We start from the raw sequence: 98,794 nt of genomic DNA on the forward strand, positions 1-98,794 counted from the left end.
AAGCGGTGCCGCCACATCATCAGGACGTTGCCGAGGCCGTCGAGCACGACCATGATCGCGGCCTTGGGCATCCGGAGCACGTATTGCTCGAAGGTGACGCCGTCCGGCAGTTCGACTGACGCGATGCTGAGGGTCAGGCGCCTGGTGTCGTCTACGACCCGTTCGCCGTGGATCTTCCAGCGGGTGAGTTCCTAGCTGTCCTCGGCGGTCATTCCGCAGACGCTATCGGCGGTTGGAGGTCGGGCCGTACGCCGCCTGCCCCGGTGCCCCTCCGCCCGGGGCGGGCGGCGTACGGGGGTTAGTGGGTTGTCGGGCGGGCGACGAAATGGCCGCGGCGGTGGCCGGCGATGAGGGCGATGCCCAGGACTGCGCTGCCGACGGCGATGCCGCCGAGGGCGATGGAGGTGGCGTCGAGTCCACCGCCGGCCTGGCTGGTGGCGACCGGGGGGACCTCGTACTGCGGGGCGTAGTTCGGGTAGTTGGGTGGGTCCGGGTACATCGCGGTCGCGGCCGGCTCGGCAGGACGGGCGGGTTCGGTCGCGCTTGCAGGCATGGTGGTCGCCATCAGGAGCAGGCAGGTTCCTGCGCCGCCGACTGCCAGGGTTGCCAGAGACTTCCTTGCGGTGGTGTGTGCGGACATGATCCCGGTGCTCCTGTTCTCGCGTCCGGCGGAGCCATCGCTGGTGGTGACCCGGGTAACGCCTGACGCTTGCTGATCCCTTTGTCGCGCCGGGCGGTATCGCCCCGGTCTGTCCCGGTATCGCCGCGGTATCACCGCCGTTGACGGACTGTCCGCGGTACCCGACAGTCGAGACGTGAGTATCGCCGTTCTCGGCCCGCTCACGATCGAGGGAGACCAGGGGCAACCGCAGGTTCTCGGTCGACGCGACCGGGTCGTGCTCGCAGCACTGGCCGTTCGTCCTGGACACGTGGTCAGCTCCGAAGAGCTGGCCGAGGTGGTCTGGGGCGAGCAGCTCCCTTCGTCATGGCCGAAAGTCATCCAGGGCTGCGTGGTCCGGCTTCGCAAGATCCTCGGCGTCCACTCCATCGAGACGTTGCCGCTCGGCTACCGGCTCGCCGTACCGCTGGACGAGATCGACGCCCAGCGGTTCGAGCGGGCGATGGGTCGCGCCCGTGCACTGTTCGCGGCCGACGAGGCCGAGCGGGCGGCGGTGGTACTCGCGGACGCGTTGACGTTGTGGCGCGGCCGCCCGCTGACCGAGCTGGACGGCTGGGACATGGCCCGGATCGAAGTGGAACGACTGGGCGAGCTGCGGCATGCGGCCGAGGAGTTGTACGTCGAGGCCTCGCTGAGTTCAGGACAGCACGACAAGGTGCTGGCGAAGGCCCGGTCACTGGTGAACGAAGAGCCACTCCGCGAACGCCGGTGGATCCTGCTCGCCACCGCGCAGTACCAGGCGGGTCAGCAGAGCGAGGCGCTGCGGACGATCCACCGGCTGCGCGCCGTACTGAGTCGGGAGCTCGGCCTGGACCCGAATCCGGAGATCGACGCGCTGGAGCAGGCGATCCTTCGTCAGGACCCCTCTCTCGTGGCCGAGCACGCCATGCCGGAGCCGGACCGCGTCTGCCCGTACCCGGGTCTCAAGGCGTACGACCTGGACGACGCCGACACGTTCTTCGGCCGCGACGCCGACATCGCCGCCTGCCTGCGCAAGCTGACCGACGCCTCGGTGCTGGCGGTCATCGGACCGTCCGGCTGTGGCAAGTCCTCGCTCGTACGAGCCGGAGTCGCGGCCTCCCTGCAACGAGACGGGCAGCGCGTCGTCGTGATGACCCCGGGCGTTCACCCGGTCGCGGCGCTGGCCGCGACCATGCCGACGACCGGCTCGGCGCCGGCTCTGGTGGTCGACCAGTGCGAAGAGGTGTTCTCCCTGTGCGGTGATGCAGCTGAGCGCGACGCCTTTCTGACCGCGCTGACCGCTCATCACGCGGTGGCGCCCTTGATCCTGTCCTTCCGCGCCGACCGCATCGCCGACATCTCTGCCCATCCGGTCTTCGCCCGCACCATCGAGCCCGGCCTCTACCTGCTCTCCGGGATGACTGAGACCGACCTGCGCGACGCGATCGAGAAGCCCGCCCGGCTCGCGTCGCTGATCGTGGAACCCGGACTGGTCGACCTGCTCGTCAACGAGGTGGCCGACCAACCCGGCGCCCTGCCGCTGATGTCCCACGCACTCGGCGAGACCTGGCAGCGTCGCGAGGGCCGCACCCTCACCGTGGCCGGCTACAACGCCTCGGGCGGGATCCGCGGCGCGGTCGCCCAGTCGGCCGAGCAGGTCTACGAACACACCCCGCCGGAGCAACGACCGGTACTGCATGACCTGCTGCTGCGCCTGGTCACGCCAGGGCCGGAGGGTGAACCGATCCGCAGCCGGCTGCCGCGACGGCTCGTGATCACCGGCGCCGAGGACGACGCGATGGTCGACCGGCTGGTCAGTTCGCGACTGGTGACCAGCGACGACGGAGTGGTCGGGCTCGCCCACGAGTCACTCGCGCGGGCCTGGCCACGACTGCGCGGCTGGCTCGAGGACGATCTCGAAGGTCAGCGGATCCTGCACCACCTGGCAGTCGCCGCCGACTCCTGGGACAGCCTCGGCCGCCCAGACAACGAGTTGTACCGCGGTGTGCGGCTGGCGAAGGCCTCGGACTGGCAGGAACGCAGGACCTCAACGCTGACGCCAACCGAAGAGGAGTTCCTGGCCGCGAGCAAGCGTGCATCGCAAGTAGAGCTGAGAGCAGCCGAGGAGCGCACCCGCCAGCAGGTCCGCGTCAACCGGCGGCTTCGTGGCGCCCTCGCCGCCGGCGCTTTACTGCTGGTCGGCGCCCTGATCGCCGGTTTCGCGGCAGTACGCCAGACCGACCGGGCAGAGCAGGCGGTGGTCAGCGAACTGGCACGTCAGGTCGGGGCCCGCGCACTACTGACCGAGGGCATCAGCCACTCGATCCTGCTCGCCGCCCACGGCGTCCGGCTGGAGGATTCGCCGGAGACACGAGCCAACCTGTTTGCTGCAATCAACAAACGCCCCAACCTCCTCCGATCCATGCCCGCCCCCTTGGGCCGCACCGAGAACCTGGAGCTCTCGCCCGACGGCCGGCGAATAGTGGCCGGCGACGACAACTCGACCTTCCACGTGTACGACGCTCAGTCGGGCCAGGTACTCGACTCGTATACCTTCGGGGAAGCGCCCGAAGGCCGGCAGATCTACACCTGGCCACGGTTCAGCCCGGACGGCCGATTCGTCGCCGCGATCGCGGGCAGCGCCCTGTGGCATCTCGACGATCCGCAATGGCCGATCCAGTTGCTGCGCGCCGACAACTTGGAACCGGTGACTCCACAGCCGACGATCCCCAGGGAGACAGGAACCGCGAACACCTGGTTCAACAGTCTCTCCTTCAGCGCGGATGGCCGCTACCTGGCTGCAAGCCTGCACACAGATGTGTCTGCTCGGGCGCCGTTCGCGCTGATCTGGGATCTGCGGGCGACTGGTCGTGCACCACGTAAGGTCGCGCTCTCAGGTGACCACCAAGGGGTGGCTCTCAGTCCCGACGGCAGCACCCTCTACAGCACCTGGCCGCTCTCTGCGATCGACGTAGCCACCGGCAAGCAGAAGTGGCAACACGCCGGACTGCGCGGGGACAACTCGCTCGAGGTCAGCAGATCAGGCGATGTGCTGGCGGTCCAGCAACTGAGGCTGAACCGGCTGGACAGTGCGCCCCTTTCACTGATCGATGCGCGCACCGGGAGGACCCTCAAGGTGCTGCCCGGTCAGTTCGGTTTCACCCGCGGCTTCGCCTTCTCCGCGGACGACAAACTGTTGGCGGCGGCTGAACAAGATGGCGAGGTCGTCATCTGGGATCTGGCCACAGGTACTCGGCGCGAGAGCATCGAGACCTCAGAAGTGTCCTGGGGCGTCGCCTTCAGCTCGGACGGACGGACGCTCTACACCGCCGGCGACGAGGGGATCCTGCGAGCCTACGACCTGGCCGGTCAGCGCCGCTATCTTCGTGCGACGCCCGGCGTTGAAGCCCGCCAGTACCTCCACGTCCTCCCCTCTGCTGACGGCAAGACGACCGCCTACTTGTGGCGGGACGCCAACGGCTCGTGGGTGAACTTCGCCGACACAGCCACCGGACGCAGTACGACGCCCATCCGTCTCGGCGTCGATCTCGAAACAGGACCGTGGTCGCCCGCAGCCTGGCACCCGGACGGCCGGAAGTTCGCTGTCCACGACTCCGATGCGATCACCACCGTGGACGCCAGGACCGGCAAGGTGCTCGAGTTCAAGGAGAACCTGGACGTCCTCTCGATCAGCTATGTCGACAACGGCGCGCGCCTCCTGATCGGCAGCACGAACGGCATCGTCTTCTACGACCACGATCTCTGGCCCGAGGGACAGGACGTATGGTGGCCGGCGGACTGCTGCCTGGCGACTTCTGCCGACGGCCAGTCCGCGGTGCTCTTCGAGGACTTCCCGGACGGGTCCGGCGAACACTGGCGGATCATCAGCACGGACACGGGCTTGGTCGACCTGGAAGGTGATCTGCCCGTGGATCTCAACCACTCGGCCTTCTCCCCGGACGGAAAGCTGGTAGCCGGTACCGGAGCCAGCGGCGAGGTGGTCACGATCGACGTGCAGCGCGGTCTGATCAAGCGCGCTGCGAAGGTCGGACACGGCGACGAGGGGTTGTTCGTCCAGTTCTCCCCCGACGGGTCACGGCTGGTGTCGGGAGCCGAGGACGGCACAGTCAGCCTCTGGGATGCGCACACCCTCGACCTCCTGGGTACGGTCTCCATCTCCCCCGAGAACAAGCCGGTCGGCGCCATCCCGCACTTTACCGACGGCAGCGACATCGTCACGATCGCGGCGTACGACGGGAGGACCTACCGCTGGGACACCCGGATCGAACAGACCCTCGCCTACGCCTGCGAGATGGCCGGCCGCAACCTCACCCACGACGAGTGGACCCAAGCGTTCGGCAGCCGCCCGTACGAGAAGACCTGCCCCTAACCCTCTCCGATTTCAGCGTGGCCTCCCCTTGAAACGCCGGTCAGCCGCTCCACCTCCAAGCCGCGACGCTGTCGCATCACACTCTGGAGTCCACGGTCCCCACCCCTCGCGTGGGCACAACCCCTCGAACGGTGGTGAGCCCACCCACCTCCCAGTACGCAAACCCCACCTTCGGGGGTCAACCCCTGCCACGGTGGGTCAGCCCCGCCGGATCCGAGCAGGCAACCCAACTCAGGGGTAGCCCGAGCAGCTCTGCCGGCCCATGCCACGAACCACCGCGGCCACACCCCCTGAAACGCCGGTCAGCCGCTCCACCTCCAAGCCCCACGCTGTCGCATCACACTCTGGAATCCACGGTCCCCACCCCTTCGCGTGGGGATAACCCCTCGAACGGTGGTTAGCCCACCCACCTCCCAGCACGCAAACCCCACCTTCGAGGGTCAACCCCTGCCACGGTGGGTCCGCCCCGCCGGATCCGAGCAGGCAACCCACCCTCTCAGGGGCCTTGTTGGGGGTGTGTGGTTGAGCGGGAAGGGACGGTGAGCCGATTACGGTGTGGGGGTGGCTGATCGGTATGGGAATGACGTGTTGTCTGGTGACTGGCGGAAGCCCAAGAACGGGCGAACCGTCGAGGTCGAGCTGGAGAAGGGCATGGTCGTCGAGGAGCCGTCGTCCGGGTTCGTCGGCGCGGTGGTGCGGTGGGAGCACGGCGTGGTCGATCTCGAGGATCGGCACGGGAAGATCCGCACCTACCCACTCGGCCCCGGGTTCTGGGTGGACGGGAAACCCGTCGCCCTGAAGCCGCCCAAGAAGGCGGCGCCGGCCAAGAACACCCGTACTGCGTCAGGCTCCGTGGCGGTCTCGAACGTACGAGCCAAGGTCGCCCGCGCCAGCCGCATCTACGTCGAGGGCCGGCACGACGCGGAACTCGTGGAGCGGGTCTGGGGTGACGACCTGCGGATCGAGGGCGTGGTGGTGGAGTACCTCGAGGGTGTCGACGACCTTCCCGCGATTGTGAACCGCTTCCAGCCGGGACCTGGCCGGCGGCTGGGTGTCCTGGTGGACCACCTGGTCGACGGGTCGAAGGAGTCGAAGATCGCGGCGCAGGTGACGAACCGGCATGTGCTCGTCGTCGGGCACCCGTTCATCGACATCTGGGAGGCTGTGAAGCCGTCCTCGCTCGGGATCGCGGCCTGGCCGAGGATCCCGCACGGACAGGACTGGAAGAAGGGCGTGCTGCAGACGTTCGGCTGGCCCGCGACCGACCAGGCCGACGTGGCCGCGGCCTGGAAGCACATCCTGTCGAAGGTGAAGAGCTACGCCGACCTGGACCCGCGGTTGCTCGGCCGGGTCGAGGAGCTCATCGATTTCGTGACGATGGACTGATCGGCGGCATCCGCTTCTCGATCCAGGCGCGGATCCGGCGCCGCTGGCGGCGGACGTACCACGAACCAGCGAACAAAGCGGCTCCGACGGTCAGGACGAGTCCGGCGAGCAGCGACGCGATGATCCGCACTCCGGCGGCGTCGACCACGCCCGCGACGACCAGGAGCAGAACGCCTGCGCCGACGAACGCGATCGGCAACCACTGCTGGAACAGCAGCGGCCGGGCCGCCGGTTTGAGGTCGACGTTCTTCACCAGCCGATGCCAGAGGCTGTAGCGGGCGGGTTCGGTGAGCCAGCGGGCGACCTTGAGCAACCAGGAGTCCGGCTCGTTCTTCCGGGCCGCCATCGCCTTGACCCAGTCGCCGACCTGCGGGCTCAACCCACCGGACACGTCGACCATCCGGTCGGCGAGACCCTTGGTCGTCGCGATGCCTTCTTTGGTGGTGTTCAGCTCGTTCCGCATCGTCGTCAGCGCGCCCAGCCCGGCCTCCACCGGGAAGTCCACCGCCAGTCGCTGCACCCGCTCGGCGACCTTGTCGACCTTCCACTCCTCGGCCTCGAGCACCTGCCGCTGGGTCTCGCGGATCCAGTCCGGGTCGGCGCCGAGCATCGCGCCGAGGTGGGCGACGCAGTGCAGCCGGCCCATCAGCCAGTCCCAGCGCCGCCAGTCCGCCGCCCCGAAGGCGCCGAAGTGGCCGACCTGGGTCCCGTAGAGGATCCGGTCCTTCAGGTCGTTGGCGATCGACCCCTCCGGCAGGTCGTCGAGCAACGTCAGCGGGATGTCCGGTCCCAGCCGCAGGAACTGGAACGGAGCACTGCGCTGCTGCGGAGTCCGCGCCGACGTACACCGCGACACGATCTCCACCTCGAGCGCGGTCTCCACCACGTCCGAGCCGACGACCGTGATCAGCGCGTCCAGTTCGTCGCCGAGCGCGCGCCGCACCTGGAGCGCTTCGAAGATGTCGTTCAGCGCGACCGCGACCGCCTCGGCCCCACCGGCGGGCTGCAGGTCGAGGTCCGCCTCGGCGAGCTTCTCGGACAGGGCGTCCCGGACCGCCAGCACCTTCTGCAGGCTGTCGCTGGTCGCCGTCAGGCGCCGCTCCAGCTCCGGCCGGTCCGCCGGCTGAGCCTTGTCGATCCGCGTGCGCAGCGACCGGAGTACGAGCCGTACTACGCGCTCGCCCGCGCCCGTCCCCCAGTCCCAGCAGGGGTTCTCGTCGATATCGGTCCGCAGCGGCGCGGTCGAGCCGTCCGGCCCCGGCACCCATGGGTGGTCCGTGTTGAGGATGTCGTCGATCTCCGACTCGGACAATGCCGTGGCGGCGTCGAGCACGGTCGACTGGTCGTGCGTCGCGATCGTCACCGCCTCCCAGACGCCACCTGCCGCCCGGCCGCGCGAGTACGCCGGTTGCAGCAGTTCGGCGGCCTTCCGCAGCCGCCCTCGCTCGACTGGTTGCTCGACGCAACGATCGAAGAGGCGCTGCGAGTCGGACCAGGACGCGTCCGCCTCCAGCAGCAACCGCTCGAGCTGCTCCACGTCGGACCGGAAGTCCACCTCTCGGGGGAACTGCACGGCCGACAGCGCCGACACCCGCCAGTTGGGCTCGGTCGCATCCACCAGTCGCGTCTCGGCGGACCCGATTCCGGCCGACGGTACGACGTACAGGACGTACCGGCTGGCGCGACCCGTCACGGGGCGGCGGGCGACGACGTCGAGCACCGGGCCGAACGGCGCGTTGTCGAGGACGCCGCCGTCGACGAGCCACGCGCCGGAGTCCGCCTGGTAGGGACCGGGCTGCATCCGCGGCGGCGACGCGGCCAGCCTCGGCGTCTCCAGTACCGGCCCGAAGGCGGCCGGGAACGACGCGGACGCGCGAGCTGCCCGGGCGAGCAACTTGGTGTCCTTCAGCCCGTTCTTCTCCGAGACCGAGAACTTCCGCGTCGCGCCGTCGTACACGGCCGCCTTCTCACTCGTGAAGGCGAACAGGTAGCGATGGTCCGGTACGACGAACCGCTGGCCGGCCGCGTCCTTCGCCTCGAACTGCTGGACTCCGAGGCCTGAGGCGGTCACGAACAACGTCACCGGCTCGGAGTCCTCCGACTTGCCCGCGTCGGCGACACCCTCCAGCAGGTTGTTCAGCTCGTTCAGGAAGTACTTGCCGTCGAGGACCGAGGTGGACGGCACGCCGACGGCCGGCACCAGCTTGCCGACCTCGAGCGAGCCGAGGCCGACCCAGCGCTGCCGCAGCCACGGTCCGTGGTCGCCGTCCGGGTCGAGCGTCGAGCCGTGCGAGATCGCGGTCGCGAGGAGTGACCCGTTGAGACCGCCCGCACTGGTCCCGGCGATCACGTCCACGACGACCCGGCGACGCTCGCCGCCGCGATGGCAGAGTTCGCGCCACCTCTTGGCGAGCACCTCGTCGTACGGTTGCGCGGACGCCGTACCGGAGCCGGACGCGCGGCGGATCAGGTCGAGCTCGTGCGTGACACCGCCCATCCAGACGGCGAGGCTGACACCACCGTTCAGCACCAGCGCGATCCGGATCTCATGGTCGGACATGCAGAAAGCCCCCCTTGTCAGGCATCACAGATATCACGGGCGTGACCGGCTCCGACAGTCATCGCAGCGGAGAGTGAACAAAGAGGCAGCCGAACTGTTGTCCGGAGCAGCACGCAGCGTCATCCTGTGGTGGGGGTGGTCGTCATGAATTCGTGGCGGACAGCGGCGCCGATCTGCGTGGTGCTGTTGATGCTGTTGGTGGGTTGCGGCGGGTCGAGCGACGAGGCCGATCCAGGGACCACGTTGACGCCGTCGGAGTCGTCGACGTCGACCGGCGAGCCGTCGGTGGAGCCGACCGATCCGGAGTCGACCCAGGCCACCCGGGACAAGCCCTCCATCCAGATCGCGTCCGCGCCGATCGGCGGCAACGTCCAGACCGACGGCGCGGACCAGTGCGCCGAGGTCAACTGGCTGGGCCGCAACCCGATCCCGGCCGGCACGACCATCCAGCTCGGTGAGGCGAGCCTGGATCCCACCGACCTCTTCGACCTCTACCAGGACGCGTGCGACACGGATCTGCGGCCGTGCACGGAGGTGACGTGGCAGACGACCAGCTTCACGCCCTGCTACGTCGGCGCCCGCCAGGTCGCCCGGGGCGACCGGGCCGCCAAGCTGATCATCGCCGTGACCGCGACCTGCGAGACCCAGGCGGACTGCCAGAGCCTGGCCGGCGACACCCCCGGCAGCCAGATCTCGTTCGCGCCGGGCGATCTCGTGTCGAATGGCTGATGAGCGGTCCCAGGCCGAACGCTGGGTGAGTTTCGCCGCCGGCATCGTGGCGCCGGTGACGCTGATCAGCGGCCTGCTGTTCTACTTCGGCTACGTCTCCGCGCGGTCGCAGTACGAGTACTTCGGGATCGACGTCGACACGATCGGTCTGAGCACCCAGGACTACGTGATGCGCAGCCCGCAGCCCCTGCTGGTTCCGTTGCTCGTGTTCGCCCTGATCGCGGTCGCCGTAGTCCTGCTGCACAACGCGATCCAGCCGACGTTGACAGGCATCATCCGTGCCCGCCGGGTCGCCATCGTCGTGCTGCTGCTCGGAGTGGTCGGCCTGCTCGGCTATCCGTTTCTGGGTGACCTGCCGTTCTACGCGCTCGTCGTACCGGTGGTCATCGGGCTGGCGGCGGCCGCGCTCGCCTACCTCTCGTACCTCACCACCAAGCTGGAGCAGCGCAGACCGCACGTCGTCCTGCTCGGGCTGCTCGCGGTGGTGACCATCACCTGCGCCTTCTGGGCGACCGCGACCACCGCCCAGTACTCCGGACGCGGGCTGGCCAAGTCGGACGCGGAGAACCTCGACCAGTTCCCGGTGGTCATCCTCGACACCAAGGAGAAACTGCAACTCCGCTCGCCCGGGCTCGAGGAGACCGCGCTCCGGCCGGGATCCGGGCAGACCTTCCACTACCGGTACCGCGGGCTCCGGCTCCTGGTGGTTGGTCAGAACCGGTTGTTCCTGGTCCCGCAGAACTGGAATGCGTCGAACACCACGCTCGTCGTACCGCTGGACAACTCGATCCGGGTGCAGTTCCAGTTCGAGAACGACCCGCCCTAGTCCCCTGCGTCAGGCCGAGCCGCGGATGATCAGTTCGGTGTTGAAGATCTCCGGGCTGGTCAGCTGGGCGCCGCCGATCTTGGCGAGCAGGATCTCGGCCAGCCGGGCGCCGAGCAGTTCCACCGGCTGCCGCACGGTCGTCAGCTTCGGCGTGGTCGTGGTCGCCACCACCGAGTCGTCGAACCCGACCACCGCGACATCGTCCGGCACCCGCCGGCCGAGCTGGGACAGCACCCGCAGCGCGGCGGTCGCCATCAGGTCGTTCGCCACGAACACCCCGTCGAGGTCAGGATGTGCGTCGAACAACTGCGTCGCGGCCTGCTCCCCGCCGTCCGCGGTGAAGTCGCCGAAGGCAACGGCCTCGGTCACTCCCGCCTCGGCGACGGCCTCCTTGTACCCGGTCAGGCGATCCTGCCCGGCGGTCATGTCGAGCGGCCCGGCGATCGTGCCGATCCTGCGCCGCCCGATGGACACCAGGTACTCGACCGCGGTACGGGCTCCGGCGACGTTGTCGACGTCGACGCTCGCCACCGGTACCTCGACGCCGAGCGGGCGGGCGCTGAACACGATCGGCAGCGGCAACTGCGCGAGCTCCTGCAGCACGTTGTCGCGACCGTGGTGGCTGACGATGATCGCGCCGTCGACGTGCCCGCCGCGCAGGTAACGCAACAGGCGCTGGTCGTCACCCTCCGCGGGCTCGATCAGCAGCACCAACTGCGACGAGGTGGGAGCCAGGGTCATGCTCACGCCGTGCAGGATCCCGGCGAAAAAAGGGTCCGAGAACACCCGGCTGTCGGGCTCCGGAACCACCAGCGCCACCGAGTCCGTCCGCCGGGTCACCAGCGCGCGGGCCGCGCGGTTCGGCACATACCCGAGCTCGCCGATCGCCCGCTCCACCGCGGCCACCGTCTGCGGCAGCACCTTCGGCGACCCGTTCACCACCCGGGACACCGTCGCCCGCGAAACCCCGGCGAGGGCGGCCACCTGCTCCAACGTCGGAGATCCACTGTCCTGACCTCGCATAGACAACGGACCTCCCGAGCTGATTGTGACGTTCACACCGTAGTACGAAGATGCCGCCAACCGCGCTCAACACCACCCAAGGGCAACGAGTTCCGCATCAGCCGAACTCGTTGCCCTTCAGTGGTTGCGCGGTCAGCCGCCCTTGCGGGTGTTGGCGGCTTTGTCGCTGGCGTTGAGGGCCTGTCTCCAGGCGTCCTCCGGCTTCTGCTTGCCTTCGTCCACCCGGGCCAGGGCCTCGGTGAAGACCTGGTTGATCTCACCGTCGCGGGGTCCCTTGTGCTGTTTGAGGATCACGTTCTTCGCGCGGTCGATGAAGATCTTGCCGACCGGCGCGTTGTTGAAGTACGGATTCACCTGGCTCTTCACCTGCGGCGCGTCGTACGCGTCCACGGTGGAGGGGAACGAGCCGACCTTCTTGAAGACCTTGATCTGCTGCTCGGGCGCGGTCAGCCAGGCGGCCAGTTTCGCGGCCTCCTCGGGCTGTGGCGACTGGGTCGGGACGGTCAGATACGAGCCGCCCCAGTTGCCACCGCCGCCGGGGAAGACGTTGGCGACGTCCCACTTGCCCTTGCCGTAACTGCCGGCGTTGTCCGCGATCACGCCGAGCAGCCAGCCGGGGCACGCCATCGTCGCGAAGGCGTCGGTACGGAAGGCCTTGGTCCAAGGCTCGCTCCAGGCCGGAAGCTTCGCGGACAGCCCGTCGTCGGTACCGCGGACGATCTGGTCCCAGGTCTTCTTCAGCAGCGGGTTCTCCTCGCCCAGGTACCGGTCCTGGTTCGAGTAGTAGGCCTGGATCAACTGGTTGCGCATGGCTTCCCAGGTGAGCACCGCGGAGTCGTACCAGGCGGAGTTCGGCACCTTCGACTTGAACCGCCGGCCGACGGCGAAGTACGAGGCCCAGTCGGGGAACAGCGCGGCGACCTTGGCCCGGTCGGTCGGCAGGCCGGCCTTGGCGAACAGGTCCTTGCGGTAGCAGATCGCCTCCGGCCCGATGTCGGTGCCGTACCCGATGATCTTGCCCTCGCTGGTGGTGGCGCCGGCCACCTTCCAGTCCAGCCAGCGCTCCTTCAGGTCGTCGGCGCCGTACTGCCGCAGGTCGACGAACTTGTCGGCCTTGGCCAGGTACTTGTAGATCCAGCTGACCTCCATCGCCTCGATGTCGGCCATCCCGGAACCGGCGGCCAGATTCGTCTCGAGGTTCTTGACGTGGTCGTCGACCGTCTCGGCCCGGCGCTCGGTGATCTTGACGTTGGGGTGCAGACCCTCGTACTCCCGGTAGAGGTCGCTGTACCCGAACTCGTTGAAGGTCGCGATGGTGAGCTCGACCCTCGGGCCGTCGTCGTCGCCGGACCCGCCGGAGCTCTCCTGATCGTTTCCACCGCAGCCGACTGCCAGCAGAGTGAGGCTGCAAGCAAGGGCAATGACGGCACTGCATTGGCGGGCACTGGGCCGCATTGGAATGCTCCCTGTTACTGAGGACGGGTTGAGAGCGCTCTGATGATGTAAAAGTGACCTGAGTTTCGAGCGTTTCAACGGAGTGTGTCAAGGACCACACCGTCACTCTGGGACACGACACCGACTAGGTCAGTACATAGCAGCGGGGATTGTCACGGTGTGAACCAAACCGGTGACACAGGGCTGCATTTTCTGCTCTTTTCCTGAATTGACCTGACCCGGGTCAGCAACTTACGAACTCGGACCGGGCGTCCGGGCGAGCACAGGCAGTGAGCAGCTGGAGCCGAAACCTTCCGGGAAATCACCGATAAGCGGTACGTCGCCGTTTCGGAAAGCGTCAGGGCAGCAGGTCGCGGACAACAGCATCGGCGAGGAGCCGACCACGCTGGGTCAGGACGAGGCGGTCCGCGGACTCCACCAGCAGTCCATCGGCGATGGCAAGGCGTGCCGCATCTTGGCCGGGCTTGTCGAGCACGTCGACCGGCAGTCCGGCCGACAAGCGGATCTCCAGCAGCACCCGCTCCACCCGGCGGGTCTCCTCGTCGAGCACCTCACGCGCGTACGCCGGGCTGTCCCCCGCGGCCAGGCGATCGGCGTACGCGCTGGGGTGCTTCACGTTCCACCAGCGGACGCCGCCGACGTGGCTGTGCGCGCCCGGGCCGATGCCCCACCAGGTGTCACCGCGCCAGTAGAGCTCGTTGTGCCGGCAGCGGGCGTCCGCAGTACGGGCCCAGTTCGAGACTTCGTACCAGTTGAGGCCGGCGCCGCTGAGCAGTTCGTCGGCGAGCAGGTACTTGTCGGCGAGGTCGTCGTCATCAGGCATCGGCAACTCGCCGCGGCGGACACGCCTGGCCAGTTGGGTGCCATCCTCGACGATCAACGCGTACGCGCTCACGTGGTCGGGCTCCGCCGACAGCGCCGACTCCAGCGAGGTCCGCCAGTCGTCGAGCGACTCCCCCGGCGTGCCGTAGATGAGGTCGAGGTTCACGTGCTCGAAGCCCGCGGCCGTCGCCTCCTTCGCCGCCTGCAGCGCGCGGCCCGGGGTGTGCTTGCGATCCAGGATCTGCAGCACGTGCGGCGTCGCGCTCTGCATCCCGAACGAGACCCGGTTGAACCCGGCCTCCCGGATCGCGGCGAGATAGGCCGGATCGACAGACTCGGGATTGGCCTCCGTGGTCACCTCGGCGTCCGCCGCCAGCCCGAACTCGTCCCGTACCGCGGCCAGCATCCGGCCAAGGTCCTCCGCCGGGAGCAGCGTCGGCGTACCTCCGCCGAAGAACACCGTGTCCACCGGCCGGTCCAGGTCACCGAGCACCCGCCGGGCCATCCGCACCTCTTCCACGGCCGTCTGCGCGTACGACGCCTGCGAACCACCGCCGCCGAGTTCCTTGGCGGTGTAGGTGTTGAAGTCGCAGTACCCGCAACGCGCGGCGCAGAAGGGGACGTGCAGGTAGAAGCCGAACGGACGGCCGGCCGCCTCGCGGACAGCCGACTCCGGCAGCGACCCGTCCCGGGGCGCAACCTCCCCCTCGGGCAGTGTCGATGGCACCCACCCATCGTACGTTCCGCGCAATCCGAGACAGGATCGCGGTGATTCCGGGGTGGTGGCCTGTTCTGGGATCGCTAGATTCAGGTCATGGAGACCGAGGCCCCGCCCGTCGGACGGGCCACCCAGAACGCCGTGGTGGTCGCGATCCTGCTCGGAATATTGCTCGCTGCCCTCGACCAGACGATCGTGGCGACCGCACTCCCGACGATCGTGAGCGACCTGGGCGGGGCCAACCACCTGTCCTGGGTGGTCACGTCCTACCTGCTGGCCGAGACGATCATGACCGCGCTGGTCGGCAAGTTCGGCGACCTGTACGGGCGCAAGCGGATGTTCCTGATCAGCGTCGTGCTGTTCCTGATCGGCTCGGCGTTGTGCGGAGCGGCCGACTCGATGCTCTGGCTGGTCGGCTCGCGCGCGATCCAGGGTCTCGGCGCCGGCGGCCTGCTGGTGACCGCGACGGCGGTGATCGCGGACGTCGTACCGCTCAGCGAGCGCGGCAAGTACCAGGGCTTCATCGGCTCGGTCTTCGGTGTCGCGACGGTCGCCGGTCCGCTGCTCGGCGGGCTGTTCGTGGATCAGTTGAGCTGGCGGTGGGCGTTCTACGTCAACATCCCGCTCGGCATCGTCGTGCTGATCGTCGCCGGGTACACCCTGCCCGCTGTGAAGGCCGCGGTGAAACCGGCGATCGACTACCTCGGCATCCTGCTGATCGGTCTCGCGGCGACCGGCCTGACCCTCGTCACCACTTGGGGCGGCAACCAGTACGACTGGACCTCGCCGATCATCATCGCGATGGCGGTGGGCTCGGTGATCGCGTTGATCCTGTTCGTGCTGGTGGAACAGCGCGCGGCCGAGCCGCTGCTGCCGATCCGGCTCTTCCGGTCGCGGGTGTTCTCGGTCTGCGTGTCGCTGAGCTTCATCATCGGCTTCGCGATGCTCGGCGGGGTCACCTTCCTGCCGACCTACCTGCAGTACGTGCACGGCGCCTCGGCGACGGAGTCCGGGCTGCAGATGCTGCCACTGGTCGCGGGTCTGCTCGTCGCGTCGGTGGTGGTCGGCCAGACCATCAGCAAGACGGGCCGCTACCGGATCTTCCCGATCGTCGGCACGGTGATGATCGCGGGCGGCCTGTACCTGCTGTCGTTGATGGGCAACCAGACGAGCTACCTCCAGACGGCTGGATCGATGCTGGTACTCGGGCTCGGCGTCGGTCTCTGCATGCCGGTACCGACGGTGGTCGTCCAGAGCACGGTGGACTACTCGGATCTCGGGGTCGCGACGTCCGGGGTGAGCTTCCTTCGAACACTGGGCAGCTCCTTCGGGGTCGCGGTGTTCGGCTCGGTCTACGCCGCGCAGCTGCCCGAGCGGTTGGCCGGCGCGATTCCTCCTGGTGTCGATCCACGCGCTGCCCAGTCGGTCGAAGGCGTCCACTCGCTGCCCGCGGCGGCGCGGGACTCGATCACCGCCGCGTATGCCGACGCGCTGCACGTGGTGTTCCTGGCCGCAGTACCGGTGGCTGTCCTGGGGTTCGTGGTTGCCCTGCTGCTGAAGGAGGTTCCGCTGCGCGACACCGCCCGGACGTCGGTGACCGGGAACTCAGGCGTGGGCGACAGCTTTGCCGCACCGGCCTCGGCCGACTCCGAGCAGGAACTGCAGAAGCTGTTCGCCTACGTCGTCCAGAACCACAAGCGCAACCCCGGCCCCGAAGTACTGGTCGAGTCAGGCATCCCACTCTCGATCGCACAAGCCTGGATGATCCTGCGCGTCTTCCGCGGCGGCGCCGAGCACGGATCCGCCACCCTGCAGGAGATCACCGGCGACCTCAGGGTCCCACCGGGCGTCTTCGAACCGCTGGCCGCCCAACTGGTTGCCGACGGCTACCTCTCGGAAACCCTCGGCCACTACCGCTTCACCACCCGCGGTCTGGATATGTTCCAGCGCTTCGTCGGCGCCTACCGAGTCTGGATCCTGGCGCGGTTGGACGACTGGGACGCCGATAGTGCCCCCGCCTTCTCCGCCGCCGTAGACCGAATCGCCGAACAGATGATCGACCGAGGCCACGCCCTGACCACCGGCAAACACGCCGCCCTCACGGGAGCCTGACGCTGTACGTCGGGCCCCCACGCTGGGGAGGTGGCTCGTCAGCGAGCGCCTCACCGCTTGCCTGGGATATGGGTCAGGAAGGGTTGGTGTAGACGCGGCGGGGCCGGATCAGTACTGCGGTTCGGCCTTCGGCTTTCATTACGCGGTCGTACTCGTTCCAGTTGTCGTGGGTGCCGCCCGCTGCGGTGAAGATGTCGCGGAGCAGGACGCGCAGTACTTCGTCGTCCGTCAGCCACTGCGGCCGGTCGTCCGGGCCGGCGAGTTCGGCGGTGCCCTCGACCGTGGCCCACTGCCAGCCGCGCCGGAAGGTCACCGCCAACTCCGGGCGGGCTCGCAGGTTCTTGAGCTTCACCTGGCCGTAGGTGACGAAGGCGAGCACCTGCTCACCGTCGCTCGGGTGAGCCATCGCCCCGACATTCACCACCGACGACTGGATGGTCCCGTCGGCCCGTCGCGTCGCGACAACCGCGAGGCCCTGGTCCTCACTCGCTAGCGCAGCCGCCTCCGACAACGTGGTCACAACTGGGTCTCCCTACTGGTGCAGCTTCGAGGGCCAGTTCGGCGGTACGCGGCCCTCGGGACCCGGCGTCGGCTGGTCCTCGGGGTGGTGGTTCGGCGGCGCCAGGGCGGGGCCTTCCACGAAGCTTTTGTTCCGGTAGTCCCAGTACCAGTCCTCGCCCGGCTCGAAGCTCTGGATCACCGGGTGACCGGTCTGCTCGGCATGGCCGGTCGCGTGCTGCTCAGGCGAGTCGTCACAGCACCCGATGTGTCCACAGGCCGCACAGCGTCGCAGGTGGAACCACCAGCCGCCAGCCAGCTCGCACTCGACACACCCGTTCCCGCTCGGCGCGACCGTCGGATCGATGGCCTGGGATTCCTGGTTCATGGGGACCTCCGTGAGTGGCAGGGGTTATCGGTGCCGCGCCAGAAGTCCAGCACGGTTCCGCCAAACTTGCGAGCCTCCTCGCTGTGGGCGAACGTGAGAACACCGACGCCCCGCGACGCTCGTACGATGACCCGATGGACGACGGCCCCGGATCGGACCACGAGAACCACGAGGACGACGACGGCGGCGATCCGCGCGAGATCATCGCTGATCTGACTCGCATCACGAGTCCGCGGGGAGTACAGGAGTCCTACCTGGCCCGCATCGGCGGAATCGACCAGTGGATCTGCGTCCGCGGCCAGGACCTGGACAACCCGATCATCCTCTTCGTTCACGGCGGGCCCGCTTCGCCGCTGACTCCTACCCTGTGGCAGTTTCAGCGGCCCTGGGAGGAGTACTTCACCGTCGTCAACTATGACCAGCGGGGCGCCGGCAAGACGTACCGTGCCTCCGACCCGGAGTCGATCGCGGCGACCATCCACATCGCGCAGTACGTGAGCGACGCCATCGAGATCGCCGAGTCGATCGTCGCGAAGTACGGCGCCCGCAAGCTCGTGCTGCTGGGACACAGCTGGGGAACGGTCATCGCCTTCCAGGCGGCGCTCGCCCGGCCGGACCTCTTCCATGCCTATCTGGGCATCGGCCAGATCATCAACACCAGGACCAACGAAGAACTCAGTTTCACCTACGGCCTCGAGCAGGCCCGGCAGACGAACAACGCCGAAGCCGTCCAGGAAATGGAGTCGATCGCGCCGTACCCGGGCGAGACGCCGGTCACCCGGGAGCGGATCATCATCGCCCGGAAGTGGCCGCAGTACTACGGCGGCCTGACGGCGTACCGCGACGACTCCTCGTACTACTTCTACGCACCGCTGCTGTCCCCCGAATACGCCCCGGAGGACATCGACGCCATTGGCGAAGGCAACGAATTCACCCTGGCGAAGATCCTGCCGGAATTCCTGGACGTCGACTTCACCGGTGTGCGGGAGTTCCCGATCCCGGTGCTGATGTTCATGGGACGGCACGACTACACCACCCCGTCAGCCCCCACCGCAGCCTGGCTCGACGCGGTCGAAGCGCCGTACAAGCGCGGCGTGTGGTTCGAGAACTCCGCCCACATGATCCCGTTCGAGGAACCCGGCAAGACCCTCATCAGCCTCGTGACCTACGTCCGACCTCTGACCGATCCAACTGATGAGGTCCTCACCCAGCCGTAGGCCTTATTCGGCCCAGGATCCGTTCGGCGCCGTCATCCTCATCATCCAGTAGCTGGCCGGAACATGGGTGGCATCGTTGATGACCTGGCCGTCGAGCTGGCCGAAGGACTGCAGGGCGAGCTTCTCGAACGCCGCCGGCTCCCGGACATACTCGCCGCGGTCGTTCTCCGACATCCACCGCGAGATCCGGCCCTGGGTCGGCTCGAAGCAGGTGTCGACGCTGATCACCCGGCCACCGGGACTCAGCACGCTCGCGGCCAGGTTGAGCAGACTTGTGCACTGCTCGTCCGACATGTGGTGCAGCAGCCCGAGCAGCAGCACCACGTCGATCGGCGGCAGCGACCGGGCAGCGGCTTCGTCGAAGTTGCCGCAATGGAAGCTGGCGTTCTCACCGCCGAAGCGCTGCTGGGCCCAGTCGATGTACGGCGCATCCGTGTCGAACCCGTGGTAGTTCAGCGGCTGGGGCAGACGCGGGAAGTAGTACGCAGGGCCGCAGCCGATGTCCAGGACGGTTTCACCCGGCTGGATCTCCTCTATGCAGCGGTATCGCAAGCGGTCGGCGCCGACGATGCGCTGCAGCAGCACGTAGGCGGGCACATGCCTGAGAAGGCCTTTCAGACCCTCCATGGGGATCTCCTCGGTCCGGGGATTGCCCATGTTTCAGTGTCTCGACACGCTAAGTCAAACGAACTCGCTCAGTCCCTCAGCTCGTAGATGATGATTTGCCCTCGGGTGTACCTCCGGTCGGCGAGCTGGTCGAGCGTGCCCTCGGCGACGCTGCCGGCTCGCTTGTCCGCGAAGATCCAACGGACGCCGTGATCGCGGCGCAGGGTCTCCAGCAGCTCAGGCGTCGGCGCAGTGAGTGCGTTCGTCGTCAGCTCCACCCGGTCGGGCCAGGGCGACGGCAGTTCCCTGTAGTTGCCGTTCGCCTCGCCTTGGTTGGCCAGCGACTGCTGCGTGTAGGCCCAGCCCTCCATCAGCGTTCGGCGACCGCCGACACCGCTGACCAGGTAGCCACGCGCGTCACAGGCCGGACGACGTGGTCGCGCCAGGCAGGCGGTGTTCGTCACGACCACGTCGTACTGTCCCGCGTTGCGCTCCAGCCACAGCGCGGCTTGGATCTCGTCGGTGGTGTACAAGGGTGACGCCGAGACCGGGATCTGCGGCGGCTCCCCGGTGAGCCCGTCGGCCGCACTGCGCCACTCCGACCAGGGCCGGCTGGGCAAGGCGAGGCCGACCGCGACACACATCAGCAGAGCCAGGCCGAGGCCACGGACCTGCGGACGGACGGAGCGAAGGACGAGCCAGCCGAGCAGCCCGACCGCGAGTACCGCCGCAAGCCACAGCATCGGCACAGTGACCGCCCGCGTGATCTCCGCCGGGGAGACAGGCCGGGCTTTGCTGTTGCCGAACGCCCGGATCGCCAGAGCGAGCGCCGCACCGGCCAGCAGGCCACCGGCGATGATCACCCGGCGGACCACGCGGGGGCGTCCGGTGACCGCGCCGTGGATCGCGTATCCCGCGGCGACGGCAGCGAAGGGCAGCGCGCCGCCGAGGAAGTAGAACTGACCAAAGCCCGGATGGTCGACGACCAGGAATCCGAGCATGGCGGCGATGAGCGTGCCGACCAGCCACCACTGCGCCGGATCGGTTCGGGTCCGGCGCTGTCCCAGGCCCAGGAACGCCACGACCCACACCGCCCTGCTCAACACGACGGAGACAAGGATCGCGATCGCCCAGGTCAACGTCTCTTGGTCGGCGTCGCGGAGCCCTTCGATGATCCATCCACCCGGCGCGGCAACGGCGGTGTCACCGGTCAGAGCGGCGTATCCCTGGAAGGCCCGCAAAGCCCCGAACAGCCGCAGCGGAGTACCTGCGGTGCTGCCCGACACAGTCAGCATCGACGCCAACGTCACGCCGACCAGTACGACGCCCAAGCCGACGGTCAGCCAGGGGATGCGCCTGTTCCGCACCAGCAGGTACAGCGCCGCCAGGCCGGTCCCGCCGAGCAGCAGCGGCAAAGCGGTGGGCTTGGAGCCGGCGGCTACGCAGACGACCAGCAGCACGATCACCCAGGACCGTCGCGGGGCACCGCGGTACAAGACGCCGATCAGCAGTGCCGCGGCTCCGACGCTGATCGTCGTCCCGAAGGACTGCGACGGGCTCAGGAAGACGAGTGGTGAGGCCCCGAGGCCGCCGACGAACTTCCAGATCGCGACCCGCTGGACGATCGTCGTCAGCGCGACCGCGAGCGGGGCGGTCCACCAGGCTCCGCTGACCTGGCGCGCGAGTGCGGCCACCGCGAGGACGAGCCCGATGATGATCGGGGCGAACCACAGCCTGAACAGCACGAAGCGGGGGTCGATCCCGGTGATCTGTGCGGCCGACACCAGGTGTGCGTCGGCGAACCAGTGGTACTGCATCGTCTCGCCCGCCACCTGCGGAATCTGCGGCGGGACGGAGCGGCCCAGCTCGTGCACGATGCTCAGGTGCCAGAACATGTCCTGGTAGTAGTCGCCGCCGTACTTGGGGACCGGCGAGGCGCTGACCGTGCCCCCGTAGAACAGCAGCAGCGTCGCCGACAGGAGCAGCGCCAGCGTGGCGCCCCAGGCGAGCGGCAGCCGCGGCGCGTCCTGCGCCCGCCAGCAGCCCCGCAACCGCGGTACCGCGGCGAACACGACCAGCACCGCCGCGGGCCACACCACCAACCACTGCTGCAGCCCAGCGGCCGTGAACAAGGCCCACCCCGCCAGCTCGAAGGAGAGCCCCACGACGATGCCGATGCCCACGTCCTCCGGCCACGTCCGCCGGCCCGGCGCGAAGGCTCGCAGCAGCAGCACTCCCGGCAGCACCACACAGCCTGCGAAGTAGGCCGAGTAGCGGAGAATGTCGCCGTCCCCCACCCCCGTGCCTGCTAGTACCCAGTACAAGGTCGCCGCAGGAAGCAGCCAGACGAGCGCACCCACGAACGGTGGCCAGGTAGACCTGCCGGCCCGGTCTGTCATGAACCACCAAGGCCAGGCGTGCCCTCGGTGAGAGGAGTCAGGTCGGACATAGTGGTGGAGCCTAACCGTTGCCGACAGCTGTTCGGACGAGCACGTGGCTGTCGGGCGAGGGCTAGTCGTACATCTTGTCCAGGAGATCGCCGTACGTCGTCTCCACGTGCTTGCGCTTGAGCTTCAGACTCGGGGTCATCTCGCCGGACTCCACCGTGAGATCCCGGTCGAGAATGGTGAATTTCTTGATGGTCTCCCAGCGGTTCAGCCCGGCGTTCAGCTCGTCGACGTAACCCTGCACCAGCTTCTGCGCCTGGTCCGACGTGACGATCTCGGCGTACGTCTTCCCCCCGAGACCGTTCTGCTCGGCCCACCCCTGGATCGCGTCCGGGTCGAGCGTGATCAGCGCGCTCACGAAGTTCCGCTGGTTGCCGTGCACCAGGAACTGGCTGGCATACGGGCAGATCATCTTGAAGCGTCCCTCGATCACCTGCGGCGCGACGTACTTGCCGCCGGAGGTCTTGAAGAGGTCCTTCTTCCGGTCGGTGATGAAGAGGAACTCGTCCTCGAAGTGACCGATGTCCCCGGTGTGGAACCAGCCGTCGGCGTCGATCACCTCGGCGGTCTGCTCCGGCAGGTTGTGGTACCCGCTCATCACGCCAGGACCCTTGATCAGGATCTCGCCGTCCTCGGCGATCTTGAACTCGGACGCCGGGAAGATCGGCCCGACGCTCCCGAGCCGGTACTGGTCGGGCCGGTTCAGCGTCGATCCCGCGGCCGTCTCCGACAACCCGTAACCCTCGAGGATCAGCAGCCCGGCCGCGTGGAACCACTCGTTGAGGTGCTTGTCCAGCGCGGCCGACCCGGAGACGAAGAAGCGGATCCGGCCGCCGAAGCGCGCGCGGATCTTCGACAGCACCAGTTTGTCGGCCACCGAGTACTGCGCTGCCAGTACTCCGCTGGGCTCCTTGCCCTGCTGGCGCAACTTGGAGACCTGCGTGCCGATCCCGAAGGCCCAGTGGAACAGCTTCGCCTTGACCCCGCCCTCGGCCTTCATCATCGTCACGATCCGGCCGTGCGCCTTCTCGAAGACGCGGGGCGCGGCGGCCATGAAGGTGGGCTGCACGACGGCGGCGTTCTCCACGATCTTGTCCACCCGGCCGTCGATCGCCGTCGCGAAGCCGATCTGGAACTGCACTGCCAGCAACACCTGGCCGAACACGTGCGACAACGGCAGCCACAGCAACTGCAGGTCGTCCGGGCTGAGCACCCGGATCCCTTCCACCGCCGCACCCTCGTACGTCCACACCGAGTGCGGCAACCGCACGCCCTTGGGCCGGCCGGTCGTGCCGGAGGTGTAGACGAGCGTGCAGAGGTGCTCGGGCCGGATCTGCGCGATCCGCTCGTCGATCGCCGCGGGGTTCTCGTCCAGAAGCTTGGCCCCGAGGTCGTCGAGCGTGGCGAGGCTGATCACCCAGTCGCCGTCGCGCTCCTCCGGTTCACCGTCGATCAGCACGACCTTGTGCAGCGACGGGGTGTCCGACTTGTGTTGCCGCAGTTTGTCGACCTGGCTGGCGTCCTCGGCGAACACCACCTGTACCTCGGCGTCCGCGACGATGTACGAGACGTCCGCGGCCATCGTGGTCGGGTAGATCGTCGTCGTGGCGGCCGCCGCGAGCACCGCCGCCAGGTAGCACTGGACCCACTCGAGCCTGGTGCTCGCCGCGACTCCCACCCGCTGCTCGGGCTCGACTCCCAGCGCGATCAGGCCGGCGGCGCGACGGCGTACGAGGTCTTCGGTCTGCTGCCAGGTCACCGACTTCCACTCGGAGCCGGCCGGATACCTGAACGCCTCCCGGTTCGGCGTCGCGTCGACGCGGTCGAGGAACATCTGTGCGAGGTGCTCTTTGCGGTTGCTCAGCAACGCGAGCTGGGGACCGTCGGCAACGGGCTTCATGTCTGGCCTCCATGGGGGGTCAAGTAACCGAACAGTAATGGGCTGAAGGCAGCGGTGGCCATGGTCCTCGCTTGCCCGTCCGCACCATCTCGATCACGTTTCCGCAACATGCGCGCACGGTCTGTGGCACTCGTCTTACTGTCCGTTCTAGCGGCTCGGTGAAGGGGCGTCCAGTTCGACCGCCTCGGGCACCAAGGACTACTAGCGCTGCGGAGGCTTGCGGGCGATCACCCGACGGATCGTCTTGCCGGAACTGCCGCTCGTCACCTCTTCGTCCAGCAGCAGTTCCGCTGGGACCAGTGCGTTCCTGACGCCGGCAGCGTCGACGACGGCATACAGACGGCCGGAGTCGTCGCGCTGGTCCTCGCCTTCGGTGACTCGCCAGGTCAGGTAGAGAGTTCCGCCCGGCTTGACGATGTCGATCAGCCTCGCGGCTGCCTGTACGGCGCTGCGGGGATCCAGGTGCATGATCACGGTCTCGCACAGCACGTTGTCGAACGACTCCGCCGGGATGTCCGCCAGCTCCGGCAGCGCGGCCGACCGGAAGTCGACCTCCGGATGCCGGCGGCGCGCCTCGGCCAGCAACTGCTCCGAGGGCTCGAACCCGACCACGTCGAACCCGTTCGCCGCCAGCCAAGCCGCATCGCGGCCACTCCCGCACCCGATGTCCGCGACCAGCCCAGGCCGGCGGAAGTAGCGCAGTACGCATTCCTGCAGGTCGGTGCCGGCCGGCTGGCTGTCCCAGTCGTCCGCGAAGGCCGTCGCGGCGTGGTCGTAGGCGTGCAACGTCAGGTCGTCCATGCCCGCATCCTGCTGCGGCATGTCTCTCTATGTCAACTTTCTTGACGTCGAGAGATATCAGTGCTGGTGTTACTGGAGCAGTTCGGCGATCTGTACCGCGTTGAGGGCGGCGCCCTTGCGGAGGTTGTCGTTGGAGACGAAGAGAACCAGGCCGCGGTTATCGGGGACGGACTGGTCCTGGCGGATGCGGCCGACGTACGACGGGTCCTTGCCGGCGGCATGCAATGGGGTCGGGAGGTCGGCGAGTTCCACACCGGGGGCCTTCGCGAGGAGTTCCGTCGCGCGCTCGGGGGTGATCGGGTCGGCGAACTCGGCGTGGATGCTCAGCGAGTGACCGGTGAAGACCGGGACGCGGACGCAGGTCCCCGCCACCAGCAGGTCCGGGATGTGCAGGATCTTGCGGCTCTCGTTGCGGAGCTTCTGCTCCTCGTCGGTCTCACCGGTGCCGTCGGCAACGATCGAGCCGGCCAGCGGGAGCACGTTGAACGCGATCGGACCGGCGTACACCTGGGGCTGCGGCAGCGTGATGCCCTCGGTCCCGTGCGCGAGCCGGCCGGAACCGTCAGCCAGGGCGTTGGTCTGCTCCTCCAACTCGCGGACGCCGACGCCACCTGAGCCGGAGACGGCCTGGTAGGTGGAGACGATCAGGCGGGTCAGGCGGGCTTCCTGGTGGAGCGGGCCGAGGACCGGCATCGCGGCCATCGTGGTGCAGTTCGGGTTCGCGACGATGCCCTTGGGGAGGTGGTCGAGGTCGGAAGGGTTGACCTCGGCAACTACCAGCGGGACGTCGGGGTCCATCCGCCAGCCGGAGGAGTTGTCGACCACGATCGCGCCGGCCGCGGCGACCTTGGGGGCGAACTCCTTGGACGCCGTTTTGCCGTTGGAGAAGAGGGCCAGGTCGAGGCCCTTGAAATCGGCGGTCGCCGAGTCCTCGACGGTGATCTTCTCGTCGCCGAAGGGGAGCCGGCTGCCCGCCGAGCGCGCGGACGCGAAGTACCGGATCTCGTCGACGGGGAATTCACGGTCGATCAACAACTGCCGCATGACGCCACCGACCTGGCCGGTGGCTCCGAACACACCTACTCGCATGGTTCAAGCGTAGTGGGAGGGCTCCGCCCCTCAAGCCCGCTGTCCAGGATCCAACCTTCACCACTGCTGCCAGCTTGCTCGCGTGCTCAGGCTGAGCGGGCGGCGACCCGGCGACCCGCTCAGCCACTGACAGACCTATGGAGTGCGGGTCAGGAGTCGGAGACGAGGACTCCGCCGTTGGCTACGTCGGACTTCTCGATTTCCTGGAAGACGATGCGGACGGCTTCGCGCTTGGCGCCGAGGATGGCGATGGCGGAGTCGGTGACGGCGGCGACGAACTCGCGGCGCTGGTCGAGGGTGCGGCCGGACAGGAGTTCGACGGTGATGTTGGGCATCTCAGAGGCTCCTCAGCAGACGTTTCGGTTCTGTGGTGCGGAACATTGTTCCACAAATGACCAGGTGCGCGGTTTCGACACCGCCGCACTGCGCGGCAGTTACCTGGTCGAGGACCTCTTCAGCCCGGACTCGATCACTGCGGTGCTCACCCACCACGACCGGATCGTGCTCGCCGGAGCGCGGCCGGCCAGCGGTCCGCTCACGCTGGGGACCTGGCCCGAGCTGCGCAGCGAGTTCTTCCTCGAGCGCCGGGAGGCCGGCATCGCCAATGTCGGTGGGCCCGGCACCGTGACGGTCGACGGCACCAAGTTCGAGCTGACCACCGGAGCCTGCCTGTACGCCGGACGCGGGGCGCGCGACGTCGTCTTCGAGGGCTCCGAAGCGGCGTTCTACATCTTCTCCGCGGCGGCCCACACCGACTTCCCGACCACGCTGGTCCAGCCCGGCGAGGGGAACCGGCTGGAGCTCGGCGACCAGCAGACCGCGAACCGCCGGACCATCGACCAGTACATCCACGCCGACGGAGTCCGGAGCTGCCAGATCGTCCTCGGCGTCGCCACACTCCACCCCGGCAGCACCTGGAACACGATGCCCGCGCACACCCACGACCGCCGTACCGAGTGCTACCTGTACTTCGGCCTGCCGGAGTCCGAGCGGATCGTCCACCTGCTCGGGGAACCCGACGAGACGCGGCACCTGCTGGTCTCGGATCGCCAGGCGGTGATCTCCCCGAGCTGGTCGATCCACTCGGGCGCCGGCACCTCGGCGTACAGCTTCGTCTGGGCGATGGCCGGCGAGAACCGGGCGTTCGGCGACATGGACGGCGTCGACGTGAAGGATCTGCGGTGACGTCGAGCCCACCAGGGCATTCCGTCACCTCGCACGGGCCGTCCGTTGCCTCGCAAGGGTCTTCCGCTGCCCCGCAGGGGTTGTCGTTGGAGGGTCGGACCGCGCTGGTCACCGGGGCGCGGCGTGGGATCGGGGCCGCGATCGCCGCGGGGTTCGCGGCGGCCGGGGCCGACCTGATCCTGATGGCTCGCGACGCCGCGCTCGAGGACACCCTCGAGGCGATCAAGCAGAGCGGTGGCCGCGAGGCGACGGTGATCACCGCGGACTTCGCCGATCCCGCCGCTGTCGAAGCGGCCGCGGGCGAGGTGTCCGACAGCCGAATCATCGACATCCTGGTCAACAACGCCGGCACGATCCGGCGCGCGCCGGCCGCCTCGACCAGTCAGGTCGACTGGCAGCACGTGATCGACGTGAACCTGAACTCCACCTGGGCCGTGACCCGGCCGATCGGCGCCGCGATGGTCACGCGCGGCGAGGGCAAGATCATCACGATCGCGTCGCTGCTCAGCTTCCAGGGCGGTATCACCGTCCCGGCCTACACTGCCAGCAAGCACGCGGTCGCCGGCCTCACCAAGGCTCTCGCCAACGAGTGGGGGCCTGCTGGCGTGCAGGTGAACGCGATAGCCCCGGGCTACATCAGTACGGACAACACCACCGACCTAAGGGCGGACCCTGAGCGGGAAGCGGCCATCCGCGACCGCATCCCGGCCGGGCGCTGGGGCAGGCCGGAGGACCTGGTCGGCGCCGCGGTCTTCCTGGCCTCGGCCGCCTCGGCGTACGTCAACGGGCATGTGCTCGCCGTCGACGGTGGCTGGCTGGCCCGATGGGCGGGTAGAAGACAGACGGCACGTGACGAACGAGCGGGAACGGCGCGAACGGCGCGAACGGGAGAAGTGACAGGATGAGGGACATGAGTTCGCCCTCGGCCATCGACAAGACGCTGATGGTGCTCGACGCCGTCCTCGAGCACTCGCGGTTCACCGACGTGGTGACGGCGACCGGGCTGGCCAAGTCGACCGTGCACCGGATCATGGCTTCGCTGGTCGAGCACGAGTTCGTCGCGCAGGCCGAGGACGGCTCGTACCACCCCGGCCCGAAGGCGCTGCGGCTCGCCGGGCACGCGCTCACCAACGTGGATCTCGCGACCGTCGCCCGTCCGGTACTGGCCGACCTGGTCGCGCAGACGCGCTGCACGGTGCACGTCGGCCTGCTCAACGGCGACGAGGCGATCTACGTCGCGCGGCTCGACGGACCCAAGCCGTACCGGATGCCTTCGCGGGTGGGCAAGGCCTTCTGGCTGCACTGCACGGGAATCGGCAAGGCGCTGCTAGCCGAGAAGGACGAGGAAGCTCTCGACGCGCTCGTCACCCGCACCGGGCTGCCCGCTCGGACGCCGCTGACCCACACCACTGCTGCCGCTTTGAAGGCGGATCTCGCGCAGGTGAAGGCTCGCGGGTACGCGCTGGACGACGAGGAGAACGAGCCCGGTATCCGCTGCGTCGCCGCCGTCATCCACGACCACACCGGTACTGCGATCGCCGCCGTCAGCATCTCGACGCTGTCCCTCGAGCAGTCGATCGCCCAGGTCGCCCTGATGGCCCCCGCCGCCATCGAAGCCGCCCGCAAGATCTCCGCTGCCCTGGGCTACATGGAGCCGACCAACTGAGCCGTGCCGCTTGGTTGGGCGGCCCGCTTCAGGCGGCCGGCACCAGGGTCGCAGTACGGCGGGCCGCGGCCCAGTGCACCACTGGTACGAACAGGACGCCGACCACCGCGAACCACACGCCGAGGATGATCCAGCCCGGGACTCCGAGGCCGAGTGGGAGCAGCGCGAGCACTGTCGGCGCGACCATCGTGCTGATCGAGATGCTGGTGTTCCAGACGCCCTGGTACTGACCTTGCGCCTCGTCAGCCGCCAGGTCGAAGCCGAGCAGGAACGAGCCCGAGGACTGCAGCAACTCCCCGATCACCTGGACGAGCGCTCCCACGGCGAGGAGGGCGACGGCGACGACCACGCCACCACCGGACGCGCCGGCGAACAGCACCATCGATGCCAGCAGCAACAATCCTGCGGTCCTGGTCGCCCGGGCGGCGCTGGACGGATCGGCGATCCCGCGGCTCGACCTGACCTGGAACAGCGCGATCACGACGGTGTTGATGATCAGCAGCAGCGCGACCGTCCAGCGGGGTGCCTCGGTGTGGTCGACCACCCAGAGCGGGATCGCCACATCGAGTACGGCGTAGTGGATCGACATCCCCGCGTTGAGCGCCGCGACGGCCAGGTAGCCCCGATCCCGCAGGGCGATCCAGACCGGGCCATCCTCCTTCTTCGGCTGCGGTTCCACCCGCGGTACCGCGAACACGACGAACGCGGCGACGATGCTGAGGAACGAGTCCAGCACGAACATCACCCGGTACGCCGTACCGGTGTCGAAGTGCAGCGCCAGGGCACCGATTCCGGCGCCGAGCATGATCCCGATGTTGGTGATCGCCCGGAGGTAGGCGCGGGCGGCGACTCGGCCTGCGGCGCCCTGGGTGACTGCCGCAATCAGTGCGGCGCGGACGGCACCGGCGCCGCGGTCGATCACGGTCAGCACGGTCGCGACGGCGAGGAATTGCCAGAAGGTGTCGACCAGCAGGTAGAGCAGGGAGAGGCCGGAGACGAGCAGGCTCAGGATGACGAACAGGGTGCGCGGCCCGCGGCGATCGGCCAGGTGACCGAGCGGCACCGCCGAGAGGAGCCCGAACAGGCCGGCGATGGTGAGCCCGACGCCGATCTGTGCGATGGACAAGCCGACGATCCGATTGAAGTAGAGCACGCTGACAGTCATCAGCAACCCGTTGCCGACCCGACTGAGCAACGTTGCCAAGGCCAACGGTCTCAGGGGTCCGGGCGCAGGTAGCAACCCCTTCACAGCCGGATGTCCGACGGCTTCGATGGCGTGGTCGACTTCAGCATTCTCATCCGCGCGCGGCGATGCGCTGGGCTTCGTCCCTGAGTTCGTCCACCAGATCCGCGTCGGAGTCGAGCATGCCTCGCATCTTGGCCGAGTCCTGCGCGGCGAACATGACGCCGATGGTGACCTCGTGGTCCGGCCTGCTGATCACGTCGATCTGATCGCCGGCGCCGATCGTCCCGGTCTTCAACACCTTGAGGTAGGCGCCGGGCCTGCCCTCTTGGTGGAACCGCTTCACCCAGCGAGGAATCCCCATCCGCGCCTGGAACGTGATGCACGGGATCCGCGGTGCCCGCACCATCACCTCGACCTCGTCCCCCAGCCGCCAGACCTCGCCGATCAGCGCGTTGGTGATGTCGAGCCCCTCGGTCGACAGATTCTCCCCGAACAACCCTGCCGGAATCTCCCGCCCGAGCTGCTCGGCCCACCAAGCGGAGTCCTCTCGCGCATAGGCGTACAGCGCCTGATCAGGCCCACCGTGGCTCTCGGTGTCACAAACCCGATCCCCTTCGAGTCCAAGCAACCCGACCGGCACCCGCAGCCCCTGAGGCCGCTTGTCGATGGCCGTCAGCCCAGTCTTCTTCGGCCCCGCAATCAGCTCTTCGACCACGTTCACCGTCAACACCCGCATACCCGGCATCCTCCCCCGCCTCGGCGCCAGGTGCCACTGGGTTTCAGCCGCCGCGGCACAGGTCCGCGTCCAGCTCGCACGGTGGTGGCCGACAAGCGAGGCCAGCACGGCGGGGCGGAGTACGGGTCAGTCTTGAATTGCCTTGGTGATGGCTATGTTGCGGGTCAGCCAGTCCTGGGGGAGGACCTCGTCGGCGCCGGCGTCTGCGATCGCGCCTTTGACGTTGACCATCTGCCGGACGATCACCCAGTCCCGTGCCCGGTCCTCCTCCAGCCCGGCAGCGTCGACGATCGCGTAGAACCTCCGCCGCAGCGCGAACCTCAGATCGCGCGCACCCGCGATCTCGTCCCACCGGTTCCACAGCAACGGCGCGACCTCATGATGCGGATCGCCGGAGAGCGGCTTCGGGTCGATCACCAGCCAGGGTTCACGTTCCGCCGCGAGCACGTTGAAGTAGTGCAGATCCGTGTGGATCAGCCGCCCGTCCGTCTCCGGATCGGCTGCGAAGTCCCGCGCCAACGATGCCGCCTGCTCGACGTACCGCCGCGGCACCGGAGCCGACGCCGGCAGTTCCAGCAACTCCGCCGCCCACCGCTTCGACTCACCCGACAGCGTCCGGAACTGCGGCCCGGCCGGCACGTGCAACCGCTTGTACAGCGACGCGATGATCTCGCTCGCCTCGATCGCGTCGAGCCCCGTCAGATCCTGCGGCAGCGCCCGCTCCAGCAGCAGCGCGAACCGCCGCGGATCCGCCCGCAGCAGCCGGATCGCGCCGTTGCCGTCCCAGATCCGCAGCGCGAGATGCTCGGTCTCGGCCTCCCAGTGCGGGAACTGGACCTTGAGCATCGCCGGCGTCCCGTCCGCGGTACGGACCGGGACGACGAGCGAGCAGTTCCCGTACGCCGAGACGCCGTCGACCCGCAGCTCCCACTCGGACAGCAGATCGCGCGCCAGGCGTGGCAAGCCGTCGAGCCAGGCGGCCCAGTCGGCACCACGCGAGGCGACCTTGCGGAACTCCTCAGGGATCTCGACCGGCACTACTTCTTGGCCTTCTCCCCCGGGGATTCACTGGTCTTGAGGGCGGCGATGAAGGCTTCCTGCGGGACCTCGACCCGGCCCACCATCTTCATCCGCTTCTTGCCCTCCTTCTGCTTCTCCAGCAGTTTGCGCTTCCGGGTGATGTCACCGCCGTAGCACTTCGCCAGCACGTCCTTGCGGATCGCGCGGATCGACTCGCGGGCGATGATCCGGGACCCGATCGCGGCCTGGATCGGTACTTCGAACTGCTGCCTCGGGATGAGCTCCTTCAGCTTGCCGGCCAGCGCGACGCCGTAGGAGTACGCGTTGTCGCGGTGCACGATCGCGGAGAACGCGTCGACCGTCTCGCCCTGCAGCAGGATGTCCACCTTGACCAGCGCCGCGGCCTGCTCGCCCGTCGGCTCGTAGTCCAGCGACGCGTAGCCCTTGGTCTTCGACTTCAACTGGTCGAAGAAGTCGAACACGATCTCGGCCAGCGGCAGCGTGTAGCGCAGTTCGACCCGGTCCTCGGACAGGTACTCCATCCCCTGCAGGTTGCCCCGCTTGGTCTGGCACAGCTCCATGATCACGCCGATGTAGTCCTTGGGACTGAGGATCGTCGCGCGGACCACCGGCTCGTAGATCTCGTCGATCTTGCCTTCCGGGAACTCGCTCGGGTTGGTGACGACGAACTCCTTGCCGTCCTCCATCTCGACCCGGTAGACCACGTTCGGCGCGGTCGAGATCAGGTCAAGGTCGAACTCGCGCTCGAGCCGTTCCCGGACGATCTCCATGTGCAGCAGGCCGAGGAAGCCGCAGCGGAACCCGAACCCGAGTGCGCCCGAACTCTCCGGCTCGTACTGCAGGGCCGCGTCGTTCAGCTGCAGCCGCTCCAGCGCGTCGCGCAGCGTCGGGTAGTCGTCGCCGTCGATCGGGAACAGCCCGGAGTACACCATCGGCTGGGGGTGCTTGTAGCCGCCGAGGGCCTCGGTCGCGCCGCGCACGGACGAGGTGACGGTGTCACCGACCCGGGACTGGCGGACGTCCTTCACACCGGTGATCAGGTAGCCGACCTCGCCGACGCCGATGCTGGGCGACTTCATCGGCTCGGGCGAGATGACCCCGACCTCGAGCATCTCGTGCACCGCGCCGGTCGACATCATCTTGATCTTGTCGCGGTGGGTCAGCTCGCCGTCGACCACCCGGACGTAGGTGACGACGCCGCGGTACGTGTCGTACACCGAGTCGAAGATCAGTGCCCGCGGCGGCGCGTCCTTGACGCCCTTCGGCGGGTCGACCTGGGCGACGATCTCGCTCAGCAGGTCCTCGACGCCCTGCCCGGTCTTCGCCGAGACGCGCAGTACGTCGGACTCCTTGCAGCCGATGATGTGCGCCAGTTCCGCGGCGTACTTCTCCGGCTGGGCGCCCGGCAGGTCGATCTTGTTCAGCACCGGGATGATGTGCAGGTCCGCGTTCAGCGCGAGGTACAGGTTCGCCAGCGTCTGCGCCTCGATGCCCTGGGCCGCGTCGACCAGCAGTACGGCGCCCTCGCACGCCTCCAGCGACCGCGACACCTCGTAGGTGAAGTCGACGTGGCCGGGGGTGTCGATCATGTTCAGGATGTAGGTCGTGCCGTCCGGCGCGAGCAGTCCGCCGGGGGTGTCGGGCTTCGGCGCGAACGGCAGCCGGACCGCCTGCGACTTGATCGTGATGCCGCGCTCACGCTCGATGTCCATCCGGTCCAGGTACTGGGCCCGCATCTGACGGCCGTCGACGACACCGGTGATCTGCAGCATCCGATCGGCCAGCGTCGACTTCCCGTGGTCGATGTGGGCGATGATGCAGAAGTTCCGGATCAGCGACGGGTCGGTGCGACCCGGCTGCGGCACGGTCGTGGGGCCTACGGGCACGGAGGGTTCCAGTTCGTCTCAGGGTGGCTCACTGGGAGCGGGGCAACTCCTCAATCATCCCATGGTCCGCCACACCTTTCCGCATCCATCGTCGGAGTACTCCTACCTGAGGCGCCAAGTGGTCTAGGCCGGTCTCGGTCGATAGGTGAAAATGGCTGCGGCTCCGGACCGGTCCACCTCTACCCTCGGGAGGTATGGCGCACGCTGCTGGGGTTCGGCTGGCTTATGAGAAGGTGCCCGCGCGAGTGCAGGCCTGGGTGGAGCGCTCGCTCGGCTCATCGGTCGTCTCCGCCTCGACGCAGCAGGGCGGCTTCTCCCCCGGTGTCGCCGCGCGCCTGGTCGCCGCGTCCGGCCGGCGCGCGTTCGTCAAGGCGGTCGGCTCGGAGCTGAACCCCGATACGCCTCGCCTCTTCCGCAACGAGATCGCCGCCGTGCAGGGCCTGTCCGCGCACTCGCTGCCGCACACCCCGTTCCTGTACGACGTGTACGACGACGGGGACTGGGTGGCTCTCCTGCTCGAGGACATCGAGGGATACCTGCCGCCGCATCCGTGGCATCCCGTGGACGCGGCCCGGGTGCTCGATGCGCTGGCGGAGCTGACGGAGTCTTTGCAGCCGTCGCCGTGGCCGGAGGCACCTGTGGCCGCAGTACGGAGTGAGGCGTTTCTGAGCCGGTGGGACAACGTGATCGCCGACGGGCTCGCAGTACCGGCTTGGGCGGCTGGGCGGGAGCAGGAGTTCGCGGAGTTGGCGCGGGTCGGGCTGGACGCGCTCGCCAAGGGCGACGGGCTCGCGCACTGGGATCTGCGCGCTGACAACATCCTGCTGACCGAGGGCCGCGTCGTCTTCATCGACTGGGCTCACGCGGCGCAGGCAGCCTCCTGGGCCGACACCGTCATCCTGCACGCCGATATGCGCGGCTCGGTCGACCTGCCTGACCTCCCAGAGGACGACGGCATCACGGGCTTCCTCGCAGGCATCGCGGGCGGTCTCTGGTGGGGCGCGAGCCAGCCGGTGCCTTGTGGCCTCCCCACGATCCGCGACTGGCAGCGGAAGTCAGCACTGGTTCACCTCGACTGGCTGCGCGAACGCCTGTCTTGATGCCTGGTGCGGCTGCCGGGAACCCCGCTGGATTCGGGGGTCCCGGCAGTCAACGTTTCTGTTAGCTGTCTACACGGACGATGGTGGAGCCGGAGCCGTCGGCGCCATCGGAGTAGCCCAGGCGGCCCAGGTAGCGAGTGCCGGCGGTCAGGCCGGTCCAGGCGGCGGTGACGGAGACCTGGCCTGCGGCTGTCACCGCTTGCGAGGCCGGGGTCGCCGTGAGATTGCCTGCCGCGTCGCCGAGCTCCCAGTGGTTCAGCTTGACCGCCTGCTCGGCTGCACCGGCGAACAGATCGACGTAGACGTCGTAGGAACCACCTGCCGGTGCCGGGAGGTTGACCACTTCCTCTGCCGAACCACCCGTGCTGCTGCCGAGCACAGCCGTAGTACCGGCTTTGTAGACGAAGACGTCGAGGTCTGTGCCCGCCGGGTAGTCCGCGTCGAAGGTGGAGAACCGGGCGTGCTTGGTTCCGGCCGGCACGTTGACGCTGAACTTGGCGACGTGCTCGTTGGCCGCCGGGTTGGTGGTCGGGAAGGACACTCCGCCCGGGTTCCGCAGAGTGGCCTCGCCGACGGTCGCGGCCGTCGGCCCGCTCACCGTGGTCGAGAGGGTGCCGGTGTAGCCGGCGGTGATCGGTACCTGCACCGAGCCGCTGGTGCCCGTCCCGTTGACCTGGATCGGCGCCTTGACCGTCAGCGGCCGGATCGCCAGCGTGCTGCTGACCACGTGCCGGGCGGAACGCCAGTTGAGCTTGCCGAACGAGTACTGCTCGAGCGGCGCCCCGTTGTGCTCGAAGGTCACCCGGTACGTCGCGGTCTGGCCCGGCAGTACGACGAGCAGCTTCGGCGTGACGGTGACCTTGACCCCGGCCAGGCCCTCGACCTTCGGGTAGTACGCCTCCGGGAGCTTGCCGACGTTGCGCACGGTCCGCTTGACCGTCTGCTTGCCGGCCAGATCCCCGATGGCGATGGTCGGGTAGTTCAGGTCGCTCGGGTCGATCTTGCCCTTCGCGCACAGTTCGTGCGTCTCGGCGACCTGACCCGAGGCGCAGACGAACCTGGCCCAGTCGTCGTACGACGAGTCGTAGACGAGGCCCGGGTCCATCGCCAGCTTCGGCTGGACGAGGCCGGCGCCGTACCCGAACGGGTTTCCCGGCGAGCCGGCGTCGTTCTGGATCGGCTTGCCGCTGGTGTCGAGCGAGGTGCCCGTGGTGAGCAGGGCGGACTTGATCGCCATCGGGGACCAGGTCGGGTACTTGCTCTTGAGCACCGCCGCGGCTCCGGCGATGTGCGGGGACGCCATCGAAGTACCGCTCATGAACGCGTACTGACCGCCTGCCGCGCTGAACGCGCTGGTCGCGGCGAGCACGTTCGTGCCCGGTGCCATCACGTCCGGCTTGAGCAGGTCGCCGTTGCCGGCCAGCGACGGGCCGCGGCTCGAGCTGCTCGCGACCTTCGGCGCGTTCACCCGGACCGTCTGCGCCGCGCCGATCTGCGCGGTCGGGGACGCGGCACCCTCGACGTACGCCTTGATCTCGGGGGCGGCGACGTCGTCCAGGTGGACGGTCGGCACGGAGTGCAGGTCGGAGTCGAGCGTGCCCGGAGTCGGGTTGACGAGGATCAGGCCGATGCCGCCGGCGTTCTTCACCTGCAGGCTCTTGTCGACGCGGGCGCTGACGCCGCGATCGCAGACGACGATCTTGCCGGTCACCTTCGCCGTGTCGAGCGTGCCCGGCATACAGAGCACCAGGTTGGTCGGGTTGGCGCCCGGCAGGCCCGCGTCCTTGGCCAGGATCACCGGTGCGCTCGGCGTACCGGCTCCGATACCGGCACCCCTGTAGGACTTGCCGTTGCCGAGGGTGACGGTGGTCTGGATATCGCGGTCATGCGTGCCGTTGGCAACCGTCGTGACCCAGGGGTAGTTCTTGCCGACCGTGCTGACGCCCGGGCCGGTGTTGCCCGCGCTGGTCGCCACGAAGACGCCGGCCTTGGCCGCCCGGAGAAAGGCCAGGCCGGTCGCGTTCACGAAGGTCGAGCCGGAGCCGGAGATCGAGTAGTTGATGACGTCCACGCCATCGGCGACCGCCGCGTCGATGCCCGCCACGATGTCGGCGTCCGTGCCGGAGCCGCCGCCGGTGGCGTCGACCGCCCAGAGCACCTTGTAGATGGCGAGCCTGGCGTGCGGGGCGATCCCCGAACCCTTGCCGTAGTCCCGGCCGAGCACGTTTATGTCGACGCCGTAGTTGCCGGCCGCAGTACTGGCGGTGTGGGTGCCGTGGCCGCCGTAGTCCCGCGGCGAGCGGTACTCCCCGGGGATCGGGCGGTTGCCGATGCCGGCGTCGAAGTACCGCGCGCCGATCACCTTGTTGTTGCAGGCGACCGGGGCCTCGGTGCCGACCTGGCAGGTGCCCTTCCACTTCTTGGCGATCAGGGCGTCCGACTTCTTGGTGGTCTTGATCGGCGCGAAACTGGCCCGCTCCGGGACGTACCCGGAGTCGATCATGCCGATGATCACGCCGTCACCGGCCTTGTCGATGCCGCCTGCCTGCTGCCAGGCGCCACCCTTGCCCGAGAGGCCGAGGTACCGCGGGGTGTCGACGGTGTCCTGGTGCTGCATCTCGCTCGGCTCGACGCTCTTCACGCCGGACGACTTGGCGAGCTTGACCGCCTCGTCGTGCGACATCCGCGCGGAGAAGCCGGCGTACGTGTAGTTGTAGTCGTACAGCTTCTTCACGTCCGGGATCGCGTCGAGGAGCTGGCTCCGCTCGCGGCCCAGGTGCTGCACGTAGGAGACGACCTGGCCGGCGCTTCGGAGCAGCTTGCTGCCCGGGAGAACCCGGGTGGCGGGGAGGCCCGCGATGTCACCGTCGTACTCCGCTACGGGGGCGTCGTCGAGCTGGACGATGTACGCGCCGGTGGGTGATTCCTTGACCTCGTTCGCGGCGGGGTTGTCTCTCCCTGTCGCGGCTCCGGTGGTTGCCGAGGCTTTCGCGGTTTCGGCAGCGCTGGTTGTGGCGCTGGTGGTGGCGGTGGCTTGGTTGCCGAGGGCGACCACCAGGGCGGTGGCCGTCGTGCCGGCGACGGCGAGCACCCTCAAGCGGCGGCGGGCGGGAGCTGACACGAAGTTCCTCCAGGCGGGGACGGAGCCGGGTGACCGGTGTGACGACCGCACACACCCCCACGGTGATCAGCGCCACGAGGGCCCGAGTATGCCGTCACCCTCCCCCGATGTCACGCTCAGTCACACCTGTGTCACCAGGAATCACCGCGATACCGGGAGGAACAGGTGGAAGGTCGGTTGAAAGCACCCCGCAGAGCAGGTTCAGGGCAGTTGTTCCGGCAATCTCTCGGTTTGGTGCTGACGGTGGCTTGTTGCTAATCTGTCTGTTCGCGCGTGTGCGTTGGTACTCACCCGTGCACGCACCACCTTTCCTGTACTGATCCCAATCTCTGATCGAGGCTCTGCATCCGTGGCGAACATCAAGTCCCAGATCAAGCGCAACCGCCAGAACGAGGCTGCGCGGCTTCGCAACAAGTCGGTGAAGTCGACCCTCAAGACGGCTGTTCGCCGCTTCCGTGAGGCTGCCGACGCCGGCGAAACCGCGAAGGCTCAGGAGCAGGCCCGCGTCGCCGCCCGCCTGCTCGACAAGGCTGCCAGCAAGGGCGTCATCCACGCCAACCAGGCCGCCAACCGGAAGTCGTCCATCTTCAAGAAGGCCGCTTCCCTCTGACACCGCCCAAACGATCGGCCAGTCCCCCGGACCCGGCCGATCGTTTTCGCGTACCCAGAACCTCGTACATCTAGTAGCCGACGGAGTCGATCGTTGCCACGAGTGGCTCGAGGTCGGCGGTGAGCTGGTCCACCTCTTCCGGCGTCAGGCAGTCGTACGCGGGGGCGGCGAGGGCGTCGGTGACCGACTCGATGCGGTCCTTGGTCTCGCGCCCGGCGGCGGTGAACGCGCCAGCGACGTCGACGAGGCCGCGAGCGCGCAGACCGTCCACGACCGCGGCCAGCTGCGCCGGCGTGAGCGGGTCCAGCCTCCCGTACTCCTCCGGCATCATGCCCAGGGAGAGCGCGTGAAGCACGTGAGCCTCCTGCCCATCTATGCCGGCGGAGACCAGCGCGGCAAGGTGGCCGTCGCCACGGTGCTCGCGCAGTAGCGTCGCCGCGTGCCAAAGCCGCGCGACCGGCTCGTCAGGCACGGGGAGCGTCCGCAGGCCGGCGTACAGGATCCGTCCCTCCATCGGCGCACTGATCGCCACCCGGGTGGCGAGGTCGGCGGCCCGGGCAAGCGCGGGGGTGTCTGCCAGATCGCCGAGGATGCGCCGCAGCGCTGCGACGCTGCCCTCCTGGCGGGCAGCGAGCACGGCCTCGGGAGTGGCGATGTCCCAGACGCTCGGGATGCAGGCGGCGACCTCGCCGGGGGCGAAGTTGTAGAAGAGCGCATCCACCACCTCGGCCGGGACCTGGCCCAGCGGTGCGGACCGCGCGGCGAAGTAGCCCGGCCAGTAGCCCTCGTAGCCGAGGGCCTGGAGTGCCTCGGTCGGCTCGGCGGACATGTAACTGACGAGGTGGATCGGTTCCAGCAGCTGCTGACACAGGCGGCGCGCGATGGGTTCCATGCGAGTGACCTTCAGCAGAGGTTGAGGATGACGGGTCATGGTGACCTCCGGTGGTGAACCGACCGACCCGTTGCCGGTCTCTCACCCTGGCTACGAACGGGCTCGTCACCGTTCGACAGGTTCCCGAGAGTTTCTCGAAGACTAACGCCGCCTTCAGGAGCGTGGGAATTGGGTTGACGGTGAGGGGTGGGTGGCAAAGGGTGCTTGGCATGTTGTCGGATGCTGAGGTCGCGTCGTTTGTGCGGGATGGATTCGTGGTGGTTCGGGGCGCCGTACCCCGCCCAGTGGTGGACGCATGTGTGGACGTGATCTGGGTGGAGTTGGAGGGGCGAGGCGTCAGACGGCATGACGCTGAGTCCTGGACGGCACCCGTTGCGCGGATCGACAGTCCGGAGGAAGGCGACAGGGGGCGGCCGTTCGCGGCGGCCGGTACAGCAAAGGTGTTGTGGGAGGCGTACGACCAGCTGATCGGGCCGGACAAGTGGTGGAAGCGTGAAGGGATGGGCGGGACGATTCCCGTTCGCTTCCCGCATCCCGCTGATCCGAAGGACGCGGGCTGGCACATCGAGACCAGCTACTCGAACGGCACCGATTGGCGGGCGAACATTCGGAGTCGCGAGCGAGGACTGCTGGCGATCTTCCTACTCACCGATGTCGGCCCCGACGATGCCCCGACCCGGATCCGCGTCGGCTCGCACGTCGACGCCGCTCGCGTACTGGCTCCTTCAGGCGACGACGGTCTCGCTCCGGCCGAGGCGGGTCCGCTGGTCGTAGAAGCAAGCGCCGACCGACCGGTCACCGAGGCGACGGGTGCCGCAGGTGATGTCTACCTCTGCCACCCGTTTCTGGTCCACGCAGCCTCGTGGCCGCACCGCGGCACCAGCCCACGGATCATCACCCAGCCGGGCATCCACCTGCTGGAGCCGTTTCCCCTCGCAGACCGAAACGCCGCCTACCCCGTAGAAGCAGCCATCCTGGACGCCCTCGGCGACTGATTGGACGCCTCAGCGACTGAAGAGAGCTGCCAATCGGGAACGTGCGGAACAACCTGCTGGACGCGCCGCGCTGAGGTCAGGTGGCAAACGACTCGGGCGGCGTGGACAGGTGCGCGTTGGGGAACGGGAAGGTCGAGACTTCGGCGGCTAGAGCTGTGTGCTGGGCGGGAGTTAGCTGCTCGGAGAGTCTGATGTCTAGTCGGCTGCCCTTTCGACCCCAGGCACCCACGATCCGGCCGTCGACGAGGATGCCGTTGGGGTGGAACGTGTCCGAGGCCGGGGTCAGAGTCCGTCTGCCCGGGGCGATGAAGAGTCCGTCCCGGTCCCGGCCGAGCAGCCGGAGATCCGGCTCGACCAGGAATCGCGTTCCGCGCGGGGTCGTCGCCTCGTCGAAGGAGGTCTCAGCGGCTCGCGGTACCCACGCGGGAGTGCCCTCGAAGTCCACCTCGAGCAGTTCCCCGGACAGCGAGTTCCAGATCTGGCGGGCATCCGCGGCGGGGAGCCCTGCCCACCAGGCGAACGCCTTGGGTGCCGTCGGAGCGAACCGGTGAACATGACGTCGGCAAAGCTCTTTGCGAGCTTCGTCGAGATCGACCTCCGGCCTCGGAACTTCGCGCACCCACAGCGCGCTGGTGGTCCACCGTAGGGCGATCCTGCCGCTTGCGCAGGCGAGGCGCAGATCGGGAAGCCCTCCGCGGAGCTCGCGTCCGTCCAGCGCCCGGCACACGTTGTCTGCGGCCTCTTCGATGGCCCGAACGGCGTCGGCGTCGAGCGGGAGTCGACCGATGGTGAAGACTCCGAAGTCCTTGCGGGGTAGGACAAACACCGCCGCACGTGGACTGTACGTCTGGATCAGCGACGGGTGTTCCCAGCCCGACGGCTCGCAGTTCGCGACTCGAGCGTGGAGGCCCAGGAGTGCGTCACGAGGTGCCGTGTCCTGCAGGCCGACGTACGCCGCTTCCTCATAGGAGCCCGCCGGCAGCCGGTCCATCAGGTGATTCACGCGCAGCCGGTACGACACCGCCTGCTCGCGAGTTATGCGCGGCCGGGTCAACGGCGGCCGTGGGCGTTGCTGACTGTTATCACCATGCGTTCGAGGGCATAGCCGGCGTCGCCTGAGGCACCCTTTACGTCGGCATCGGCTTGAGCTACCGCCTTGATGGCGGTCGCCAGGCCGCCGGCGGTCCAGCCGCGGGCCTGTTGCCTGAGGGTCTTGAGCTTCCAAGGCGGTACGCCGACCTCACGGGCCAGGTCAGCTTCGCGGAGCCCGGTGGGAGCACTCGTGTACTTCGCTAGTCCGCGGAGGCCACCTGCCATCGCGCTGGTGACCAGTACCGCGGCTACTCCGCAATCGAGGGCCCAGCGCAACTGCTCGAGCGCGGGCTCGGTACGTCCTGCGATCGCCGCGTCCGCCACGGCGAAGCTGGTCACCTCGGCGCGACCTCCGAAGTACTGGCCGATGAGGTCGGGGTTGATCGGCTGGCCGCCGGAGTCGGAAACCAGCTGGGAGCAAGCGCCGGCCAGCGCGCGGAGATCGTGGCCGACGGCGTCCACCAGGGCGGCGGCGCCTCGCTCGTCGATGCTGCCGCCGAGGAGGCGGATCTCGCCGACTACGAACTGCGGGAGCTCCCAGGTTTTCGGGGCGGTGGCGACCACCTCGTTGACGGAGGCTTTGCGCAGCTTGTCGAGAGTGGCCTTGCCCTTCTGGCCGCCTGAGTGGACCAGGATGACGAGGACGTCCTCGGACGGTGAGGCCGCGTAGTCGAGCAGGTGCGGCACCATCTCGGACGGGAGGTTCTCGAGGGTTCGCAGGACCATCACTCGTTCAGCCGCGAACAGGGACGGGCCGGTCAGTTCGGCGAACATCCCGACGTCGAGGTCCGCTCCGCCGAGGTCGGTGACCTCGACGTCGGCAGTCCCCTTCGAGACAGCCGCGATCGCGGAACGAACGGCCCGGTCGGCGAGGAACGTCTCCGAACCGGTGACCAGCAGCACGTCGCCGAGCTTGGGCGCAGAGTTCTTTCGAGCAGCCATAACGCCCGCCAGCATGCCATGCCCCACCGACATTCCCCCACCGCCACCACGACCTACCCACCGGGTAGCACGTACCGGACGCTGAGGTTGCGTGGTCGGTGGGGCTAGGGGGTGGGGTGGGTGGTTAGGGAGAGGTGGCTGTTGGGGGTTGATAGGGAGAGGGTGCCGGTAGTGTCTGTGCGGGCGATTTTCATGCCTTGGTGGGTCAGTAGGTCCAGGGTTCGAGGGGCGGGGTGGCCGTAGTCGTTGTCCTGGCCGGCGGAGATCACGGCCAGGCGGGCGTGGGTGGCGGCTATGAAGGCCGGGTCTTGTTGGCCCGAGCCGTGGTGAGGGACCTTGAGGACGTCGGCGCGGAGGTCGGCGCCGCTTGCCAGGACTGCTCGTTGGGACTCGGGTTCCAGGTCTCCGGTAAGGAGGATGCGCAGGCCACTGGTTTCAACCATCATGGCGATGCTGGCGTTGTTCTCCGGGGAGCCTTCGTCGGTGGGGGTTGCCGACGATTTGCCTGATTCCGGGAGAGCCGGGACCTTGGCCGGCCAGAGGGTGGTCCAGGTGATGAGGCCGGCGGTTCGGCGTTCGCCGAGGGTCACAGTGCGGATGGGGATTCCGTGCTGGGTGGCCAGGTCGGTTACGCGCTTGTACTCGGCTGGTGGGGAGAAGTACGGAGTCACCTCGATCTCGCCGATCTTTCGTCCGCGGAGTACTCCGGCCAGGCCGCCGGCGTGGTCGGCGTGGAAGTGGCTGAGAACGAGCACTGGGATGTATTTGACGCCCAGGTTTTGTAGGCAGCGATCCATGGCTGTGGGATCTGGGCCGGTGTCGACGACTACGGCGGAGCCTTTGCCGGCGGACAAGGCAATGCCGTCGCCTTGGCCTACGTCGCAGGCGACCATAAGCCAGTCGTCGGGTGGCCAGCCGATTGAGCCGACTGGACGGAGTACGACTACCGCCAGGATGGCGAGGGCCACCAGCATGGCGATGGGGCGGGCGAGGATGCGGTGAAGGCTGAAGGTCAGGGCCAGGCATAGGACGGTTAGCACGCCTACGCCGATCACCGTGGCCGGCCAGGCATTCGTGGCACCGGGGAGATCTGCGCCCTGTTGGGCGATGAGGATGATCCAGCGAGCCGGCCATCCCGCGAGCCAGCCGATGAGTTGGGCCAGATTCGTGCTCAGCAAGGCGATCCCGGCAGCTGCGAAACCGAGGATTGTCGCTGGGCCGACAGCAGGGCCTGCCAAGAGGTTCGCTGCTACGGCAACCAGGGAGACTTGACCGGAGAGCCACGCAACGATTGGTGTGCAGGCGAGCTGCGCGGCCAACGGGCACGAGATCGCTTCCGCCAGGCGGTCAGGCATCCAGCGCGCCAAGGCGTCTCGCCACGCTGGTCCGAGGAGGACGATGCCTGCGGTCGCGAGGACTGAGAGGGCGAATCCTGCGGATCTGGCGAGTGAGGTGTCCAGCAACAGCAGAGTGATGACCGCGACGGACAGGCTTCGCACCGCCCGTCGCCCACCTCCCGTCATTGCCGCAAGGGCGACCAAACCCATCGCCGCTGCTCGGAGCACGCTTGGTTGAGGTCGGGCCAGGATTACGAAGATCACCACGATCGCGAGGCCCACGACGGTCAGCCCGCGAGCCCGTACTCCGAGCAGTCGGGCGAGCGGTAGGACGAATGCCAGGAGGAGGGTCAGGTTCGTTCCGGAGACTGCGGAGAGATGTGTCAGGCCGGTGGTCTTGAAGTCCTCGACCAGCTCCGGTGGCAGGGTGGACTCGTCCCCCATCACCAACGCGGGTACCAGGCCGCGGACTGCTTCCGGCTCGTCGGCTACTGATTCCCGCAAACCTGCGCGGACCTGCTCGGCGGCTCGAAGCCACCAGGATGGTTCGTCGAGCACTCGCGGGGTCGACCGGGACGACAGCATCGCGGCCACGTCCGAGCCGCCTTCAACCGACTCGAGCTTCCCCGTCGCCTCGATATGTTGGCCGAATCGCAGCCGCTGCCAGTTCGTCGAGCCGATGACCAGGACCTGCGTGCGTACCTGGGTTGTCGTGCCTCTGCCCGTCACCTCCTCGATCGTTGCCTTGAGCACCACATAGGGCGGGCGCCGGGTGCCTGATCCGCTGCGGACCGATGGATCGCTGTCGATCTTCAGACGAACCTTCACTGCCGCGCCCGACGAGGCCAAGTCCATGACAGGTCCAGCCCTCAGGCCTTGCACCTGGAGGCCCGCGGCCAAAGCCATGCCCACCACGACAACCCCGACTCCAACCGCCGTGACCCGGACAGCGGAGGAGGGAGCCAGCCCCTGAGGCCGAGTCCGAGTCCGCTGCCGGTGGAGCAGGATCAAGCCAATCGTGGCGGCCAGGGCCACCGCTGCCACAAGGACCGAGATCGCCGGTGCCTGGGAAACGAGCCAAACTGCAGTCAGCCAGCCGGCAGCTGCAGGAACAAGCAACCGCAGGTCGGGCCGCTCTCGAGTCGCCTGCTCCTCGGAAGGCGCCAGCTCCTCGGAAGGCGCCGGCGGGTCGGTGGCGGGTGGGTCGGGGGCGGCTGGGTCGGAGGCGCCTGGGCCGGGCGTGGGTGGACTAGACGTGGACATGGGGTTTGAGGGATTCGAACTTCTTGGCGCCTACGCCGGTGACCTCCTGGAGTTCGTCTACTGAAGTGAAGCGGCCGTGCTCGGTTCGCCAGTCGAGGATTCGCTGGGCCAGGACCGGGCCGACGCCGGGAAGGGATTCGAGCTGGGCGAGGGTTGCTGTGTTGAGGTTGAGGGGTTCTCCAGTCGTGGTGCCCGAGGTCGTGGGTGAGCCGGTTTGTGTGCCGCTGGGTTGAGGGGCCCCGGAGACGCCGACGAGGATCTGTTCCCCGTCGGTGACCGGCCGGGCGAGATTGAGTGTGGTCAGGTCGACCCCGGGGAGAGCGCCGCCTGCCATCGCGAGGACGTCGGCAACTCGGGAGCCGGGTTTCGCGCGGACCAGGCCGGGCCGCCGCACCTTTCCCGCCACATGAACGACCACGACAGATCCCGATGACGGAGTTGCCGACGGAGAAGCACCTGGTGGAGCGGGCACCGGGGTGCCAGGGACGAGGCCGGCGGAGGGCTGCGGGTCCGGGACGACCTGCGGGCGGGCTCGGAGTACTGAGCAGCCGGCCCAGGCCAGGCCGATGACCAGCACGAGGGCGACCACCACGACATGACGTGGGGACAACGCGAACCTGCTCCCCCGCAACCGGTCGGGCAGCATCGTTTCCGGAACCCATCCACCGCGCACCTCCTCATCTCCTCGCACCTCCTCGGCACCGTCCAGCAGCTCCCCGTCCGGCACAACTCCGGGCGGTGAGGCACCCACACCCAATGACTTCTCGCCTCGCGCAGACCCAGGCGAGGCGGCATTGAGCCTCGCCAGGGAGCGCAGGCGATCACCCGGATCGGGCGGTGCTGGAGTACGGCGTGTGACCTTCACGCCAGAGAAAGTACGAGCCTCGGACCGGCAGAACGGATCCATCCGAGAACCTGGGGACAACTAGGTCTGAAGCCCGACTAGGTCCGAAGCAGACAACTAGCGCGGTGCGACGACCACAGCAAGCAATCCAGGCCCGACATGGGCGCCGATCACCGCGCCGACCTCGCGCAGCACGATCTCCTCAGCCTGCGGCAGCCGCTCCGCCAGACCATCTGCCAGGGTGTGCGCCTTGTCCAGATTCGCCAGATGGTGCACCGCGATCTGGACCGGACCGTCTCCCGCACGCTGCACCGCGATATCGGCCAGCCTGGCGATCGCGCGGCTCGAAGTACGGACCTTCTCGAGCGGGACGATCCGCCCGCCGCTGATGGTGAGCAGCGGCTTGACCGCGAGCGCAGTACCAAGGAGGGCTTGGGCGGCGCCGATTCGCCCGCCTCGCCGCAGGTACTCGAGTGTGTCCACATAGAAGTACGCCGACATCGAGGCCATCCGCGCCCGGGCGGCGGCCTCCACACCAGCCTGGTCCTCGCCGGCGGCGGCCGCGGCGGCAGCGGCGAGCACCGGGAATCCCAGCCCCATCCCCAAGGACCGGGAGTCGACCACTCGCACCGGCACCGGCGATTCCTTCGCCCCGATCATCGCGGCCTCGAAGGTGCCCGACATGTCCCCGGAGAGATGGATGGACACGATCGCCTCGGCCCCGGCCGCCGCGATCTCTGCGTAGGTGTCGGCGAACGACTGCGGAGCGGGCCGGCTGGTGGAGACCGGGGTGAACGCCTTGAGCGCCTCCGCGACCGCGTCGGAGCTGGTCGCGCCGTCGTCGTACGACGTGCCGCCGATGACGACCTGGAGCGGGACCACCGTCAGCGGGTGCCGGAGCACCTCGTGCGCCGACAGACCCGCGGTGGAGTCGGTGACGACGTGCACGCGGGCTGACATGAAGCGAGGTTACCGGACAGTTTTCGTCGGCGCCCGGTGTCAGACTCAGCAGATGAAGGAGACCGAGGAGGAAGTCACCGAACTGCAGCGGCTGCTGGACGCGGCCTACGATCGCTCGACCGAGCATCTGCGCAACATCATCACCGACTCCCGCAAGCTGTCCGCGGCGGAGCTGGCGGACGTCCTGACCGGCATGTGCACGCTCAATCTGGCCACCGTCACGGCCAACTGCGAGCCGAGGATCAGCGCGGTCGACGGTCATTTCCTGCACGGCCGGTGGGTGTTCACCACCTCTGGTACGGCGGCCAAGGCGCGCCACCTGCGGGCCCGGCCGGCGGCGAGCATCTCGTACGTCGACGGCGAGCGGATCGGTGTGTTCAGCCACGGCCAGGTGGAGTTCCTCGAGCCGGAGCACCCGGACTTCCCGGCGATCGAGGCGCACCTGGTGGCGCACTACGGCAGCTCCCCGTCGAGCTGGGGCGACGAGATCGTCTACTGCCGGCTCGAGCCGAGCTGGATGGTCGGCTACGCCTTCGACAAGGCAGCCGTGCTGGCCGACAAGTAAAGCGCGTAAGCCACGGCGAGGTGGCGGCCAACCCCTCCGCTGGCCTCCACCTCGCCGGTAGAGCTGACTCCCCCTCGGTGTCAGCTCCCTACGCTTGGTACCGGCATAGCGACGAGCCGTCCCCTGTGCGGCTCACCACCGATCCCCCCGGGAGGCCCCAGCGGCTGACCCACCGGCGGGTGACCAAACCCGCCGGCTTTCCCGTGTCAACCGGACCGGCACTCGTCCCCTGTGTCGCGTGCCTGGTCGCTGCTGGGGCCCCGCCCCGGGTCGCGTGCCCTGACGGTGCACGGCCCCCGGTGTGAGGTAGGACAGACCCGCACGTGGCAGCACCCCGGAGATCTCGACAGCTGTTCGGTGCCCCCACCGTCCGGCCGTCGGATGTCCTCCGCGTCGCCTGCTCCGAGCTCGAAGTGTTTCCCGGCAGTCCGGTGCATCGTGTCTGCCTCGTCACGATCACCGCCCCCATTCTCTGCCCTTGTTACTCGAACCCGGTCTCGGATCTCTGTCTCGTGGAACCTGCCCTACGGCGGTAATTCTGGTTCCGCCGGGTATGTCCCGACGAGGCAGAAAACCCGGCAGCTTCCCGGCAGCTTCCGCCGATCGCCGTCACGAAACGTCACCTGCGCCGTCGGCCCGAGCCACGCCAACAGACGGCAGGAGGAGGCCCCCGCCGGAAGGTGAGAGCCGCGCAGCAGAACCACCCGGTACGCCGTACGCGGGGCGGAAGGGGTCAGGAAAGGGCGGCGAGGACGTCGTCGGCGAGGCGCTGCACGGCCGCGGCAGGATCGGCCTGCGGCCAGCCCTCCGCCACGTCGGCCCTTTCGCAGGACTCCTGCAGCACCGCCCAGGCCGTCGGGAGCATGGGCGGATCCATCGTCCGCTGCCAGGCCAGGAGCTTCCCGCAGAGCTCATCCGCTTGCTCCGACTTCTCGAGCCCGTGCAGCACCGCCACCGCCTCAGGGAGCACGTCCAGCAGGTACACCACGCGTCCCTCGACCTGGAGCCGGTTCACCGCGTCCCGGATCGAGAGCCTGGCCTGCTCGAGGTCACCGGTACGCCGGGCCAGGCGGCTCCGGTACAGCATCACCAGATAGTCGAAGTAGCCGCGATGGCCCCGGATGTCCGCGTCGGCCTCGTCGAGCAGTTCCCCGGCCAGCTCGTAGTTGCCCGCCTGCAACTCCACCATCGCCAGGCAGCCCGCCACCTTGGTCCGCTCGGGGTCGTCCGACGCCTGCGCCTCCCGGGCCAGCTCCGCCCACCGGCGGGCCTCCTCCAGGTTGCCGAGCTCCAGCTCGACCCGGCTGAGCGCCATGTAGGCGATCTCGTCCGGGTAGACGCCCGGGTTCACCAGAGCGGCCTCCCAGGCGAGCAGCAGCTCCTTTGCCTCGGGCAACCGACCCCAGCGCGCCAGAGCCAGCCCGGAGATCGCCTGGACCGTCGCAGACCGCTGCACGTCACCGTGCGCTCGGGCGTCGGCCACCAGGGTCGGAATCTCCGCCAGACTCTGGGTGTCGAGCAGCAGCGAGCCGGACGACACCCAGCCGCCACGAGCCATCAGGCCCATCTCCGACTCGGGTGCGACCAGCGTCCGGGCCTCGCCGTAGTGCCGCCGAGCCGCCCGGACGTCGCCGGTCAGGTTGGAGAGCCGCCCGGCGATGGCCAGCAGCCGGCCGCTGATCTCCTTGTCCTCGACGTTCTCCGCGCAGACGCTCGCCCACTGGATGCCACTCTCGGCAACACTCGCCTGGTACTGCCAGGCGATCCGGAACCCGAGCACGATCTGTGCGGCCGTGTCCCACTCGCCCAGCTCCGCCGCGCGCTCCAGGGCCACCTCGAAGGTGGCCGAGTTCGCGTTGGCCGCCCTGTACCGCCGGTCCCGGTCCGGGCTGGACCAGGCACCGTCGAGGCCCACCACGTACTTCGCGCACCAGGCGACCGAGCGGTCCCGGTACTCGGTCAGGTCACTCCCCTGCGAGGACAGCCCGGCATACGCGTGCTCGCGGATCGTCTCCAGCATCTTGTACCGCGCGCCGTAGAGCGCCTCGAACTCCAGCACCGGCTGCAGTAGCGACTTGTCGACCAGCTCGGCCAACAGCATCGGCACGTCCGCGGCCTCGATCGGCGCACCGGTACACACCCCGACCACCGCGTCCAGGGTGAAAGGCGACCCGAGCATCGAAGCCCGGTACAGCAACTGCCGAGCCGGGTCGGACAGCGCGTCCACGCTCCAGGCGATGGTGTCGGCCAACGTGCGCTGGTGCGGAGCCCCGAACCGCCGCGGCCCGGACAGCAACCGGAACCGGTCGTCCAGAGCCGCCAGGATCGTCTCCACCGAGAGTGATCCCGCGCGAGCGGCGGCGAGTTCCAGTGCCAGCGGCAACCCGTCTAGCCGCTGGCAGAGCCGCGCCACGATCGCCGCGTTCTCCGGAGTCAGCTCGAAGTCCGGCCGGACCCGCGCCGCCCGCCGGCAGAACATCTCGACCGCGGGGCTCGCCGCGATGTCGGTGAAATCCGTGTCGTTCGCCGGTACGCCGAGCACCTGGACGCGGCGTACGACCTCATCCGGCAGGCCGAGCGGGATCCGGGAGGTGACGAGTACGCCGATCCCCGGGAAGCTCCGCACCATCCGGTTGGCGACGGTGGCGACCCCGTCGAGGACGTGCTCGGCGTTGTCCTCCACGATGACCAGGTCGCCGGGCTTCCGGCCGGACAACACGTCGTCGAGGTCCGACGTACCGGGGGCTGTTCCGAAGGCGTCGAGGATCGCGGACGGTACTGCGGCGTCGCGCTGGACCGTGGTCAAGTCCACGACCACCACGGCGGTGTCGACGCTGGAGACCCGGTCGGCTGCCGCCAGGGCGAGCTCGGTCTTGCCGACGCCGCCGGGGCCGACCAGGGTCACGAGCCGGTTCTGCCGCAACAGCTTCTCGAGCTCGAGGAGTTCCTTCTCGCGGCCGACCAGCCCGTCCGGGATCGGCCGGGTGCCACGCCAGCGCAGACCGGTCGGGGCCGGGTCCGCCACCGCGATGACAGGTCGCACGGTCGCGTGGCCGGCCGCCGCCAGGAACTTGCCGGCGTCGCCGTCGCGCAGCCCGAGTCCTTCGGAGAGCAGCCGGACGGAGTCCTTCCGCGGGCGGGCGACCCGGCCCGCCTCGAGCTCACGGATCGTGCGCACGCTCAACCCGGCCCGGTCGGCCAGCTCTTCCTGGGAGAGCCCCGCCTGGACCCTCAGGTCGAGCAGGAGATCGGCAAACCCACGCCGTCCCTCAGCCTGGCCATCCGCGTCCGACAAGCCCGCCACCCCTTCAGAGCCTCACAGGTCCTCGCACAACATAGCGTGACAGCTCGATGGATACCGTACGCACCCAGTGACCGCAGTACGGGACAGGCTCCGCCACGGGCTGGACAAACAGCTGATTCTAGCCCGGCAACGGGTTACCGGGGCGGGATTCCCCGATGAATTCCTGACAGCGCAAGAATGGCGGCGTCAGGCGCTGGCGCGAACCGCCCGCGGCTCATTCTGCGGATCGAAATGCGTCGCGTCGTAAAGCGGGGCGGGCTCGTAAAGGGAGAGGACGCCAACCCAGTCCTCGATCCGCGCGCTGGTGACGGCGCGCCCGGTCTCCGCGTTCAGCACGCTGCCGTCGCAGATGCTCCGGGTGGCGCGGACGATCAACTCGGTACCGAGACCGAGCCAGCGTTCACGCAGGATGTCCAGGGCTGCCATGCGAAGTATTCAAGCGGAGACGTGTTTCGCATGCGTAACGCAATCGGCAACATCGCGATAAGTCACCAAAGTGCGGAATTCATCGGTTACCCGGTAGTCCCTTAACCGCTTTGGCTTTCAACTAGGCAGCCAGGAGAGCCGGACCTGCCGGCGCGGGTTGTCGACGTTGGTGTCCACCAGACAGATCGACTGCCACGTCCCGAGCGTGAGACGCCCGCCGATCACCGGGATCGAGGCATGCGGCGGGATCAGGGCCGGCACCACGTGGTCGCGCCCGTGGCCCGCCGTACCGTGCTTGTGCTGCCAGCGGAAGTCGCGCGGCAGCAACTCCTCGAGCACGGCCAGCAGATCGGTGTCGCTGCCGGCGCCGGTCTCCAGGATCGCGATCCCGGCGGTCGCATGCGGCACGAACACATGCAGCAGTCCGTCGCCCTGGGCCTGGTGGGCCTCAGCGGCGACGAACTGCTCGCACCTGCTCGTCAGGTCGAAGACGACTTCCTGCGAACCGGTCCCGACGTCGATCAGCTCTGAGCGCATCCGGTCAGGGTCTCAGGCCGGGACGATGTTGACCAATTTCGGCGCGCGGACGATCACCTTGCGCGTGCCGCGGCCGGCCAGGGCCTTCTGCACCGCGTCGGAGGCCAGCGCCAGCTGCTCCAGCTCGGCGTCGGTGATGTCGGGCGACACCTCCAGCCGGTCCTTCACCTTGCCGGCGATCTGGACCACGCAGGTGACCGAGTCCTGGACCAGCAGCGCCGGGTCGACCTTCGGCCAGCCGGCCTTGGCCACCGTGGGCTCGTGCCCCAGGTTCTCCCACATGTCCTCGGCCGTGTACGGCGCGACCAGGCTCAGCAGGATCGCCACCGTCTCGACGGCCTCGCGCACCGCCGGGTCGGCCGCACCCGGGCCGGAGTCGATCGCCTTGCGGGTGGCGTTCACCAGCTCCATCACCCGGGCGACCATCACGTTGAACCGGTACGACTCCAGCAGCTCGGTCGCGTCGGCCACCGTGCGGTGGGTGATCTTGCGCAGCGCCAGGTCGCCCGTGCTGAAGTCCACGCCGACCGGAGCCTCGACCGCGCCGCTCAGCCGCCAGGCCCGCTGCAGGAACTTCAGCGAACCACCCGGGGACAGGTCGGCCCAGTCGATGTCGTCGTCCGGCGGACCGGCGAAGACCATGGTCAGCCGGATCGCGTCGACGCCGAAGCTGTCCAGCTGGTCGCCCAGGTTCACGCCGTTGCCCAGCGACTTGCTCATCGCCTTGCCCTCGTTGATCACCTGGCCCTGGTTCAGCAGCCGGGTGAAGGGCTCGACCGTGTCCAGCATGCCCATGTCGTGCAGCACCTTGGTGAAGAAGCGCGCGTACAGCAAGTGCAGGACCGCGTGCTCCTTGCCACCGACGTACTGGTACGCCGGCATCCAGCGGCGGGCCGCCTCGGGATCGAACGGGCCCTCGGTGTACTCCGGCGAGACGTAGCGCAGGAAGTACCACGACGAGTCGACGAAGGTGTCCATCGTGTCGGTGTCCCGCTCAGCGGATCCGTCGCACTTCGGGCAGGCGACATCGACCCAGTCACGGGCCGACGCCAGGGGCGAGATACCCCGGGGAGCGAGAGCGGCGCCCCGCAGGTCGGGCAGCTCCACCGGCAGCTGGTCGTCCGGCACCGGCACCTCGCCGCATGACGGGCAGTGGATGATCGGGATCGGCGCACCCCAGTAGCGCTGCCGGCTCAGCAGCCAGTCGCGCAGCCGGTAGTTGATCGTCCGCTCGCCCAGGCCCTTGTCCTGCAGCCAGTCGATGATCCGGGCCTTGGCCTCGGGGATCGGCAGACCGTTCAGGTCGACCTCGGGGTTGGCGCTGTTGATCGCCGGTCCGTCACCGGTGTAGGCCTTGCCGTCGAAACCCTCCTCCGGCTGCACGGTCCGCACGATCGGCAGGCCGAACTTCTCCGCGAACTCCCAGTCCCGCGAGTCCTGACCGGGCACGGCCATGATCGCGCCGGTACCGTAGTCGGACAGCACGTAGTCGGCCGCCCAGATCGGGATCCGTTCGCCGGTCACCGGGTTGATCGCGTACGAGCCCAGGAAGACGCCGGTCTTCTCCCGGTCGGTGCTCAGCCGCTCGATCTCGGTGGACGACTTGACCACGGTCAGGTACTCGTCGAACGCACCGCGCTGCTCGGGCGTGACCAGCTCCTCGGCCAGCTTCGCGTCCGGCGCGACCACCATGAAGGTGGCGCCGAACAGCGTGTCCGGCCGGGTGGTGAAGACCTTGATCGGCTCGTCGCGACCCTCGACCTGGAAGTTGGCGAACGCGCCCTCCGACCGACCGATCCAGTTCCGCTGCTGCAGCAGGATCTCTTCCGGCCACTGCAGCAGGTCCATGTCGTCCAGCAGGCGCTGCGCGTAGTCGGTGGTCTTGAAGTACCACTGAGTCAGCTCGCGCTTGGTCACCTCGTGCCCGCAGCGCTCACAGCGGCCCTGGACGACCTGCTCGTTGGCCAGCACGGTCTGGTCGTTCGGGCACCAGTTCACGAACGACGCCTTACGGTAGGCCAGGCCGCGCTCGAAGAAGCGCAGGAACAGCCACTGCGTCCACCGGTAGTACTCCGGGTCGGACGTGTGCAGGCGACGCGACCAGTCGAAGCTCAGCGCATACCGCCGGATCGACTCCGCCTGGGTCTCGATGTTGGCGTACGTGTAGGTCGCCGGGTGCTCGTTGCGCTTGATCGCGGCGTTCTCCGCGGGCAGCCCGAAGGAGTCCCAGCCGATCGGGTTCAGCACGTCGTAGCCCTGCTGGAACCAGAACCGGGCCAGCACGTCGTGCAGCGCGAAGACCTCGCCGTGACCCATGTGCAGGTCACCGGACGGGTAGGAGAACATCGTCAGCGCGTAGCGGCGCTCCGCGGACCCGTCGTCGCGGGCCTTGAACGGGTCGAGCTTCTCCCAGACCGGCCGCCACTTCGCCTGCATGGCATGGAAGTCGTAGCCGCCCCGGTCGATCGGGGCGTCCGCCTCGTGCTCCACCTGCTCGCTCACCGTCGTACTCCTGCGTTCTCGAGATGTCATGGGAACCCTGCCAGAAAGGTGCTGGGAAACGAAAAAACCCCTCGCGCAGGAGGGGTCGCCGTACTGACCGGCGCAGAGGCGCCAGGTTGCCAGTACGGCTAGATAAGGAGCAGGGTCACTCGCATATCACCAGATTAGCGCATGCCGCCAGCTGACCGTGACCGGGTTTCTACCGGAACGACGTGCCGCCGATACTGGCGGTGGGCGACCGCGGACGGCTGAACTTGCTCCTCACGGCGGTCGAACGCCGGGAGGAGCAGTTCAGAAGACCCCGGGCACTCAGCCGAAGGTAACGCCGAATGTCGCCAACCAGGTCTGCACGACCGGGATGTCCACCCGCTGCAGGCCGCCGAGGTAGCGACAGTTGCTGGTGTAGCCGTAACTGGTCACGGTCACCACGTAACCGCCGTGGAACGTCGGCCCGCCGGAGTCACCGAAGCAGGTGCCGCCGGTACCGCGGTTGTCGTTGAGGTTGCCGTTCACCTGCAGGATCTGGTCGGTCAGCTTCTGACCGAGCTCCTCGGCGAACCGGCGCAGCAGCGGGTACGTCATCGGCTGCGGCTTCTGCGGGCCCGACTCGGGCTTGCGGACCTCGGTGCCGTAGCCGACCGAGGTGAAGATGGTCTTGTTCAGTGTCGGCTGGCCGAAGCCGTCGAGGTAGGTCGCCGGTGCGATCCGCGCGGGCGTGATCGTCGTCAGCGGCCGGTCCAGGACGATCACGCCGACGTCGTTCCAGTTGTCCAGGTCGGTGAAGTTCGAGTACGCCGGATGCGTGTACGCGGTGCCGGACAGGTAACCGGCCGCCTCCAACTCGGCCTGGGTGTAGCCGGCAGCCGGGTTGGCCGCGACCGGGAAGGGTGACGGCGGCTGCTCGGCGATCACCGACTGGAAGGTCACCAGGGTCTTGCCGAGGGTGCCGTCAGTGCAGTGGGCCGCGGTGAGCACGACCGTCGGCGAGACCAGCGTCGCGCTGCATCGGAAGCGTCCGTCCGGCGAGTAGAAGAGGATCAACCCGACATTCGGGTGCCGGTTGCCGTCCGGTTCTCCGCCGGTGATCGCGCTGGCCGGCAGCGCCGGCAACAGAGCCACCACGAGAGCCAGTAGGGCAGCGCCGAGCGTACGGCTTAGTCGACTCATGTCATCTCCAGGGGATGGATCACGGTTCTTGCGCCATCGCAGTGCAACACCATGCGGGAAGGGCGGTCCAGAGCTCGAGCAAAAGGCGAGGGTCATCCTTCGGAGGCGAGGTGATGTTGGGTGCCCCCGGTCGCCCGGAAAGCTGTCGGAGACTGACCGTGACGGCTCCGGAACGCTGTGCTGAACGGACGGACGTCGGAGTAGCCGCACGCCCGCGCGACCTCGGTCACCGTGGCGTTCCCCTCGAGCAGCAACTGCGCTGCCAGGTCGAGCCGCATGAGCCGCAGAGTGGCCATCAGCGACGCGCCGGTCTTCTGCCGGAACAACCGTTCGGCGTGCCGTTCGGACAGGTGGGCAGCCGACGCCACGTCCCGGACCGCCACTGGCCGGGACAGGTTGTCCAACAGATGCCGCTGCATCGCCTCGACGGCGTAGGAGCCCCGATCGCGGGCCGGGCGCTCCACTTCCAGGTCCTCAGGCAGCGCGAACGCCCGGGCGGTGTCCAGGACCAGCGCCGCCCCGTGGGAGGCCAGGGACGACTCGTAGCCGGACTGGGGCGCACTCGCCTCGTGCGCAAGGGCCGAGATGGCAGCGGCAAGGCCACCGAGCCGAGTGGACACCACCGGCCCGTCGGCACGCGTCAGCCCGGACCACCAGCCGGTGCCGGCGACAGCCTCTACCGGGCGGAAGGTGAACCCCCAGAAGGCGATCCCCAGCGGCGACGAGCGGCTCGACTCGATCTCGTGGACGTCACCCGGGCGGGCCAGGAACAGATCACCCGCGGCCACGTCGTACTGCGCCGTACCGAGGTTGAAGCGACCCTCGCCGCTGAAGGCCAGGCAGACCTCGTGGAAGGAGTGGTTGTGCCAGTAGTTCCGCCAGTACTCCGGGCGGTAGTGCCCCCAGCTGACGAATTCGGCGTGGAAGCCGGCGACCTCGCAGGACCCCAGGAGTCCCGCGAGGTCGACGAACTGATCCGCTGTCGCTACGGACGCGAGGCTCAAGCGTTACTCCTGCCGGTCGGGTCCACTCCCCTCAGCATCATGCCCTGACCGAGCGAGTGGTCGTGGGTCTTCACCGTGGGCGGGTCGGCCGGATCGCGGTACTGCACGAGCCAGGTGGTCCGGGGCTCGGTGCTGACGTTCACCCCCGAGCCGTGCACGGTGAGGTAGGTGAAGAACAGCACGTCACCCGCCTCGGCCGGCTGCGGTACGGCAGAGTCGAACGGTACGTCGGGCAGGTGGTACGACCCGGCCGGGTCGTGCTCGCGCGGGCCGGCCAGGTGGCTGCCCGGGATCACCCGCACGCAGCCCTTCTCCTCGGGGGCGTCGTCGAAGTGGAAGATCGCCGCGCCGACCCGGTGGTCCCGGTGCGGGAAGAACGGGTAGTCCTGGTGCAGCGGGAACGGCGAACCGTTCTCCGGCGGCTTCACGAACAGCTTCGTGTGGTGCAGCTGGACGTTCTCGACGCCCATCACCGCAGCGGCCACGTCGGTGAACCGCGGGTCCACCAGCAGCCGGGAGAAGGCCGCGTCGTAGAACTGCGCGTCGTGCAGGTGCTGCAGCCGCGTCTTCGCGTCGGACATCCCCATCGCGGACTGCCAGGTGGGGTCGTCGTCCCGGTTGAGCCGCGCCAGCAAGCGGTGGCTCGTCTCCCGGTACGACGCCGCCTCCTCCTTGCTGAGCAGGCCTTTCACCAGCACGAACCCGTGCTCGGCGTAGTGCCCGGCCAGTTCCGACAACTCCGTCGTACTGGTGATCGTCATCGTTTTCCTCCAGGTCGAGTGGACACCATTCAGCCTAGGAAGAGCGGCGCCCGGGTGGCAGGACCAGCCCGGACGCCGATGTTCGTCAAACGGACACGTTCAGAGCCCGAGCTGCCCCAGCCGCACGCTGATCCGCGGGTCGGCTGGCTAGTTTGAGCGCGGCCAGTACCGAGCGACAGGTAGAACCAGGCAGATCGCCACGCCCGGGGTGCGCCGTGCTGCGAGAGCCGCCACGGCAGCAAGCACTACCTGTCGCTCGGTACATCAGGTAAGGCACAACAGCGACAGGCAACCCCGTCTACTTGCGCGCGGGCGCGGCTGGCGGGCGTGAAGTGGCGGGTCGCGGCTGGCAGGTTTCCTGGTCGCTGGCGGCTTCTAGGGCGACAGCGGCCGGACAACCCGACATCGGGCGCCCACTGCCGCGTTATGACGTCCGCCGGATACAACCGTCATCAGACGCTGTCCAGCTGGTTGCTGACGGCAACGTTGCTGAGGCAGGCGCCTCCCCTACCCAATCTGTGGGGCTGGGTCAGATGCGGATTTCGGCTACTACGGGGCGGTGGTCGCTGCCGGTGGAGGGGAGGACCCAGGCTTTGGTGGGGGTTACGCCCCGGACCATGATGTGGTCGATGCGGGCCATCGGGAACTTTGCGGGCCAGGTGAAGCCGAAGCCGTGGCCCGCGGCACCCTGGGCGGAGCGGAGGCCGGCGGTGAGCGGGGCGAGGCTGCGGTCGTTCGCGGTGCCGTTGAAGTCGCCCATCACCACGACGCCGGCCAGTTTCTCGGCGGCGATCTGCTCACCCAGTTGCTCGATCGTGTCGTTGCGCTGGTTCGAGGTGAAGCCGCTAGCGCCGACCCGGACGGAGGCCAGATGTGCCACGTAGAAGGCGACCTTGCCTTCCGGCGTGCTCACCTCGGCCCGCAACGCCCTGGTCCAGGCGAACCCGACGTCGACGGACTCGCTCTCCTCCACCGGGAACTTCGACCACAACGCCACCGTGCCGCGGGCAACCACGTGCGGGTAGGTCGCGGCGAACCGGGCCTTGTAGATCTTCAGGTCGGCCGGGGTGATCTCCTCCAGCGCGACCACGTCGGCGTCGGCATCGATCAGGTCCTGCGCGGTCTTCTCCGGGTCCGGGTTCGCCGCGTCCACGTTGTGCGAAAGCACCCGCAGGTCATACGGACCGCCACCCTTGCCCGGAACAAGAAGGTGCCCGAACATCAGCCCCCACACGGCCAGCGGCACCAGCAGAGCGACCCCGGCCGTGGCGGACCGGCGTACCAAGGCGGCGATGGCGAGGACCGGGATCGCGACACCGACCCAGGGCAGGAACGTGTCCAGCAGGCTGCCGAGGTTGCCGACCGAGTTCGGCACCCAGCGGTGGAACAGCAGGGGCAGGGCCGTCAGGATCGCCAGCACGGCGATCACCCAGCCGCGACGCCACTTGCCGGAGCGGCGTTGACGCCGCGCGGTGGTGCGCGCGGGCTTCGGCTTCCGGCTACGTACGGCTGTCTGGCGGTCCGACATGGAGTGATTGTTGCGGACAGCGGCCCCGGACCAAAGTCTGGGCCGACATCCGTCCGCTGGCGTAAGCGTGGCGGCCGTCCGATTTCATCCGTTGGAACGACAGCTCCGTCCGAAGTGAGGACCGCCGTCCACACCCGTCTCCGTTGGCCGGTACGGCGTTGGGCAGGTCGGATAGGGTCCGGGCATGGTGGAGTTCAGCGAGACGTCGCAGGTGTTCAGCTGGGTGGATCCGGAGCAGTTGCTGGCGGAGGCAGCCACGTTGACCGGGCTGGAATACCTGGAACGCATGCGGGACGGGACCATCCCGCCGCCACCGATCGCCGTGCTGATGCAGTTCCAGCCGGTGCACGTCGAGTCCGGCAAGGTCATCTTCGAGTGCCGGCCGTCTCACGCCCACTACAACCCGATCGGCATGGTGCACGGCGGACTCGTCTGCACCGTGCTCGACACCGCGACCGGCTGCGCCGCGCACAGCACCCTGCCCGCCGGCGTCGGCTACACGTCGGTCGAGATCAAGGTGAACTACCTGCGTCCGGTGCTCGCCGACACCGGCCCGCTGACCGCGACCGGTCAGGTGATCAAGGGCGGCAACCGGGTGATATTTGCCGAAGGCAACGTCACCACCAGTGCGGGAGATCTCGTCGCGACAGCCAGCAGTACCTTGCTGGTCCGGCCGCGCCCCGCCTGACGAGCCCGATTCCGAGCCGCTCGCTCCGGCAGGTCCCCCGCACTCCCCCGAGCACCACCCCGCCGCCGGCGCCCCCGTGACACCGCCTGCGTTCCATCCCCCTCAGCTCCGATCGTCGTTCAGCTCTGGTCGTCGACGATCGCGTCGGCGGCGTTCTTCTTGACCGAGGCGACGCCGTTCAGCGCCGAGTCCTTGCTCTTGTACCCCTCGGAGCTGGCGATGATCTGACCGTTCGGCGCTTTCAGCCGAAACCGGTACTCGCCCCGCCCATCCTTGAACACCTCGAACTTGGCCCCCACGATGCACCCTCCCTGGTTTCACATCGCCCTACGCCTGACTATCCCCGTGCAGGGGTTCGGCGTTACCGTTCGGACCGGAGAACTTCCGGCAACCCGGCCGGAGTACTCCTGAAACCTGGTGCCGGACCCCGTCCACGCCGACAATGCGGAACATGCCGGACACAACAACCGCGGAGCCGTTCGTCGTACGGAAGCGGCGGTTCGAGACCACCACGTCGATCCTGTACCTCGGTGGGCTGGTCTTCGCGCTGATGGTGATGCTCACGCTGGTCTGCGTGGTGGTCGCGCTGGTCAAGGACGAGCCGGTCCGCGGACCACTGGAGGCCGTCTGGCTGTCCTGGTCCGGGATGCCGTTGATCTTCGCGGTCGGGTTGCCGGTACTCATCCTGGTCGGCGTGGTCACTACCGCCGAGTCACGGCGGGAGGCCGACGCCGAACTCGTCGCCCTGGCGATCGACCAGGACGGCGTCTACCTCGGCGGCGAGCAGCCGCAGACCTTGCCGTGGACCGAGGTACACGGCATCTGCCGGGTCGAGCGCTGCGACGCCAACACCGAGGACGGCGAGAGCTGGTTCCCGCATCTCGTCGTGCTCAAGCATCCGGAGACGGAGCTGGCGCGCAGCTCGAAGTCGTGGGGGCCGTCGCGGCGCTGGCCCGGTACGACGGAGCTCCTCGGCCGCCCGTTGCCCTTCGAGGACCTGGTCGAGGCCGTCCGCCGGCACGCGCCCCACATCCCCGTCACCGACCGGGGGCGCGTCCCGGACTGATCAGCCGTTGGCGCCGAGGAGCCTCTCCAGGTCGTTCAGCGTGGCCATCGCGCCGATCGGGCCGAGGCCGAGGAACCAGACCTCGTCGTTCACCCGGGCGACCTTGCCGGCCTTGACCGCGGGCAACGCCTTCCACAGGGTGCCGTTGACCACGGTGTTCTCGGCGGTCGTCTCCGGCTTGCCGTAGCTGGAGTAGAAGATCCAGTCGCCGTCCGCCTTGCTGATGTTCTCCTGCGAGACCTCGACGGCCAGGTCCTGCACGTCCTGGATCTTCGGCCGCGGCAGCCCGATGTCCTCGAGGATGACGCCGATGAAGGACAGGTTGCCGTACAGCCGGATCTCGCCCGGGCGGAACCGGACCAGCGAGATCGTCGGCGATCCGGTGACCTTGCTCTTCACCTCGTCGGCGCGCTTCTGGTAGTCGTTCAGCAGCTGGGTCGCCTTGTTCTCCTCGCCGAGGGAGTCCGCCAGCAGCAGGAAGTCCTCCTTCCACGGGAACCCGGGCCGGATGCTCATCACCGTCGGCGCGATCGCGCTCAGCTTGTCGTACAGGTCATTGGCGCGCAGCTTGCTGCCGAGGATCAGGTCGGGCTTCAGCGCCGCGATCGCCTCGAGGTTCAGCTCGCTGATCCCGCCGACCGTCTTGATGTCCTTGGCCTTGTCGGACAGGTAGCTCGGTACGCCGTTCTGCCCGGCGGTGGTGGCCATCCCGACCGGAGTGATGCCGAGCGCCAGCACGCCGTCGAGCTCACCGCTGTCGAGCACCACGATCCGCTCGGGCTTCTTCTCGAGCTTGGTCTCGCCGAGCGCGTGCTTCACCGTGCGCGGGAACGCCCCCGGGCTCGCGTCCGACCCAAGCTTCGCGGTCGCCTCGTCCGCGGTCGAGAACAACCGGCCGCCGGTGGCCACCTCGGTGTCACCCACTCCCGTGTCGGCGGACTTGTTGTCGTCGTTGCTGCCGCACCCCGCGAGCAGGACGGTCATCATCACCGCGCCCGCGAGCAGCCGGCGAGCCGATCCCATCACAATCATTCCCTCTCGTAGATCGATGATTGAGATTACAACAACTTTGGGTAGGCATACCTAACCGGTCTCGCATTCCGTACTCCTGTACAGGTTTACCGCGGGCACCATGAGAAGCGGACAGGCGGCCGCCGCGGCCGGCCGACGCTAGCCGCCGAGCTCGCTGGTCAGGTCGCGCGTCTCCCCTGCCTCCAGGCTGACCGAGAACGCCTGACCGTTGGGTCCGCTGATGGCGAAGGTGCCCGCGTGGTCTGCCGTGACTGTGGCGGTGGTGAGGGTGCCCGCTGACCAGGTGACGTCGAAGGAGAGCCCGCCCCGAGCCCGAAGACCGTGGTACGAGCCGTCCGGCCACTCGGCGGGAAGCGCGGGGAGGAGGCGGATGACGTCTGTGTGGCTCTGGATCAGGAGTTCGGCCATACCGCCGGTCATGCCGAGGTTGGCGTCGATCTGGAAGATGTCGCCGGTGCGGTACAACAGGTTCTCCGACGCCAGCTTGCTCAGGTAGTTGCGGACCACCCACGCTGCCTTCTCGGACTCCCCCAGCCGCGCCCACAACGCGATCCACCATGCGCTGGTCCACCCACCCGGATCACCCGTCGACGTCCGTACTGCGAGTGAGGCGCGCGCGGCGGCCGCCCAGTCCGCAGTACGGGCCGGGTCGATCTCCGCGCCTGGGTAGAGACCGTAGAGGTGGGACTGGTGGCGGTGATCCGGCTCTGAGGGCTCCCAATCGGTCGGCCACTCCATCAACCGTCCGTCCGTCGCGATCGGGACCTCCGGCAACCTCCCGACAGCGTTGCGAATCCGCGAGGCCAGGTCGGTCGACAACCCGAGCGCCTCCTCGGCCTCCAGGACGTTCCCGAACAGCTCACGCAGCACCCAGAGGTCGTACGTCGTGGTCAGGTCGACCGACGCCTTCGCACCTGAGGGCAGGATGAAGTGATGCTCGGGAGCGGTGGACGGGATGAACTGCAGCCGCCCATCCCGGTCCTCCACCAGCATCGCCAGCGCGAACTCCGCCGCACCGGCGAGCACCGGATAGGCCCTGTCCCGCAGGTACTCCAGGTCCGGGTGGAACCTGTAGTGCTCCATCAGGTGCGCCGACAGCCAGATCCCGCACGTCGCCGCCATCGCCCAGACCGGGTCGTCGCCACCTTCGCCCACGGGCCAACTGGCTCGCCAGATGTCCGAGTTGTGGTGCGAGACCCAGCCCGGCGCGTCGTACAGGATGCGAGCGGTCTCCGCGCCGGACTCGGCCAGACCTTCGAGCAGGCCGACGAGCGGTTCGAAGCACTCGCGCAGTCCGGTGACGTCGGCGAGCCAGTAGTTCATCTGGGTGTTGATGTTGTTGGTCCAGTCACTCGCCCACATCGGGCGGCGGTCCTGGTTCCAGATCCCTTGCAGGTTGGCCGCCTGGGTGCCCGGGCGGGACGACGCCATCAGCAGGTAGCGCCCGAAGCCGAACACCAGCGCGGCCAGGTCCGGGTCGTTGCCTCCGGCACCGACCGCCCGGATCCGCTCGTCGGTCGGCAGGTCGACCGGCGTCCCGAGAGCCAGCTCGGCGCGGTCGTAGAGAGTCGTGTGGTCGTCGAGATGACGCTGCCGAACCTTGTCCAGGGCAACGGCATCCACCAGCCGGACAGCGTCGGCCAGGGCGATCGACGGATCCGCGCCAGGCTTCACGGACCAGCCGGCGAAAGTGCTTGCCGCCGACAACACCAGGGTGAGCGAGTCCGCCCCCTCCACGGTGATCCCGGGCCCGGAGGTCTGGACGATGCCCCCAGTGGCGAAGGCCCGCAGTACGACGCCGAAGCCGATGCCGTGACCCTCGCGGTACTGGATCGGGTCCGGGCTGGTCCGGTACTCGATCGTCAGGTCCGAAGGGGCGCGGCCCGCCACAGCCACCGTCGTAGCGTCGACGACCGAGTCCTCGACGGGATGCTCACTGGAGAGCGCGACCCGTACGTCGACGGCTCCCGGAGCGTCGGCGGTCAGAGTCCACACCATCACCTGGTCAGGCGTCGAGACATAGGTCTCGCGGTGGTAGCGCACGCCCGCACTGGTGTAGTCGATCGAGACGATGCCCGTCCGCAGGTCGAGGCTGCGACGGTAGTTCTCCGCAGTGTCGCCAGACGTGATCAGCAAGTCCCCGAGCGGCTGGTAGGACTCGACCAGAGGTCCCTGCAGAGCGCGGGTGCGCTCGGTAGCGGCCAGCTGGTCGCCTTCCTCCAGCAACAGCCGACGGACGTCGGCCAATACCTGCGGGCCGTCCAGCACCTCCAGGGTGCGGGGACCGTCGCCCGACCAGACGTCGTCGAGGTTCAGCGCGATCCGCTCGTCGGAGACCCGGCCGAAGACCTTCGCGCCGAGGTGGCCGTTGCCCACCGGAAGCGCCCCGAACCAGTCGGCGGCAGGGGTACGGAACCACAGTTCGTGCGACATGCGGGCGCTTCCTTCACGAAGTGGCGGCCGCGCCAGGAGCCAGGACGGTGGCTCCCGGCGCGGCCGGGGAGGGTGCGGCCGGAGGGGACGGCCGACGGGTTACTTGTTGCCGGACTTGTACTTGTCGTACGCCTGCTGCTGGATCTCCAGGTACCGCTTCATCCCGGTCGAGTCGAGACCCTTGACGAAGGCGTCCCACCCGGTGTCGATGTTCTTCGTGCCGGTGATGAAGGCCAGCTGGTTCTGCGAGACGTAGCTGTTCAGGTTCGTCTGCAGCGTGGCCAGCTCGGAGCCGAGGCTCGGGTCCGGCCAGACCGACGTGCCCGGGAACCACTGCGCCTTGTCCTCGTGACCCTCGTACTGCTTGGTCGCCTGGAACAGCCGCCGCTCGAGACCATCGGAGCTGTAGATGTCCTTCGGCACGACCTGCGCGTTCCGGAACGCCAGGGTGATGTTGTACTGCGCCATCGCGTCCCAGGCGATGTTCTTCTTCGCCTTGTCACCGGAGAACCGGTACCAGCCCGGCTCACCCTCCAGCGCGACGTCGCCGGCCTGCGGCTTGCGCCAGCCCACGCCCTCCGGGCCCATCAGGCTGACCTCGCGGCCCTCGTCGCTGTAGATGTAGTCGAGCATCTTGACCGCGGCGACCTGCGCCTCCTTGCTGGCCTTGTTGGTCAGCATGAAGGTGTAGCCGGTCGAGCTCGGGTAGTTGTAGCCGGTGTAGTTCTTGCCCTCGGGACCGGTCAGCGGCGGCACCGCGTCGTACTGCTTGTCGCGACCGTCCTTGGAACCGAGCTGGACGAAGATGCCCGGCCACAGCACCGGCACCGAGCCGAGCGTGACGGCCTTCGGGTTGTTGCCCTGGGCCTGCAGCGCCTGCGCGTTCTGGGTGAAGGCGGCCTGGTCGATCAGACCCTCCTTGAAGAGCGAGTTGATGTACTTCAGGCCCTCCTTGAACTCCGGCTTGCTCACCGGGGTGACGACCTTGTCGCCGTCCAGCGTGATCAGCGAGCGGACCCCGTTGTTGGCGCCGACCGGGTCGTGGGCGAACGCGTTCATCAGGTACGCGATCAGGCTGCTGTCCTGCGGGTCGGTGGTCATCGGGATCTCGTCGGCCTTGCCGTTGCCGTTCGGGTCCTTCGTCTTGAAGGCCTGCAGCACGGTGCGCAGTTCCTCGGTCGTCTTCGGCATCTGCAGACCGAGCTTCTTCAGCCAGGTGCTGTTGATCCACAGCTTGTCCGGGTAGGTGCAGTGGAAGCAGTCCGACCACTGCGGCAGGGCGTAGATGTGACCGTCGGGAGCGGTCGACATCTCCTTGAAGGTCTTGTTGGAGTCCAGCGCCTTCTGGATGTTCGGCGCGTTGTCCTTGATCAGGTCCTCGAGCGGCAGGGCGACGCCCTGGGTGCCGAGCTTGAGCACCTCCGCCTGGGTGAACCCGTCGACCCACGGGATCAGCATGAAGAGGTCCGGGTAGTCGCCACTGGCAAGCGCGATCTGCCGCTTCTCCTTGGCCGGCCCGCCGTCGTACGTCGTGGTCTGCCAGCGGAACTGGATCTTGAACTTGTCGCTCATGATCTTGGTGACCGCGTTGGAGTCCAGCTTGTCGTCCGGGCCCTGCGGCGAGAAGGTGTCGATGACCACCTTGCCGTCAGAGCTCACCTCGTTCGTCGCACCGTCATCGGACTTGTCGGAGCTACAGCCCGCGACAGCCAGCGCGGTGGCTGCCACCAGTGCGGCCACCACCCTGCTCTTGGTTGAGCGCATTTTTCCCTGTTTCCCTTCTGGAACTTACTTACTAACCCTTGACAGCGCCGACCATGACGCCCTTGGTGAAGTGACGGGCGATGAACGGGTAGATGATCAGTACGGGCAGACTCGAGACGACGATCAGCGCGTACTTGAGCACGTTCGCCAGCTGCTGCCGTTCGAGCTGCTGGGCGACGTCGGAGGCGGATCCTGTGGTGGAGTTCAGGATGAGGATGTTCCGCAGCACGATCTGGAGCGGATACAGGCCCGGGTCCTTCAGGTAGACCAGGGCGTCGAAGTAGGTGTTCCACTGGAAGATCGCGTACATCAGCGCGATGACGGCGATCACCGGCTTGGACAGCGGCAGCACCACCGACCAGAGGAAGCGCAGGTCGCTCGCCCCGTCCAGCACCGCCGCCTCGTAGAGGTCGTCGGGAATCGTGCTGCGGAAGAAGGTGCGCGCGATGATGACCTGCCAGACGCCGATCGCGCTCGGGATCACCATCGCCCAGCGGGTGTTCAGCAGGCCGAGGTCCTGGACCACCAGGTACGTCGGGATCAGGCCGCCGGAGAACAGCATGGTGAACAGCAGCACGCTCATGATCACGTTGCGGCCGAAGAACGTCTTGCGCGAGAGCGGGTAGGCGATCGCGATCGTCAGGGTGACACTGATGAACGTCCCGCCGATGGCGTAGATCAGCGAGTTGTAGTAGCCCTTCAGGATCTGCGGATCGCTGAGCGCCTCGCGGTACGCGCGCAGGCTGGGCTCGACCGGCCAGAGGAACACCCGGCCGCCGCTGACCGCGCTCGCGCTGCTGAAGGAGTTGGCGACCACGTAGATCAGCGGGATCAGTACCGCGATCAGCGCGAGCGTCAGCATGATCTTGATGCCGATCAGGAAGATCCGGTCGGTCCGGGTCTCGGCGATGGTGGACTTCTCCACCTGCGCACCGGGCTTGTTCAGCCGCGCCTTGAACGGCTGCAGGGTGACGCTCATCGGTTCTCCTCCGACAGATAGCTCGAGCTCGCGGTCATGACCACAGTCCGTTCCCGGTGATCCGCTTGGCGGCGAAGTTCACGCCGAGCAGCAGGAAGAGGTTGATCACCGAGTTGAACAGGCCGACCGCGGTGGCCATGCTGAAGTCCGCGTTGAGCAGGCCGGTCTTGTAGACGTAGGTGGCGATGATCTCCGACTGCGCCAGGTTCAGCGGGTTCTGCAGCAGGAAGGCCTTCTCGAACCCGATCGACATGATGTTGCCGACGCCGAGCACCAGGATGATCACCGCGGTCGGCATGATGCCGGGCAGGTCCACGTGCATGATCCGGCGGATCCGGCTGGCTCCGTCGATCTTGGCCGACTCGTGCAGCGCCGGGTCGATGCCGGCCAGCGCGGCCAGGTAGATGACCGCGGAGTACCCGGTGGTCTGCCAGACGTCGGACCAGACGTAGATATGGCGGAAGTAGTTCGGATCGCCCAGGAAGTCGATCGAGGGGATGCCGAACAACCCGATCGCGTCGTCCACGAACCCGATCCGCGGCGACAGCACCAGGATCGTCATCGAGACGACCACCACGGTGGAGATGAAGTACGGCGCGTAGGTGACCAGCTGGACGGTCTTCTTGAAGAAGCCCTGCCGGATCTCGTTCAGCGCGACCGCCAGGATGATCGGGATCGGGAAGCTGGCCAGCACCGTGTACGCCGCGAGCAGGAAGGTGTTCTTCACCAGCGTCCAGAACACCGGGTTCTGGAAGAAGAGCTCGAAGTTCTTGAAGCCGACCCAGTCGCTGCCCCACGGACCCTTGATCGGGCTGTAGTTCTTGAACGCGATCACCGCGTTGGAGATCGGGATGTACTTGAAGATGACGAAGTACGCGAGCGGGATGATGATCAGCAGGTAGAGCTGCCAGTGCCGGCGGAAGCTGCGCCGGGCCTCGGTCCAGCGGCTCGGCCGCCGGATCCGGGTGGATGCCACCGCCTGCTTCACCACCGGCGCGGGTGGCGCCGGTTTCACCTCGATCGTTCCGCTCACACCTGCATCCCTTCGGTACAAATCCGCACTCACCTCACCGCCTGGTCAGGTGTCGTGCACATGCTGTGACGAGTTGTCACTTCCTGGAGCCAAACCGATATCCGATAGGATCTCGGCTTCCTCCACCGGGAGGATGACACAGAACCCGGCCGGGCGGAAGAGGCACCATCACGGTCGATATCGGACCTTGACCGAGCGGCCTTCCGGCCTGCACCACAACGCGATCCGCGCATTTGCCCAGGGCAACAAACGCCGAAAGATCCCGTGGCACACCACGGGACCTGGGCGGTCGTCAGCGCCAGCCGGAGTCACTCTGAGCCGCGACTCCGGACTGGTGCCCGAATTTATTTCCTTTGTGAACTATATGGCAGTCAACTGCCACCGGCTCATCATGTCAAGACTTGGATGATGAGATGACACCGACTATTTCGGCAAGCGTGACGCGCCGCTTTTCGGTGGCGGATCGCACCGCGGCCTCGACCATCGCGAGGCTCTGCACGTTACTGTGCGCGGCAGTCGTGGAAGGCTCACCAGTTCGCACGCAACGGACGAATTCGGCGAGCGAGCCATCCGTCTGCTCGGGATCGTCGTCGACGGGGACCTCCCGTGGCGGATCCCCCGCGAGTGGGGCGTTGTCGCCGTCCCAGGTCGCCGTACCGAGCTCACCGGCCACCCGCCAGCGACTGTTCCACGAGGTCTCCTGGCCGGGGTTGCACCAGCTCCCGTTGAACACGAACCGGGCGCCGCCCGGGAACTCGAAGATCGCCGTCGCCGCGGCATCGCCGGCGAACCAGCTCCAGTCCGGGTTGTACGACTCGCAGTACACGGAGACCGGGTCCTCGCCGAGCAGCGCGCGGGCGGAGTCGAACTGGTGGATCGCCATGTCGACGAGCAGCGGGTACGGCATCTGCTCGCGGAAGCCGCCGAAGTGCGGGGCCCGGGCGAACTCGCAGGAGACGGTCGCGATCGATCCGAGCTCGGCGACCGCTTCCCGCAGGGCGGTGAACTGGTTGAGGTAGCGCCGGGACTGGCTGATCATCAGGAGCCTGCCGGTCTCCTTCGCGACCTCCGCGATCCGCTGGGCCTCGGCGACCGTCGGCGAGATCGGCTTCTCGCAGAGCACCGGCAGCCCGGCCCGGAGCGCTTCCTCGTTCACCGGGTTGTGGGCGGCCGGCACGGTCACGTTGACGACCGCATCCGCACCGACGAGCTCGACCAGCTCGGTCAGCGACCTCGCGACCGGGACGACCGCGGCGAGTTCCTCCTCGCTGACGCGCCGGGCGAGCTCCAGGTCCAGGTCGACCAGGCCGACGAGTTCGGTGTCCGGGGATCGGCCGAGCGTGTGCAACCAGGTGTGTCCCATCGCGCCCGCGCCGACCTGGATGATCCGCAGCGGCGCGGCCGCCTTCTTCTGCTTCCTCCCCCGCGGCTCAGACACTGAAGTCCCCCACCGCGTGCCGCTCGAGCGTCGGAGCCTTTCGCTCGGGCCGATCGGTGACCGCCCAGGCGACCCCGTTCGCGATCACCTTGCGGACGTCCTTGTGGTGGTAGACCGGGTAGTCCTGGTCACCCGGCGAGAAGTAGAAGATCCGGCCGTGGCCGCGGCGGAAGGTGCAGCCGCTGCGGAACACCTCGCCGCCGCTGAAGTTGCTGACGAACACGAGTTCGTCGGGGACCGGGATGTCGAAGAACTCGCCGTACATCTCCTGGGCCTCGATCTCGATCGGCTGCGGGACGCCCTGCGCGATCGGATGGGTCGGGTCGACGGTCCAGACCAACTCGCGGTCGCGCTCGTTGCGCCACCGCAGCGTGCAACTGGTGCCCATCAGCGTGCGGAAGATCCTCGACCAGTGGCCGGAGTGCAGCACGACCAGCCCGAGACCGGCCAGCACGTGCCGCTGGACCCGCTCGACCACCTCGTCGGACACCTCCTCGTGCGCCATGTGCCCCCACCAGACCAGGACGTCGGTGCTCGCGAGCACCTCGTCGGTCAGCCCGTGCTCGGGCTCGTCCAGGGTGGTCGTCCCGACCGTGAACCGGTCGCCGAGGTTCTCCTCGATGCCTTCCTTGATCGTGGTGTGCATGCCGTGCGGGTAGAGCTTGGCGACCCGCTGGTCGCGGTGCTCGTGCCGGTTCTCGCCCCAGACGAGAACGCGCGGGGTGTCTGCCATGAATGTCCGTTCGATCGCGTCGATTTGGGCGGTAAAGCGGTTAACCTGAGCCTAGCCGCGCGAGCGGCGCCCATGTCAAGACTCAGGGAGTACTGCGGGTGGCCACGGTCCGGGATGTCGCCGAGCGCGCGGGGGTGTCGATCGCGACGGTCTCCTTCGTGCTGAACGGGACCAAGCCGGTCACCCCCGCGACCCGGGATCGCGTCGAGGCGGCGATGGCCGATCTCGGCTACCGCCGCAACGTGCTCGCCCGGGCGCTGGCGTCACGCCGGACCCGGATCCTCGCCCTCGCCCACCCGACCCTGGAGCAGCGGCTCGGGAGTACGACGACGGACTTCGTCACCAGCGCGGCGCGGGCCGCCCGGGCGCGGGGATACCACCTGGTGCTCTGGCCGGTGGACACCGACGGCGACGAGATCCGCGAGCTCCTCAGCCAAGGTCTGGTCGACGGAGTGGTGCTGATGGAGGTGCTGCTCGAGGACGCGCGAGTGGAAGCCCTGACCGGCTCCGGTACCCCGTTCGCACTGATCGGGCGTACTGCGGATCCGGCCGGGCTGATCCACGTCGACATCGACTTCGACCAGAGCATGGCGATCGCGCTGGACCATCTGCAGGAGCTCGGCCACCGGGAGATCGCGCTGGTCAGCGCCGGCCACGCGCTCCCGGAGTACGGGCCGAAGGTGCGGTCTGCGGCGGCGTACCGGCGGCTGTGCGGTGAGCGGGGGTTGCGGCCGCTGCTGCTGGAGTGTGAGGCGAGTGTGGTGGGCGGGCGTTCGCTCGTACCGCGGTTGGAGGGGAGCACCGCGGTGGTGGTGATGAACGAGTTCGCCGGGTTCGGGTTGCTGTCCGAGCTGGCGAGCCGCGGTGTCGCAGTACCGGGTGAGGTTTCGATCGTGTCGTTCACTTCGCCTGACATGGCGGCCATCGCCGATCCGCCGTTGACGATCATGCGGTCGCCTGGTGCCACGCTCGGCGCGCTCGGGGTCGACGCACTGATCGATCGGCTGGAGGATCCCGAGCTGATGCCGCCGCCTCAGCTCCTCCCCTGCACTCTGGAGCCGGGCGGTTCGACTGGTCGGGCTTAGGTGTCCGTGCGGAGGCGGCCGTGGAGGTGCCAGTCGTGCCAGCCGTCGGCGTGCTTGATCGCCTGCCGCAGCGTGCCCTCGTGCCTGTAGCCGGTGCGCTCGGCGACGCGGCAGGACGCCGTGTTGGCGGTCGAGTGGTGGATGTCGAGGCGGTTGAAGCCGATCACGCCGAAAGCCCAGGCGGACAAGACATCCACCGCCCTCGCCGCGGTGGCTTTACCGCGGGCGCTCGGCGTCACCCAGTAGGACAGGCTGGCCGATGCCTCGGCCAGTGAGATGTTGCGCAAGCCGACCTGGCCCAGCGGTTCGTCTGCATCGTCGACGACTGCCCAGCTGGCCGCGCTCTCGTCATCCCACCGCTGCTTCCATTGCCCGGTCCACTCCTGGGCTTCGTCGAGGCTGTCCAGGCGGCGAACGTGCCAGCGCTGGATCTCCGGATCCTCGAATGCGGTCCGTACTGCGCCGGCGTCGCTCGCCCGCCACGGGCGCAGTACGAGCTCGACGGCTTCCAACCGAGGCTGGCCGAGTGTTTGCAGAGTTCCCTTGGACAACGCCGGATCAACGAGGACAGGCATGTGCTGATCCTAGGGTTTCGGCGATCCAGTCAGGCCGAGCCGGCGTTCATGGGCAGGTCGAACGAGCCGGTACGGCTGCCGGTCCAGAGCTCGGCCATCACCATGTTGACCCGGAAGACGCCGTGCACGATGGTCTGCGGCAGCTCGAGAAGGTTGTTCGCAGCAACGGACTTCAGGCTGTCGTCTTCGAGATTCACCCACTCCGGATGGGTTTCCGGCGTGAAGTTAGGGCGGAGGGCGACGACGCGGCCGCCGTACCGGCCGATCGCGCCGGCCAACGTACGGGTCAGGCACTCGATCGACGCGCAGGCCAGGCTGAAGCCGCCCATCTCGAAGCCGGACTCCCGCGCCGAGGACGCCGACAACATCAGGATCACGCCCTGGCCCTGCGCGATCATCCGGCGCGCGGCCGCGGTCGCTGAGACGACGAAGCTCGCGGGCGGATCTCTACACACCCGCTGACAGAAAGACCCGACCCGACCATCACGGGGGAACGGCCGGGCCGGGCTATTTCCGATGGTACCCCTGCGAGGGCTGCTCAAGCGGGTAATTCGGAGGCGGAGAAGGGCGGGTCTGACTTACCATCGCGCACATGCAACGTCGCTCCTGAAAGCGCACCACCGCCATCACCGGCCGGCGCCCGTCTCCACCTCCTGGAGCGGCGCCATCCTGAGCTGTGCCGTCGTGCGTCACGTCCGGCGCCTGACCGTCGCGAGTCGAACGGTCGCGCTTCGTCATGTCCGCACACGTGATGCTTCCAGGAGCTCCCGACGATGTCTCTTCCTGCCTACCGGGCCGCTGATCCGGTCCGCACCTACTACGCCTTCAACGGCGTCTGGTCTTTCCTGTCCGCGCTGACCTTCACGCTCAGCATGGTCTACTACGTCAAGGACGTGGGCCTCAGCCCGCTCCAGATGGTCCTGGTCGGGACCACCCTGGAGGTGGCCTGCTTCCTCTTCGAGGTCCCGACCGGAATCGTTGCCGACCTGTACAGCCGCCGGTTGTCGATCATCATCGGCTTCACCCTGATCGGTGCCGGCTTCCTGCTGCAGGGGCTGGTGCCGGCGTTCATCGCGATCCTGGCCGCCCAGGTGCTCTGGGGTATCGGCTACACCTTCACCTCCGGCGCCGACCAGGCCTGGATCACCGACGAGATCGGCGAGGACCGGGTCGGCCGGGTGTTCGTCCGCGAGCAGCAGGTCAACCTGACCGCCAAGATCGCGGGCACGGTCTCGGCCGGCGCGCTTGGTCTACTCAGCCTGCCGCTGCCGATGGTCCTGTCGGGAGCGGGCATGGTGCTGCTGGCCATCGGCCTGGCGATCTTCATGCGGGAGGAGAACTTCCACCCGACACCGAAGGCCGAGCGCGAGACCTTCCGGCAGCTGGGCGACACCTTCAAGCACGGACTCGCGGTCGCGCGCCGGCGTCCCGTGGTCCGCACGCTGGTGCTGATCAGCCTGATCTCCGGGCTGTCCAGCGAGGCGTTCGACCGGCTGTGGTCGGTGAAGATCCTCAACGACTTCAGCTTCCCCAGCCTGTTCGGTACTTCGGACCCGGCGGTCTGGTTCGCGGCTCTCTCGCTGATCGGCACGTTCCTGGCGCTGGCCGCCTCGCTGGTGGTCAACAAGGTGTCGGCCGATCGGGTCAACTCGTTGCACCCGAATGGACTGCTGGCGCTGCTGGCCGGCATCCAACTGGCAGGCGTGATCGGGTTCGCGCTGGCGGGTCACCTCTGGCTCGCACTGGCGGCGATGTGGATTGGCACCGTGGCAGGCACCATCGCCTATCCGGTCGAGTCCGCCTGGCTGAACCGCAACGTCGATTCCCGCTCGCGCGCGACGGTGATCTCGATGGTGTCCCAGTCGAACGCCATCGGCCAGGTGGTCGGCGGACCACCTCTGGGAGCCCTGGCCGGCCGGACCTCCCTGCGTACTGCGCTGGTGGTGTCGGGGTTGATCCTCACGCCGATCCCGCTGCTCTACCTGCGGTTGCGGCCGGACCGGCGTACCGAAGTACCGGCCGAACCGGAGGCGACAGCGGCTTAGACCGACTCGTCGGTGCTGACGCGACGGCGGTCGTAGCCGGACTTGATCAGGCTTGCGACCGTCGTCACCAGCAGCGTGCCGGCGATGAAGCCGAGCGAGGTGAGGATGCCGATGTGCGGCAGGTGGATCGCGCCGATGTCGTCGATGTGCGAGCCGTGCAGCGCCTCGATGATCAGCTTGACGCCGATGAAGGCCAGGATCACCGACAGGCCGACGTTCAGGTAGATGACCCGCTCGAGCAGGCCGCCGATCAGGAAGTACAGCTGGCGCAGACCCATCAGGGCGAACGCGTTCGCGGTCAACACCACGTACGCGTCCTGGGTGAGGCCGAAGATCGCCGGGATCGAGTCGAGCGCGAAGATCACGTTCGCCATCCCGATCGCCGCGATCACGATCACCAGCGGGGTGAGCATCCGCTTGCCGTCGACCTTGCTGATCAGCTTGGCGCCGTCGTAGTCGTGCTGCAGCGGGAGGACCCGGCGCATGCCGCGCAGTACAGCGTTCTCCTGGAAGTCGGTCTCGTCATTCTCACCCTCGAGCGCCAGCCGGACCGCGGTGTAGACCAGGAACGCGCCGAAGATGTAGAACACCCAGCTCGCGGCGGCGATCGCGGCGGCACCGGCCAGGATGAAGATCGCCCGCAGCAGCATCGAGACGACGATGCCGATGTAGAGCACCTTGTCCTGGGCCAGCGACGGAACGGCGAACCTGGCCATGATGATGACGAAGACGAACAGGTTGTCGACGCTGAGGCTGTATTCCGTGATGTAGCCGGCCACGAACTCCGACCCGGAGGCGCCGCCCGGACTGAACAGGAACAGCACGGCCGCGAACAGCCCGGCCAGACCGACGTAGAACAGCACCCAGCGGGTGGCGTCCTTGATCGTCACGGTGTGTTTGCGGCGGGCGATCACGATCAGGTCGAAGGCGACGATCGCGAGCAGACCGATGACGGTGATGATCCACACGTGGGTGGGCACAGCAGAGACCATGACGATCCTCCGGACGACGACAAAGGGCGGGTCCGGAGGTCTCTTCCGCCCGAGTGACTCGGACCGACAGCACCGGGTCGACCGCCGTCCCGGCGTGGCCGGGGGTCTTCCGTGATGACGACGCTGCCGCGAAGGAATACTCCCCTCCACAAACGGGCCGATCCTACCCGTGCGAGTCCATCAGGACCGTGCCCGGGGTCACAGCACGTTGCATTCGTCATGGATGGTATACCGGATACTGCCGCCACCACCAGCCCCCACCGCTCGCTCGCTCCCCCGGCCGACCCCACCGTCTGCTCCCCCGACCGTTGCTCCAACGACCGTTTGCTCCGCCGGTCGTCCGGGCACCCGGAGTGCCGATGACGCCGGCCGGTCCCGCCGGTACGGCGTGATCCACAACCTGAGGAGGCACGATGGGTATCGGTGCGGGAATCTTCCTGCTCGCAGTCGGCGGAGTGCTCGCGTTCGCGGTCTCGGACCGGATCAGCGGCATCGACCTGACCATGGTCGGCTACATCCTGATGGGAGCCGGCGCCCTGGGTCTGATCCTGGTGCTCCTGCTCAACAGCCAGCGCTCCCGCAGCGTCGGCACCCACACCACAGTCATCGAAGAAGAACGCCACACCCCCCGCGACCCCCGCGTGTAACAACTAGCCGCAGTCGGCCAGGACGTCGGCGACGTCACCCCAGCCAGATGTTTCGGCGAGCTGTCGCTGTCCGCCACACCTAGGCGGGGGTGGGGTTGGTGGTCAGCCCGGACCGCCAGCACTCATCAACCACGCTCGACCCTGGGGCGCGCCGCAGGACAACGCCCAAGCCAGGAGCTACCAACCAGGTTGCTGAGTGGTGGCCGTCCGCCGGTCGGTCACTACTCGCGGCCCGACGTGCTCCGGCTGCTCTACAACCGGCGGGCGACGCCCAGGGGCGAGACCGTCGATGCGGATCTGGTGGAGGTCGTCTGACGCGCGGAGTATAGGGGGAGCGCCGTCGGCTGCAGCCGATATCAGAGACAGCATCTCCGAGGAGCTCCCGATGAAGGCAATCGTGCACGACCAGCTCGGCCCCGCCGAGTCCGTACTCCGCCTGGTGGACAGGGAGGTTCCCGAGCCCGGCGCCGGCGAAGTACGGATTCGGGTGACCGTGTCGGGCGTCAACCCGACGGATTGGAAGGCCCGCACCGGCCTGTACGGCGGTGAGGTGGTCGAGTCGGTCCCGAACCAGGACGGCGCGGGTGTGGTCGACGCGGTCGGGCCGGAGGTGGAAGGCCTTGCGGTCGGCGATCGGGTCTGGGTCACGCTGGCGGCCTACCTTCGGCCTGGGAGCGGGACGGCGCAGGAGTACACGGTCGTTCCCGCCGAGCGGGTCTTCCCGCTACCGGGTGATGCTTCCTTCGACCTTGGCGCGAGCATCGGAGTCCCAGCGATCACCGCGCACCGCGCTCTCACCGTCGCCGAAGACGGGCCGACGCGTCTTGCGCCTGGAGCCCTCGACGGCAAGGTGGTTCTGGTGGCCGGTGGCGCCGGCGCCGTCGGGCATGCGGCGATCCAGTTGGCTCGGTGGGCGGGAGCCACGATCATCGCGACCGTCGGCTCAGCCGCCAAGGCCGGTTATCCGGAGGCGGCCGGCGCGCAGTACGTCGTGAACTACAACGACCCGGACGTGGGTGCGCAGATCCGCGGTTTCGCTCCCGATGGCGTCGATCTTGTGGTGGAGGTTGCCATCGGCGCCAATGCCCAGCTCGACCTCGAGGTACTGCGGCCGCTCGGCACCATCGCGATCTACGCGAACAACGGCGACAAGCCGTTCGCTGTCGATGTCCGCCAGAACATGGGCCTGAACACGCGGTACCAGTTCGTGCTGCTCTATACGGCGGGATGGGACAAGCTGACTGCGGCTGCCGAGGACATCAACACCGCCATTGAGGCGGGCGCGCTGCCGGTCGGCGAGGACGTCGGCCTGCCACTGCACCACTTCCCCCTCGACCGGACCGCCCAAGCCCACCAAGCCGTCGAATCCGGCACCACCGGCAAGGTCCTGATCGACGTCTCCTGACCCTCCGCTCGCCGTCCCTGGTACAACCAGGCCTCCCGCCGGTCGACCGGGACGACCGAGCCGCAGAAGCGCAACCCGGGGCGCGAAGCCGAAGGTGCTCCTGCCCCCTCCCCTACCTTCCCTGCCACTCCTGCCCCCACCTTCCGCGCGGCTCCTGACTCCCCGCGTTCCCCGCCGCTCCTGACTCCCGCGTTCCCTGCCGCTCCTCGCCCCTCGAAATAGCCAGCAATCGGGACCTTGAACAAGAACTGGGGACCTCGGACACCTCACACCCTGTCCCAGGTCCCCGGTTGGTGTTCAAGGTCCCGGCTGGCGTCCGGGGTCCCGAGGCGATCGGCCCGGGAGCTGATGTTCGGGGCGCCAGTTGGTGTTCAAGGTCCGGGTTGATGGTCGGGCGCCGGGGCTGGGGGTTTCGGGGTCTCGGGGCGGCAGTCGGGGGTGGTGTTCGGGGGCGACGGCTTGGCACGAGGCGATCGGGCAACTCTGCGCACCAACTGAGCCTTCGGCCCGCCTGAATCTGCTCAGGCTGGGCACAAGGTGGCGCTCACGGGACCCGACTCGCCAGACCCCACCAGACAGGCCGTTGTGACGGTACTATCACATGGCTATGCTGTGATAGTACCGTCACAAGGAGGCTGGAATGGGGATCACGCGGATGGCTGAACTCGGTGCTGCCGTGCGCGCCGAGCGCCTCCGGCGGGGGCTGTCCCAAGGCTCTGTCGCGGCGAGCGCCGGCGTCTCGCGGGAGTGGCTCGGGCGCCTGGAGAAGGGTGCTCCCCGGCTCGAGGCGGACAAGGTCCTGAGCGTTCTGAACACTTTGGACATCGCGGTGCTCCCGAAGGAGGAGCAGCCGACTCAGCGCGATATCGCGAAGGCGCAGAAGGTTGCCTGGACGATGTCCCTGGAGGCGCAACCGCTGACCGACGACGGCTTCCAGCAGGTACTCCGCAAGATCGTTGCCCACCGCCTCGCCCGCCCGGCTGCGTGAGCACTCGGGAGCTGGGCGGTGACGAGGACGGCCAGACGCCGGTCGACGCGCAGTGCCTGACCGATGCCTTCGCCTTCATCCGTACCCGCGGCGAGCTCAACGACGCGGAGGCGTCGAACATCGTTGACGCATTGCTGTGGCTCGACGACCTGGAACTGACAGCCGGCGAGCTGCTCAACCAGACCTTCCTGCGCGATCTGCATCGCCGGATGTTCGGGGACGTCTGGAGCTGGGCGGGTCAGCTCCGTCAGCGAGACACCACGATCGGCATCCCACCCGCCTACATCCAGGAACAACTGCAGGCACTGCTCGGAGATGTCCTGTTCTGGACCGAGCACCAGACCTATGCCGGACCCGAGATCGCCGTTCGGTTCCATCATCGGCAGGTGTTCATCCACCCGTTCGTGAATGGCAATGGCAGGCACGCACGCCTCGCCGCGAACGCACTTGCCAATGTGCTGGGTCTCGGAACGGACCACCTGTCCTGGGGCGCACGCAGCGGGCTGCCGGCAGAGGACGCGCGTCGGCAGTACCTCGCCGCCCTCCGATCCGCGGACAACGGCGACTACACCTCGCTCCTCCGGAACGCGATCAGCTGATCACCTCTGCCGGCTCACGCCGCCCCGACACCACAGGTCGGGGTCAGGCGGGTGGGGCGACGGTGGCGTCGGGGCGGTTGGAGCGGTGGAGGGAGTCGGCGACGAAGCCGTTGGTCTTCTGGTCCTCGATGAACTGCCGCAGGAAGTCGACGGTCTCGGGGCGGCGCGACTTCGTCGTACCGAGGGCCTGCTGGATCTGCATGAAGGCGTCCTCGACCACCCGCAGGCCGTCGTTCGCGGCGACGAAGTCGGTGACCGGTTGCCTGATCCCGGCGCCGGCCTCGAGCCCGTCGGCGAGGAACACGTCGACCCCTTCGTCCCCGCGCACCAGCGTCGCCTGCTCGAGCGTCCGGGTCAGGAAGAGGTCGTAGGCGGACCCGTCCTTCACCCCGACGCGGACGCCCTCCCGGTCCACATCCGCCGCGCGAGTGATCGCCGAGTCTTCCGGCACCGCGAAGACACCCTCGATCACGACGTACGGCGCTGTGAACGCCACCTCGGCCTCTCGGGCCGGGTCGATCGCGAGGAAGCAGATGTCGGCCAGGCCGTCCACCATCGCCTCGAAAGACTTTCGCGCGGCGTCGAAGCAGACGAACTCGACCGGGACATCCAGCCGCGTCGCGAGCTCGCGAGCCAGGTCGATGGTCACACCCGCCGGCGCGTCCGGTGTGCCCTGCGCGAGTACTGGATTGCCCAGGTTGATGGACACCCGCAGGGTCCCCGTGGGCGCGAGGTCTTCGATGACGGATGAAGAAACGTTGCTCATGCCGCCCAACCTACGAGGGCGATCACCAGCTGGTGTCGACGGGTTTGCCTTCGGTGTAGCCGGCTGCGCTCTGGATGCCGACTACGGCTCGTTCGTGGAACTCCTCCAGGTTGGTGGCGCCGACGTACGTGCAGGAGCTGCGGATGCCGGAGACGATCGAGTCGAGCACGTCCTCGACGCTGGGTCGCTCCGGGTCGAGGTACATGCGGGCTGTCGAGATTCCCTCGCCGAAGAAGCTCTTGCGGGCACGCTGGAAGGGGGTGTCGTCCGCAGTACGGAGGCGGACCGCGCGGGCGGACGCCATACCGAAGCTCTCCTTGTAGATGCGGCCGTTGCTGTCGCGGTGCGGGTCGCCGGGCGACTCGTAGGTACCGGCGAACCACGAGCCGATCATCACGCTGGACGCCCCCGCGGCGAGGGCGAGCGCCACGTCCCGCGGATGCCGGACTCCCCCGTCGGCCCAGACGTGCTTGCCGAGCTCCCGCGCCCGGGTGGCGCACTCCAGTACTGCGGAGAACTGCGGCCGGCCGACCGCGGTCTGCATCCGGGTCGTGCACATCGCGCCCGGCCCGACGCCCACCTTCACGATGTCGGCGCCGGCCTCCACCAGATCGGTGACTCCCTGGGCTGTCACCACGTTGCCCGCCACGATCGGGACCTGCGGCTGCAGCGCGCGGACTAGACGCAGTACTTCGAGCATGCGCTCCTGGTGACCGTGGGCGGTGTCGATCACCAATACGTCGATGCCGGCGTCGAGCAGGGCCTTCGCCTTCTGCTCGGCGTCGCCGTTGATCCCGATGGCCGCGGCAACCCGCAGCTTCCCGGCCGCGTCGACGGCCGGCTCGTACAAGGTGGCGCGCAGCGCGCGTTGACGGGTGAGGATCCCGACGATGCGACCGTCCCCGTCGACGACCGGCGCCAACCGGTGGTGACCGTCGTGCAACTGGTCGAACGCCTCCTCAGCGGCGATCCCGGCCGGCAGCGTGAGCAACTCGCGGGACATGATCCCGTCCAGTTGCGTGTAGCGGTCGACGCCCTCACAGTCCGCGTCCGTCACCACACCGACAGCCCGGCCCTCGTCGACCACGATCACCGCGCCGTGACCGCGCTTCGGCAGCAGGTTCAGGGCCTCACCGACAGTGCCGTTGGGCGCCATCGTGAGCGGGGTGTCGTAGATCGTGTGCCGCTGCTTGATCCATGCGACGACCTCGGCGACCACCTCGACCGGGATGTCCTGCGGGATCACGGCCAGCCCGCCACAGCGAGCGACCGTCTCCGCCATCCGCCGCCCGGACACCGCGGTCATGTTCGCCGCGACGATCGGGATCGACGCCCCGGTCCCGTCCCCGGTGGACAGATCCACATCCAGCCGCGACGCCACCGTCGACCGGTTCGGCACCAGGAACACGTCACTGAACGTCAGGTCCTGCTCGGACACTCGATCCTGAAGAAACCGCACGTCAACCACCCTCACCGGCCAGTCGTCAGTTGCACCCTGCAATCACAACGGACCCTTCGGAGCCTACGTCACCGCCCCTACCGGTTCCCAAGCATTCAGCCAAGATGCACGACCGGCCACCAGGGTTCAGACAGTACGGCGGAAGCGGCCCGGGGTGGTTCCGACCGCCTCCTGGAAGGCCCGGGCGAACGCGGACTCCGAGTGGTAGCCGACCTTCGACGCGACCGTGGCGACGGTGAGTTCGCGATCCGCGAGCAGGTCGGCCGCGGTCATCATCCGGACGTTGGTGAGAAAGGCGCCGACGGTGATCCCCGTGTTCTTCACGAAGCGCCGCAGGAAGGTGGCCCGAGCGAGCGCCGCGATCCCGGCCAGCCTCTCGATCGACCAGTCGGCACCGGGATCCCGCAGTACGGCATTGATCACGAGGGCGATCCGTTTGTCGTCGACGGCGGTCCACAGCGGGGTCTCGGCCAGCCGGCCGGTGGACTGCCGAAGCACCATCGCCAGCAGCGCGGTACAGATCGACGAGAGGATCGCGCTGGTGCCCGGGCCTTCGGCGACAGCCTCCTGCCGCATCAGCCCGCTCATCGTCCGGACCATTTCGCCACCCTCGCCGAAGGACACCACCAGCGGATCGGGAAGGCTGCGGACGAGCAGCACCCCTGCGCACGAACCGAACGTGTAGTGCCCACAGAAGAGGTCGATCACCCCTTCGCCCGCGGAGTCGCTACGAATGGTGTCGAAGAAGTCGCCCTGGGCCTCGACGACTCCCTGCGCCCGACCGGCGCCCGCAGTACGGATGCGGTGCGGCGGGCTGCTCGGCAACAGGACCGCGTCGCCTGCCTTCAGAGCGTAGTTCTTGCCGCCCGCCTCCAGCGTGCACTCGCCATCGAGCAGAAAGTGGAAGGCGGCCTCGGCGTCGCCGTACGCCGGCACGTCCATCACTGTCGCGCCCGCGAGCAGGCAGCGCTTGTCCAGCCGGGCCTGCACCCGGGCCAGGTCCATCAACTGGCTGATCGTATCCATCTGAGACTCTCGCGAAGAAAATTGGCACGAAAACATCTAGTGAGGATCATCTCCCCGGTTGCAGGCTACTCCCCATGGACAACAACACCCTGCACGCGGACGTCGTGGTGATCGGTTTCGGAAAGGGCGGCAAGATCGCCGCCGCGACCCTGGGACAACTCGGCCGGCAGGTCGTTCTGATCGAGAAGTCGGACCAGATGTACGGCGGGACCTGCCCCAATGTCGGGTGTGTGCCGACCAAGCAACTGGTGCACCACTCGGGCAACCGGCGATCGGACGACTCACCCCAGGAATGGTTCGAACACGCCATCGGACAGGTGCAGTCGCTCACCTCGCTCTTCCGGGCCGGCAACTACGACGCACTCAACGGCGCCGACACGATCACCGTGATCACCGGCGCGGCCGCGTTCGTCGACCCGCACACGGTGGCCGTCGGCACCGGGGCGGACCGGATCAGGGTGACCGCCGAGACGATCCTGATCAACACCGGGTCGGCGCCCGTGATCGCCGACATCCCCGGTCTCGCGGACAGCAGCCGCCTCGTCACCAACGTCGACCTGATCAGGAACACCACGCTGCCCGGACGACTCGCGGTGATCGGCGGCGGCTACCTGGGCATCGAGTTCGCCTCGATCTACCACCGGTTCGGCTCCCGGGTCACCGTGTTCGAGTCCTCGGCCCGGATCCTGGTCCGCGAGGACGACGACGTCGCGGCGGCCGCCGAGCAGATCCTCACCGACGAAGGCGTCGACATCGTGCCGGGCTCCACTGTGCTCGAGGTTCGCGATGGCGCGACCGAGACGACGGTCGTCTACGAGAAGAACGGCCGGCAGCACACCCTGGTGGTCGACGCCGTGCTCGCCGCCACCGGCCGCGCACCAGTGACCGACGGCCTCGACCTGGAGAAGGCGGGCATCCGCACTACGCCCCGTGGCGCGATCAAGGTCGACGAGTACCTCCGGACCAGCCAGCCGCACGTGTTCGCGCTCGGCGACGTCAACGGCGGCCCGCAGTTCACCTACATCTCCCTCGACGACAGCCGGATCATGCTCGACCAGTTGACTGGCGAAGGCAAGCGCACGACCACGGACCGGGTCGCAGTACCGGCGACGCTCTTCATGACTCCTCCGCTGGCCACGATCGGCATGACCGAGAAGCAGGCCCGTGCGGCCGGGCATCGGATCACGGTCGCGCGGCAGAACGTCGCCGACATCGTGGCGATGCCGCGCGCATACATCGTCGAGGAGACCCGCGGCCTGATGAAGTTCGTCATCGACGCGGACACCGACCAGATCCTCGGCGCGGCCCTGCTCAGCGTAGATGCCCAGGAACTGGTCAACACCGTCGCCCTCGCGATGCGCCACGGCATCACCGCCTCCGAGCTGCGCGACTCGATCTACACGCACCCGAGCTCGACCGAGGCCTTCAACGACGTCATCGGCGCCGTCATCCACACGGACGATCCGCTGGACGGCTGACCGCGACGATCCGGCGGCGGGTCGCCGTTCGTACAGGCTCTCGTCAGTCCCGACGACGAGAGTGGAACATGATGTACCGAATCCTCTTCGCCTTCCTGGCCCTCGGCTTCGCGGCCGGTGGGGTCGGAACCTTGCTGGGCGTCCGCTTCTACACCGACATCCTGGATCGAGTCGGGGTGGGCAAGCGACTGGGCGCCCTGATCTCGTGGTTGGAGATCGCCGCAGCCGCAGCGCTGATCGCCGGCCTCTTCTATCCCTTGGCCGGCATCGCGGCCGCCACCGGCCTGGCTGCCCTGATGCTGGGCGCTCTGCTCTTCCACCTCAGGGCCAAGGACTACAAAGGGCTGCCCACACCTCTGATCCTGGGCATCCTCTCGGCCGCCGCAGCCCTGATCGCCCTTCCCAGCGTCTGACAGCTTCCTTCGCCCTATGCTGAGGCGGGTGGTACGGCGGGTGGGGTGGGGATTCATCTCTTTGTACGCCTTGGCGTACATGAGTACCTGTCTCGTGCTGATCGCGCCCCTGCTGGTCACCTTGGCTCTGAAGGTCAACTCGCTCGTAGGCATCGAGCGCGCGCCGAGCAGTCTGTCGCTGGTCGCCGGAGTCGGCTCTCTGGTGGCGATGGTCGGAAACCCCTTCTTCGGCAAGGTGAGTGACCGCACCTCGTCGTCACTGGGGATGCGGCGGCCGTGGATGGTCATCGGCCTGGTCGGTGGTTCACTCGGGGTGCTCGTCGTCGCGCTCGCGCCTACCATCGCGGTTGTCCTGGTCGGGTGGTGCATCGCCCAACTGTTCTTCAATGCTCTGCTCGCCGCCCAGGTGGCGGTGTTACCGGACCAGGTGCCGACGATCCAACGCGGCATGGTGTCCGGGGTTCTGGGCATCTGTGTGCCGATCGCGTCGGTGACCGGGACCTTCCTGGTCAGGCTGTTCACTGGCAACCAGGTGGCGATGTTCCTGGCTCCGTGCGCGATCGGCGGGTTCTTCATCCTGCTCTTCGCGATCGTGCTGAAGGATCGCCTGCTGTCCAGGGCTGACAAGCCGGCCTGGTCGCTGCGCGAGTTCGCCAGCACCTTCTACGTCAACCCGCGGACGAGCCCGGATTTCGCCTGGGCCTTCGCCGGACGCTTCCTCTTCGTGCTGGCGTACGCCTTCCTGGTCACCTATCAGGCGTACTACCTGCTGGAGAAGCTCGGTAGCGCGGAGGAGGACGTGCCCGGGCAGATCTTCCTCGGCACGCTCACCCAGTCCACCTTCATCGTCGCGGCGTCCCTGATCGGCGGGAGGCTCTCCGACCGATCGGGCCGACGGAAGATCTTCGTCATGGTCGCGTCGATCGTGTTCGGCCTGGGGCTGTTCGGGGTGGCCGTCGCCAGCGACTTCAACGGATTCCTCGTCGGCATGGCGATCAGCGGACTCGGCTTCGGCCTGTACATGGCCGTCGACCTCGCGCTCGTGGCCGACGTACTGCCGGACCAGGACAACACGGCCAAGGATCTCGGCGTCTTCAACATCGCCGGGGCGCTGCCCTTCTCCGTCGGACCGGCGATCGCGCCGCTCATCCTGGCGATCAACGGCGCCGGCTACGGCGTCCTGTACGCCGTAGCCGGGATCTGCGCGATCGTGGGGGCTTTCGCCATCCTGCCTGTCAGGCGTGTTCGATGATCGGCGCGGGCTTGAATCCCTTCACCACCAGCCAGACGCCGAGGGACAGCTCCCAGAAGAAGATCGGGGCGACCAGGATCATGGCGACCGGGGAGAACTGACCGAAGACGCCGAACAGCGTCGCGATCGAGGAGGCCAGCAGCAACGGGGCTCCGATGAGTCCCACTGTCGGGATGATCCGCGGGACGAGGCCGGACTTGTACATCAAGGTGCCGATCATCAGAGCGTTCATGGCGGCCATGAAGCCGGGGCCGAGCAGCATCGTCCAGTCACGGACGGCGACAAGCGACTGACCTGCGACCACCAGGGAATCCGCCTCCGCTCCGGTGGCTCCGGGCTGTCGCAGGGTCACGATGGACAGCAGGCTCACGATGCCGATGACGATCACGGCAGCCTCGAAGAGTCGCGTGGTGACGAACCCGAGGGCCAGTGACTCGTTCTGTCGCTTGACCACCGGGAACAGCGCGACCGCAGTACCGATGGCTGCGAGAGCGTTGGTGAAGTCGAGGAGACAGGCGAACAGCACGCGGTTGTCGGCGCCGGAGCTGATGATGTAGTTCGCGTTGTTGAGCACGGGATCGAGCAGCGGAACCGCCGGGATCGAGCTGGCGAAGGTCAGCAGGTAGAGGCCGCCTGCGATGAGTGCCGTCGTCCTGTAGAGCCCGTGCTTCTTGGTCGATGGAGCTGTGGTGGGTGGGAGTGTGCTGGTCATGTCGGTCTCCTTGGTGCTGTAACGAGTCATTGAGGTTCGTTGGGATGCGCAGCGGGCTGGTCGAGCTGCCGGAAGGACAGCAGCGGCAGCCCCACGTCGCGCACCTTCTGGAGCAGGCCGTGCAGCGCAGCCTGGTCGACCACCTGGCCGCGGATGAGGGTGGTGCCGTCGCTCTCGTTGGTGAGCGTCAGCCCGTCGAACCAGGCGGCCCAGCGGGCATCGAGGTGCCCCTTGAGGCGGATCTCGCAGCAACCGGTCTCGTGAGGTTCGCCAGTCGCCGCCTGCGTCGCGTTCATCGTGCTCCTTCCGCCGTTACTCGAAAGCTAGAAGGAGAGGTAGTGAGGTGGCGTCACCAGTTGTGATGATCGAGGTGATGATCCAGCCGGCGCCCCGGTACGGCGTACCGGGTGGTCGCCGCGGTACGGCGTACCGGGTGGTCGCCGCGGTACGGCGTTCCCGTCAGCGGCGGTGGGTGAGGAGGTCGAGCTCCTCGGCGCGGCGGACTGCCGCGCGGCGGTTGTTCACGCCGAGCTTCGCGTAGATGTGCTGGGTATGGGTCCGCACGGTGTTCAGGGAGACGATGAGTTCGCGGGCGATGTCCGGGCCGTCCAGGTCGGTGCCGAGCAGTCGGAGTACGTCCAGCTCGCGTTCGCTCAGCGGCTCGATCAAGGCCTGCTTTTTGGTGGTTTTGTGCAGCTCTGTCTTGTCGAAAGCGGTAAGCAGTCGGCCGACGTACTCCGTCTGGCGGGCCGCTTTCAGCAGGGCTGCCATGGGTGCGCCCTCATCGACGAAGATCCGGAAGTAGCCCTCCGGCTCGGCCAGCACCAGGGCGCGCTCAAGTGGCACCAGCGCTGCCGGAACGTCGCCTCGCAGTTGCTGCGTGAGCGCCTGCAGCACCAGAATCTCGATGGTGCTCCTGCCACCTTCGTCCGCTGCCTGGCGGAGTCGCTCCAAGAGTCCGATTGCCTCGTCGCTCCGCTGCTGCGCCAGGAGCGCCCTCGCCAGCGTCACGTGCTCGAACTCGTGCAGGTAGCTGAGCTCATCGTCCGACGACAGGCCGCGCTCGCTCAGCCAGCTGGAGACGTCACCCAGTCGGCCCTGCGCGATCCACACTCGTGCTCTCATCGCCGGAACCGGCCGTACGTCGGGCGAGAAGTCGCCCACGTAGAGCCGCTCCGCCTCGTCGTACAGGTCGAGCGCGGCATCCGGATCGCCTTCAGCCTCGCGGATCCGGGCCATCGCGACCCTCCAGCGGTGCGGGTTCTGCGGCAGCCCCAGGTGCTCGCCGAGCTCCTGGCTCCTGACCAGGTACCGCGTGGCCGCCTCGAGGTCGCCGTGCTCGCGGTGGAGCGCGCTGATTCCGACGTACATGTCCGGCGTTCCCCGCAGCGGCGGCCCTTCCTGCTCGGCCGCAAGCCGCAGGGCCTGCTCGTACGTGCGCATCGCGTCGCCAAGACGTCCCTGCACGATCCGGATGTCCGCAAGGGTGATCGAGCAACCAAGGACGTCAGCGATGTACCCCGCCTTGCGCAGGCTCGCCGTGGTTGCGGTGTACGCCTCGTGGGCAGTTTCGAGATCACCGCTTCCCCATGACGCGAGCCCGATCAGCGCTGACGCCGCTCCCTGCCCGAGAAGATCGTCCGGGTCGAGAAGCTCGAGCCCGCGACGTGCGTGCGTCATCGTGGCGGCTGGATCGCCCATCATGAGAGCCAGACCGGCCCGGTAGACGGCGATCCACCCGGGCAGACGCCGTACCTCCTGTTCGTCTGCCTCTGGGGATTTGTTCGCGTCCGACTCGAGCCATCGCTCAGCGTCCCGCAGGAGCGTCTCGACGCCCTCGGTCTGGTTGGTGGACAGCAACGTCCCGGCGTACCTGACGGTGAGTGCAGGCCGGACCTTGATCACCTCGTCGGGTAGCGCCTCGAGCCAGCTGAGCAAGGCTCCCTCGCGTCGATCCCTCAGCATCGCCGGGGTCGCCGTCTCCACCAAGTCCGCCGCATGCTCGAAGTCCTTGGCAGCCAGCGCATGGTCGATGGCGACGGCCGGCTCGCCATTGCTCTCGTACCACGTGCTCGCGCGTCGGTGGAGCTCTGGAATGTGGTCGGGTTGCTCGTCCAGCAGGTGCGCGCGCAGTACGTCCGCGAAAAGCTGGTGATACCGGTACCACTGGCGTCGGTCGTCCAGCGGCACCAGGAACAAGTTGCCCCGCTCAAGCGCCACCAGCATCGCCTTGCCGCCGGGTTGGCCGGTGACGGCGTCACACAGCGGCCCCGTCAGCCTGTCGAGGATGGAGGTGTGGAGCAGGAAACGCCGTACGTCCTCGGGCTGTCGTTGGAGAACCTCCTCCACCAGGTAGTCGACGACGTACCGGTCGTCCCCGGCGAAGCCCGCGATGAAGGCGCCGACGTCATCGCGCCCTTGCATGGAAAGCGCCGCCAGTTGCAACGCGGCGATCCACCCTTCGGTGCGGCCTTCCAACGCCTCTACATCCCCGGCTGTCAGGCCCAGTTCCATCACGCCGTTGAGGTACGCCGCCGTCTCGTCCGCCGTGAACCGCAGATCAGCAGCGCGGATCTCGACCAGCTCACCACGCGCCCGCATCCGTGCCAACGGCAAGCCCGGATCAGCCCTGGCAGCGATCACAAGCCGCACCTGAGGTGGCAGATTCTCGACCAGGAAGGCCATCCCCTCCTGCACCTCAAGCGCTTCGATCACGTGATAGTCGTCGAGAACCACCACGAGCTCGTTGGCCAGGGCATCGAGATCGTTGATCAGTGTGCCCAGGACCGCTTCGATCGGCGGCTTCCCCGACTCCAGCAACGAGAGTGCCCCGTCACCCACTCCGGGCTCCGCAATCTTCAACGCAGCAAGGAGATACGCCCAGAACAGCGCGGGATCGTTGTCCCGCCGATCCAGCGACACCCAGGCCACCGGGCATGCGCTCTCAGCAGCCCACTCCGCCACCAAGGTCGTCTTCCCGAACCCGGCCGGACCCGAGACAACGGTCAGCCTGTCCCCACGCCGAAGCCGCTCCCCCAGTCGCTCCCGGCCCACGACGCCCCGTCGCCGCGGGATACGCAACTTGGTCTCGACCAGCACATCACCACCCCCACCCCTGCGCGCGGTTCCACCGTACGCGTCGGTCGGTGCTGCTGGTTCAGCGGCGGACCAGCCGGGCGTGGGTGGTCTTCGGAGTACTGACCACCTCGTCCACCCGGTAGTTCTCGGAGATGTCGCCCAGGTTGTCGAAGAGGCGCTCCCCGCGGCCCGCCAGGAGGGCCGCCGCCAGCGCCCGCTCCAGGACCACGTCGGCAGGTTCGTCGGTACGGCGGGTTGTCGCCCCACCAGCCCTTCCACGACTCGTCCGGCCAGTGGCCCCGGACCGGCCCGAACATGTTCCGCCCCATGATCGTCGCCCCCATGTTCACGTCCCACAGGATTTGTCGGTCACTTGGATCTTGGTGGTCATTGGGTCTTGCTGGTCATTTGGACGCTGGGCGCCAGCCGGCCGGAGGATCCTCGCCGACGCGGCCGTCGACGGCCTCGCGGAGCAGGTCGGCGTGTCCCGTGTGCCGGCCGTACTCCTCGATCAGGTCGCACACCAGCCGACGCAGGCTGAGGCGGCTCCCGTCGCTCCAGGCGAGATGGACAAGCTGGTCGAGCCCGCCGTCGGCCAGGGCCGCATCGAGCCTCTCGCGGGAGCGTTCGATGGTGCCGTCCCAGATCGCGTAGAGCTGTTCGGGGGTGTCATCGGCGGCCGAGTTGAAGTCCCAGTCGGGGTCGCCCTCCCAGTCCGCGGTGTCCCACGGCGCACTCATCGGAGCTCCGCTGAGTTTGGTGCTGAACATCTGGTCCTCAGCGCGCGCAAGATGCTTGAGCAATCCGCCCAGCGTCAGCGACGAGGCCCCGATCCTCGTCTGCAAACCTTTCTCGTCAAGGCCATCAGCCTTCCACCGAAATGTTGCCCGCAGCCGTTCCAGCGCCCCCACCAGATGCTCAGCCTCGCTACCCGCGAGCGGCGGTTCGTACGAGTTCTCGCTGCTGTCCATACCGCCACCGTAAACACGAACGCGGACGTATCACGTCCGCAACCCGTGGTTCTCTGGTGCTGCCGGCGCGGACCCTGCAAGCAGTCGAGTGGCCCGACCGATTCGGCCGGGCCACTCGTGAGTGTGAGGTCACTCCTTGAAGTTTGCTGCCTCAGCGGCCGCCGAAGGTGTCCAGGAGAACCTGGCGCTCGGCGTCGGTGAGGTTTGTGTCTATGAGCTTGCTGTGCAAGCCGTGGAAGCGTTCGCCGACCCGGTCGAGATCGCCCTGGTCGGTGACCGCGAAGAGAGCCGAGCTTCCTGGTGTCACCTCGGTACGGATCTTTTCCAGTTGAGCTTTCGTGATGCCGGAGTCCTGTGTCACCTTGCTGATCGCCCCGATCGCGGCGCCGGCCACACCTCCGATCACGGGCACGAAGAAGAGAGCCCCGAGGAGTACGCCCCAGAAAGCCCCCCAGCCGGTCCCGCGCCAATTCTCTTCGTGTCCCTGCTTGGTGGTCGGGTGGGAATCGCCCTCCGGCCAGGAAACGACCGCGTGGTCGAGGATTTTCACCAACCCGTCCCGCTCGGCGCCCTTGAGGATCGAAACGGCCTGGTCGGCTCCGCCCGGACCGTCGAACTTCCACACCGTAAAGGCAGTCATCTCGCACTCCTTCGCCTCGACCCGCCGGCCCTTCAGGCATGACGGGCACTGCGGATTGCCATCGTCGACACCGCCAACCTCGAAGGGCCGCGCCTCAGCGGCGAACCGCCACGGCCGACCCGAACACCCGCGAGGCTAGGCGACCGGGGAAGGGGGAGCATCACCCGCACAGGATGAGCCACTGGCGGTGGCGGGTACTACGGACTAGCTGCGTCGGAGTCCCACGGAGCTCAGCTGAACGACTCGGGGCCGAAGCGGCCGATGGCCACCAGGGCGATCAGGGCTAGGTAGGTCAGGTTCAGTAGGGCGTGCTTGGGCTCTTGGCGGCGGGAGGTCACGATGGCCGCGCCCGTCATGATCGTGGCCAGTCCGACGGCTGCCAGCGGTACCAGGAGCGGTGCGATGTCGAGGGCGGCCGGTAGGATCAGGCCGACGGCGCCGAGGATCTCGACTGCACCGAGAGCCTTGATGAAGCCGGGGCTGAAGTCGTTGACCCATCCCCCGCCTGGAGCTCTGGCCAGTTTCTCCTGAGGGATGAACAGCTTGTTCGTGCCCGCCAAGAGGAAGACTGCGGCCAGCAGGCCGGCGATGATCCACAGAGCGAGGTTCATGATTTTCTCCCGATCGGTTACCTCGGCCCTTCCGGGCCCGTCATCACCCATGACGGAACTCGCTTGTGGGAGGTAACAACATGACCGGCTCTGGTCCGGGGGAAGCCGTGGCAGAAGCCTTCGAGGAGCAGCGCGGGCGCCTGGTGGCGGTGGCCTACCGGATGCTCGGATCGCGGGCGGACGCCGAGGACGCAGTACAAGAGGCATGGCTGCGGCTTGCGCGCCAGGATCCGGCTGCGATCGACAACCTGGCCGGCTGGCTGACCACCGTGGTGGGCCGGGTCTGCATCGACGTACTGCGTTCGCGCAAGGCCAAGCCCGAGGCGTCGTACGACGACCGGCTGCCCGAGCTGGTAGTGACCGAGGAGGCCGACGGAGCGCCGGAGGACGACGCGCTACTCGCCGAATCGGTTGGGCTGGCACTGCTGGTGGTGCTCGATACCCTCCGCCCGTCCGAGCGGCTGGCGTTCGTGCTGCACGACATGTTCGCGGTGCCGTTCGAGGACATCGGTCAGATCATCGGCCGGTCCACCGACGCGACCAAGATGCTCGCCAGCCGAGCCCGTCGGAAGGTACAGGGCACGCCTCATTCAACCGATGAACCGCAGCAGCAGCGCGCGGTGGTCGATGCGTTTCTCGCGGCCGCGCGGCGTGGAGACTTTGAGGGCCTGCTGCGGGTGCTCGATCCGGACGTGACGTGGCGCACCCACACCGCGCGGGGCGTGGTCGTCAGGCTGGGAGCCACCGAAGTGGCTGCCAAGGCGCAGCGCGGGATGCACACGAAGCTCACCGGGCGCAGCGTCCTCGTCAATGGTGAACCCGGGGTCCTGGTGTCGGACGCGAGCGGCAAGCCGCGGATCGTGATGGCGTGCACCGTGGTCGACGGCCGGATCGTCGAGATCCTGTCAGTGACAGACCCGGAACGCCTCGCGTCCATGGACCTCCCCGAACGTCCCGTTTAGCGTCCGGCGGGAAATCGATCAGTTTTGAAGAAGCCGGTACCGCGGGTCGCTGCTTAGCCTGAGGACAACATCGACCCACGCAGATTGGACCCATCCAAATGAACCCCCCGCAGAAGCGCACCGCGAAGAAGACCTCAGCCTCGAAGGACAAGTCGTACGAGGGATTCACCGACGAGGAACGGGGCGCGATGAAGGATCGCGCGAAAGAGCTCAAGGCGGCCTCACGCGGAGCCAAGCCCGACGACGTGACCGCGCTCCTGGAAAAGATCGCCGAGCTGCCGGAATCGGACCGCGCGATCGCCGAGCGACTCCACGCCATCATCACAGCCAGTGCGCCCGAGCTCTCGCCGAAGCTCTGGTACGGGATGCCTGGGTACGCCAAGGACGGCAAGATCGTCTGCTTCTTCCAGAACGCGGGGAAGTTCAAGGCGCGGTACAACACGTTCGGCTTCAACGACTCGGCGAACCTCGACGACGGCGACCTGTGGCCGACCGCCTATGCCCTGAAAGAGCTGACCCCTGCCGTGGAGAAGCAGATCATCGCTCTCGTCAAGAAGGCCGTGAGCTGAGCCTCAGGGCCGGGGTGGCGGGGCCAGGATGGGTACTGCGGTTCGACGAGGGATCGACCCGGGAGTTGCTGCTGTACTTCACCGATCGGGCGGGTGTCGCACCCACGATCGAGTTGCGCGGCAGCCTGCCGTACCACCACCTGAAGGGCACCTTTACCGACCCGCGGGATCTCCCCGAACGCGCCGTGCGGCTGAGGTCGGAGTTCTTCTCCCACTCGCTGGCTCACCGCACCCTCGCATCGCTGCTGGCCCAGCTCGGCGCCCCAAGGACGGTGGGCCGACGGGAGATCACCTTCACCGCGATGGGCGGCGCCTACAACAGGGTCGCCGAGGACGCCACCGCATTCGCCCATCGCAGCGAACGCTTCCTGCTCGAGCACATCGCCGAGGCGGCCGATCCCTGGGTCGACGATTCCTGGACGACCGCCCACGTCGACGGGTCGGGACGTGTCTATCCCAACTTTCCCGACCTCGCGCTCGACGACTGGGCCGCGGCGTACCACGCGGGCAACCACCCCCGGCTGACAGCGGTCAAGAACGCCTACGACCCGCACCGATTCTTCGACTTCCCCCAAGCCATCTGATCACCAGCGAAGGAGAGACATGAGCAAGGTCTTCAGCGCCCACGCGGTATCGGTCGACGGCTACATCAGCGGTCGCACTCCCGACGGCGACGAGGAGTTCGGACGCGGTCTCGGTGACGCGGGCATGCTCTTCGACTGGTACATGGACGGGGACACGCAGAGCCAGGAGTTCGACGGATTCAAGCTGAGCGAGCCGAGCGCCCGGTTCTTCGACAGCCTCTCCGCACGAGTCGGGGCGAGCGTGGCGGGGCGTACGACGTACGAGCATTCCAGCCATTTCGGAGGCGGTAGCCCGCACCCGACGGCGCCACTCTTCGTCCTCAGCCACCGGCCCGCTCCCAAGATCAGCGAGAAGCAGACACTCGTCACCACCGGCATCGAGGACGCGATCGCGGCGGCACGCGAGGTTGCCGGGCACAAGGACGTCGCCGTTATGGGTGGCGGCGCGCTGACCTCCGCGCTGGCCGCGGATCTCGTCGACGAGGTGATCCTCCACCAGGTGCCCGTCCTGCTGGGCGGCGGTCGCAGCTTCTTCCAGCAGGTTCCGAAGCACGTGAACCTCCGTCTGCTGGAGGTCATCCCGGCTCCCGGCGTTACCCACCTCCACTACGAGGTGGTCCGATGATCCTCGTCACCGGAGGGCTGGGCATGATCGGCGCCCACACCGCCCGCGCACTGATCGACCTCGGCCACGAGGTCGTCGTCACCGCGCACCGCCGTACCGAGGTCCCGTCGTTCCTCGCCGGCAAAGTCACGGTGGAATCCCTCGACGTCACCGACCGGGACGCCTTCCTCGACCTCGGCCATCGCCACGACATCGGCGACATCGTCCACCTCGCCGGCTCCATCCCCGACGAGGACCCGGTCCGTTTCTTCCGCACGGACACGGCCGGCCTGTTCAATGCGCTGGACGCCGCCCGCACCTGGGGCGTCCGCAGGTTCGCCGTCGCCAGCAGCCTCGGCGCGTACATCGGCCGGACCGAGATCCCCTGGCACGAGGATCTCGCACTGCCCCTCACAGCACTGCCGCACCTGATCATCGCCTTCAAGAAAGCCGTCGAGCCACTGACCACGCACAGCCTCCAGGGCAGCGGTGTCCAGCCGGTCGTACTTCGGATCGGGACCATCTGGGGACCGCTCGTCGACCCCGAATCACCGTTCTTCTACATCCCGCCGTACATCAGCGCCGTACTCCGCGGTGAGAAACCTCAGCCGCTGTACGCCGACGACGGTGGCGACTGTTGCTACGCACCTGACGCCGGGCGCGCAATCGCCCTGCTGGTGACCGCGGAGACCCTCCGGCACGACACCTACAACGTGTCCAGCGGCCGCCCGTTCACCAACCGCGACTTCGCGGACGCCCTGCAGGCGATCACCCCCGGCCTGCGGCTCGAACTCCTGCCTGGACGCCAGGGTGGCCCCGGCGACAACCCGTACCTCGACACCACCCGTCTCGCCCACGACACCGGCTACACACCGGCCTTCGATGTCGCCGCGGCAGTCGCTGACTACGTGGCCTGGCGCGCCGACAACCCCCGCTGAAGGGGCAGGCCCGCACGCGACCCCGACGTACGCTGCGCGCTCTGTGATCTGACCGTCCCCGGCCTGCTCGGCGACCCTGATGGCAGAATCAGCCAGGTGCAGATCGGGATGCTTGGATCGTTCGAGGTTCGTACGGACGACGGCGTCCTCGCCGATGTGCCGGGCGCCCGGTTGCGTGGGCTGTTGATCGCCCTCGCCCTCGAACCAGGCCGCGTCGTCCCAAAGGCGACGCTGATCGACTGGATCTGGGGTGAGTACCCGCCCTCCGACGCGTCGAATGCCCTGCAACGCTTGGCTTCCCGACTGCGGAAGGCGCTACCCGGGGGCGTGGTCGAGGGGCAGCCGGGCGGCTACCGGTTGACGGTGGAACCCGACGCTGTCGATGCCCTTCGGTTCGAACGCCTCCTCGGTCAGGCCCGTAATGAGGAGGGTCTGCAGCGGGTTCGGCTGTTGCGTGAGGCCCTCACCTTGTGGCGTGGTGCGGCCCTGCAGGATGTCGGTTTGGAGGACAGCGCCGCGTTCGACTCGGCGGTGACGCGGCTCGAGGCGCTGCGGGTGACGGCGATGGAGGATCGGTTCGAAGCGGAAGTCAGCCTCGGCCACGGTGCGGAGCTGATCCCCGAACTGACCGACGCGGTGACTGCGCATCCGATGCGAGAACGGCTGGTCGCCGCGCTGATGCGTGCCCTCGCGGCCGCCGGTCGCGACAGCGAGGCGCTGCTCGTGTACGAAGGTACGAGGGAAGCCCTGGCCGATGCGCTGGGTATCGACCCCTCGCCGGAGTTGTCGGCCTTGCACGTCGCGTTGCTGCGGGGCGAGTTGGGCCGGCAAGAGGAGCACCGGAAGACCAACGTCCGTGCGGAGCTCACGAGTTTCGTCGGCCGGGAGGCCGATGTCGCCGCCGTCCGCGCGCTCATCTCCGAGCATCGGCTGACCACCCTGATCGGGTCGGGTGGTTCGGGCAAGACCAGGTTGGCCACGGAGACCGCGCGGACGATGATCGGCGACCTGCCGGACGGGATCTGGCTGATCGAGTTCGCCCCCATCGGCGCCGACGGTGACGTGGCGCAGACGGCGCTGGCCGGGCTCGGGCTCCGAGATGCTCTGCTCGGCGCGTCATCGAGCACGGACCCGTTGGACGGGCTGATCGCTGCGATGCGCGATCGGGAGATGCTCCTGATCCTGGACAACTGTGAGCACGTGATCGAGTCGGTCGCGACGTTGGCCGAACGGGTGCTCGGGGAATGCCGGCGGCTGCGGATTCTGGCGACCAGCCGGGAACCGCTAGGCATCACAGGTGAGGCGTTGTGGCAGGTCGAGCCGCTGGCTCTGCCGACCGGCGGCGGTCTGGCCGAGGTCGCGTCCTCGCCGGCCCTCCGGTTGCTGCGGGACCGGGCCGGCGCGGTACGCAAGGACATCGGGATCGACGAACACACCAACGAACTGATGGTGCGGATCTGCCGGTCGCTGGACGGAATGCCGCTGGCGATCGAACTCGCCGCCGCCAGGCTGCGCACCATGACCGTCGAGCAACTCGCCAACCGGCTGGATGACCGGTTCCGCCTGCTGACCAGCGGGAGCCGCACCGCGCTGCCGCGGCACAAGACGTTGCGCGCGGTGGTCGACTGGAGCTGGGAGTTGCTCACCGACGCCGAGCGGACGGTGCTGCGCCGGCTGTCGGTGTTCTCGGGCGGGGCGAGCTTGGAGGCGGCCGAGCAGGTCTGCGTCGGCGATGTGGTCGAGCAGGATCAGGTGCTGGAGCTACTCACCTCGCTGGCCGAGAAGTCGCTGCTGGTCACCCAGGGGGACGGCGCGCCGCGCTATCGGATGCTCACCACGATCAAGGAGTACGCCGCGGATCGGCTCGCCGAAGCGGGAGAATCCGACCAGATCCGGCAGGCACATCTCGCTTACTTCACCGAGCTCACCGAGACCGCCGAGCCCCATCTGCGCCGCGCCGAGCAACTGGAATGGCTCGCTACGCTCGAGGCCGACCACGACAACCTCAGCGCCGCGCTGCGGGGGGCGATCGCGGCCGGAGACGCACAGGCGGCGATGCGGCTCGCCTCGGCCGCCGGTTGGTACTGGTGGCTGGGCGGACGCCGGTCCGAAGGCCTCGAGTTGCTGATCGCGGCCGCCAACCTACCGGGCGAGGTGTTCGACGACATCCGCGCCATGACGTACGGGCTGGTGGTGCTCTACGTGACCTCCGGGCAGGGCGACGAACACCTAGGCGCGGAATGGATCCACAAGGCGTATCAGTTCGGCCAGCTCAGCCGGAGCGACAACCCGCTGCTGGCCTTCGTGATCCCGCTGGAACGCCTGCTCCAGGCGCCGGACGAAGCACTGCCCGCGTTCGAGTCGTTGCTGAACAGCGTTGACCCCTGGGTCCGCGCGATGGCTCGGTGGCAGGCCACCAAGATGCGGAGCATGCTCGGCCAGGGCGGCCCCGAGGTGGAGGCGCAGTTGGAGCTGGCGCTCGCGGAGTTCCGGACGCTCGGCGAACGGTTCGGGATCTCGCTGGCCCTGTCCGAGCTGGCCGGCCAACTTGCCCTTTGGGGTGAATACGCCGGTGCCTGCGAGTACTACGAACAGGCGATCGCGGTCCTCACCGAGCTCGGCGCCGTCGAGGATGTCATCGAGACGCGGACCCAGCAGGCCATGCTGTACTGGCTCAACGGCGATCGCGACGCCAGCGCTGCCGCCATCGCCGAGGCCGAGCGGAGCGCCGAAGGTGTCACCTGGCCGTACGCTCTGGTCTCCTTGGCGCTCGCCAAGGCGGGGCTTGCCCGCCTGGGCGGCGACGCCGAGGAGGCCCGCCGGCAGCTCGGCCTCGCGACCACCCTCTTGGGCGATGCCGCGGAGCAGGCGAACATTCGCGCCCAGATCCACAACCTGCACGGCTACCTGGCCGACGATCTCCGAGAGTCCCGCACCCACCGGGTGGCTGCCTGGCAGGCGGCGTCCGAGCTGGGACACGCCTTCCTGCTCGGCCCGATCCTCGTCGGGTTCGCGGATCTGGCAGTTCGCCTCGGCCAGTACGAACAGGCGGCGCGGTTGCTCGCGGCCAGCGTCGGCGTCCGCGGGCAGGCGGATCTCTCGCAATCGGATGCGGCCAGGATCGAGCTGGACGTGCGACGTCACCTCGGCGAAGCACGGTTCGCCGAGGTGACGCAGGAGGGCAAGCCGGCGAGCTGGTCCCAGCTGATCGAGGACACGCTCGCGTCGTGAGGATCAGCTTGCCGCGCGTTGCAGGGTGATGTCGCCGTGCCGGGTGCGGGCGTGGACCGAGACCTTGGCGTCGGACGGGCCCGGCTCGCCCTGCGAGGAAACGAAGTTGTGCACCGCCCCGCGCTCGCTGTTGACGTCGATGGAGGCAGCGGTGCCCTCGCTGATGCCGACCTCGATGTTTCCCGAGCCGTTCCTCAGCTTCGCCTGACCGTTGGTCATCCGGCCGATCCGAATGGCACCGCTGGCGGTCGAGCCGGTGACATGGGCGTCCGCGCGGTCGATGTCGAAGTCGCAGCTGGCGCTCCCGAGATCGACGTCGGCCCAGGCATGGCCGATCCAGACCTGCCCGCCCGAGTTCGAGAGCTTGGCCGTGCCCTCGACCTCGCCGATCCGCAGTACGAACGCACCGCCGTCGATCGTGGCGGGTCCGGCGATGTGGCCGATCGCGACCTCACCGGACGCGATGTTCGCCCGCAGCGCGTCGATGCGATCCAGCTGGACCTGACCCGATGCCATGTGCAGCTCGCACTCGCCGAATGAGCCGTCGGCGTGCACGACCGAATGCGCCAGGTAAGCGGCCAGGCTGGAGCCGGTGGGCAGGTCGATCGTGATGGCGACCGACCCGGTCTTGCTCCCGGAGACGGTCGTCTTGACCGACAGTTGGCCGTCGGCGAATTCGACCTTGGTCTTGTCGGCCACCTTCACATCCGACCGGTTCGCTTCATCGATGGGTTCGACCAGGACGACGGTGTCTGTCCGGTCGCTCGCGGTGACCCGTACCTGGGCTCCCCCGACCTCCACGGTCGCGACGATGGGCCCTTGCGTGGCGAATGTAGGCATGAAGATTTCTCCTTGTGTCTCGAACGTGAAGGTGTTGGTGGGCGGGTCGACCACGGCCCAGTTGGTCAAGCGCGCTTCTCAGCTGATCTGGCGTCGGTAGACCCGGATGGCGAGGACATAGCCGACGGCGAGGATGCCGAGGCACCAGGCGAGGGCGATCCAGATGTCGCTGTCTACCGGCTGCTGTGCGAACAGATCCTGGATGGTGTTGACGATCGACGTGACCGGCTGGTTCTCAGCGAAGGCGCGGACCGGACCCGGCATGGTGTCCGTCGGGACGAAGGCCGAACTGATGAACGGCAGGAAGATCAGCGGGTAGGAGAATCCGGCGGCACCGTCCACAGACTTCGCTGACAGGCCGGCGAGTACCGCGATCCAGGTAAGTGCCAGAGTGAACAGCGCCAGGATTCCGGCAACAGCGAGCCATGCCAGTAGACCTGCCGAGGTGCGGAATCCCATCACGAAGCCCACCAGCACGATGATCACGACCGAGAGCCCGTTGGCAACCAGCGAGGTCAGAACATGTGCCCACAGCACGGACGACCGTGCGATCGGCATGGAGTGGAATCGCTCGAAGATGCCGCTCTTCATGTCGGTGAACAGCCGAACGGCAGTGTAGGCGATGCCCGACGCGATCGCGATCAGCATGATTCCGGGCAACAGGTAGTTGACGTAGTTGTCGGTGCCTGTCTCGATTGCCCCGCCGAGAACGTAGACGAACAGCAGCATCATGGCGATCGGCGTGATCGCCGTCGTGATGATGGTGTCGACGCTGCGGAAGACGTGACGCATGGAGCGGCCCGTCAGGACGGCCGTGTCTCCGAAGAAGTATGTGCTCACTGGTGCACCATCCTCTGGTCGGTAACTCTGGATGGGTTGCCGATGCACCCGAGGTGCCGTT

At 68.0% G+C, this 98,794-nt stretch carries 88 protein-coding genes (1 of these 88 only partly in view); 31 read left to right on the forward strand and 57 right to left on the reverse strand.

Annotated features, from left to right (window positions below):
* Both ACFPJ1_RS26755 and ACFPJ1_RS26760 read right to left on the reverse strand, forming a co-directional pair.
* On the reverse strand, positions 1-71 hold the beginning of the coding sequence (locus ACFPJ1_RS26755) for an NUDIX hydrolase (RefSeq protein ID WP_380108020.1). The gene continues 346 nt to the left of window position 1, outside the view; the window shows 71 of its 417 coding nt (coding positions 1-71); its start codon is at positions 69-71; the stop codon falls past the left edge of the window.
* 227 nt (positions 72-298) lie between these two features.
* Positions 299-640, reverse strand: a complete 342-nt coding sequence (locus tag ACFPJ1_RS26760) for a hypothetical protein (protein WP_380108022.1) — start codon at positions 638-640, stop codon at positions 299-301.
* A gap of 175 nt (positions 641-815) precedes the next feature.
* Here ACFPJ1_RS26760 and ACFPJ1_RS26765 point away from each other — a divergent pair, with 175 nt between their 5' ends.
* Together ACFPJ1_RS26765 and ACFPJ1_RS26770 are read left to right on the forward strand one after the other, a co-directional pair.
* Positions 816-5,030 (forward strand): nSTAND1 domain-containing NTPase, encoded by a 4,215-nt coding sequence (locus ACFPJ1_RS26765; protein ID WP_380108024.1) that lies wholly within the window; start codon positions 816-818, stop codon positions 5,028-5,030.
* Between the two features lie 561 nt (positions 5,031-5,591).
* The gene (locus ACFPJ1_RS26770; protein ID WP_380108026.1) at positions 5,592-6,416 is read left to right on the forward strand and encodes a DUF3097 domain-containing protein; all 825 of its coding nucleotides are present in this window, start codon (positions 5,592-5,594) and stop codon (positions 6,414-6,416) included.
* Here ACFPJ1_RS26770 and ACFPJ1_RS26775 read toward each other — a convergent pair.
* Positions 6,391-8,976 (reverse strand): DUF3376 domain-containing protein, encoded by a 2,586-nt coding sequence (locus ACFPJ1_RS26775; protein WP_380108028.1) that lies wholly within the window; start codon positions 8,974-8,976, stop codon positions 6,391-6,393. The genes ACFPJ1_RS26770 and ACFPJ1_RS26775 overlap by 26 nt on opposite strands.
* 144 nt (positions 8,977-9,120) lie before the next feature.
* On the opposite strand from ACFPJ1_RS26775, the gene ACFPJ1_RS26780 reads away from it, so the two are divergent.
* Both ACFPJ1_RS26780 and ACFPJ1_RS26785 read left to right on the forward strand, forming a co-directional pair.
* Positions 9,121-9,705: a hypothetical protein gene (locus ACFPJ1_RS26780; protein ID WP_380108029.1), complete on the forward strand. Its 585-nt coding sequence runs from the start codon at positions 9,121-9,123 to the stop codon at positions 9,703-9,705.
* The gene (locus ACFPJ1_RS26785) at positions 9,698-10,531 is read left to right on the forward strand and encodes a hypothetical protein (RefSeq protein WP_380108030.1); all 834 of its coding nucleotides are present in this window, start codon (positions 9,698-9,700) and stop codon (positions 10,529-10,531) included. Before ACFPJ1_RS26780 ends, ACFPJ1_RS26785 begins: the two co-directional genes overlap by 8 nt.
* 9 nt (positions 10,532-10,540) lie before the next feature.
* Here ACFPJ1_RS26785 and ACFPJ1_RS26790 read toward each other — a convergent pair whose 3' ends face one another.
* The 3 genes from ACFPJ1_RS26790 to hemW all read right to left on the reverse strand — a co-directional run bounded on the left by ACFPJ1_RS26790 (position 10,541) and on the right by hemW (position 14,558).
* Complete coding sequence (locus tag ACFPJ1_RS26790) at positions 10,541-11,554, reverse strand: LacI family DNA-binding transcriptional regulator (RefSeq protein ID WP_380108031.1); 1,014 nt, start codon at positions 11,552-11,554, stop codon at positions 10,541-10,543.
* Between the two features lie 132 nt (positions 11,555-11,686).
* The gene (locus ACFPJ1_RS26795; RefSeq protein WP_380108032.1) at positions 11,687-13,009 is read right to left on the reverse strand and encodes an extracellular solute-binding protein; all 1,323 of its coding nucleotides are present in this window, start codon (positions 13,007-13,009) and stop codon (positions 11,687-11,689) included.
* A 337-nt stretch (positions 13,010-13,346) separates the two neighbouring features.
* Positions 13,347-14,558, reverse strand: a complete 1,212-nt coding sequence (gene hemW / locus ACFPJ1_RS26800) for a radical SAM family heme chaperone HemW (RefSeq protein ID WP_380108033.1) — start codon at positions 14,556-14,558, stop codon at positions 13,347-13,349.
* A gap of 87 nt (positions 14,559-14,645) precedes the next feature.
* Here hemW and ACFPJ1_RS26805 point away from each other — a divergent pair, with 87 nt between their 5' ends.
* Positions 14,646-16,661, forward strand: a complete 2,016-nt coding sequence (locus ACFPJ1_RS26805; protein ID WP_380108034.1) for an MDR family MFS transporter — start codon at positions 14,646-14,648, stop codon at positions 16,659-16,661.
* 73 nt (positions 16,662-16,734) lie between these two features.
* Here the strand turns inward: ACFPJ1_RS26805 and ACFPJ1_RS26810 are convergent, their stop codons facing one another.
* Both ACFPJ1_RS26810 and ACFPJ1_RS26815 read right to left on the reverse strand, forming a co-directional pair.
* Positions 16,735-17,181: a TIGR03618 family F420-dependent PPOX class oxidoreductase gene (locus ACFPJ1_RS26810; protein ID WP_380108035.1), complete on the reverse strand. Its 447-nt coding sequence runs from the start codon at positions 17,179-17,181 to the stop codon at positions 16,735-16,737.
* 12 nt (positions 17,182-17,193) lie between these two features.
* Positions 17,194-17,547 carry a UBP-type zinc finger domain-containing protein gene (locus ACFPJ1_RS26815; protein WP_380108036.1) on the reverse strand — a complete coding sequence of 118 codons (354 nt, stop codon included), beginning with the start codon at positions 17,545-17,547 and terminating at the stop codon, positions 17,194-17,196.
* A 134-nt stretch (positions 17,548-17,681) separates the two neighbouring features.
* On the opposite strand from ACFPJ1_RS26815, the gene ACFPJ1_RS26820 reads away from it, so the two are divergent.
* On the forward strand, positions 17,682-18,764 hold the full coding sequence (locus ACFPJ1_RS26820) for an alpha/beta fold hydrolase (protein ID WP_380108037.1): 1,083 nt from the start codon (positions 17,682-17,684) through the stop codon (positions 18,762-18,764).
* A gap of 3 nt (positions 18,765-18,767) precedes the next feature.
* Here ACFPJ1_RS26820 and ACFPJ1_RS26825 read toward each other — a convergent pair whose 3' ends face one another.
* The 6 genes from ACFPJ1_RS26825 to ACFPJ1_RS26850 all read right to left on the reverse strand — a co-directional run bounded on the left by ACFPJ1_RS26825 (position 18,768) and on the right by ACFPJ1_RS26850 (position 25,942).
* The gene (locus ACFPJ1_RS26825; protein WP_380108039.1) at positions 18,768-19,391 is read right to left on the reverse strand and encodes a class I SAM-dependent methyltransferase; all 624 of its coding nucleotides are present in this window, start codon (positions 19,389-19,391) and stop codon (positions 18,768-18,770) included.
* A 68-nt stretch (positions 19,392-19,459) separates the two neighbouring features.
* On the reverse strand, positions 19,460-21,769 hold the full coding sequence (locus ACFPJ1_RS26830) for a hypothetical protein (RefSeq protein ID WP_380108040.1): 2,310 nt from the start codon (positions 21,767-21,769) through the stop codon (positions 19,460-19,462).
* 112 nt (positions 21,770-21,881) lie between these two features.
* Positions 21,882-23,717 carry an AMP-dependent synthetase/ligase gene (locus ACFPJ1_RS26835; protein WP_380108041.1) on the reverse strand — a complete coding sequence of 612 codons (1,836 nt, stop codon included), beginning with the start codon at positions 23,715-23,717 and terminating at the stop codon, positions 21,882-21,884.
* A 201-nt stretch (positions 23,718-23,918) separates the two neighbouring features.
* Complete coding sequence (locus tag ACFPJ1_RS26840; RefSeq protein ID WP_380108043.1) at positions 23,919-24,518, reverse strand: class I SAM-dependent methyltransferase; 600 nt, start codon at positions 24,516-24,518, stop codon at positions 23,919-23,921.
* Positions 24,519-24,587: 69 nt separating this feature from the next.
* On the reverse strand, positions 24,588-25,607 hold the full coding sequence (locus ACFPJ1_RS26845) for an aspartate-semialdehyde dehydrogenase (RefSeq protein ID WP_380108044.1): 1,020 nt from the start codon (positions 25,605-25,607) through the stop codon (positions 24,588-24,590).
* Between the two features lie 149 nt (positions 25,608-25,756).
* Positions 25,757-25,942: a tautomerase family protein gene (locus ACFPJ1_RS26850; RefSeq protein WP_132194310.1), complete on the reverse strand. Its 186-nt coding sequence runs from the start codon at positions 25,940-25,942 to the stop codon at positions 25,757-25,759.
* On the opposite strand from ACFPJ1_RS26850, the gene kduI reads away from it, so the two are divergent.
* The 3 genes from kduI (at position 25,932) to ACFPJ1_RS26865 (ending at position 28,458) form a co-directional block, all read left to right on the forward strand.
* Positions 25,932-26,792: a 5-dehydro-4-deoxy-D-glucuronate isomerase gene (gene kduI, locus ACFPJ1_RS26855; RefSeq protein WP_380108046.1), complete on the forward strand. Its 861-nt coding sequence runs from the start codon at positions 25,932-25,934 to the stop codon at positions 26,790-26,792. The two genes, ACFPJ1_RS26850 and kduI, sit on opposite strands and share 11 nt — an antisense overlap.
* An 86-nt stretch (positions 26,793-26,878) precedes the next feature.
* Positions 26,879-27,697: an SDR family oxidoreductase gene (locus tag ACFPJ1_RS26860; RefSeq protein ID WP_380108047.1), complete on the forward strand. Its 819-nt coding sequence runs from the start codon at positions 26,879-26,881 to the stop codon at positions 27,695-27,697.
* Positions 27,698-27,702: 5 nt separating this feature from the next.
* Positions 27,703-28,458, forward strand: a complete 756-nt coding sequence (locus ACFPJ1_RS26865; protein ID WP_380108048.1) for an IclR family transcriptional regulator — start codon at positions 27,703-27,705, stop codon at positions 28,456-28,458.
* 28 nt (positions 28,459-28,486) lie between these two features.
* On the opposite strand, the gene ACFPJ1_RS26870 is transcribed toward ACFPJ1_RS26865, so the two are convergent.
* The 4 genes from ACFPJ1_RS26870 to lepA form a co-directional block, all read right to left on the reverse strand.
* A complete protein-coding gene (locus ACFPJ1_RS26870) occupies positions 28,487-29,707 on the reverse strand; it encodes an MFS transporter (protein ID WP_380108049.1) in 1,221 nt (406 codons plus the stop codon).
* A gap of 46 nt (positions 29,708-29,753) precedes the next feature.
* Entirely contained in the window at positions 29,754-30,380 is a 627-nt protein-coding gene (locus tag ACFPJ1_RS26875) for an MOSC domain-containing protein (protein ID WP_380108050.1), read from the reverse strand.
* A gap of 126 nt (positions 30,381-30,506) precedes the next feature.
* Positions 30,507-31,418 carry an aminoglycoside phosphotransferase family protein gene (locus ACFPJ1_RS26880; protein ID WP_380108052.1) on the reverse strand — a complete coding sequence of 304 codons (912 nt, stop codon included), beginning with the start codon at positions 31,416-31,418 and terminating at the stop codon, positions 30,507-30,509.
* On the reverse strand, positions 31,418-33,307 hold the full coding sequence (lepA, locus tag ACFPJ1_RS26885) for a translation elongation factor 4 (protein ID WP_380108054.1): 1,890 nt from the start codon (positions 33,305-33,307) through the stop codon (positions 31,418-31,420). Before lepA ends, ACFPJ1_RS26880 begins: the two co-directional genes overlap by 1 nt.
* Positions 33,308-33,501: 194 nt before the next feature.
* Between lepA and ACFPJ1_RS26890 the strand changes: the two genes are divergently transcribed.
* On the forward strand, positions 33,502-34,407 hold the full coding sequence (locus tag ACFPJ1_RS26890; RefSeq protein WP_380108055.1) for an aminoglycoside phosphotransferase family protein: 906 nt from the start codon (positions 33,502-33,504) through the stop codon (positions 34,405-34,407).
* A 61-nt stretch (positions 34,408-34,468) separates the two neighbouring features.
* Here the strand turns inward: ACFPJ1_RS26890 and ACFPJ1_RS26895 are convergent, their stop codons facing one another.
* A complete protein-coding gene (locus ACFPJ1_RS26895; RefSeq protein WP_380108056.1) occupies positions 34,469-37,528 on the reverse strand; it encodes a S8 family peptidase in 3,060 nt (1,019 codons plus the stop codon).
* 349 nt (positions 37,529-37,877) lie between these two features.
* On the opposite strand from ACFPJ1_RS26895, the gene rpsT reads away from it, so the two are divergent.
* A complete protein-coding gene (gene rpsT, locus ACFPJ1_RS26900) occupies positions 37,878-38,138 on the forward strand; it encodes a 30S ribosomal protein S20 (RefSeq protein ID WP_132297086.1) in 261 nt (86 codons plus the stop codon).
* A gap of 70 nt (positions 38,139-38,208) precedes the next feature.
* Here rpsT and ACFPJ1_RS26905 read toward each other — a convergent pair whose 3' ends face one another.
* On the reverse strand, positions 38,209-39,030 hold the full coding sequence (locus ACFPJ1_RS26905; protein WP_380108057.1) for an SCO6745 family protein: 822 nt from the start codon (positions 39,028-39,030) through the stop codon (positions 38,209-38,211).
* 209 nt (positions 39,031-39,239) lie between these two features.
* On the opposite strand from ACFPJ1_RS26905, the gene ACFPJ1_RS26910 reads away from it, so the two are divergent.
* Positions 39,240-40,025 (forward strand): phytanoyl-CoA dioxygenase family protein, encoded by a 786-nt coding sequence (locus ACFPJ1_RS26910; protein WP_380108058.1) that lies wholly within the window; start codon positions 39,240-39,242, stop codon positions 40,023-40,025.
* 76 nt (positions 40,026-40,101) lie between these two features.
* On the opposite strand, the gene ACFPJ1_RS26915 is transcribed toward ACFPJ1_RS26910, so the two are convergent.
* The 5 genes from ACFPJ1_RS26915 to ACFPJ1_RS26935 all read right to left on the reverse strand — a co-directional run bounded on the left by ACFPJ1_RS26915 (position 40,102) and on the right by ACFPJ1_RS26935 (position 46,463).
* On the reverse strand, positions 40,102-41,028 hold the full coding sequence (locus tag ACFPJ1_RS26915; RefSeq protein ID WP_380108060.1) for a DNA glycosylase AlkZ-like family protein: 927 nt from the start codon (positions 41,026-41,028) through the stop codon (positions 40,102-40,104).
* Positions 41,029-41,075: 47 nt separating this feature from the next.
* Entirely contained in the window at positions 41,076-42,059 is a 984-nt protein-coding gene (gene holA, locus ACFPJ1_RS26920; RefSeq protein ID WP_380108062.1) for a DNA polymerase III subunit delta, read from the reverse strand.
* 104 nt (positions 42,060-42,163) lie between these two features.
* Complete coding sequence (locus ACFPJ1_RS26925; protein ID WP_380108064.1) at positions 42,164-44,224, reverse strand: ComEC/Rec2 family competence protein; 2,061 nt, start codon at positions 44,222-44,224, stop codon at positions 42,164-42,166.
* A 421-nt stretch (positions 44,225-44,645) separates the two neighbouring features.
* Complete coding sequence (locus ACFPJ1_RS26930) at positions 44,646-45,524, reverse strand: ComEA family DNA-binding protein (RefSeq protein WP_380108066.1); 879 nt, start codon at positions 45,522-45,524, stop codon at positions 44,646-44,648.
* 96 nt (positions 45,525-45,620) lie between these two features.
* Positions 45,621-46,463, reverse strand: a complete 843-nt coding sequence (locus tag ACFPJ1_RS26935) for a DegV family protein (protein ID WP_380108067.1) — start codon at positions 46,461-46,463, stop codon at positions 45,621-45,623.
* A gap of 52 nt (positions 46,464-46,515) precedes the next feature.
* Between ACFPJ1_RS26935 and ACFPJ1_RS26940 the strand changes: the two genes are divergently transcribed.
* Positions 46,516-47,028 (forward strand): pyridoxamine 5'-phosphate oxidase family protein, encoded by a 513-nt coding sequence (locus tag ACFPJ1_RS26940; RefSeq protein WP_380108069.1) that lies wholly within the window; start codon positions 46,516-46,518, stop codon positions 47,026-47,028.
* 733 nt (positions 47,029-47,761) lie between these two features.
* On the opposite strand, the gene ACFPJ1_RS26945 is transcribed toward ACFPJ1_RS26940, so the two are convergent.
* The 8 genes from ACFPJ1_RS26945 to ACFPJ1_RS26980 form a co-directional block, all read right to left on the reverse strand.
* Complete coding sequence (locus tag ACFPJ1_RS26945) at positions 47,762-50,323, reverse strand: ATP-binding protein (RefSeq protein ID WP_380108071.1); 2,562 nt, start codon at positions 50,321-50,323, stop codon at positions 47,762-47,764.
* A gap of 195 nt (positions 50,324-50,518) precedes the next feature.
* Positions 50,519-50,758: a hypothetical protein gene (locus tag ACFPJ1_RS26950; RefSeq protein ID WP_380108073.1), complete on the reverse strand. Its 240-nt coding sequence runs from the start codon at positions 50,756-50,758 to the stop codon at positions 50,519-50,521.
* A gap of 117 nt (positions 50,759-50,875) precedes the next feature.
* Positions 50,876-51,295: a secondary thiamine-phosphate synthase enzyme YjbQ gene (locus tag ACFPJ1_RS26955; RefSeq protein WP_380108075.1), complete on the reverse strand. Its 420-nt coding sequence runs from the start codon at positions 51,293-51,295 to the stop codon at positions 50,876-50,878.
* A 12-nt stretch (positions 51,296-51,307) separates the two neighbouring features.
* Positions 51,308-53,797, reverse strand: coding sequence for a leucine--tRNA ligase (leuS, locus tag ACFPJ1_RS26960; RefSeq protein WP_380108076.1), 2,490 nt, complete (start codon positions 53,795-53,797; stop codon positions 51,308-51,310).
* Between the two features lie 309 nt (positions 53,798-54,106).
* Complete coding sequence (locus ACFPJ1_RS26965) at positions 54,107-54,964, reverse strand: trypsin-like serine protease (protein ID WP_380108078.1); 858 nt, start codon at positions 54,962-54,964, stop codon at positions 54,107-54,109.
* Positions 54,965-55,056: 92 nt separating this feature from the next.
* Positions 55,057-55,968, reverse strand: a complete 912-nt coding sequence (locus ACFPJ1_RS26970; RefSeq protein WP_380108080.1) for a helix-turn-helix domain-containing protein — start codon at positions 55,966-55,968, stop codon at positions 55,057-55,059.
* Entirely contained in the window at positions 55,965-56,729 is a 765-nt protein-coding gene (locus tag ACFPJ1_RS26975) for a phytanoyl-CoA dioxygenase family protein (RefSeq protein WP_380108082.1), read from the reverse strand. Before ACFPJ1_RS26975 ends, ACFPJ1_RS26970 begins: the two co-directional genes overlap by 4 nt.
* 529 nt (positions 56,730-57,258) lie before the next feature.
* Entirely contained in the window at positions 57,259-58,257 is a 999-nt protein-coding gene (locus ACFPJ1_RS26980; protein WP_380108084.1) for an endonuclease/exonuclease/phosphatase family protein, read from the reverse strand.
* Between the two features lie 184 nt (positions 58,258-58,441).
* Between ACFPJ1_RS26980 and ACFPJ1_RS26985 the strand changes: the two genes are divergently transcribed.
* Positions 58,442-58,945: a PaaI family thioesterase gene (locus tag ACFPJ1_RS26985; protein ID WP_380108085.1), complete on the forward strand. Its 504-nt coding sequence runs from the start codon at positions 58,442-58,444 to the stop codon at positions 58,943-58,945.
* 119 nt (positions 58,946-59,064) lie between these two features.
* Here the strand turns inward: ACFPJ1_RS26985 and ACFPJ1_RS26990 are convergent, their stop codons facing one another.
* Positions 59,065-59,244: a YegP family protein gene (locus tag ACFPJ1_RS26990; RefSeq protein ID WP_132196896.1), complete on the reverse strand. Its 180-nt coding sequence runs from the start codon at positions 59,242-59,244 to the stop codon at positions 59,065-59,067.
* A 152-nt stretch (positions 59,245-59,396) separates the two neighbouring features.
* Here ACFPJ1_RS26990 and ACFPJ1_RS26995 point away from each other — a divergent pair, with 152 nt between their 5' ends.
* Positions 59,397-60,011 carry a hypothetical protein gene (locus tag ACFPJ1_RS26995; RefSeq protein WP_380108087.1) on the forward strand — a complete coding sequence of 205 codons (615 nt, stop codon included), beginning with the start codon at positions 59,397-59,399 and terminating at the stop codon, positions 60,009-60,011.
* Here the strand turns inward: ACFPJ1_RS26995 and ACFPJ1_RS27000 are convergent, their stop codons facing one another.
* The 7 genes from ACFPJ1_RS27000 to ACFPJ1_RS27030 form a co-directional block, all read right to left on the reverse strand.
* Positions 60,012-61,034, reverse strand: coding sequence for an ABC transporter substrate-binding protein (locus ACFPJ1_RS27000; protein WP_380108089.1), 1,023 nt, complete (start codon positions 61,032-61,034; stop codon positions 60,012-60,014).
* Between the two features lie 147 nt (positions 61,035-61,181).
* On the reverse strand, positions 61,182-63,476 hold the full coding sequence (locus tag ACFPJ1_RS27005) for a glycoside hydrolase family 95 protein (RefSeq protein WP_380108091.1): 2,295 nt from the start codon (positions 63,474-63,476) through the stop codon (positions 61,182-61,184).
* A gap of 99 nt (positions 63,477-63,575) precedes the next feature.
* Positions 63,576-65,240, reverse strand: coding sequence for a type 2 periplasmic-binding domain-containing protein (locus ACFPJ1_RS27010; protein ID WP_380108093.1), 1,665 nt, complete (start codon positions 65,238-65,240; stop codon positions 63,576-63,578).
* 31 nt (positions 65,241-65,271) lie between these two features.
* Positions 65,272-66,219, reverse strand: a complete 948-nt coding sequence (locus ACFPJ1_RS27015; protein ID WP_380108095.1) for a carbohydrate ABC transporter permease — start codon at positions 66,217-66,219, stop codon at positions 65,272-65,274.
* A gap of 34 nt (positions 66,220-66,253) precedes the next feature.
* On the reverse strand, positions 66,254-67,252 hold the full coding sequence (locus ACFPJ1_RS27020; protein ID WP_380108097.1) for an ABC transporter permease: 999 nt from the start codon (positions 67,250-67,252) through the stop codon (positions 66,254-66,256).
* A 394-nt stretch (positions 67,253-67,646) separates the two neighbouring features.
* On the reverse strand, positions 67,647-68,690 hold the full coding sequence (locus tag ACFPJ1_RS27025; RefSeq protein WP_380108099.1) for a Gfo/Idh/MocA family protein: 1,044 nt from the start codon (positions 68,688-68,690) through the stop codon (positions 67,647-67,649).
* Positions 68,683-69,423 carry a ThuA domain-containing protein gene (locus ACFPJ1_RS27030; protein ID WP_380108101.1) on the reverse strand — a complete coding sequence of 247 codons (741 nt, stop codon included), beginning with the start codon at positions 69,421-69,423 and terminating at the stop codon, positions 68,683-68,685. Before ACFPJ1_RS27030 ends, ACFPJ1_RS27025 begins: the two co-directional genes overlap by 8 nt.
* Positions 69,424-69,521: 98 nt before the next feature.
* On the opposite strand from ACFPJ1_RS27030, the gene ACFPJ1_RS27035 reads away from it, so the two are divergent.
* Positions 69,522-70,508, forward strand: a complete 987-nt coding sequence (locus tag ACFPJ1_RS27035) for a LacI family DNA-binding transcriptional regulator (RefSeq protein WP_380108103.1) — start codon at positions 69,522-69,524, stop codon at positions 70,506-70,508.
* Here the strand turns inward: ACFPJ1_RS27035 and ACFPJ1_RS27040 are convergent.
* Both ACFPJ1_RS27040 and ACFPJ1_RS27045 read right to left on the reverse strand, forming a co-directional pair.
* The gene (locus ACFPJ1_RS27040) at positions 70,505-71,083 is read right to left on the reverse strand and encodes a GNAT family N-acetyltransferase (RefSeq protein ID WP_380108104.1); all 579 of its coding nucleotides are present in this window, start codon (positions 71,081-71,083) and stop codon (positions 70,505-70,507) included. The genes ACFPJ1_RS27035 and ACFPJ1_RS27040 overlap by 4 nt on opposite strands.
* Before the next feature lie 29 nt (positions 71,084-71,112).
* Positions 71,113-71,538 carry a hypothetical protein gene (locus ACFPJ1_RS27045; protein ID WP_380108106.1) on the reverse strand — a complete coding sequence of 142 codons (426 nt, stop codon included), beginning with the start codon at positions 71,536-71,538 and terminating at the stop codon, positions 71,113-71,115.
* A 318-nt stretch (positions 71,539-71,856) separates the two neighbouring features.
* On the opposite strand from ACFPJ1_RS27045, the gene ACFPJ1_RS27050 reads away from it, so the two are divergent.
* The gene (locus ACFPJ1_RS27050) at positions 71,857-73,128 is read left to right on the forward strand and encodes an MFS transporter (protein WP_380108108.1); all 1,272 of its coding nucleotides are present in this window, start codon (positions 71,857-71,859) and stop codon (positions 73,126-73,128) included.
* On the opposite strand, the gene ACFPJ1_RS27055 is transcribed toward ACFPJ1_RS27050, so the two are convergent.
* Positions 73,125-74,120 (reverse strand): TerC/Alx family metal homeostasis membrane protein, encoded by a 996-nt coding sequence (locus ACFPJ1_RS27055; RefSeq protein WP_380108109.1) that lies wholly within the window; start codon positions 74,118-74,120, stop codon positions 73,125-73,127. The genes ACFPJ1_RS27050 and ACFPJ1_RS27055 overlap by 4 nt on opposite strands.
* A gap of 413 nt (positions 74,121-74,533) precedes the next feature.
* Here ACFPJ1_RS27055 and ACFPJ1_RS27060 point away from each other — a divergent pair, with 413 nt between their 5' ends.
* The 5 genes from ACFPJ1_RS27060 (at position 74,534) to ACFPJ1_RS27080 (ending at position 77,759) form a co-directional block, all read left to right on the forward strand.
* Positions 74,534-74,767 (forward strand): DUF6458 family protein, encoded by a 234-nt coding sequence (locus ACFPJ1_RS27060; RefSeq protein WP_380108110.1) that lies wholly within the window; start codon positions 74,534-74,536, stop codon positions 74,765-74,767.
* A 189-nt stretch (positions 74,768-74,956) separates the two neighbouring features.
* A complete protein-coding gene (locus ACFPJ1_RS27065; protein WP_380108112.1) occupies positions 74,957-75,082 on the forward strand; it encodes a hypothetical protein in 126 nt (41 codons plus the stop codon).
* Between the two features lie 70 nt (positions 75,083-75,152).
* Positions 75,153-76,172 carry an NADPH:quinone reductase gene (locus tag ACFPJ1_RS27070; protein WP_380108113.1) on the forward strand — a complete coding sequence of 340 codons (1,020 nt, stop codon included), beginning with the start codon at positions 75,153-75,155 and terminating at the stop codon, positions 76,170-76,172.
* 640 nt (positions 76,173-76,812) lie between these two features.
* A complete protein-coding gene (locus ACFPJ1_RS27075) occupies positions 76,813-77,160 on the forward strand; it encodes a helix-turn-helix domain-containing protein (protein ID WP_380108115.1) in 348 nt (115 codons plus the stop codon).
* The gene (locus ACFPJ1_RS27080; RefSeq protein WP_380108117.1) at positions 77,157-77,759 is read left to right on the forward strand and encodes a mobile mystery protein B; all 603 of its coding nucleotides are present in this window, start codon (positions 77,157-77,159) and stop codon (positions 77,757-77,759) included. The genes ACFPJ1_RS27075 and ACFPJ1_RS27080 overlap by 4 nt, the downstream gene beginning before the upstream one ends.
* 43 nt (positions 77,760-77,802) lie before the next feature.
* Here the strand turns inward: ACFPJ1_RS27080 and ACFPJ1_RS27085 are convergent, their stop codons facing one another.
* The 3 genes from ACFPJ1_RS27085 to ACFPJ1_RS27095 form a co-directional block, all read right to left on the reverse strand.
* Positions 77,803-78,525, reverse strand: a complete 723-nt coding sequence (locus tag ACFPJ1_RS27085) for a transporter substrate-binding domain-containing protein (RefSeq protein WP_380108118.1) — start codon at positions 78,523-78,525, stop codon at positions 77,803-77,805.
* Positions 78,526-78,547: 22 nt separating this feature from the next.
* Entirely contained in the window at positions 78,548-79,984 is a 1,437-nt protein-coding gene (locus ACFPJ1_RS27090) for a GuaB1 family IMP dehydrogenase-related protein (RefSeq protein WP_380108120.1), read from the reverse strand.
* A gap of 126 nt (positions 79,985-80,110) precedes the next feature.
* A complete protein-coding gene (locus ACFPJ1_RS27095) occupies positions 80,111-81,010 on the reverse strand; it encodes an AraC family transcriptional regulator (RefSeq protein WP_380108122.1) in 900 nt (299 codons plus the stop codon).
* Positions 81,011-81,084: 74 nt separating this feature from the next.
* Here ACFPJ1_RS27095 and ACFPJ1_RS27100 point away from each other — a divergent pair, with 74 nt between their 5' ends.
* From ACFPJ1_RS27100 to ACFPJ1_RS27110, 3 genes are all read left to right on the forward strand, one after another.
* Entirely contained in the window at positions 81,085-82,488 is a 1,404-nt protein-coding gene (locus ACFPJ1_RS27100) for an FAD-dependent oxidoreductase (protein WP_380108123.1), read from the forward strand.
* 68 nt (positions 82,489-82,556) lie between these two features.
* Positions 82,557-82,901 (forward strand): DoxX family protein, encoded by a 345-nt coding sequence (locus ACFPJ1_RS27105; RefSeq protein WP_380108125.1) that lies wholly within the window; start codon positions 82,557-82,559, stop codon positions 82,899-82,901.
* A 79-nt stretch (positions 82,902-82,980) separates the two neighbouring features.
* Positions 82,981-84,153, forward strand: coding sequence for an MFS transporter (locus ACFPJ1_RS27110; RefSeq protein ID WP_380108127.1), 1,173 nt, complete (start codon positions 82,981-82,983; stop codon positions 84,151-84,153).
* On the opposite strand, the gene ACFPJ1_RS27115 is transcribed toward ACFPJ1_RS27110, so the two are convergent.
* From ACFPJ1_RS27115 to ACFPJ1_RS27145, 7 genes are all read right to left on the reverse strand, one after another.
* Positions 84,137-84,865, reverse strand: a complete 729-nt coding sequence (locus ACFPJ1_RS27115) for a DUF4386 domain-containing protein (protein WP_380108128.1) — start codon at positions 84,863-84,865, stop codon at positions 84,137-84,139. The genes ACFPJ1_RS27110 and ACFPJ1_RS27115 overlap by 17 nt on opposite strands.
* 26 nt (positions 84,866-84,891) lie before the next feature.
* Positions 84,892-85,161: a hypothetical protein gene (locus ACFPJ1_RS27120; RefSeq protein WP_380108129.1), complete on the reverse strand. Its 270-nt coding sequence runs from the start codon at positions 85,159-85,161 to the stop codon at positions 84,892-84,894.
* A gap of 163 nt (positions 85,162-85,324) precedes the next feature.
* Positions 85,325-87,964: a winged helix-turn-helix domain-containing protein gene (locus tag ACFPJ1_RS27125; RefSeq protein ID WP_380108131.1), complete on the reverse strand. Its 2,640-nt coding sequence runs from the start codon at positions 87,962-87,964 to the stop codon at positions 85,325-85,327.
* Positions 87,965-88,022: 58 nt separating this feature from the next.
* A complete protein-coding gene (locus ACFPJ1_RS27130; RefSeq protein WP_380108132.1) occupies positions 88,023-88,172 on the reverse strand; it encodes a hypothetical protein in 150 nt (49 codons plus the stop codon).
* Positions 88,173-88,347: 175 nt separating this feature from the next.
* Positions 88,348-88,914 carry a mycothiol transferase gene (locus tag ACFPJ1_RS27135; protein WP_380108134.1) on the reverse strand — a complete coding sequence of 189 codons (567 nt, stop codon included), beginning with the start codon at positions 88,912-88,914 and terminating at the stop codon, positions 88,348-88,350.
* Positions 88,915-89,065: 151 nt separating this feature from the next.
* Complete coding sequence (locus ACFPJ1_RS27140; protein ID WP_380108135.1) at positions 89,066-89,554, reverse strand: DUF1269 domain-containing protein; 489 nt, start codon at positions 89,552-89,554, stop codon at positions 89,066-89,068.
* Between the two features lie 230 nt (positions 89,555-89,784).
* Positions 89,785-90,165 (reverse strand): DoxX family protein, encoded by a 381-nt coding sequence (locus tag ACFPJ1_RS27145; RefSeq protein WP_380108137.1) that lies wholly within the window; start codon positions 90,163-90,165, stop codon positions 89,785-89,787.
* A gap of 80 nt (positions 90,166-90,245) precedes the next feature.
* On the opposite strand from ACFPJ1_RS27145, the gene ACFPJ1_RS27150 reads away from it, so the two are divergent.
* A complete protein-coding gene (locus tag ACFPJ1_RS27150; RefSeq protein ID WP_380108138.1) occupies positions 90,246-91,127 on the forward strand; it encodes a sigma-70 family RNA polymerase sigma factor in 882 nt (293 codons plus the stop codon).
* A 53-nt stretch (positions 91,128-91,180) separates the two neighbouring features.
* Here the strand turns inward: ACFPJ1_RS27150 and ACFPJ1_RS27155 are convergent, their stop codons facing one another.
* Positions 91,181-91,225: a hypothetical protein gene (locus tag ACFPJ1_RS27155; protein ID WP_380108157.1), complete on the reverse strand. Its 45-nt coding sequence runs from the start codon at positions 91,223-91,225 to the stop codon at positions 91,181-91,183.
* Here ACFPJ1_RS27155 and ACFPJ1_RS27160 point away from each other — a divergent pair, their 5' ends adjacent.
* From ACFPJ1_RS27160 to ACFPJ1_RS27180, 5 genes are all read left to right on the forward strand, one after another.
* Complete coding sequence (locus ACFPJ1_RS27160) at positions 91,226-91,696, forward strand: iron chaperone (RefSeq protein ID WP_380108140.1); 471 nt, start codon at positions 91,226-91,228, stop codon at positions 91,694-91,696.
* A gap of 14 nt (positions 91,697-91,710) precedes the next feature.
* The gene (locus ACFPJ1_RS27165; RefSeq protein ID WP_380108143.1) at positions 91,711-92,280 is read left to right on the forward strand and encodes a BBE domain-containing protein; all 570 of its coding nucleotides are present in this window, start codon (positions 91,711-91,713) and stop codon (positions 92,278-92,280) included.
* Positions 92,281-92,299: 19 nt separating this feature from the next.
* On the forward strand, positions 92,300-92,905 hold the full coding sequence (locus ACFPJ1_RS27170) for a dihydrofolate reductase family protein (protein WP_380108145.1): 606 nt from the start codon (positions 92,300-92,302) through the stop codon (positions 92,903-92,905).
* Positions 92,902-93,822, forward strand: a complete 921-nt coding sequence (locus ACFPJ1_RS27175) for an NAD-dependent epimerase/dehydratase family protein (RefSeq protein WP_380108146.1) — start codon at positions 92,902-92,904, stop codon at positions 93,820-93,822. Before ACFPJ1_RS27170 ends, ACFPJ1_RS27175 begins: the two co-directional genes overlap by 4 nt.
* 96 nt (positions 93,823-93,918) lie before the next feature.
* On the forward strand, positions 93,919-97,053 hold the full coding sequence (locus ACFPJ1_RS27180) for a BTAD domain-containing putative transcriptional regulator (RefSeq protein WP_380108148.1): 3,135 nt from the start codon (positions 93,919-93,921) through the stop codon (positions 97,051-97,053).
* 3 nt (positions 97,054-97,056) lie between these two features.
* Here ACFPJ1_RS27180 and ACFPJ1_RS27185 read toward each other — a convergent pair whose 3' ends face one another.
* Positions 97,057-97,962: a DUF4097 family beta strand repeat-containing protein gene (locus tag ACFPJ1_RS27185; RefSeq protein WP_380108149.1), complete on the reverse strand. Its 906-nt coding sequence runs from the start codon at positions 97,960-97,962 to the stop codon at positions 97,057-97,059.
* Positions 97,963-97,971: 9 nt separating this feature from the next.
* On the reverse strand, positions 97,972-98,733 hold the full coding sequence (locus ACFPJ1_RS27190) for an ABC transporter permease (protein ID WP_380108151.1): 762 nt from the start codon (positions 98,731-98,733) through the stop codon (positions 97,972-97,974).
* Positions 98,734-98,794 lie beyond the last annotated feature (61 nt).

This window comes from Kribbella qitaiheensis (assembly GCF_042657745.1).
In the GTDB taxonomy this organism is placed as follows: Bacteria; Actinomycetota; Actinomycetes; order Propionibacteriales; family Kribbellaceae; genus Kribbella; species Kribbella qitaiheensis.

Bases quoted from the DNA above. Each gene is read 5' to 3' on its own strand.
- ACFPJ1_RS26760 (WP_380108022.1), bottom strand. From the start codon at position 640: ATGTCCGCACACACCACCGCAAGGAAGTCTCTGGCAACCCTGGCAGTC.
- ACFPJ1_RS26775 (WP_380108028.1), bottom strand. From the start codon at position 8,976: ATGTCCGACCATGAGATCCGGATCGCGCTGGTGCTGAACGGTGGTGTC.
- ACFPJ1_RS26780 (WP_380108029.1), top strand. From the start codon at position 9,121: ATGAATTCGTGGCGGACAGCGGCGCCGATCTGCGTGGTGCTGTTGATG.
- ACFPJ1_RS26785 (WP_380108030.1), top strand. From the start codon at position 9,698: ATGGCTGATGAGCGGTCCCAGGCCGAACGCTGGGTGAGTTTCGCCGCC.
- ACFPJ1_RS26790 (WP_380108031.1), bottom strand. From the start codon at position 11,554: ATGCGAGGTCAGGACAGTGGATCTCCGACGTTGGAGCAGGTGGCCGCC.
- ACFPJ1_RS26795 (WP_380108032.1), bottom strand. From the start codon at position 13,009: ATGCGGCCCAGTGCCCGCCAATGCAGTGCCGTCATTGCCCTTGCTTGC.
- ACFPJ1_RS26805 (WP_380108034.1), top strand. From the start codon at position 14,646: ATGGAGACCGAGGCCCCGCCCGTCGGACGGGCCACCCAGAACGCCGTG.
- ACFPJ1_RS26815 (WP_380108036.1), bottom strand. From the start codon at position 17,547: ATGAACCAGGAATCCCAGGCCATCGATCCGACGGTCGCGCCGAGCGGG.
- ACFPJ1_RS26820 (WP_380108037.1), top strand. From the start codon at position 17,682: ATGGACGACGGCCCCGGATCGGACCACGAGAACCACGAGGACGACGAC.
- ACFPJ1_RS26825 (WP_380108039.1), bottom strand. From the start codon at position 19,391: ATGGAGGGTCTGAAAGGCCTTCTCAGGCATGTGCCCGCCTACGTGCTG.
- ACFPJ1_RS26830 (WP_380108040.1), bottom strand. From the start codon at position 21,769: ATGACAGACCGGGCCGGCAGGTCTACCTGGCCACCGTTCGTGGGTGCG.
- ACFPJ1_RS26835 (WP_380108041.1), bottom strand. From the start codon at position 23,717: ATGAAGCCCGTTGCCGACGGTCCCCAGCTCGCGTTGCTGAGCAACCGC.
- ACFPJ1_RS26840 (WP_380108043.1), bottom strand. From the start codon at position 24,518: ATGGACGACCTGACGTTGCACGCCTACGACCACGCCGCGACGGCCTTC.
- ACFPJ1_RS26845 (WP_380108044.1), bottom strand. From the start codon at position 25,607: ATGCGAGTAGGTGTGTTCGGAGCCACCGGCCAGGTCGGTGGCGTCATG.
- kduI (WP_380108046.1), top strand. From the start codon at position 25,932: ATGTTGGGCATCTCAGAGGCTCCTCAGCAGACGTTTCGGTTCTGTGGT.
- ACFPJ1_RS26850 (WP_132194310.1), bottom strand. From the start codon at position 25,942: ATGCCCAACATCACCGTCGAACTCCTGTCCGGCCGCACCCTCGACCAG.
- ACFPJ1_RS26865 (WP_380108048.1), top strand. From the start codon at position 27,703: ATGAGTTCGCCCTCGGCCATCGACAAGACGCTGATGGTGCTCGACGCC.
- ACFPJ1_RS26875 (WP_380108050.1), bottom strand. From the start codon at position 30,380: ATGCGGGTGTTGACGGTGAACGTGGTCGAAGAGCTGATTGCGGGGCCG.
- ACFPJ1_RS26890 (WP_380108055.1), top strand. From the start codon at position 33,502: ATGGCGCACGCTGCTGGGGTTCGGCTGGCTTATGAGAAGGTGCCCGCG.
- ACFPJ1_RS26905 (WP_380108057.1), bottom strand. From the start codon at position 39,030: ATGGAACCCATCGCGCGCCGCCTGTGTCAGCAGCTGCTGGAACCGATC.
- ACFPJ1_RS26910 (WP_380108058.1), top strand. From the start codon at position 39,240: ATGTTGTCGGATGCTGAGGTCGCGTCGTTTGTGCGGGATGGATTCGTG.
- holA (WP_380108062.1), bottom strand. From the start codon at position 42,059: ATGGCTGCTCGAAAGAACTCTGCGCCCAAGCTCGGCGACGTGCTGCTG.
- ACFPJ1_RS26935 (WP_380108067.1), bottom strand. From the start codon at position 46,463: ATGTCAGCCCGCGTGCACGTCGTCACCGACTCCACCGCGGGTCTGTCG.
- ACFPJ1_RS26940 (WP_380108069.1), top strand. From the start codon at position 46,516: ATGAAGGAGACCGAGGAGGAAGTCACCGAACTGCAGCGGCTGCTGGAC.
- ACFPJ1_RS26950 (WP_380108073.1), bottom strand. From the start codon at position 50,758: ATGGCAGCCCTGGACATCCTGCGTGAACGCTGGCTCGGTCTCGGTACC.
- ACFPJ1_RS26955 (WP_380108075.1), bottom strand. From the start codon at position 51,295: ATGCGCTCAGAGCTGATCGACGTCGGGACCGGTTCGCAGGAAGTCGTC.
- ACFPJ1_RS26965 (WP_380108078.1), bottom strand. From the start codon at position 54,964: ATGAGTCGACTAAGCCGTACGCTCGGCGCTGCCCTACTGGCTCTCGTG.
- ACFPJ1_RS26975 (WP_380108082.1), bottom strand. From the start codon at position 56,729: ATGACGATCACCAGTACGACGGAGTTGTCGGAACTGGCCGGGCACTAC.
- ACFPJ1_RS26980 (WP_380108084.1), bottom strand. From the start codon at position 58,257: ATGTCGGACCGCCAGACAGCCGTACGTAGCCGGAAGCCGAAGCCCGCG.
- ACFPJ1_RS26985 (WP_380108085.1), top strand. From the start codon at position 58,442: ATGGTGGAGTTCAGCGAGACGTCGCAGGTGTTCAGCTGGGTGGATCCG.
- ACFPJ1_RS26995 (WP_380108087.1), top strand. From the start codon at position 59,397: ATGCCGGACACAACAACCGCGGAGCCGTTCGTCGTACGGAAGCGGCGG.
- ACFPJ1_RS27000 (WP_380108089.1), bottom strand. From the start codon at position 61,034: ATGGGATCGGCTCGCCGGCTGCTCGCGGGCGCGGTGATGATGACCGTC.
- ACFPJ1_RS27005 (WP_380108091.1), bottom strand. From the start codon at position 63,476: ATGTCGCACGAACTGTGGTTCCGTACCCCTGCCGCCGACTGGTTCGGG.
- ACFPJ1_RS27010 (WP_380108093.1), bottom strand. From the start codon at position 65,240: ATGCGCTCAACCAAGAGCAGGGTGGTGGCCGCACTGGTGGCAGCCACC.
- ACFPJ1_RS27015 (WP_380108095.1), bottom strand. From the start codon at position 66,219: ATGAGCGTCACCCTGCAGCCGTTCAAGGCGCGGCTGAACAAGCCCGGT.
- ACFPJ1_RS27030 (WP_380108101.1), bottom strand. From the start codon at position 69,423: ATGGCAGACACCCCGCGCGTTCTCGTCTGGGGCGAGAACCGGCACGAG.
- ACFPJ1_RS27040 (WP_380108104.1), bottom strand. From the start codon at position 71,083: ATGCCTGTCCTCGTTGATCCGGCGTTGTCCAAGGGAACTCTGCAAACA.
- ACFPJ1_RS27050 (WP_380108108.1), top strand. From the start codon at position 71,857: ATGTCTCTTCCTGCCTACCGGGCCGCTGATCCGGTCCGCACCTACTAC.
- ACFPJ1_RS27055 (WP_380108109.1), bottom strand. From the start codon at position 74,120: ATGGTCTCTGCTGTGCCCACCCACGTGTGGATCATCACCGTCATCGGT.
- ACFPJ1_RS27060 (WP_380108110.1), top strand. From the start codon at position 74,534: ATGGGTATCGGTGCGGGAATCTTCCTGCTCGCAGTCGGCGGAGTGCTC.
- ACFPJ1_RS27070 (WP_380108113.1), top strand. From the start codon at position 75,153: ATGAAGGCAATCGTGCACGACCAGCTCGGCCCCGCCGAGTCCGTACTC.
- ACFPJ1_RS27075 (WP_380108115.1), top strand. From the start codon at position 76,813: ATGGGGATCACGCGGATGGCTGAACTCGGTGCTGCCGTGCGCGCCGAG.
- ACFPJ1_RS27085 (WP_380108118.1), bottom strand. From the start codon at position 78,525: ATGAGCAACGTTTCTTCATCCGTCATCGAAGACCTCGCGCCCACGGGG.
- ACFPJ1_RS27095 (WP_380108122.1), bottom strand. From the start codon at position 81,010: ATGGATACGATCAGCCAGTTGATGGACCTGGCCCGGGTGCAGGCCCGG.
- ACFPJ1_RS27100 (WP_380108123.1), top strand. From the start codon at position 81,085: ATGGACAACAACACCCTGCACGCGGACGTCGTGGTGATCGGTTTCGGA.
- ACFPJ1_RS27105 (WP_380108125.1), top strand. From the start codon at position 82,557: ATGATGTACCGAATCCTCTTCGCCTTCCTGGCCCTCGGCTTCGCGGCC.
- ACFPJ1_RS27110 (WP_380108127.1), top strand. From the start codon at position 82,981: ATGAGTACCTGTCTCGTGCTGATCGCGCCCCTGCTGGTCACCTTGGCT.
- ACFPJ1_RS27115 (WP_380108128.1), bottom strand. From the start codon at position 84,865: ATGACCAGCACACTCCCACCCACCACAGCTCCATCGACCAAGAAGCAC.
- ACFPJ1_RS27120 (WP_380108129.1), bottom strand. From the start codon at position 85,161: ATGAACGCGACGCAGGCGGCGACTGGCGAACCTCACGAGACCGGTTGC.
- ACFPJ1_RS27135 (WP_380108134.1), bottom strand. From the start codon at position 88,914: ATGGACAGCAGCGAGAACTCGTACGAACCGCCGCTCGCGGGTAGCGAG.
- ACFPJ1_RS27140 (WP_380108135.1), bottom strand. From the start codon at position 89,554: ATGACTGCCTTTACGGTGTGGAAGTTCGACGGTCCGGGCGGAGCCGAC.
- ACFPJ1_RS27145 (WP_380108137.1), bottom strand. From the start codon at position 90,165: ATGAACCTCGCTCTGTGGATCATCGCCGGCCTGCTGGCCGCAGTCTTC.
- ACFPJ1_RS27150 (WP_380108138.1), top strand. From the start codon at position 90,246: ATGACCGGCTCTGGTCCGGGGGAAGCCGTGGCAGAAGCCTTCGAGGAG.
- ACFPJ1_RS27160 (WP_380108140.1), top strand. From the start codon at position 91,226: ATGAACCCCCCGCAGAAGCGCACCGCGAAGAAGACCTCAGCCTCGAAG.
- ACFPJ1_RS27170 (WP_380108145.1), top strand. From the start codon at position 92,300: ATGAGCAAGGTCTTCAGCGCCCACGCGGTATCGGTCGACGGCTACATC.
- ACFPJ1_RS27175 (WP_380108146.1), top strand. From the start codon at position 92,902: ATGATCCTCGTCACCGGAGGGCTGGGCATGATCGGCGCCCACACCGCC.